At 66.4% G+C, this 112844-nt stretch carries 106 protein-coding genes, 2 tRNA genes and 1 pseudogene (2 of these 109 running past the window's edge); 54 read left to right on the forward strand and 55 right to left on the reverse strand.

The annotated features are described in order from the left end of the window. Window positions 1-1303 carry the 3' portion of a dihydropyrimidinase gene (hydA, locus tag DES45_RS16005; RefSeq protein WP_114771028.1) on the forward strand. The gene continues 116 nt to the left of window position 1, outside the view, so 1303 of the gene's 1419 nt are visible here — the last part of the coding sequence; its start codon lies off the left edge, out of view; it ends in the stop codon at window positions 1301-1303. Window positions 1304-1403: 100 nt separating this feature from the next. On the opposite strand, the gene DES45_RS16010 is transcribed toward hydA, so the two are convergent. Next, window positions 1404-2786 carry a M20 family metallopeptidase gene (locus DES45_RS16010; protein WP_114771029.1) on the reverse strand — a complete coding sequence of 461 codons (1383 nt, stop codon included), beginning with the start codon at window positions 2784-2786 and terminating at the stop codon, window positions 1404-1406. 154 nt (window positions 2787-2940) lie between these two features. Here DES45_RS16010 and DES45_RS16015 point away from each other — a divergent pair, with 154 nt between their 5' ends. Then, window positions 2941-4077, forward strand: a complete 1137-nt coding sequence (locus tag DES45_RS16015) for a succinylglutamate desuccinylase/aspartoacylase family protein (RefSeq protein WP_114771030.1) — start codon at window positions 2941-2943, stop codon at window positions 4075-4077. A gap of 40 nt (window positions 4078-4117) precedes the next feature. On the opposite strand, the gene DES45_RS16020 is transcribed toward DES45_RS16015, so the two are convergent. Continuing rightward, on the reverse strand, window positions 4118-5029 hold the full coding sequence (locus DES45_RS16020; RefSeq protein WP_114771031.1) for a polysaccharide deacetylase family protein: 912 nt from the start codon (window positions 5027-5029) through the stop codon (window positions 4118-4120). A 232-nt stretch (window positions 5030-5261) separates the two neighbouring features. Between DES45_RS16020 and DES45_RS16025 the strand changes: the two genes are divergently transcribed. Then, the gene (locus DES45_RS16025; protein ID WP_114771032.1) at window positions 5262-6110 is read left to right on the forward strand and encodes a transporter substrate-binding domain-containing protein; all 849 of its coding nucleotides are present in this window, start codon (window positions 5262-5264) and stop codon (window positions 6108-6110) included. Window positions 6111-6279: 169 nt separating this feature from the next. On the opposite strand, the gene DES45_RS16030 is transcribed toward DES45_RS16025, so the two are convergent. Further along, the gene (locus DES45_RS16030) at window positions 6280-6666 is read right to left on the reverse strand and encodes a cupin domain-containing protein (RefSeq protein WP_114771033.1); all 387 of its coding nucleotides are present in this window, start codon (window positions 6664-6666) and stop codon (window positions 6280-6282) included. 776 nt (window positions 6667-7442) lie between these two features. Here DES45_RS16030 and DES45_RS26220 point away from each other — a divergent pair. Further along, window positions 7443-7988 (forward strand): L,D-transpeptidase, encoded by a 546-nt coding sequence (locus DES45_RS26220; protein ID WP_342633532.1) that lies wholly within the window; start codon window positions 7443-7445, stop codon window positions 7986-7988. Between the two features lie 391 nt (window positions 7989-8379). On the opposite strand, the gene DES45_RS16040 is transcribed toward DES45_RS26220, so the two are convergent. Then, complete coding sequence (locus DES45_RS16040) at window positions 8380-9189, reverse strand: Crp/Fnr family transcriptional regulator (RefSeq protein ID WP_114771035.1); 810 nt, start codon at window positions 9187-9189, stop codon at window positions 8380-8382. A gap of 301 nt (window positions 9190-9490) precedes the next feature. On the opposite strand from DES45_RS16040, the gene DES45_RS16045 reads away from it, so the two are divergent. From DES45_RS16045 to DES45_RS26345, 3 genes are read left to right on the forward strand one after another with little or no spacing between them, the layout of a single operon-like run. Beyond that, window positions 9491-11008, forward strand: coding sequence for an ATPase domain-containing protein (locus DES45_RS16045; protein ID WP_114771036.1), 1518 nt, complete (start codon window positions 9491-9493; stop codon window positions 11006-11008). After that, window positions 10992-12035, forward strand: a complete 1044-nt coding sequence (locus DES45_RS16050) for a sensor histidine kinase (RefSeq protein ID WP_114771037.1) — start codon at window positions 10992-10994, stop codon at window positions 12033-12035. The genes DES45_RS16045 and DES45_RS16050 overlap by 17 nt, the downstream gene beginning before the upstream one ends. Continuing rightward, window positions 12035-12265 carry an HWE histidine kinase domain-containing protein gene (locus DES45_RS26345; RefSeq protein ID WP_114771038.1) on the forward strand — a complete coding sequence of 77 codons (231 nt, stop codon included), beginning with the start codon at window positions 12035-12037 and terminating at the stop codon, window positions 12263-12265. The genes DES45_RS16050 and DES45_RS26345 overlap by 1 nt, the downstream gene beginning before the upstream one ends. A gap of 413 nt (window positions 12266-12678) precedes the next feature. Here DES45_RS26345 and DES45_RS16065 read toward each other — a convergent pair. After that, window positions 12679-12753: transfer RNA gene (locus DES45_RS16065), tRNA-Thr, on the reverse strand. A gap of 74 nt (window positions 12754-12827) precedes the next feature. Then, window positions 12828-14054 carry a 5-aminolevulinate synthase gene (gene hemA / locus DES45_RS16070; protein ID WP_114771301.1) on the reverse strand — a complete coding sequence of 409 codons (1227 nt, stop codon included), beginning with the start codon at window positions 14052-14054 and terminating at the stop codon, window positions 12828-12830. 155 nt (window positions 14055-14209) lie between these two features. On the opposite strand from hemA, the gene DES45_RS25395 reads away from it, so the two are divergent. The 6 genes from DES45_RS25395 to DES45_RS16095 all read left to right on the forward strand — a co-directional run bounded on the left by DES45_RS25395 (window position 14210) and on the right by DES45_RS16095 (window position 18560). Continuing rightward, window positions 14210-14377: a hypothetical protein gene (locus tag DES45_RS25395; RefSeq protein ID WP_173947925.1), complete on the forward strand. Its 168-nt coding sequence runs from the start codon at window positions 14210-14212 to the stop codon at window positions 14375-14377. 54 nt (window positions 14378-14431) lie between these two features. Then, on the forward strand, window positions 14432-15721 hold the full coding sequence (gene murA / locus DES45_RS16075) for a UDP-N-acetylglucosamine 1-carboxyvinyltransferase (RefSeq protein ID WP_114771040.1): 1290 nt from the start codon (window positions 14432-14434) through the stop codon (window positions 15719-15721). A 103-nt stretch (window positions 15722-15824) separates the two neighbouring features. Next, entirely contained in the window at window positions 15825-16265 is a 441-nt protein-coding gene (locus DES45_RS16080; RefSeq protein ID WP_114771041.1) for a DUF2948 family protein, read from the forward strand. Continuing rightward, window positions 16265-17557, forward strand: coding sequence for a histidinol dehydrogenase (gene hisD, locus DES45_RS16085; protein WP_114771042.1), 1293 nt, complete (start codon window positions 16265-16267; stop codon window positions 17555-17557). The genes DES45_RS16080 and hisD overlap by 1 nt, the downstream gene beginning before the upstream one ends. Before the next feature lie 16 nt (window positions 17558-17573). Next, entirely contained in the window at window positions 17574-18059 is a 486-nt protein-coding gene (locus DES45_RS16090) for a UPF0262 family protein (protein ID WP_114771043.1), read from the forward strand. A gap of 3 nt (window positions 18060-18062) precedes the next feature. Beyond that, window positions 18063-18560: an arsenate-mycothiol transferase ArsC gene (locus DES45_RS16095; RefSeq protein WP_210272152.1), complete on the forward strand. Its 498-nt coding sequence runs from the start codon at window positions 18063-18065 to the stop codon at window positions 18558-18560. Here the strand turns inward: DES45_RS16095 and DES45_RS16100 are convergent. The 3 genes from DES45_RS16100 to DES45_RS16110 form a co-directional block, all read right to left on the reverse strand. Further along, window positions 18510-18836, reverse strand: coding sequence for an AzlD family protein (locus tag DES45_RS16100; RefSeq protein WP_114771044.1), 327 nt, complete (start codon window positions 18834-18836; stop codon window positions 18510-18512). The two genes, DES45_RS16095 and DES45_RS16100, sit on opposite strands and share 51 nt — an antisense overlap. Beyond that, entirely contained in the window at window positions 18833-19531 is a 699-nt protein-coding gene (locus DES45_RS16105) for an AzlC family ABC transporter permease (protein ID WP_114771045.1), read from the reverse strand. Before DES45_RS16105 ends, DES45_RS16100 begins: the two co-directional genes overlap by 4 nt. Before the next feature lie 63 nt (window positions 19532-19594). Further along, complete coding sequence (locus DES45_RS16110; protein WP_114771046.1) at window positions 19595-20341, reverse strand: TerC family protein; 747 nt, start codon at window positions 20339-20341, stop codon at window positions 19595-19597. On the opposite strand from DES45_RS16110, the gene DES45_RS24795 reads away from it, so the two are divergent. The 5 genes from DES45_RS24795 to DES45_RS16130 all read left to right on the forward strand — a co-directional run bounded on the left by DES45_RS24795 (window position 20340) and on the right by DES45_RS16130 (window position 24020). Beyond that, window positions 20340-20570, forward strand: a complete 231-nt coding sequence (locus tag DES45_RS24795; protein ID WP_147282424.1) for a hypothetical protein — start codon at window positions 20340-20342, stop codon at window positions 20568-20570. The genes DES45_RS16110 and DES45_RS24795 overlap by 2 nt on opposite strands. A gap of 41 nt (window positions 20571-20611) precedes the next feature. Continuing rightward, window positions 20612-21283, forward strand: coding sequence for a tripartite tricarboxylate transporter TctB family protein (locus DES45_RS16115; RefSeq protein ID WP_114771047.1), 672 nt, complete (start codon window positions 20612-20614; stop codon window positions 21281-21283). Beyond that, window positions 21283-22785, forward strand: coding sequence for a tripartite tricarboxylate transporter permease (locus DES45_RS16120; RefSeq protein WP_114771048.1), 1503 nt, complete (start codon window positions 21283-21285; stop codon window positions 22783-22785). Before DES45_RS16115 ends, DES45_RS16120 begins: the two co-directional genes overlap by 1 nt. A 63-nt stretch (window positions 22786-22848) precedes the next feature. Beyond that, the gene (locus DES45_RS16125; RefSeq protein WP_114771049.1) at window positions 22849-23823 is read left to right on the forward strand and encodes a tripartite tricarboxylate transporter substrate-binding protein; all 975 of its coding nucleotides are present in this window, start codon (window positions 22849-22851) and stop codon (window positions 23821-23823) included. A 120-nt stretch (window positions 23824-23943) separates the two neighbouring features. Then, window positions 23944-24020: transfer RNA gene (locus DES45_RS16130), tRNA-His, on the forward strand. A gap of 196 nt (window positions 24021-24216) precedes the next feature. Here DES45_RS16130 and DES45_RS16135 read toward each other — a convergent pair. Together DES45_RS16135 and DES45_RS16140 are read right to left on the reverse strand one after the other, a co-directional pair. Further along, window positions 24217-24825 carry a peptidoglycan-binding domain-containing protein gene (locus tag DES45_RS16135; RefSeq protein ID WP_114771050.1) on the reverse strand — a complete coding sequence of 203 codons (609 nt, stop codon included), beginning with the start codon at window positions 24823-24825 and terminating at the stop codon, window positions 24217-24219. A gap of 257 nt (window positions 24826-25082) precedes the next feature. After that, window positions 25083-25304, reverse strand: a complete 222-nt coding sequence (locus DES45_RS16140) for a hypothetical protein (protein ID WP_114771051.1) — start codon at window positions 25302-25304, stop codon at window positions 25083-25085. 174 nt (window positions 25305-25478) lie between these two features. On the opposite strand from DES45_RS16140, the gene DES45_RS16145 reads away from it, so the two are divergent. Continuing rightward, window positions 25479-25799 carry a hypothetical protein gene (locus DES45_RS16145; RefSeq protein ID WP_114771052.1) on the forward strand — a complete coding sequence of 107 codons (321 nt, stop codon included), beginning with the start codon at window positions 25479-25481 and terminating at the stop codon, window positions 25797-25799. Between the two features lie 24 nt (window positions 25800-25823). Here the strand turns inward: DES45_RS16145 and DES45_RS16150 are convergent, their stop codons facing one another. The 3 genes from DES45_RS16150 to DES45_RS16160 form a co-directional block, all read right to left on the reverse strand. Further along, entirely contained in the window at window positions 25824-26051 is a 228-nt protein-coding gene (locus tag DES45_RS16150; protein ID WP_114771053.1) for a hypothetical protein, read from the reverse strand. A 33-nt stretch (window positions 26052-26084) separates the two neighbouring features. Then, on the reverse strand, window positions 26085-27248 hold the full coding sequence (locus DES45_RS16155; protein WP_114771054.1) for an RtcB family protein: 1164 nt from the start codon (window positions 27246-27248) through the stop codon (window positions 26085-26087). 110 nt (window positions 27249-27358) lie between these two features. Further along, window positions 27359-27571 carry a GcrA family cell cycle regulator gene (locus DES45_RS16160; protein WP_114771055.1) on the reverse strand — a complete coding sequence of 71 codons (213 nt, stop codon included), beginning with the start codon at window positions 27569-27571 and terminating at the stop codon, window positions 27359-27361. 315 nt (window positions 27572-27886) lie between these two features. Here DES45_RS16160 and DES45_RS24800 point away from each other — a divergent pair, with 315 nt between their 5' ends. Further along, window positions 27887-28240: a hypothetical protein gene (locus DES45_RS24800; protein ID WP_147282425.1), complete on the forward strand. Its 354-nt coding sequence runs from the start codon at window positions 27887-27889 to the stop codon at window positions 28238-28240. A 71-nt stretch (window positions 28241-28311) separates the two neighbouring features. On the opposite strand, the gene DES45_RS26105 is transcribed toward DES45_RS24800, so the two are convergent. From DES45_RS26105 to DES45_RS16200, 8 genes and pseudogenes are all read right to left on the reverse strand, one after another. Next, window positions 28312-30351, reverse strand: a complete 2040-nt coding sequence (locus DES45_RS26105; protein WP_114771056.1) for a M10 family metallopeptidase — start codon at window positions 30349-30351, stop codon at window positions 28312-28314. Window positions 30352-30718: 367 nt separating this feature from the next. After that, on the reverse strand, window positions 30719-33691 hold the full coding sequence (locus DES45_RS16170; RefSeq protein WP_170151529.1) for an EAL domain-containing protein: 2973 nt from the start codon (window positions 33689-33691) through the stop codon (window positions 30719-30721). 316 nt (window positions 33692-34007) lie between these two features. After that, window positions 34008-34499 carry a c-type cytochrome gene (locus tag DES45_RS16175; protein ID WP_114771058.1) on the reverse strand — a complete coding sequence of 164 codons (492 nt, stop codon included), beginning with the start codon at window positions 34497-34499 and terminating at the stop codon, window positions 34008-34010. A 182-nt stretch (window positions 34500-34681) separates the two neighbouring features. Next, window positions 34682-35419, reverse strand: coding sequence for a hypothetical protein (locus tag DES45_RS16180; protein ID WP_114771059.1), 738 nt, complete (start codon window positions 35417-35419; stop codon window positions 34682-34684). Between the two features lie 482 nt (window positions 35420-35901). Further along, the gene (locus tag DES45_RS16185; RefSeq protein WP_114771060.1) at window positions 35902-36609 is read right to left on the reverse strand and encodes an outer membrane protein; all 708 of its coding nucleotides are present in this window, start codon (window positions 36607-36609) and stop codon (window positions 35902-35904) included. A 307-nt stretch (window positions 36610-36916) separates the two neighbouring features. Then, window positions 36917-37366, reverse strand: coding sequence for an NUDIX hydrolase (locus DES45_RS16190; RefSeq protein ID WP_114771061.1), 450 nt, complete (start codon window positions 37364-37366; stop codon window positions 36917-36919). A 42-nt stretch (window positions 37367-37408) separates the two neighbouring features. Beyond that, window positions 37409-37897 (reverse strand): phasin family protein, encoded by a 489-nt coding sequence (locus DES45_RS26225; protein ID WP_114771062.1) that lies wholly within the window; start codon window positions 37895-37897, stop codon window positions 37409-37411. 51 nt (window positions 37898-37948) lie between these two features. After that, window positions 37949-38311 (reverse strand): annotated as a pseudogene (locus DES45_RS16200) (phasin); the annotation flags it as partial. Window positions 38312-38517: 206 nt separating this feature from the next. On the opposite strand from DES45_RS16200, the gene DES45_RS16205 reads away from it, so the two are divergent. The 3 genes from DES45_RS16205 to DES45_RS16215 all read left to right on the forward strand — a co-directional run bounded on the left by DES45_RS16205 (window position 38518) and on the right by DES45_RS16215 (window position 44453). Further along, window positions 38518-41211, forward strand: coding sequence for an ATP-binding protein (locus tag DES45_RS16205; protein WP_170151530.1), 2694 nt, complete (start codon window positions 38518-38520; stop codon window positions 41209-41211). Beyond that, window positions 41211-41660 carry a GNAT family N-acetyltransferase gene (locus DES45_RS16210; protein WP_114771064.1) on the forward strand — a complete coding sequence of 150 codons (450 nt, stop codon included), beginning with the start codon at window positions 41211-41213 and terminating at the stop codon, window positions 41658-41660. Before DES45_RS16205 ends, DES45_RS16210 begins: the two co-directional genes overlap by 1 nt. Before the next feature lie 63 nt (window positions 41661-41723). After that, window positions 41724-44453 carry a bifunctional acetate--CoA ligase family protein/GNAT family N-acetyltransferase gene (locus DES45_RS16215; RefSeq protein WP_114771065.1) on the forward strand — a complete coding sequence of 910 codons (2730 nt, stop codon included), beginning with the start codon at window positions 41724-41726 and terminating at the stop codon, window positions 44451-44453. A gap of 52 nt (window positions 44454-44505) precedes the next feature. On the opposite strand, the gene bfr is transcribed toward DES45_RS16215, so the two are convergent. The 8 genes from bfr to DES45_RS16255 all read right to left on the reverse strand — a co-directional run bounded on the left by bfr (window position 44506) and on the right by DES45_RS16255 (window position 49899). Next, window positions 44506-44991 carry a bacterioferritin gene (bfr, locus tag DES45_RS16220; RefSeq protein WP_114771066.1) on the reverse strand — a complete coding sequence of 162 codons (486 nt, stop codon included), beginning with the start codon at window positions 44989-44991 and terminating at the stop codon, window positions 44506-44508. An 83-nt stretch (window positions 44992-45074) separates the two neighbouring features. Continuing rightward, window positions 45075-45332: a (2Fe-2S)-binding protein gene (locus DES45_RS16225; RefSeq protein ID WP_114771067.1), complete on the reverse strand. Its 258-nt coding sequence runs from the start codon at window positions 45330-45332 to the stop codon at window positions 45075-45077. A 117-nt stretch (window positions 45333-45449) separates the two neighbouring features. Next, window positions 45450-46019, reverse strand: coding sequence for a putative glycolipid-binding domain-containing protein (locus DES45_RS16230; RefSeq protein WP_114771068.1), 570 nt, complete (start codon window positions 46017-46019; stop codon window positions 45450-45452). Window positions 46020-46084: 65 nt separating this feature from the next. Continuing rightward, window positions 46085-46756, reverse strand: coding sequence for a LutC/YkgG family protein (locus tag DES45_RS16235; protein ID WP_114771069.1), 672 nt, complete (start codon window positions 46754-46756; stop codon window positions 46085-46087). Continuing rightward, on the reverse strand, window positions 46753-48186 hold the full coding sequence (locus DES45_RS16240; RefSeq protein ID WP_114771070.1) for a LutB/LldF family L-lactate oxidation iron-sulfur protein: 1434 nt from the start codon (window positions 48184-48186) through the stop codon (window positions 46753-46755). The genes DES45_RS16235 and DES45_RS16240 overlap by 4 nt, the downstream gene beginning before the upstream one ends. Then, complete coding sequence (locus DES45_RS16245; RefSeq protein ID WP_114771071.1) at window positions 48183-48713, reverse strand: DUF6653 family protein; 531 nt, start codon at window positions 48711-48713, stop codon at window positions 48183-48185. The genes DES45_RS16240 and DES45_RS16245 overlap by 4 nt, the downstream gene beginning before the upstream one ends. Continuing rightward, a complete protein-coding gene (locus tag DES45_RS16250; RefSeq protein WP_114771072.1) occupies window positions 48710-49513 on the reverse strand; it encodes a (Fe-S)-binding protein in 804 nt (267 codons plus the stop codon). Before DES45_RS16250 ends, DES45_RS16245 begins: the two co-directional genes overlap by 4 nt. After that, a complete protein-coding gene (locus DES45_RS16255; protein ID WP_114771073.1) occupies window positions 49510-49899 on the reverse strand; it encodes a c-type cytochrome in 390 nt (129 codons plus the stop codon). The genes DES45_RS16250 and DES45_RS16255 overlap by 4 nt, the downstream gene beginning before the upstream one ends. A gap of 139 nt (window positions 49900-50038) precedes the next feature. Here DES45_RS16255 and DES45_RS16260 point away from each other — a divergent pair, with 139 nt between their 5' ends. From DES45_RS16260 to DES45_RS16290, 7 genes are all read left to right on the forward strand, one after another. Further along, the gene (locus tag DES45_RS16260) at window positions 50039-51472 is read left to right on the forward strand and encodes an FAD-linked oxidase C-terminal domain-containing protein (RefSeq protein ID WP_114771074.1); all 1434 of its coding nucleotides are present in this window, start codon (window positions 50039-50041) and stop codon (window positions 51470-51472) included. After that, window positions 51469-52653: a glycolate oxidase subunit GlcE gene (gene glcE, locus DES45_RS16265; RefSeq protein ID WP_114771075.1), complete on the forward strand. Its 1185-nt coding sequence runs from the start codon at window positions 51469-51471 to the stop codon at window positions 52651-52653. The genes DES45_RS16260 and glcE overlap by 4 nt, the downstream gene beginning before the upstream one ends. Window position 52654: 1 nt before the next feature. Next, window positions 52655-53272: a DUF2585 domain-containing protein gene (locus DES45_RS16270; RefSeq protein ID WP_425374291.1), complete on the forward strand. Its 618-nt coding sequence runs from the start codon at window positions 52655-52657 to the stop codon at window positions 53270-53272. A 4-nt stretch (window positions 53273-53276) separates the two neighbouring features. Then, window positions 53277-54635, forward strand: a complete 1359-nt coding sequence (gene glcF / locus DES45_RS16275; RefSeq protein ID WP_114771077.1) for a glycolate oxidase subunit GlcF — start codon at window positions 53277-53279, stop codon at window positions 54633-54635. Window positions 54636-54737: 102 nt separating this feature from the next. Next, window positions 54738-56255: a chromosome partitioning protein ParA gene (locus DES45_RS16280; RefSeq protein ID WP_114771078.1), complete on the forward strand. Its 1518-nt coding sequence runs from the start codon at window positions 54738-54740 to the stop codon at window positions 56253-56255. 97 nt (window positions 56256-56352) lie between these two features. Further along, window positions 56353-56943: an NUDIX hydrolase gene (locus DES45_RS16285; protein WP_114771079.1), complete on the forward strand. Its 591-nt coding sequence runs from the start codon at window positions 56353-56355 to the stop codon at window positions 56941-56943. Window positions 56944-57000: 57 nt separating this feature from the next. Then, a complete protein-coding gene (locus DES45_RS16290; RefSeq protein WP_114771080.1) occupies window positions 57001-57726 on the forward strand; it encodes a DUF2076 domain-containing protein in 726 nt (241 codons plus the stop codon). A 59-nt stretch (window positions 57727-57785) separates the two neighbouring features. On the opposite strand, the gene DES45_RS16295 is transcribed toward DES45_RS16290, so the two are convergent. Together DES45_RS16295 and DES45_RS16300 are read right to left on the reverse strand one after the other, a co-directional pair. Continuing rightward, entirely contained in the window at window positions 57786-58118 is a 333-nt protein-coding gene (locus DES45_RS16295) for a DMT family transporter (RefSeq protein WP_114771081.1), read from the reverse strand. Window positions 58119-58519: 401 nt separating this feature from the next. Then, complete coding sequence (locus tag DES45_RS16300; protein ID WP_245571750.1) at window positions 58520-59329, reverse strand: L,D-transpeptidase; 810 nt, start codon at window positions 59327-59329, stop codon at window positions 58520-58522. A 219-nt stretch (window positions 59330-59548) separates the two neighbouring features. On the opposite strand from DES45_RS16300, the gene DES45_RS16305 reads away from it, so the two are divergent. From DES45_RS16305 to DES45_RS26110, 4 genes are all read left to right on the forward strand, one after another. Next, window positions 59549-60394 (forward strand): DMT family transporter, encoded by an 846-nt coding sequence (locus DES45_RS16305; RefSeq protein WP_114771082.1) that lies wholly within the window; start codon window positions 59549-59551, stop codon window positions 60392-60394. Between the two features lie 161 nt (window positions 60395-60555). Then, window positions 60556-60846: a co-chaperone GroES gene (gene groES / locus DES45_RS16310; RefSeq protein WP_114771083.1), complete on the forward strand. Its 291-nt coding sequence runs from the start codon at window positions 60556-60558 to the stop codon at window positions 60844-60846. Between the two features lie 58 nt (window positions 60847-60904). Further along, on the forward strand, window positions 60905-62545 hold the full coding sequence (gene groL / locus DES45_RS16315; RefSeq protein ID WP_114771084.1) for a chaperonin GroEL: 1641 nt from the start codon (window positions 60905-60907) through the stop codon (window positions 62543-62545). A 135-nt stretch (window positions 62546-62680) separates the two neighbouring features. Beyond that, window positions 62681-64387, forward strand: coding sequence for a calcium-binding protein (locus DES45_RS26110; RefSeq protein WP_210210230.1), 1707 nt, complete (start codon window positions 62681-62683; stop codon window positions 64385-64387). 96 nt (window positions 64388-64483) lie between these two features. Here the strand turns inward: DES45_RS26110 and gstA are convergent, their stop codons facing one another. Together gstA and DES45_RS16335 are read right to left on the reverse strand one after the other, a co-directional pair. Continuing rightward, window positions 64484-65101: a glutathione transferase GstA gene (gene gstA / locus DES45_RS16330; RefSeq protein WP_114771087.1), complete on the reverse strand. Its 618-nt coding sequence runs from the start codon at window positions 65099-65101 to the stop codon at window positions 64484-64486. 30 nt (window positions 65102-65131) lie between these two features. After that, entirely contained in the window at window positions 65132-65584 is a 453-nt protein-coding gene (locus tag DES45_RS16335) for a DoxX family protein (protein ID WP_114771305.1), read from the reverse strand. Between the two features lie 96 nt (window positions 65585-65680). Between DES45_RS16335 and DES45_RS16340 the strand changes: the two genes are divergently transcribed. Together DES45_RS16340 and DES45_RS16345 are read left to right on the forward strand one after the other, a co-directional pair. Beyond that, the gene (locus tag DES45_RS16340) at window positions 65681-66148 is read left to right on the forward strand and encodes a MarR family winged helix-turn-helix transcriptional regulator (RefSeq protein WP_114771088.1); all 468 of its coding nucleotides are present in this window, start codon (window positions 65681-65683) and stop codon (window positions 66146-66148) included. 57 nt (window positions 66149-66205) lie between these two features. Beyond that, window positions 66206-66748, forward strand: coding sequence for a VOC family protein (locus DES45_RS16345; protein WP_147282427.1), 543 nt, complete (start codon window positions 66206-66208; stop codon window positions 66746-66748). A 7-nt stretch (window positions 66749-66755) separates the two neighbouring features. On the opposite strand, the gene DES45_RS16350 is transcribed toward DES45_RS16345, so the two are convergent. Then, window positions 66756-67583 (reverse strand): aldo/keto reductase, encoded by an 828-nt coding sequence (locus tag DES45_RS16350; protein WP_114771090.1) that lies wholly within the window; start codon window positions 67581-67583, stop codon window positions 66756-66758. 185 nt (window positions 67584-67768) lie between these two features. Between DES45_RS16350 and DES45_RS16355 the strand changes: the two genes are divergently transcribed. Further along, complete coding sequence (locus tag DES45_RS16355; protein WP_114771091.1) at window positions 67769-68848, forward strand: flavodoxin family protein; 1080 nt, start codon at window positions 67769-67771, stop codon at window positions 68846-68848. A 47-nt stretch (window positions 68849-68895) separates the two neighbouring features. Here DES45_RS16355 and DES45_RS16360 read toward each other — a convergent pair whose 3' ends face one another. The 4 genes from DES45_RS16360 to DES45_RS16375 all read right to left on the reverse strand — a co-directional run bounded on the left by DES45_RS16360 (window position 68896) and on the right by DES45_RS16375 (window position 72666). After that, a complete protein-coding gene (locus DES45_RS16360) occupies window positions 68896-69924 on the reverse strand; it encodes an ABC transporter substrate-binding protein (RefSeq protein ID WP_114771092.1) in 1029 nt (342 codons plus the stop codon). Between the two features lie 168 nt (window positions 69925-70092). Then, window positions 70093-70878 (reverse strand): MetQ/NlpA family ABC transporter substrate-binding protein, encoded by a 786-nt coding sequence (locus tag DES45_RS16365; protein ID WP_114771093.1) that lies wholly within the window; start codon window positions 70876-70878, stop codon window positions 70093-70095. A 38-nt stretch (window positions 70879-70916) separates the two neighbouring features. Continuing rightward, complete coding sequence (locus tag DES45_RS16370) at window positions 70917-71582, reverse strand: methionine ABC transporter permease (RefSeq protein ID WP_114771094.1); 666 nt, start codon at window positions 71580-71582, stop codon at window positions 70917-70919. Further along, on the reverse strand, window positions 71572-72666 hold the full coding sequence (locus DES45_RS16375; RefSeq protein WP_114771095.1) for a methionine ABC transporter ATP-binding protein: 1095 nt from the start codon (window positions 72664-72666) through the stop codon (window positions 71572-71574). Before DES45_RS16375 ends, DES45_RS16370 begins: the two co-directional genes overlap by 11 nt. Window positions 72667-72931: 265 nt before the next feature. Here DES45_RS16375 and DES45_RS16380 point away from each other — a divergent pair, with 265 nt between their 5' ends. Next, window positions 72932-75028, forward strand: a complete 2097-nt coding sequence (locus DES45_RS16380; RefSeq protein WP_114771096.1) for an ABC transporter ATP-binding protein/permease — start codon at window positions 72932-72934, stop codon at window positions 75026-75028. A 97-nt stretch (window positions 75029-75125) separates the two neighbouring features. Here the strand turns inward: DES45_RS16380 and DES45_RS16385 are convergent, their stop codons facing one another. The 7 genes from DES45_RS16385 to DES45_RS16415 all read right to left on the reverse strand — a co-directional run bounded on the left by DES45_RS16385 (window position 75126) and on the right by DES45_RS16415 (window position 81877). Then, window positions 75126-75602, reverse strand: a complete 477-nt coding sequence (locus DES45_RS16385) for an META domain-containing protein (RefSeq protein WP_114771306.1) — start codon at window positions 75600-75602, stop codon at window positions 75126-75128. Window positions 75603-75745: 143 nt separating this feature from the next. After that, the gene (hisG, locus tag DES45_RS16390; protein WP_114771097.1) at window positions 75746-76720 is read right to left on the reverse strand and encodes an ATP phosphoribosyltransferase; all 975 of its coding nucleotides are present in this window, start codon (window positions 76718-76720) and stop codon (window positions 75746-75748) included. Next, the gene (locus tag DES45_RS16395; protein WP_114771098.1) at window positions 76720-77814 is read right to left on the reverse strand and encodes an ATP phosphoribosyltransferase regulatory subunit; all 1095 of its coding nucleotides are present in this window, start codon (window positions 77812-77814) and stop codon (window positions 76720-76722) included. Before DES45_RS16395 ends, hisG begins: the two co-directional genes overlap by 1 nt. A 169-nt stretch (window positions 77815-77983) precedes the next feature. Next, on the reverse strand, window positions 77984-78457 hold the full coding sequence (locus tag DES45_RS16400) for a hypothetical protein (protein WP_114771099.1): 474 nt from the start codon (window positions 78455-78457) through the stop codon (window positions 77984-77986). Between the two features lie 68 nt (window positions 78458-78525). Further along, entirely contained in the window at window positions 78526-80010 is a 1485-nt protein-coding gene (gene hisS, locus DES45_RS16405; RefSeq protein ID WP_114771100.1) for a histidine--tRNA ligase, read from the reverse strand. A 187-nt stretch (window positions 80011-80197) separates the two neighbouring features. Continuing rightward, the gene (aptA, locus tag DES45_RS16410; protein ID WP_114771101.1) at window positions 80198-81547 is read right to left on the reverse strand and encodes an omega-aminotransferase AptA; all 1350 of its coding nucleotides are present in this window, start codon (window positions 81545-81547) and stop codon (window positions 80198-80200) included. 108 nt (window positions 81548-81655) lie between these two features. Continuing rightward, complete coding sequence (locus DES45_RS16415; protein ID WP_114771102.1) at window positions 81656-81877, reverse strand: heavy-metal-associated domain-containing protein; 222 nt, start codon at window positions 81875-81877, stop codon at window positions 81656-81658. 197 nt (window positions 81878-82074) lie between these two features. Between DES45_RS16415 and DES45_RS26115 the strand changes: the two genes are divergently transcribed. The 6 genes from DES45_RS26115 to DES45_RS16445 all read left to right on the forward strand — a co-directional run bounded on the left by DES45_RS26115 (window position 82075) and on the right by DES45_RS16445 (window position 88405). Next, the gene (locus tag DES45_RS26115) at window positions 82075-83166 is read left to right on the forward strand and encodes an EAL domain-containing protein (RefSeq protein ID WP_147282428.1); all 1092 of its coding nucleotides are present in this window, start codon (window positions 82075-82077) and stop codon (window positions 83164-83166) included. Beyond that, window positions 83070-83447, forward strand: coding sequence for an EAL domain-containing protein (locus DES45_RS26120; RefSeq protein WP_170151531.1), 378 nt, complete (start codon window positions 83070-83072; stop codon window positions 83445-83447). The genes DES45_RS26115 and DES45_RS26120 overlap by 97 nt, the downstream gene beginning before the upstream one ends. Window positions 83448-83499: 52 nt before the next feature. Further along, window positions 83500-84381, forward strand: a complete 882-nt coding sequence (locus DES45_RS16430; RefSeq protein ID WP_114771105.1) for a TIGR01459 family HAD-type hydrolase — start codon at window positions 83500-83502, stop codon at window positions 84379-84381. 61 nt (window positions 84382-84442) lie between these two features. Next, on the forward strand, window positions 84443-85414 hold the full coding sequence (locus DES45_RS16435; protein ID WP_114771307.1) for a bifunctional riboflavin kinase/FAD synthetase: 972 nt from the start codon (window positions 84443-84445) through the stop codon (window positions 85412-85414). A gap of 151 nt (window positions 85415-85565) precedes the next feature. Beyond that, window positions 85566-86447, forward strand: coding sequence for a PAS domain-containing protein (locus DES45_RS16440; RefSeq protein ID WP_114771106.1), 882 nt, complete (start codon window positions 85566-85568; stop codon window positions 86445-86447). Between the two features lie 260 nt (window positions 86448-86707). Then, a complete protein-coding gene (locus DES45_RS16445) occupies window positions 86708-88405 on the forward strand; it encodes a methyl-accepting chemotaxis protein (RefSeq protein ID WP_114771107.1) in 1698 nt (565 codons plus the stop codon). A 56-nt stretch (window positions 88406-88461) separates the two neighbouring features. On the opposite strand, the gene DES45_RS16450 is transcribed toward DES45_RS16445, so the two are convergent. Beyond that, window positions 88462-89628 carry a DUF3095 domain-containing protein gene (locus tag DES45_RS16450; RefSeq protein WP_114771108.1) on the reverse strand — a complete coding sequence of 389 codons (1167 nt, stop codon included), beginning with the start codon at window positions 89626-89628 and terminating at the stop codon, window positions 88462-88464. Window positions 89629-89679: 51 nt separating this feature from the next. Continuing rightward, a complete protein-coding gene (msrB, locus tag DES45_RS16455; RefSeq protein WP_114771308.1) occupies window positions 89680-90183 on the reverse strand; it encodes a peptide-methionine (R)-S-oxide reductase MsrB in 504 nt (167 codons plus the stop codon). A gap of 397 nt (window positions 90184-90580) precedes the next feature. Between msrB and ileS the strand changes: the two genes are divergently transcribed. The 8 genes from ileS to DES45_RS16495 all read left to right on the forward strand — a co-directional run bounded on the left by ileS (window position 90581) and on the right by DES45_RS16495 (window position 101870). Then, entirely contained in the window at window positions 90581-93529 is a 2949-nt protein-coding gene (gene ileS / locus DES45_RS16460; RefSeq protein ID WP_114771109.1) for an isoleucine--tRNA ligase, read from the forward strand. Window positions 93530-93678: 149 nt separating this feature from the next. Then, window positions 93679-94143, forward strand: coding sequence for a signal peptidase II (lspA, locus tag DES45_RS16465; protein WP_245571775.1), 465 nt, complete (start codon window positions 93679-93681; stop codon window positions 94141-94143). A 92-nt stretch (window positions 94144-94235) separates the two neighbouring features. Next, window positions 94236-94871: a hypothetical protein gene (locus DES45_RS16470; protein WP_147282429.1), complete on the forward strand. Its 636-nt coding sequence runs from the start codon at window positions 94236-94238 to the stop codon at window positions 94869-94871. Window positions 94872-95085: 214 nt separating this feature from the next. After that, window positions 95086-96414, forward strand: a complete 1329-nt coding sequence (locus tag DES45_RS16475; RefSeq protein ID WP_114771112.1) for a M16 family metallopeptidase — start codon at window positions 95086-95088, stop codon at window positions 96412-96414. Between the two features lie 18 nt (window positions 96415-96432). After that, on the forward strand, window positions 96433-97716 hold the full coding sequence (locus tag DES45_RS16480) for a M16 family metallopeptidase (RefSeq protein WP_170151532.1): 1284 nt from the start codon (window positions 96433-96435) through the stop codon (window positions 97714-97716). 88 nt (window positions 97717-97804) lie between these two features. Continuing rightward, on the forward strand, window positions 97805-99124 hold the full coding sequence (locus DES45_RS16485; RefSeq protein WP_114771113.1) for a glucose-6-phosphate isomerase: 1320 nt from the start codon (window positions 97805-97807) through the stop codon (window positions 99122-99124). 182 nt (window positions 99125-99306) lie between these two features. Beyond that, window positions 99307-101145 (forward strand): DNA mismatch repair endonuclease MutL, encoded by a 1839-nt coding sequence (gene mutL / locus DES45_RS16490; RefSeq protein WP_114771114.1) that lies wholly within the window; start codon window positions 99307-99309, stop codon window positions 101143-101145. A gap of 134 nt (window positions 101146-101279) precedes the next feature. Then, on the forward strand, window positions 101280-101870 hold the full coding sequence (locus tag DES45_RS16495; RefSeq protein WP_114771115.1) for an HdeD family acid-resistance protein: 591 nt from the start codon (window positions 101280-101282) through the stop codon (window positions 101868-101870). Window positions 101871-101900: 30 nt separating this feature from the next. Here DES45_RS16495 and DES45_RS16500 read toward each other — a convergent pair whose 3' ends face one another. Together DES45_RS16500 and DES45_RS16505 are read right to left on the reverse strand one after the other, a co-directional pair. Next, the gene (locus DES45_RS16500; protein ID WP_114771116.1) at window positions 101901-102245 is read right to left on the reverse strand and encodes a hypothetical protein; all 345 of its coding nucleotides are present in this window, start codon (window positions 102243-102245) and stop codon (window positions 101901-101903) included. Between the two features lie 117 nt (window positions 102246-102362). Then, window positions 102363-103400, reverse strand: coding sequence for a zinc-dependent alcohol dehydrogenase family protein (locus tag DES45_RS16505; RefSeq protein ID WP_114771117.1), 1038 nt, complete (start codon window positions 103398-103400; stop codon window positions 102363-102365). Window positions 103401-103579: 179 nt separating this feature from the next. Between DES45_RS16505 and DES45_RS16510 the strand changes: the two genes are divergently transcribed. Beyond that, window positions 103580-106054, forward strand: coding sequence for a glucose/quinate/shikimate family membrane-bound PQQ-dependent dehydrogenase (locus DES45_RS16510; RefSeq protein ID WP_114771118.1), 2475 nt, complete (start codon window positions 103580-103582; stop codon window positions 106052-106054). Between the two features lie 33 nt (window positions 106055-106087). Here the strand turns inward: DES45_RS16510 and rsmD are convergent, their stop codons facing one another. Together rsmD and DES45_RS16520 are read right to left on the reverse strand one after the other, a co-directional pair. After that, window positions 106088-106657: a 16S rRNA (guanine(966)-N(2))-methyltransferase RsmD gene (gene rsmD / locus DES45_RS16515; RefSeq protein ID WP_114771119.1), complete on the reverse strand. Its 570-nt coding sequence runs from the start codon at window positions 106655-106657 to the stop codon at window positions 106088-106090. Between the two features lie 10 nt (window positions 106658-106667). Then, window positions 106668-108587 (reverse strand): pseudouridine synthase, encoded by a 1920-nt coding sequence (locus DES45_RS16520; protein WP_245571751.1) that lies wholly within the window; start codon window positions 108585-108587, stop codon window positions 106668-106670. On the opposite strand from DES45_RS16520, the gene DES45_RS16525 reads away from it, so the two are divergent. Further along, window positions 108586-109047, forward strand: a complete 462-nt coding sequence (locus DES45_RS16525) for a nucleoside deaminase (protein ID WP_114771120.1) — start codon at window positions 108586-108588, stop codon at window positions 109045-109047. The two genes, DES45_RS16520 and DES45_RS16525, sit on opposite strands and share 2 nt — an antisense overlap. On the opposite strand, the gene DES45_RS16530 is transcribed toward DES45_RS16525, so the two are convergent. The 3 genes from DES45_RS16530 to DES45_RS16540 form a co-directional block, all read right to left on the reverse strand. Then, window positions 109048-109956, reverse strand: coding sequence for an alpha/beta hydrolase (locus DES45_RS16530; RefSeq protein ID WP_114771121.1), 909 nt, complete (start codon window positions 109954-109956; stop codon window positions 109048-109050). It lies immediately after the preceding gene. A 61-nt stretch (window positions 109957-110017) separates the two neighbouring features. Continuing rightward, entirely contained in the window at window positions 110018-111292 is a 1275-nt protein-coding gene (gene purD, locus DES45_RS16535) for a phosphoribosylamine--glycine ligase (RefSeq protein ID WP_114771122.1), read from the reverse strand. A 272-nt stretch (window positions 111293-111564) separates the two neighbouring features. Then, window positions 111565-112844, reverse strand: the 3' end of a protein-coding gene (locus tag DES45_RS16540; RefSeq protein WP_114771123.1) for a cadherin domain-containing protein. 2128 nt of this gene lie beyond the right edge of the window; the window shows 1280 of its 3408 coding nt (coding positions 2129-3408); the start codon falls outside the window, past its right edge — the gene reads right to left on this strand; its stop codon occupies window positions 111565-111567.

Below are 112844 nucleotides of genomic sequence, written 5' to 3' on the forward strand. Positions count from 1 at the left end.
CAAGCGGGAGATCGATGCTACCGGGCTCCTCGTGCTGCCTGGGGGCATTGACAGCCATGTTCACATCGCTCAGCCATCCGGGCCCGGGGTTGTGATGGCGGACGACTTCGCCTCTGCCACGGCCTCGGCCGCGGCCGGCGGCAACACGACGGTTCTTCCCTTCGCGCTCCAGCAGCGCGGCACGTCCCTGCGGGCCTGTGTCGAGGAATATCGGCGGAAGGCCGAAAACGAGTGCTATGTCGACACGGCCTTCCACCTGATCATATCCGATCCGACGCCCGAGGTTCTGGGGCAGGAACTCCCCGCCCTGCTCAAGGATGGCTATACGTCGTTCAAGGTTTTCATGACCTATGACGATCTCGTGCTGAAGGATCGCGAGCTTCTCGATGTATTCGAGATCGCGCGTCGGGAGCGCGCCCTCGTGATGGTTCACGCCGAAGGATATGATGCGATCCGCTACATGACCGAGCGCCTCGAACGCGAGGGCCGGATCGCTCCCTATTACCATGCGGTTTCCCGTCCCGAGAGCGTGGAGCGTGAGGCCACGCATCGGGCGATCAGCCATGCGGAACTCGTCGACGTGCCGATCATGATCGTGCATGTGTCCGGCCGCGAGGCGATGGAGCAGATCCGCTGGGCCCAGTCCCGCGGCCTCAAGGTCTATGCCGAGACGTGTCCGCAATACATCACGCTCACCGCCGAGGACCTGCAAGGTCCGAACATGGACATGAGCGGTGCGAAATACGTCTGCTCGCCACCGCCACGGGATGTCGAGAGCCAGGCGGCCATCTGGGAGGGGCTGCGCAGCGGCGTGTTCCAGACCTTTTCGTCAGATCATTGCCCGTTTCGCTACGATAGCCCCTCCGGCAAGCTCCACCCGAACGCAAAGTCCTCCTTCCGCTGGGTGCCGAACGGCATCCCCGGTGTTGAGACCCGCCTGCCGATCCTGTTTTCGGAGGGCGTCTCCAAGGGGCGGATCTCCCTCAACCGCTTCGTGGAGCTGACGGCGACCAACCACGCCAAGATTTACGGCCTCTATCCGCGCAAGGGCTCCATCGGGGTCGGCTTCGACGCGGACATCGTGCTCTGGGATCCTAACCGGCGCGAGGTCATCCGCCAGGAGATCCTCCACCACGGCGCCGATTACACGCCCTGGGAAGGATTTGAGGTCACCGGTTGGCCGGTGACGACGCTGCTGCGCGGCCAGGTCGTGGCCGAGGGTGGACGTATCGTCGGCGCCAAAGGGGCTGGTCGCATCCTGGCCCGAGACGTCTCAGCCTATGCAGCGCCCGCCGGCACCTGAAGGCGGCGGTGACGTCCGCAACAGGAGGTATTGCCGTCTAGCGTGTTTCAACTTCGTCAGGCTCTCCCAAGTGCGGGCAGAACTGTCGAAATCTCTGAGATCATACTGGGTCGCGCCATTCCCCTAGATCCCAGTAGAGGCCCGTCATCAAGCGCAGCCCGTCGTGAAGGATATCCAGCGGCAGGTGCTCGTCGGGGCCGTGCTGCGAGCAGCCCGGATAGGAATGCGGAACCCAGATGGTGCGCAGGCCGAGAACGTCGGAGAAAATGTCATTCGGCAGGGTTCCGCCGAGATTTGGCAGGATGACAGGCTTTTGCTTCGACGTGCGTTCGATCGAGGCAGCGGTGAACCGGACCCAGTCATCCTCCGGATCAAGCCGAGTAGCGTGCGAGATCCCATCCACCTCCGCCACTGTCACCATGGGAAAGCCATGACGGTCGAGATGGCGGCGGAGGGCAGGCACGATGTCGTCCGGGTCGATGCCGACCACGAAGCGGAGCTGGCAGCGCGCCCAGGCACGAGGCGGCACGGCGTTCACGGGCGTCGCAGGATCCCCGGCCTCCAGGGCGAGCACGTCAAAGGAACACCAGCCGAAAACCTGCTCTGCGGGCGATAGTCCAGGCTCGCCCCATGCGCGGTCGATGACGGGCCCGTCAGGACCAGCCTCGACCACGCATTCCGAAAGAGCGCGGCGCACGCTGGCGGGGATGTCCCGCGGCACCCATGCGTCGATCTGGATGCGCCCGGTCGGCGACACGATCGTGCTGAGCGCATGTGCAAGCTGAATCGCAGGGTCCGACAGTAGACCTCCCCAATTGCCCGAATGATGGCCGCCACTGCGCGCCTCGATCGTCAAGTCGAAGGTTGCGACGCCGCGCGTGCCCAGGAAGAGCGTCGGCCGCTCGCGCGCAAGACGTGGCCCATCCGACGCGATCAGCGCATCGGCTCTCAGAAGGGCCTTGTGCTGCGTACAGAGTTCCCGCAGGCCGGGCGAACCGACCTCTTCGCCCATTTCGATGAGGAACTTCGCATTGAAGCCGAGCTTGCCGCGGGTTTGCAGAATGGCATCCAGGGCCGCGATATTGATCGCATGTTGCCCCTTGTTGTCAGCGACGCCACGGCCGTACCACCTGTCGTCGACTTCCGTCAGGACCCATGGTGACAGGCCTCTGCTCCAGCTCGAATCCAGCCCCCTGACCACGTCGCCATGGCCATATCCGAGGATCGTCGGCAGCTCCTCCCCTTCAATCCGCTCGGCGAACAGGAAGGGCGCTTGTGCGGCCGGATGCGCCAACCGAGTGCATGTGAAGCCCAGACTTTCGAGCATCGGCCTGATCCCGACTTCGAGATATTCCGCCAGCACGCGGCTCCTCTCCGGGTTCTGGCTCTCCGTCGGCATTGCGATCAGGCGTGCGAGCTCGGTCTTGAAAACTCCGGACGCCACAAAGTCCTCGGCGCGCTCAATAGCCGCTTCACGGGTCATGTCGTAAACGGCTCCTCCTGCCGGTGTCGACGCAGTTCCACTGTGCTTGCGAATCCACCGTTCGACCATGGCGAATCGTCGGTCTGATGTTATCAAGCTACGGGATGCGTGTCCCGAGTAAGGCGCGTCAACATTCAAGAGGGAGTCGGCATCGATGCATCGGTTGGAGGAGATTGAGATCCTGCAAGGCAGCTTCGGCACCAGCCGCCGTCTGCAGGTCCACCGCTTCGGCGAGGAAACGGCAGGGCCGAAGGTCTACATCCAGGCATCGCTGCATGCGGACGAGACGCCTGCGATGCTCGCAGCCCATCATCTGCTCCAGCGCTTGATCGCGGCTGACCGGGCGGGGGAAGTGCTCGGCCAGATCGTCATCGTTCCGTTCGCCAATCCGATCGGATTAGCGCAGCGGATGCTGAACATGCACCTCGGACGCGGCGACCTCGGGGGCGGCGGAAACTTCAACCGAAACTTTCCGGACATCGCGCCGGCGCTGATCGAGCGGCTCAAAGGGCGGCTGGGATCGGATGCTGCCGAGAACGACCGGGTCGTCCGCGCTGCCTTGCGCGAGGCCTCAGCCGACCTGAAGCCTCACTCGGAGCTCTCGGCGCTTCGCATCAAGCTCCTGCAGCTCGCGATTGACGCGGATATCGTGCTGGACCTGCACTGCCACTTCGAGGGCATCACTTATCTCTACTGCAACGGAGCGGGTTGGCCGGGCGCGCAGGATCTCTCCGCACAGGTTCAGAGCCATGCCACGCTGATCGCGACCGGAGGTGGGGGCGGAAGCTTCGACGAATCCTGCGACCTTCCCTGGGTGCGCATCAAGGAGGCCTATCCGGAGGTCCCGCTCAATCACGGTTGCCTCTCAGTGACGCTGGAGTATCGCGGCCAAGCGGATGTCAGCGACGAGCTCGCGGCCTTCGACGCGGATGCCCTGGTGCGGTTCATGCAGCGGCGCGGCGTGCTTGCGGGCGATCCCGGCCCTCTCCCGGACGCCTTGTGCGAAGGCACCCCGGTCGATGCGGTCGATCATGTGCGAGCGCCCGTGCCCGGCATCATCGTGCACAAGGTCGCCCTTGGCGATAAAGTCAAGGAAGGACAGGTCGTGGCGGAGATCGTCTCGCCCGAGGCGCCGCTCGACAGCCCCCGCACGATCCTGCGCGCCCGCACCGATGGGGTGGTCTTTGGCAGGCTCTTCTCGCGGATCGCCCGTCCCGGCACCGCCTTTCTGTCCATCGCCGGAACCGACCCGGCCAAGGTGCCGGACAATCTCGGCGATCCCTATCCCTGAGCCAACGATGGAGCCCCGCTCGCCACAGGGCCCCACTGCCTCAGATCCCCGCCTGTTCCTTGCACCACCGGGCGACCTGTTCGTGGGTCGCGAACCAGCACTGTCCCTTTGCCTTCGTATGGGTGATGAGGCGGCGCAGGATTCCGATCCGGCTCCGGTGCCCGATGACATCCGGATGCATAGTCAGGACATAGAGGCCCTTCTCCTCCCAGGCTTCATCGAACTCTGCCTTGAAGATCTCCTCGACGGCCGAGGGGGCCGTATAGGGGCGAAGGCCCGAGAAGCGCTCCATCACCAGATAGGCCGCGTCGTCCCTGATCCATTCGGGCGGCAGTTCGACGACACCGGTCGACTCGCCGTTGGAGAGAAGCTCGTAGGGATCGTCGTCCGCCATGAGGCTCGAGTCGTACAAAAGCCTCATCTCCCGGATGATCTCCAGGGTATTGGGCGAGAAGTCCCAACTGGCGGTGCGCATGCCGACGGGATCACGTCCGCTGATCTCTGACAGTTTCTCGGCGGCCCGGAAGCTGAGCTCGCGTTCCTTTTGATAGGGCAGAAGATTGTTGCGCTCGTGAATCCAAGAATGGATGGCGATCTCATGGCCTTCGCCCGCAATGCCCCGCACCTCGTCGGGATAGAGCATCGCCGAAACGGCCGGATAGAAGAATGTTGCAGGGATTTCCTCTTTCTCAAGGATCGCGCGGATGCGCGGCACGCCGCGCCGCGAGCCGTACTGCCCTTGGCTGATCATCATCGGGCTCTCGAGTCCATCGCGCAGCGGGATCGTGTCGTGGTCCGCATCGAAGGAGAGCGCGACGGCGCAGCGGGCGCCGTTCGGCCATTGGGCGGGCGTCAGGTCGCGGCCGGCGCGCGCACGCTCGACGATCCGGCGCCATGTCGGCTCCGGCCAGTCGTAGGGTTCTCCGTCGGGATGCGGCTTCCTGTCTGTCATGGGATCCTCATGTATCCGTTCAATGATCGCCGCGACATTTCTAAGCTGCTATGCCCTACGAGACCAGCGCCTCCGAGACAGCGCCATGTCTCGAAAAACCATGTCTACTTTTCCGTCCGATCATCTAACGTAGGGACCGGGGCCTTGGGTCGGATCGATGGTCCGGCGCATCTCCCATGAACCGGAGTGGCATTCCTCGCTCCGCCAAAAAACATCTCTCGGGTAGGATCGCATGAAGAATTCGAAGTTCATCAGGACCGTGGCGCCGGTTCTTGCACTTGTGGCGCTGCTCGGACAGCCGGCTGCGGCGAAGGAGTGGACGCAGATCACCATTGGTGTCGAGGGGGCCTTCCCGCCCTATAATTTGACTGCGGCCGACGGCAAGGTCGTCGGCTACGACATCGATGTCGCCAACGAGGTCTGCAAACGGGCCAACCTCAAATGTCAGATCGTGGCGCAGGACTGGGATAGCCAGGTTCCAAGTCTGCTCGCCGGGAAGTTCGATGCCGTTTTGACGATGGGGCCGAACCCGAAGCGGCGCGAGGTCATGGATTTCACCGTGCCTTACGCGCGCACGTCGAACACCTTCGGCGTTCTCAAATCCTCGCCCCTCGCCAAGCTTCCGAAAACCGGCGAGGCCATGTCGACGAACGATAAGGCGGCCTGGGAGCCGGTTCTCAAGGACATCCAGGCGGCCCTCAAGGGCAAGACCATCGGTGTGCCGCTGTCCACGAGCCAGCAGCAGTTCATTGAGGAAACCTTCAAGGACACGGTCACGGTGAAGACTTACAAGTCTTCCGAGCAGCATACCCTGGACCTCATTGCGGGCCGAATCGATGCCGTGTTCGACAATATCGTCTACCTCCGGGATGCGGTTTCGCGCCCGGGCAACGAGGAGGTCGCGATGGCCGGCCCGCTCCTGACGGGCGGCATCATGGCGACAGATACCTGCATCGGTCTGCGCAAGGGCGAGGACGATCTGAAGGCAAAGCTCGACCCGGCCATTCAGTCGATGATCGCTGACGGCACGATGAAGACGCTCTCCGAGAAGTGGTTCAAGTTCGACGTGAGCCCGAAATAGGGCAATTGGGGGCGGGGGGCAGCGCAGCCTCCCGCCGCTTGCCGGGTCGAGTTCACCTTACTGGTCTTCGGATCGTTCAGGGTTCGGCCATATCGCCATCCTGTTGCCGGTTCGCCTAACACGCCTTGGCTACGATGCCTTCGCTGTCGGCATCATCTCGACCGCGACACTATAGGCTCCGCTCGAGGCCGTTCGGCAGTGAGATCCAGATGACGGTTTGCGCCTCCGGGGAATGGCGTGACAGATGGCCCCTGCCGTGGGTGTCCTCCACCAGCACGAAGCTCCCCGCCTGAACGTGGCGCACCTCTCCGTCGCTCGTTTCGTATTCTACCGAACCGTCCAGCCTGACCGTCAGCACCGGTTCCGGGACCGTATGCCAAGCAACCTCGCGCATGCCCGCTGGAATGTGGGTGATGCGGACGCGGGACGCCGGATAGCTGCCCGTCACGTCGAACGGCACGGCATCGGGGTGCACCGTCCTCTTTGTCGTCGGCAATTCGAGTTCGTCGAAATGCGATTCGCCATCCGGGGTGGCATAGATGCGCAGGCACTTCATTGCGGCTGGGTCCTTCTAACTTTACGGACTAGGACGAAACCGTTTCACAAACGGCTGATCGGAAATCACGCTTTCAGTTCGGGCGTGAGCAAGGGAGCCTCGCCTCCACTTCGGGGCAAGGAACCCGGACGTAAGCGCATCCAGGGAGCGACCATCGGAGGTTCGTAGGCGACCACGCATCGGTCCACCTTCAATCGGCATCATCCTCAGTCCAAGAGCGCAGGACGATGGGAGCGACGCCGGGTGCGACGTCGCAATGGAGGCGGGAACGGCTGCTCCTGGCACGTTCTGGAAGTGCACCGAATTCCTGCAATGGTCCACGAGCAAACCTTCATTTGGTTTACCCAGTATTACAATCATAACTCAGTTCGACATCGACCATATTCAACTTGCTGCGCCACCGACGATCAGCATGAGTCGTCTCGCATTGTTCCCATCCGATCCTTCGCGCTGCTGAAAAGAGGTCGGGCAGGATGATAGCTGGACCTGTCGGATAGGAGGCCGTCCCAAAGGTCCGACGGTTGGGCCGGCAGCACTCGACCAGCCGCGAGAGCGCCAGCGCCCGCAACCTTCCCCCTCGCGCTCGATCCTGAAGCGGATCCACACAGTTGCGTGAGGCCAGACCGATCCGCGGAACCGTGGTTCTGCCGAAGCGTCTGTAGGAATGTCGCCCTGTATTCCTACGTGAAGGACTTTTCCCTATGCGTCTAATCAGTGTGCTTGCAGCGTCCTTGCTTGGCACTCTCACGCTCGGAGCCGGTTGGGCGAAGGCTGACGTGCTGATCACCGTCGACAAGAGCGCCCAACGCATGTCGATCTCCGTGGATGGCAAGCCGCGCTACGCCTGGTCCGTGTCGACCGGCAAGGCAGGTCACGAGACGCCGGTTGGTACCTTCTCCCCATCCCGCCTGGTGAAGGATCACGCCTCCAAGGAGTGGGACAACTCGCCCATGCCGCACTCGATCTTCTTCACCCACCGCGGCCATGCCATCCACGGCAGCAATGCAATCCGCAGCCTGGGGCGGCCCGCTTCGCATGGTTGCGTCCGGCTTGCGCCGGCGAACGCCGCAAAGCTGTTTGCCTTGGTCCGCAGCGAGGGAATGCAAAACACAAGGATCGTGATCCAAGGGCATGAGACGAGGAAGACCGCTGCCCGGACGGTCAAGCGGGATCGGCCCAAGATCCGACCGGCCGAACCGATGTCGGTTGGGGCGGGCTATTCCAGCCGCAAACCGGATCGCCGTGACGCCTTGCGCCCCGCACCGGCCTATAATGGGTACGGAGGCCCGGTGAACACGCAGGCTATCTATGACTGGCGATGAGCCGAACGTGGGACCCCATCTGGGGTATCGACCGTCGCCTTTGCCAGCCGGGGCCGAACCTCTGACATCTCGCGATCGGGACGTGAGGTCAGCAGGACGTCTGTGACAGCGGACACATGCGGAACGGCATAGGACGTGCCCATCTTGCGGGGCCGAGTTCCTAGTGGTCGTGACCTGGCTGCTCGCGGATCAGGCGGGAAGACGAACGCCTCCGAGGACCGAAGGGGATGGGACTGCTGATCATCAGCACCGGCATCTCATTCGCGAGCAGGTGGCCAAGACTACGCCTGCAGACTTGCGCCATGAGCTCACTGTCCATCTCGACACCACCGATACGGAGGTCGATGCGAGCTTGTGGCTTTGGCCGTCGACGGCCGCGGTTCACATGCCTTCAGGCTTTCATCCGCGAGCCAGGACGCTTCCCGCCTGCTTCCGCCTTTTGGGCCGAGCTCTCCTCGACGGTTGGGTACACGCCAGCCAGCACCTGATCGAAGTGGCGGCGCAGGGCGTTGTTGCAGCCGCACGACAAGGCATCCAGGCGGTCCGGATCCGCGATCCGAACGCCACCCCTGCGCGTCTCCAGCAGGTGCCGCCGCTTCAGGGACTGTATGACCCGGCTGACGTAGCTTCGACCGACCCCCATCATGGCGGCCAACTGCTCCTGCGTCAGCGGGATGTCGTGATCCCCGGTCCGGTCGATCGCCGCCAGCAGCCATTTGACCGTGCGCTGCTCGATCGTGTGGACCGCATTGCACGCCACCGATTGAAACACCTGCGCCAGCATGCAATCGGCATAGCGGGCGAACAGGTGCCGCAGGCTCGGCGATCGGGTCTCGAACTCCTCGAGATCTGCGGTCGAGAGGCGCAGGAACGGGCCTGGAAACTGAACCTCGGAGCGGGCAAAGGCCGGCAGGCGCCCTTGGCTCACGATCCCACCGACCGCTCCTTCTCGTCCGATCAGGGCCGTCTCAACCGTAAGGCCGTCCTCGAGTTCGACCACGAACGAGACCAGACTGGGCCCACAAGGGAAGTAGACGAACCTGACCTCATCTCCCGGCTGGTACAGCTTGGCTCCAGCGTCGCCTTCCCACTCCTGGAGCGACGGTGCCACGATGGCCAAGTCTTCCGGCTTGAGTGCGCTCAAAAGATTGTTGTCGGCAATCCGCTCCCTGAGGCGGTCCGTGGCCTTGGGAATGTGCATGAAGGCTGCCTTTCCTTTTCCTCCTAGATCTTCACCACGTCCAACGCGACCGCGCTGCTTCCGTTCAAATGTGCGCTTAAACCGTTCATGTGTTCACAAGTGGACAGACATCCTCAGTCTCTCGTGTCTACAAGAGCACACAAGCCATTATCCAAGATCCTGGTCGAGCTGCCATCGGAGTGCCTTGCCCGTGGGGTGGACTTCCGATGGCCGAAGGTCAAACAGGATGAAGCGGAAGGGCAATCCGGCACTACATGCGGTGTCGCGCCTGGACCGAAATCCACGCACACAAGGACCGCCCATGACGCTTCCGTCGCATTCCGATGCCGCCCCTGTTCCGACCGGCGTCCCTGGCCTGGACAATATTCTCGCCGGCGGGTATGCGGCCAACCGGGCTCACCTCATCGAGGGGCGACCGGGCTCCGGCAAGACAACGCTGGGAATGCAATTCCTCATGGCTGGCGCCCAGCTGGGCGAGACCTGCCTGTACATCACCCTGTCCGAGAGCAGGCGGGAACTCCTCTCCGTTGCATCTCGCCATGGCTGGGATGTGAGCGGCATCGAGATCTGCGAGCTGGTGCCGCCGGAATTGAGCCTCGATCCGCAACAGCAGCAGAGCCTCGTCCACTCGTCCGACCTGGAACTCGGCGAGACGGTGCGCATGGCCCTGGCGGAGATCGAGCGGGTCAAGCCGAGCCGGGTCGTGTTCGACTCGCTCTCGGAAATCCGGCTCCTGTCACAGGGCTCCCTGCGCTATCGGCGGCAGGTGCTGGCCTTGAAGAGCTATTTCCTGCTCAACAATGCGACCGTCCTCATGCTCGACGACCTGACGTCCGAGCAGGACGATCTCAACCTGCACTCGATCAGCCATGCGGTCATCCGTCTCGAGCAGGTCGTGCCCGCTTACGGATCGGAGCGGCGCCGGCTCAGCGTTACGAAGATGCGCGGCACCGCCTTCCGGGGCGGCTACCATGATCTCGTCATCCAACGTGGTGGCCTGCGGATCTTCCCGCGTCTCGTGGCCTCCGATCACCACACTGCATTCTCCTTCGAGGCCATTCCGAGCGGTATCGGGGAACTCGACGAGATTCTGGGCGGCGGGTTGAGCCGCGGGACGAGCACCCTCGTCATCGGCCCGTCGGGAGCAGGCAAGTCCACCCTGGCCTTGGCCTATCTCTGGGCCGAGCTGGAGCGGGGAGAGCCTGCCCTCATGATCAGCTTCGACGAGACGATCGGCATCCTGATGCAACGGGCGAAGGGTGTCGGCTTCGACTTGGCGCCTCATGCCGAATCCGGGCGTCTGCGTATTGAGCAGATTGATCCCGCCGATGTCTCGCCGGGTGAACTCTCCCATAGGGTCCGGGAGGCGGTCGAGGAGGGAGGGGCGAAGGTGGTCGTGATCGACAGCCTCACCGGGTATCTGAATGCGATGCCGGAGCAACCCTTCATTGTGCTCCAGATGCACGAGTTGCTCACGTATCTGAACCAGCAAGGCGTGGTGACGATCCTGATCCTGGCGCAGCACGGCATGGTCGGCCAGATGGTCTCGCCGATCGATCTGACCTATCTGAGCGATGCGGTTGTGCTTCTCCGCTTCTTCGAGGCGAACGGCCGCATCCTCAGGGCGTTATCGGTGGTGAAGCGGCGTACGGGCGCGCACGAAGACACGATCCGCGAGTTTAGGATCGACAGCCGGGGCTTGCGCGTTGGTGATCCGCTGAAGCAGTTCCGGGGTGTGTTGACGGGCGTACCGACGTTCGAGGGCCAGCGCGCCTCGCTCCTTGAGGAGCGTGAGACCGACAATGACGCAGGCCGATGAGGTGTCCGCGCTGATCCTTGCCCCGCAGGGGCGGGATGGCATGGTGGCAGCGGCCATTCTCGGCGAAGTCGGAATCAAGGGCGGGATCTGCCCCAACCTTGAGATGCTTGTCGCGGGCTTGGATGCGGCTGACTGTGCGGTGATCACCGAGGAGGCGCTGCTCAGCGCCGACCGGCGGGAGCTTGCCGTGTGGGTCGAAAGACAGCCGCCCTGGTCCGACTTTCCGTTCATCCTGCTCACCAATCGCGGCGGCTCGCCCGTCGAGCACCTGACCGAGTTGCTCGGGAACGTTACGGTGCTGGAGCGTCCGTTCCACCCGGCTGTGTTGGTGAACGCCGTAAGGTCGGCCCTGCGAGCGCGCCAGCGGCAACGGGAAGTGGAGGCGCACCTCAAGGAGCGGCAGCGGACGCACGAGCGTCAGGCGCTGCTGATCCGCGAACTGCATCACCGGGTCAAGAACACCCTTGCGACGGTCCAGGGCCTGCTCGGGGCTACGGCACGCTCCACACGCTCGGTCGACGAATTCTACCACTCGTTTGCGGACCGGATCGTTTCGCTCGCCAAGACCCACAACCTCCTGACAGAGGATTACTGGCAGACGGCGCCGCTGATCGGGATGTTCAGGAATGAGCTGGCCCATTACGACGACGGCGCGATGCGGCGGATCACACTGGACGGGCCGCCCGTGGAGCTTTCGGCCGATCTGGCCGTGCCGATCGGCATGGCCGTCCATGAGCTGACCACGAACGCCGCCAAGCACGGGGCCCTCTCGGCCCCGGGTGGGCAGGTGTCGGTGGCTTGGAAGGTTCGCGAGCTGGAAACCGGACGTCGGCTTGCCATCTCCTGGGTGGAGCGCGGCGGTCCGCCCGTCGAGAGGCCCAGCCGCAAGGGCTTCGGCTCCACGCTGCTGCATCGCGTTCTGACCCATCAGTGCCACGCGACGATCAACATGGCCTATGACCCAGAGGGACTGTCCTGCCACATGGATATCCCGCTTGTCGAAGAGCGGCTTGTGCCGGAGTACTGATGAAACTGACAACGCGGGCAGCGGGCTTCACCGCGACCGCATGCTGTCCGTGCGTTGCTTGGCGCACTCGCCTTGGCGTGTCATCGGCGCGGCAATCGTTCCGCAACGGCGTGGATACTGCCTTCGAGGCCCGGTTGGTGGCGCTATCCACTACGCACAATCTACTTACGCGCGCACCCCGGGAGGGGGCCGAGCTGACGGAAATCGCCGCTACGGCGGCCTCGCCCTAGTCGGCGTCCTGGTTCAGCGCGGCTGATTCGGCGGTGTCTCGGACGCCCGCGCTCACCTTGCGGGCCCAGAGTGCAGGATCTGGATCGGTGGCGGATTCCTCGCCAATCAGGCGATAGACCTCGCCGGCGATGGCAGCGACCTGACTTTGGGTCAGAGCAGGGGGCGCCGAGCTGGGTGCCGCGGCTGGCTGCCCCGCTGCCGCGAGGCTGGCCCACTCGGCATCGGCATCGGCCACACGATGGCGGTCGCGGGCGATGTGGGTGTGCAGGGAGTCTTTATCTCGGTCGTGCCGACCAGCGGCCTCAGGCAGGCCGGGACACGGCGGGTCGAACTGTAGCGAGCACCATGTGAAGCACGTGTGTGTCGCGAATGTAGGCGGTGCCTAGACCTGAAGAAATCCTGCGAGAGGCGATGGTGCTGCCAGAGAGGATCGAACTCTCGACCTCTCCCTTACCAAGGGAGTGCTCTACCACTGAGCTACGGCAGCGCGCCAACGAGGAGGGCCGCTTACTGCCACAGCCCGGCCTCATGTGCAAGCATCCAGAGCGATCTTTCTTCGCTTTATTCGGCCGCTTGGGCTTTTGGCTGCAGAGGCAGCTTGAGGGCGGTCCAGACCTCAACGAGGGCGGCCGCCAGCGCGTTGATGTGCTCGTCGGTGTGGAGCGGTCCGGGCGTGATGCGCAGGCGCTCCGTGCCGCGCGGCACGGTCGGGTAGTTGATCGGCTGGATGTAGATGCCGTGCCTCTCCAGCAGGCGGTCCGAGGCTGCCTTGCAGGCCTCGGCGTTGCCGACCATCACGGGCACGATATGGGTGACCGTATCCATGACGGGAATCCCGACCCCGGCCAGCACGGCCTTGGTCCGGGCGACCTGGCGCTGGTGCTTCTGGCGCTCGGCGCCCGAAGCCTTCAGGTGGCGGATCGAGGCCGTCGCGGCGGCGGCGACCGCCGGGGGCAGGGCGGTGGTGAAGATGAACCCCGGAGCGAAGCTGCGAATCGCGTCCATAACGGCCTTGGTGCCGGTGAGATACCCGCCCATGACCCCAAAGGCCTTGCCCAGCGTGCCCTCGATCACGTCGACCCGGTGCATGGCGCCATCACGCTCGGCGATGCCGCCGCCGCGCGGGCCGTACATGCCGACCGCATGGACTTCGTCGAGATAGGTCATGGCGTTGTAGCGCTCTGCCAGGTCGCAGATCGCATGGATCGGGGCGATGTCCCCGTCCATGGAATAGACGCTCTCGAACACGATGAGCTTCGGCCGGTCGCCGGCCGCCTTGAGGAGTTCCTCAAGATGGTCGAGGTCGTTGTGGCGGAAGATCACCTTGTCGCAGCCCGACTGGCGCACGCCCTCGATCATCGAGTTGTGATTGAGGGCATCCGAGAGGATCAGGCAGTCCGGGATGAGCTTGGCGAGGGTCGAAATGCCGGTCTGATTCGACACGTAGCCCGAGGTGAAGACGAGGCCCGCCTCCTTGCCGTGCAGATCCGCCAGCTCGGCCTCCAGCTCGACGATGGGATGGCTGTTGCCTGAAATATTGCGGGTGCCGCCGGCGCCGGTTCCGAGGCGCCAGGCCGTCTCGACCATGGCCCGGGTCACGTCGCGGCTCTGGCCCATGCCGAGATAGTCGTTCGAGCACCAGACGGTGATCTTGCGCGTGCCTTCGGGGCTGTGCCAGAGCGCGGTCGGGAACTGGCCCGCGATGCGCTCGATATCGGCGAAAACGCGGTAACGGCGCTCCTCCTGAAGACGCTCGAGGGCTGCCGTAAAGAAGTTCTGGTAATTCATCATCTCACCGGAGGGGCCATACAACACCCCATCGAATTATGGCTTATTATGCCAGACGGCATTGATCCGGGTCAAAACCTGGGACTGGCATATTCTGGTTGAGGGGCGGCTGCGAACCCTTTATCTCGTCATGGCGACGATGGGTCGCGTGAAACATGTCCGATACGAAATCGCAAGACAAAGCCGAACGGCTCAAGGCGGCTTTGAAAGAGAACCTGAAACGGCGTAAGGCTCAGGCCCGGGGACGACAGGCGGCAAAGTCGTCTGGAACCGAAAGCGGGAGCTTGAGCGTTTCCGGCGAGCGCGACAAGGCGTCCGACTAGTCCGGGCGGGCTGTCCAACGCATAGCTCTACGAACCAACCACAAGGGGACCCACATGGACCGCATTCGCATTCGGGGCGGCGCGCCTCTCAACGGCATGATCCCGATCTCGGGCGCCAAGAACGCGGCCCTGCCTCTCATGATCGCGAGCCTCCTCACGGAGGAGACCCTGGAGCTCGGCAACGTGCCGCGGCTCGCCGACATCGCGTCTCTCCTGCGGATCATGTCCAATTTCGGCGTTGACCACTCGATCGCCGGCCGCCGTCCTGGCCAGACGACGGAGACGGGCCAGACCATTCGGCTGACCTCCAGATCTATCATCGACACCTGCGCTCCCTACGAGCTCGTCTCGACCATGCGGGCGAGCTTCTGGGTCATCGCCCCACTTCTCGCCCGGTTCGGCCATGCCAAAGTCTCCATGCCGGGCGGCTGCGCCATCGGCACCCGTCCGGTCGACCTCCTGATCATGGCCCTCGCCAAGCTCGGCGCCGCCATCGAGATCGACGCCGGTTACGTGGTGGCGACAGCCCCCAAGGGCCTGAAGGGAGCCGAGATCGATTTCCCCAAGGTCACGGTTGGCGGCACCCACGTGGCCCTGATGGCCGCGACCTTGGCGGACGGCACCACCGTGATCCGCAACGCGGCCCGGGAGCCGGAGGTGACGGATCTGGCCGAATGCCTCATCAAGATGGGCGCGAAGATCCAGGGCGCCGGCACCTCCGAGATCGTGGTCGAGGGCGTCTCCCGCCTGGGCGGCGCATCCCACGACGTGCTGCCGGACCGCATCGAGACCGGAACCTACGCCATGGCGGTCGCCATGACCGGCGGCGACGTGGTCCTGGAGAACACCCGGCCCGAGCTGCTGCAGTTCGCCCTCGACGTCCTGGGCCAGTCCGGCGCCGAGGTGTCCCCGACCCATGGCGGCATCCGGGTCCGTCGGAACGGCAACGGCATCCAGGCGGTCGACGTGACCACCGATCCCTTCCCGGGCTTCCCGACTGACCTCCAGGCCCAGTTCATGGCCCTGATGACCCGGGCCGCCGGCACGTCGCGCATCCGCGAGACGATCTTCGAGAACCGCTTCATGCACGTGCAGGAGCTGGCCCGCCTGGGGGCGAAGATCCGCCTCGACGGCGACTGCGCCTATGTGGAGGGCGTGTCCAGCCTGAAGGGCGCTCCCGTCATGGCCACCGACCTGCGCGCCTCGGTGTCCCTCGTGATCGCGGGCCTCGTGGCCGAAGGCGACACCACGATCAACCGGGTCTATCACCTCGACCGCGGGTTCGAGGCCCTCGAGGCGAAGCTCGCCCGTTGCGGGGCCGAGATCGAGCGGCTCCGGGGCTGACGGCGGCGAAACATCCGTCCCGGCCTGCGGCGAGAGGTTGCGGATGCGCCTCTCGCTCTCTACCTACCTGTCAAAGCTCAGCAAAACAGGTTGGCAAGCCCCCATGGACCTCCTGAGACTCGTCGCCCTCGATCCCGAGGATCTCGCCGTCGTATCCGCGCATCTTCAGGACGCCCTGTTGCGCGTGGACGACATGATCTATCTCCCCAAGGAGCGCCGCTTCGCGCTCCAGGTGCGCCGCTTCGACTGGGAGGCGCAGTCTGACACCCCGCAGCGCCGGCTCACCTGCATGCATTTCGAGCACGTCACGGGCGTGCGCGTGCGGGGCATCGACCAGAGCAAGAAGGACGCCGTCCTTAACCTTCTCGCCATTTCCTTCGAGGAACGCGATGCGCCCTCCGGCACGGCGACCTTGATCTTTGCCGACGGCGGGGCCATCCAGGTCGACCTGGAGTGCATCGAAATGCAGATGAAAGATCTCGGCCCCGTCTGGGCCGCCGAAAGCCGTCCTTCGCACGAGGAAATGCCGGCGGAGCGCCTGTGATGGCGCAAAGGCTCGACGCGCGGGATCCGGATTTCCCGCAGGCCTTCGCCGATCTGCTCGCCGCGAAGCGTGAAGTCTCGGAAGATGTGGACCAGGCGGTCCGCGCCATCATCGAGGACGTCGTCGCCCGGGGCGACGAGGCCGTGATCGACTATACGCGCCGCTTCGATGCGCTGGACCTCACCGCCGACAGCCTGCGAGTGTCGGAAGCCGAGATCGACGCGGCCGAGCGGCAGTGCTCCAAGGAGACGCTTGAGGCCCTTGCCCTGGCGAAGGAGCGGATCGAGGTCTACCACCGGGCCCAGCGCCCGCAGGACTCCATGACGACCGACGCGGTCGGCGTGACGCTCGGATGGCGCTGGACGGCAATCGAATCCGTCGGCCTCTACGTTCCCGGCGGGCTCGCGAGCTATCCGTCCTCCGTTCTCATGAACGCTGTGCCTGCGAAGGTGGCAGGCGTTCCCCGCATCGCCATGGTGGTGCCGACGCCGCGCGGAGAGACCAATCCCCTCGTCCTGGCCGCCGCGCGCCTTGCCGGCGTGGACGAGATCTTCCGTGTCGGCGGCGCGCAGGCGGTTGCGGCGCTCGCCTACGGCACCGCCACGATCCGGCCCGTCGCGAAGATTACAGGGCCCGGCAACGCCTATGTGGCGGCCGCCAAGCGGCGCGTCTTCGGGCAAGTGGGCATCGACATGATCGCCGGGCCGTCCGAGGTGCTGATCATGGCCGACCGCCATGGAAACGCCGACTGGATTGCGGCCGATCTGTTGGCCCAGGCCGAGCACGATCCCGCGGCGCAGTCCATCCTGGTCACCGACAGCCCCGAGCTCGCCGACGCGGTGGAAAAGGCGGTCGAACGTCAGCTCACGACGCTGCCGAAGGCCGAAATCGCCGGCGCGAGTTGGCGCGATTACGGCGCCATCATCCTGGTCGAACGGCTCACCCAAGCCATTCCCCTGGTCGACCGCCTCGCGCCGGAGCATCTCGAGATCGAGACCGGGAATGCCGAGGAACTCGCCCGGCTCGTGCGCAATGCCGGCTCGATCTTTCTCGGGAGCCATACCCCCGAGGCCATCGGCGACTACGTGGGCGGCCCGAACCACGTCCTGCCGACCGCCCGGTCCGCCCGATTCTCCTCCGGACTCGGCGTGCTTGACTTCATGAAGCGAACCTCGATCCTGAAGTGCGATGCGGACGCCTTGCGGGTGCTGGGGCCTGCCGCCATCGCGCTCGGGCGCTCCGAGGGATTGGAGGCTCATGCGCGGTCGGTGGCGATCCGGCTGAACATGTGACGGGATCGGACCGGGGATGACGAGCGAAGCGAAGGAGCGATGCAGGCTGGTCGCTGTCACGCTGGACGAGGCATCCATCGGCCGAGGCAATCCCGACCAGGAGCACGAGCGCGCCATCGCGATCTACGACATCGTCGAGGCGAACTACTTCGCGCTCCCGAACTACGACGGGGGGCCCTATGCCCTCCACATCGCCCTCATCGAAAAGAAGCTCTGCTTCGACATCCGGACCCCGGACGGCACGACCATCGTCATGCATCACCTGTCGCTGACGCCGTTCCGCAAGGCGATCCGCGATTACGAGCTCATCTGCGACAGCTACTACAAGGCGATCCGCTCCGCCTCGCCGGCGCAGATCGAGGCCATCGACATGGGCCGCCGTGGCCTGCACAACGAAGCCGCGGAGCTTCTGATGAAGCGTCTCGAAGGCAAGGTCCTGCTCGACTTCGACACGGCGCGGCGCATCTTCACGCTGATCTTCGCGCTGCACTGGCGGGGCTGACGCTTGGACGAGCCCCGCCCCAGGAGAATCCAGTCGGTTCTGTTCGTCTGCGCCATGAACGCCGTGCGCTCGCCCATGGCCGAGGCCATCGCGCGGCATTATTTCGGCAAGTCGGTCTACGTGCAGTCCGCCGGCATCCGCAAAGGCAAGACCGACGGCTTCATGACGGCGGCCCTCGACGAGATCGGCATCGACGCCTCACGGCACAAGCCGCGCACGCTCCAGGAGCTCGAGGAGTGGGAGGGGCTCAATTTCGACCTCATCATCTCGCTGTCGCCTGAGGCGCACCACGCGGCGATCGAGCTGACGCGGACCATCGCGGCCGAGGTGGAGTACTGGCCGACGCCCGACGCGACGCTCGTGCAGGGCTCCCGCGAGCAGGTGCTCGACGCCTATCGCGACGTGCGCGACGGCTTGGTCTACCGCATCCGCCTGCGGCTCAAGCGCGGGTCAGACGCCAAAGGCCCGGAGGACGGAGAGCGTCCCGAGGCCGACCAGTAGGGCCACCAGATCGATCCGGGTCGCCATCATGGCGATAATCGTCGCCGCCATTGCCAGGATCGCCGGAATGCCGTTGTCGATGATGACGGGCAGGATCGTCGCCATGATAATCGAGCCCGGAAGCGCCCGGAGACCGCGCTCCATCCGCGGCGTGAGGCGCACGCGGCTCATGACCACGACGCCGGCGATGCGGCACAGGAAGGTGACGGCCGACATGCCGGCGATCGCCAATGCGGCGCCCCAGGTCGCCAGGTCGAAAGAGGGCAGGGCGTTCATTCGATCAGCATCCCGGCCGCCACGCCCGCGAGCGCGCCGGCGATGATGAAGAGGTAGCCGGGCACGAGGGCGTGCACCGCCAGGGAGACGATCCCGGCCACGAGCCAGGGCAGGGCCGGCCTTGCGCCCTTCCAGAGCGGCACGAGCATCACGCTGAAGAAGATCGGCATGACGAGATCGAGCCCGAAGCGTCTCGGCTCGGGCACGAGCGCGCCCGCGAAATAGCCGGCCAGCGTAGCGAGAAGCCAGACCCCGTAGAGAACGACTGCGGTGCCGAGCAGGACGCCCACGTCGCGCCCGCCGTTGCCGTGGTAGCGCGTGCCGAGAAGCCAGCCGGCTTCGGTTAGCAGAAAGAGGTTGAGGGCGGTTCGCGGGATCGGCTCATGCTTGAGCCACGGCTGGAGCGTCGCCCCGAGGAGGATCATGCGGGCGTTCACCACGGCCGTGACCGTCACGATGGTCAGGATCGTGGCGGGAGACCAGGCCTGCTGCCAGATCTCCAGGCCGACCATCTGGGAGGCGCCCGCATACACGAAGGCGCTCAGCCCCATGGCCTGGCCGAGGGAGAGGCCCTTCTGTGCCGCGGCGGCCCCGAAGGCGAGGGCGAACATGATGAAGCCCGGAAAGGCCGGAAGCGCGATGCGCGCGCCATGGCGAAATCCGGCGGCCGAGAAGGAAGGGAGGGGGGCGGACATGAGCCTGCGCTCTGTGCCTCCCTCCTGCGGCCCCGTCAATGGGGCTTTTGTCTGGGGCCGCCCTTAGGTCTTGGCTGCCCCGCGGCCTGCATTGCGGGCCAGGAAGTAGCCGAGGGTCACCACGAAGAGGGCACCCACGGCGGCGGCGCTGTAGAGCACCGTTCCTGCCGGCTTGATGTCGAGCGGCGGGTGGCCCGGATCGGGAAGGGTCAGGCCCGGATAGCTCGAGAGCCAGCCCAGGACCACCGGATCCGTCACGATCATCTCGGCCGCGATGTAGCCGAGCAGCGCGGCGCCGGCCCAGACGATGACGGGGAAGCGCGTGATCAGCTTCGTGATCAGGGTTGCGCCCACCATGATCAGCGGGATCGAGAGCAGCAGGCCGAAGATGAACAGCTCCGGATGGCCGCGGGAGGCGGCCGCGATGGCCACCACGTTGTCGAGGCTCATGACCGCGTCCGCGATCGCGATGGTGCGCACGGCCCGCCAGAGGCTCGTGCTGGCCTCGATGTTGCCGTGGGCGTCCTCGTCTTCGCCCTGAATGAGCTTGAGGGCGATCCAGAACAGCAGCAGGCCGCCGACGATGCGCAGGAACGGAACGCCGAGGAGCTCGGAGATCAGGAAGGCGAAGACGATCCGCAGACCGACAGCCGTCAGGGCGCCCAGGGTGATGCCGAGCTTGCGCTGATGCGCCGGGAGCGAGCGGCACGCCATGGCGATCACGACCGCGTTGTCGCCCGACAGCAGGAGGTCGATCCAGATGACCTGAAGCAGTGAAATGAGGAACGTGGTCGAAAGAATATAATCCATGGCGGCCCTGGACTGTTTTCAGGTCAACGAAAGGGAATTCGGCTTAAGTATAGATCCGTGGCCGGGATTCAACCGAAAATCGCCCCGGCTGCCGGTGAAAGATCGGCCGCGCTTGTGGACGGCTTCGGACGAAGACCGGAAAATCCGTGTTTTCCCGGTCGATAACGGGAAAACGCGGCGGGGTCGCTTGATCCTCGCGGCAGGCTTGGGCACAACTCAGGTCGAATAAGTCTTGGGCCGTGTTCAACGCGCCCGGTCGGGAGGCCGTCCATGTCCATTTCTCATGACCGCCCCGAGGCATCGGGGCGCCAGGGGCCGGTTCGCGCGCCGCAGAGCCTTGCGGGGGGAATCTTCCTCATTGCCCTCGCGGCGCTCGCCCTTTGGCTGACCCGCGATCTCTCCCGCGGCACCTTGAGCGCCATGGGTCCCGGCATGCTGCCGGACTGGCTCGCCATCGGGGTCGGCCTCTGCGGCCTCGCCCTCGTCGTCCTCTCCTTCCTCAAGGAGGGCGAAGTCCTCGAGCGCTGGAGCCTGCGGGGCCCGCTCCTGGTGATCGCGGGCATTCTCGCCTTCGCCGTGACGATCCGCCCGTTCTCTCTCGGCGGCCTGTCCATCCCCGGGCTCGGCCTGGTGGTCGCCGGCCCGCTCGCGATCATCATCGGGGGCTTCGCGAGCCCGGATGCCCGCCTGAGGGAGCTGGTCGTCCTGTCGCTGAGCCTGACCCCGTTCTGCATGTTCCTCTTCGGCGACCTGCTGAACCTGCCGATCCCGATCTTTCCGCAGGCCTTCGCCGACCTCTTCCCGGCCGGCTGGTCCCAGAAGGATGTCCTGCGGGCGACGGCCGCGGCCCTGATCGCCGCTGCGGTGGTGGTGTATTTCGCCGGCGGCCGACGTCGCGCCACGAATGAGATCGACGTTGCCGACCAAGGCGGGAGACTCTGATGGGTGACTTTCTCTCCAACCTGACGCTCGGGTTCGGCGTCGCCCTGACTCCGCTCAACCTCGGACTCGCCTTCCTGGGGTGCCTCGTCGGAACGCTCATCGGCGTGCTGCCGGGCGTGGGGCCCATTGCGACGATCGCGATGCTGCTGCCGATCACGTTCGGGCTCGATCCCACCGGCGCCCTGATCATGCTGGCGGGCATCTACTACGGGGCGCAGTACGGCGGTTCGACAACGGCCATCCTGGTCAACATCCCCGGCGAGGCGACCTCCGTCGTCACCGCCCTCGACGGCCACCAGATGGCGCGCCAGGGCCGCGCCGGCGTGGCGCTCGGCATCGCGGCCATCGGGTCCTTCTTCGCCGGTACCGTGGCGACGCTCGTCATTGCGGCGCTTGGTGCCCCGCTCACCCGGCTCGCGCTGATCTTCGGTCCGGCGGAATACTTCTCGCTCATGGTCATGGGCCTCGTCTTCGCCGTCGTGCTCGCCCGCGGGTCGATCCTCAAGGCGATTGCGATGATCCTCGTCGGCGTGCTGCTTTCGACCGTCGGCACGGATCTCGAGACGGGCGAGGAACGCATGACCTTCGGGCTGCAGTTCCTGGTGGACGGGATCGACTTCGCGGTGCTGGCCATGGGCATCTTCGGCATTGCCGAGATCCTGCGCAATCTCGACCATACGGAGCACCGGGACGTGGTGCGCCAGTCGATCGGCCGCCTTCTGCCGAACAGGGACGACTTCAAGCAGTCCTACAAGCCCGTGCTCCGCGGAACTTTCATCGGTGCGGTTCTCGGCATCCTGCCTGGCAACGGCGCCGTGCTCGGGCCCTTCGCCTCGTATACCCTGGAGAAGAAGCTCGCCAGGGACCCGCGCCGGTTCGGCCGTGGCGCCATCGAGGGTGTGGCGGGTCCGGAATCCGCTAACAACGCCGGCGCCCAGACGTCGTTCATTCCGCTTCTGACGCTCGGCATCCCGCCGAATGCCGTGATGGCCCTCATGGTCGGCGCCATGACGATCCACGGCATCGTGCCGGGCCCGCAGGTGATGACGCGCAACCCTGACCTGTTCTGGGGCATGATCGCCTCAATGTGGGTCGGCAACCTGATGCTGCTCGTCATCAACCTGCCGATGATCGGCATGTGGGTGCGGCTCCTGAAGGTGCCTTACCACCTGATGTTCCCGGCGATCCTGATGTTCTGCTGCATCGGCATCTACTCCATCAACTCGCTGCCGACCGACGTGATGTTCATCGGGCTCTTCGGGTTCGTCGGATACATGCTGATCAAGTTCGGCTTCGAGCCGGCGCCGATGCTGCTCGGCTTCGTGCTCGGCAAGCTGATGGAGGAGAACCTGAGGCGCGCGCTCATCATCTCGCGCGGGTCAATGGAGACCTTCATCGACCGCCCCGTGAGCGCCGGCCTACTCGCAGTCGCCCTCATCCTTCTCGTCCTGGCCCTGCTGCCGACGGTCCGGAAGGGCAGGGACGAGGTCTTCACCGAGTAGCTTGCCTTCGGGCGGCTGCTCCCCACAATGTAAGCCCATAACCTAATCCAGGGAGGAAATTGGATGAAGAAGCTTGCTCTCGCCCTTGCGGCGACCCTCGGTCTGGCCGCAACGGGCGCCCAGGCGCAGAACTACCCGACCCGTCCCGTGACCATGATCGTGCCCTTCGCGGCCGGCGGCCCGACCGACGTGGTGGCCCGCATCGTGGCCGACCACATGTCCCGGACGATCGGTCAACAGATCGTGATCGAGAACGTGGCGGGTGCCGGCGGCACGACGGGCATCGCCCGCGGCGCCCAGGCCCAGCCCGACGGCTACACCATCATGATGGGCCACATGGGCACCCATGGTGCGGCGCCGGCTCTCTACCCGAACCTGAAATACGATCCGGCCAAGGATTTCGCCCCGATCGGCCTCGCGGCCGGCACCCCGATCCTCATCGTCGCCAAGAAAGATTTTCCGGCCAACGACCTGAAGGGCTTCCTGGACTACATGAAGACCAACGGCGAGAAGGTGAACATGGCCCACGCCGGCGTGGGCTCGGTGTCCCACTCGACGGGCATCCTGTTCAATTCGATCATCGGCGCCAAGCCCACGATGGTCGCCTATCGCGGCACCGGCCCGGCCCTGAACGACCTGATGGCCAACACGGTCGACTACATGACGGACCAGATCGTCAACGTGGCGCCGCAGATCCAGGGCGGCAATATCAAGGCCTTCGCCATCGCTACGCCCGAGCGCTCGCCGGCTCTGCCGAACGTGCCGACCACCAAGGAGGCGGGACTGCCCGACTATCAGGTCAGCGCCTGGAACGCCGTCTTCGCCCCGAAGGGTACGCCGCCGGAGATCGTCAAGAAGCTCAACGACGCCCTCGTAAAGGCTCTGGACGACGAGAACACCAAGAAGCGCCTCCTCGACCTCGGCGGCGTGATTCCGTCAGCGCAGGAGCGGACCCCCGAGTCTCTGCAGAAGCTCGTCGAGAGTGAAGTGGCCCGCTGGACCCCCGTTCTTCAGGCGGCCGGCGCCAAGGCCGAATAAGCTTCGGCAAGCCGAAATCTCGGAACGGCGGGCCGATAGCCCGCCGTTGTCATTCGGTGGTCCGCGACCGCAAAGAAGTCTTGAAATTGCGCGAAGAGGCGATTACACCCTGCCGCGAGTGCAGCCGTAGCTCAGTTGGTTAGAGCACCAGATTGTGGATCTGGGGGTCCCCCGTTCGAGCCGGGGCGGCTGTACCATTCAAATCAAGTACTTAGGCCTCGCAGGTTCGAGGCCGTCTTCTCAGAAAATCCGGACCGTTGCGGGACAGAGGGATCGTCAAAATCCCGCTGTATGGCCGCGACCGTCAGCGTCGAGCGTTTCGCAGCCCCACCCGCCGCCGCGTCTGATCGGCCCGGGCGCCTTGCGATCCCTCGCGGCGCCACAGCCGTCATATCAGTCCTGCGAGGCCAGGCGTTTGGCCGGATCCAGGAGGATCTGCAGGGTCTCTGCATGCAGTTCGCCCGTCACTCTGAGACCGGCGTCACGCTGGTACTTCTCGATCGCCTGCCTGGTGCCCGGACCCAGGTCGCCGTCCGCCTTCAGCGGGCCGTATCCGAGCTCCGTCAGGGCTTTCTGGGCCGCGACGACGTCCTGCGGTGCCGGGCGCGGCTTGACGTCGATGAAGGCGACGGGACTCGCGCTCTTGCGAGCGGACTGGGCCTGTGGGGCTGGCTGCAGCTTCGCCTGAGCCTCAGCCAGCTCGGCCTTGGTCCTGTTGTGCTGCTCCGACAGGCGGGTGAACGCGTCGCTCGCCGACGACAGGTCTTGGCGCAGCCTCAAGGCTTCTGCGGACGAGGCGGCTTCGGCCTGCTCGCGCTGCGACTGGATCTGTTGATGCGTGTCTTGCAGGGACGCGACCTGGCTGCGCAGCTGCGCTTCGACCTCGGACGAGGTCTGGTTCGTGTGGATGAACATTCCCCAGCCCCCGAGTGCAGCCAGGGCTAAGGCGGAGACGAGGACGCGGTTGAGGTGGGGTGCCTTACGCGCGTGCGTCTGGACCATCAGATACTCCTTCAGCTTCGAACATTGAGGCCGAGGTTCGGCCGCGCTTGCCCAAAGTGAACGGAAAGGTGGTCAAAGAGTGGCCGGCCCCGAGAAAGGCGCACAATAGTCCGTGAGGCTGCGGCATCTACACCGGGAGTGTTATGCGGCGCGATCGATTGCCTTCGATGCCAGAAGTGCAAGCCCCTCAACAAAAAGGGATGCCGCATTCGTGGCATCCCTCTCGGCCTGCCGAAGAAGCCCCTCGGCAGGATGTCTCATGCGGCCTTGTGGGCGAGGCCCGGCGGCTGCGCCTTTGCGTTGTTCTCGCCGATGGTCTGCCGCAGGCGTCGGAAGGTGGCGAGCTCCTGCTCCATGCTCTCGAGGAGAGGAGCGTGGGCCGGTCCATGCTCCCTCACGATCTCGGCCAGAACGTTCAGGGCCTTCTCGAGGCGCTCCTCGGTGATCGGTTCGCGCGTGCGTCCCTGCCAGTCTTCCATCGCATGTACTCCTTACTCACGAGCCTAGAGTCTGACCCCAAGAACCTTGCTGATGGCTTAAGGCCACGTCGTTTCTTCCGGGGCGGTCCGTTCATGCATCGGGCCGTGGGACATGGCCTCCGCGGAGCCGCGCCTTAGATGTGTTTACCTTACGTTATGAAACATGGGGGCGAGATGATCGGGGCTGGAAGACGTGTGATCGGGCTGCCGTGGTACAGCCGCGACGACTACCCTGCCATTCGCAGCATGATGGTGGATGCGCATGTTCTGGCGTCGACCTACGACCAGTGGCGCATGGCGGCCGAAAACAACGAGCGTGTGGCGCAGGAAGCCGGGCTCGAGGTGATGCGCGTCATGATCGAGCCGGAGGAGTTCGCCACCTGGTGTGCGAAGCGCAATCTCGAGCCGGACAGCCGCGCGCGGTCGCAGCGCGCCCAGGAGGCGGTGCAGGAGGCGGTGCAGGAGGCGGTTCAGGAGCGGCAGCAGCCCGAATGATGCGCCTTCGGACGAGGCCTACGCTCAGCGTGGTTCCTGTGCCGGGGGCAGGGGAGAGGAGCGCCGTGGCGGGGGCTCGACCACCAGGCGGAACCGGGTCGGCGGCGAGGACCAGTCGAAGGGCAGCTGGAGCGGAACGGTGCAGGGCGTGAAGAGGCTCTGCCCCTTGTCGTTGGTCACTTCGAAGACATGGCCCGGCCGCTCCATCCGGGTGCATTCGGGCCAGCGGTCGTAGGACATCCAGTCGCTCATCGGGCTTGTGCTCCTGAAGACGAAAATCGGCGTTCAATCCTTGTATGGATCGAACTCGCCCGCGCCCGCCATAGCAACCGCAAAAGGCCTTAAGACGTGCTCGATCTCGATCGTGTTCTTGTGATGCGCGAGCACCTCGGGCAGGCGGCGATAGGCCATGGGGCTCTCGTCCACGTCGCCGCCCCGCAGCAGAACGCCACGCTCCTTGAGCCAGGCATCCATCTCGGCGCGCGTCACCCGGGGAGGGCGGATCCATTCCCCGGCCTTGTTCTTCTTGCCCTTCGCCTCCGTGCGGCCGAAGACACGGCCGGCGCCGTGAACGGTCGAGTAGAGGCTATCGGCGCTTTCAGGGTCGTCGACGCCGCGCAGAATCACGGCATTGTCTCCCATGGAACCCCCGACGAAGCCGCGCTGGCCCGGAAAGGCCGGAGTCGCACCCTTGCGGACGACCCAGTAGTCGCGGCCGCCATGGCTCTCGCGCCACACGAAGTTGTGGTGGTTGTGGACCGCGTCGGTGATGCGGCCGCCGATGATCTGGCGTACCCGCTCGACCACCCATTCGCGGCCCGCATAGGCATAGAGCCCCCCGAGTTCCACGCCTGCGATGTAGCTGCGACCTACCTCGCTGTCCTGGTGCAGGATGGCGGGCTCGACCTCCATGCCGTCCTTGGCGCCGACCAGGGGGAGGTGCTTGGTGGTGATCTTGTGGCCGAGGCCGCGGGAGCCGAAATGCACGCCGATCCAGACGAACCCGTCTTCATCCTCGAAGAGATCGATGTAGTGATTGCCGGATCCGACGGTGCCGAGCTGCTGGGAGGCCATCCTCTTCAGATCGCGCACGCCCGCCTCGTCCCAGAGCGGCGACTCGAACAGCTCATGGTCCACCGCCACGGCGTTCTTCTGCCCGATGCCGAAGCTGATGGTGCGGCTGATGTCGGACAGGATGCTGGCAGCCTGCGGCGCGATGTCGTCGTAGCGGGTGTCGAGGCGCACGGCCATGTTGCCGCACGCGATGTCGAAGCCGACCCCGCTGATGGAGATGTGCTCCTCATAGGCGATGACGCCGCCGATCGGATGGGCATAACCCAGATGCCCGTCGGCGCACAGGACGCCTTTGACGGCGCTGCCCACATGCATGCACCGGTCGAGCTGCCGGATCGTTCTCTCGTCGTGCTCACCGTAGATGCGGGTGTTCATGGGAAGGGCGCGCCTGTTCCTGACCGGTTTCTCGGGAGGTCAAACTCGCGTCCGCCGGTCTGGTTCTCACGCACTCGCCTCGATGCGGCCGCGCGCCTGTCCGGAGACCGTCAGGCCGCGCGGCGCCTGTCCCGCTCCGCCCTGGGCGTATAGACCAGCTGGCGGTGCCAGTCGCACCAGCTCGACGTCTCGGAGGTCGGGGCGCCGCAGCACACGGCGTCGCGCAACTCGTCCGAGACGATGAAGCGGCACTGCCGTGCACGCGCTTCGAGAAGAGCAATCCTGTATTGCGGAGACGGCTCCGCGATCCTGTGATGAGTCATCGATCCAAGCTCAATGTGAGGCAGCGGCACAAGGGGCCGAAAGCCACTCCGGCAGGACGGCCGGCTGCATTCGCGGGCTGCCGTCCCGATCCATGGCTTTTCCGGTCCAGCGTATCGTCGCGACCGGCTTGCTTCCCAAATGGTTGCCGGCAGGCCTCTTGACAAGGCAAAGGCGCGTAAATGCGGCAGAATTCAATGAATTTGCGACACCCCGCCGCGGCCAAGCTTTCCGAGAACTGCAACAGCGAAGCTGAAACATTCTCCGTTTCTGGAAGTAAACTTCGATCGTGTTCACATCTGAATCCGGAGATTGCCATGCAGCTCGGATCCTCATGCGGTCTGTTGCTCGCCGCCTGCCTTTCGGTCGGACCGGTCACCGGTGCTGCGGCGCAGGTCGCGCCACCTTCAGGGTCAAAGGCCTCGCCCAGCGTCGATACGGGTGCGGCCGGTACGGAGAAGTTCCCCGTCCGCGAACAATCGGAGCCCGGCGCGACCGGAGCAGTCGGCTCGCCTGCGGTCAATCCGCCCGGCAACCCGCCGGGCACGATCAAGCCGTCGCCGGATGCGGCCGTGCGGTCGGGCGCGAGCGGAAACAGCCCTTGCTTCCCGGGGCAGAGCGGTCAAAGGGCCGGTAACACCAATCCGTCCGGTGCACCCAGCCGGTGCTGACAGGTTGGTCGGGAGGGCGTTCGAAGTGCTTTCCCTACCGTTTCTGGGGCGCCACCGGGAGGCCGTGGATCTCAGAGGTGGAAGTCGCTCTTGGACAGGACCGAGATGCCGGCGACCTTCACCTGGAAGTCGGCGATGCCGTCGCCGTTCGTGTCGCCTTCCAGGAGCCCGGACGAAAACCGCAGCTGGCCTGCATGTCCGCCGAAGGCAGCCTTGCCGATGAACGTGAAGGCCTGGTTGCCGCCGACGGTCGTCTTGGCATCGATGGGCCGCAGGTCGATCTTGTCCTCGCCCCGGTGGAAATCCTTGATCACGTCGATTTCACTCCCGCGGGAATCGCCGGCGGACTTAAACACGAAGCGATCGCTTCCGCCCCGTCCCGTGAGGACATCCCGCCCGGCTTGTCCGTAGAGCACGTCGTCCCCGAACCCGCCGTCCAGCGTATCGTTGCCGCTCCGCCCGTAGAGCGTGTCGTTCCCGTCGCCGCCGCGGATCACGTTGGCGGCGTTGTTGCCGCGTAAGGAATCCGCCCAGGCGCTGCCGATGAGATTTTCGATGCTCACATAGATGTCGCCCTGCGCATCGCCCCGGTTGGCGGAGCGGCTGAGGAGATCCGCCACGACAGAAGCACCTGCCCCCGAATAGCTCGCGTAGTCGGACCCGACCCCGCCGTCGAGACGATCCGCCCCAGCTGCCCCATGAAGGATGTCGTTGCCGGCATAGCCCAGAAGCTTGTCGTTGCCTGCATCGCCGTAGAGCCGGTCCGCGGACGTCCCCCCCTTCCTGACGATACCCTGCGGGGACGGCTCCGCCACGGATGTTATGGGCGTTGTGGTGACGGAGGGAGACAGGGGAGCCGACGTGCTGCCCGACAGTTCGGAGACGGAGTAGGTCCTGTCCACGAACTGGAGCCATTCGGCATTCCAGATCACGTCTTTTCCGTCCGGCGAGCCGGAGCGCAGGTCCGTCACCTGGATCGAACCGTCCGCCAGCTTGACCACGTCGTATTGCGAGCGCTGGCCGCCGTAGAGCACGGTATCGCTTCCGGTGCCGCCATCGAGCACGTCGTCGCCCGCGCCGCCGGTCAAGCTGTCGGCTCCGGCATTGCCCTTGAGGAGGTTGGCGGCCTGGTTGCCGACGATCGCATCATTGCCGGCGCCGCCGACGGCGTTCTCGATCAGGGAGCGGAGGTCCCCCTTGTAGAGCAGGGCGTTGGCGATGTTACCGGCCGCGATCTCCGAGCCGTTGTAGTGAAGCCGGGCGAGTTGGACCGTCGACGTCACCGTCCAGCTTCCGGGCTGAAGATTGACGCTCAATCCCGTGGTGTATTGCGAGAAGTCGTACGTGTCCGTGCCGCCGCCGTCCCACAGGGTCATGAAGATGCGGTTGCCGCCCGGGGCACCTTGGCCTGCACCGTTGATGGCCATCTCGCCCGTTGTCGGGCTCCACGAATAGGTCGTGTTGCCGCTGTTGGTCGAGAAGTTGGCGCCGTACATGTGCTGGATGCCGGCGATGTCGTACATCATCAGCGACTGCGCGTAGCCCCACGCCTCGTTCGTGTAGCCCGTCGAGGTCGAGGCGCCGACATAGGAGCGATAGCTCATGATCGTGTACTCCATCGAGTCACGATTCACGGGCATGACATAGGCTTCGTGGGCATGTTCCAGCCCGAGCGCATGCCCGATCTCATGGATGAACGTGGCGGCGGCGTAGTTGCCGAGCCGCGGGTCGTCGTAGGCGCCGCTGGAGTTGTTGAACCAAGCGTCCCCGCCTGAGGCATTGGTCGAGGGGAAATAGGCCCAGGCTGTGCTCGGCTTGTCCGACATGCCGAAGCGCAGGTCCGCATGCTGGGCCGAGGTCTCGGCGATCTCGGTGAAGCCGAGATTGGCGACCGAGGCATACATCTTCAGGGCCGCCCGTGCCATCGCCTGCTGCGTCGGATTGAGCGCTTCGAACCCGCTCGTCGGCTCGCCTCCGCCATAGCCGCTGCCGTAATAGGAAGGGCTCGTCGGAAAGCTGTAGGTGAAACTGGCGACCGCCCACTTGGTATCGCCGAGCACGCCGTCGATATAGGCGTCGCCTGTCGGGTTATAAGTCACAACAGCAGGCATAGGATCTGTCCAGTGTGTTGCTTGGTCGAACTAACAGGCAAGCAAATCCGTCCCGATTCGGATGAGAACCGGATATTCAGCTCTGCTGTGTTGAGATCGGCGGATCAGATGACGTATATACTGTTACAGTAAAACATGCTTCAGCATATATTCTCAGTGTGGGGCGGGCGCGGTGTAGAATTCATTAACAAAGACACCTAGAATCACGTCGCTATACTTGTATTACGTTGGGTCAGGATCGCGTTCTGACAAAAGGTCGCAAAGGAAGAAAAGTTCTGGGTCCTGCCGCTAAGGCTATTGCTCCTTGCCCGACGAATGCTTTCCGGGTGACGCATTCGTCAGGCGAGGATGAGATCTCAACCTTGTCTCATGCTGTCGCCTTGGCGGGCGTTGCAATGGGGTCCCAGGTGGCGATGAGGCCGGGAATCTTGGTTCTGGGGATCGCGCGCCCGAACAGATGGCCTTGGCCAAGGTCGCAGCCCTGCGCACGCAGATAGGCCGCCTGGATCTCCGTCTCGATCCCTTCCGCAACGGTCGTGAGCCCGAGGGCGCGGCCGAGATTGAGGACGGCTTGAAGGATGGCCGTGTCGTCCGGATCGTCGGCCAGGTCCTGGACGAACGAGCGGTCGATCTTGATGACGTCGACCGGAAACTGCTTCAGGTGGGAAAGGGACGCATAGCCCGTTCCGAAATCATCGAGCGAGATCCTCACGCCCTCAAGGCTCAAGGTGCGGAGGGCGCGTTCCACGTGTTCGGCTCCGCGGCCGAGAAACACGGTTTCGGTGACCTCGAGTTCGAGATGGTGGGTCGGGATGCCGGCCGTCCGCAGCCGCTCGAGGATTCCCTCGGCGAAGTTGTTGCCGCGGAACTCGGCGGCCGATGCGTTGATCGCCACGTGGCCGACCCGGTGACCGGCGTCCAGCCATCGGCGCAGGTCGTCGAAGACAAGCTCGTGCATCTGCTGGCCGATCGCGACCGCGAGCTGCGGGTCGTCGAATGCGGCCTTGATCGTGGCCGGCGTCTCGATCCGCCCCTCCGGATTGCGCCACCGCAGAAGCGCCTCGAACCCGGCAAGCTCGCCCGAATCCATATGCACCTTGGGCTGGTAGAACGGTTCGATGCGCCGTTCCTTGATGGCCCCCCGCGCGTTGCTGCGCATCTGAACCCGCCGCTCGGCGCCCGCGCGCATCGACGGCCGGAACACCATCATCCTGCCGCGACCTGCAGCCTTGGCCGTGTAGAGCGCCACGTCCGCCTGCTTGTGAAGGTCCGTGGCCTCCTTCGCGTGATCGGGCCAGATGCTCGCGCCGATGCTGGCGCGGCAGTCGATCGCACGTCCCGCATAGGAGAAGGGCTCCTGAAGCTGCTCGAGGACGGGCCTGATGATCGTCCAGAGCTCCTGCTCGGATTCGATGTCCGGCAGGATGATGGCGAATTCGTCGCCGCCGTTGCGCGCGACCATGTCGGTGCTGCGCAATGCCGTCGTGAGCCGTCGGGCGGTCACCTGCAGGAGGGCGTCTCCCGCGTCATGGCCGAGGCTGTCGTTAATCTCCTTCAGATGGTCTACGTCTAGGAGCAGCAGCCCGACCTTCCGGCCCGCTTCGCCCGACCGTCTGAGTGCGTGTTCCAGCCTCTCCTGGAAGAGAACACGGTTCGGCGCGCCGGTGAGGGAGTCGTGATGCGCCACCCAGCGCAGCCGCTCTTCCGTCTGCCTCTGCTGCGTGATGTCGCTGATGAAGCCCTCGAGAAAGGACGGCGCTCCGGCGGCGTCGTAGATGCACTGGCCGCGCTCCATCACCCAGCGCGTTTCGCCCGAGCGCGTGATGATGCGATAGATCTCCGAGAACGGGCGCCGCTCCTCGACGGCGTCCCGGGTCGACCGGTCGAGCTGATCGAGATCGTCCGGGTGCACGATGTCGGCCCAGCCGAACTTGTTCTCCATGAACTCCGCGGCCGTGTAGCCCGTCAGAGCCTCGGCCCCCTCGCTCATGAAGCTGAAGGGCCAGGGTGCCGTGAGCGCGCATCTGTAGACGAGACCCGGCAGGTTATCGATCAGGGTTGCAAGCTGGCGCCGGCTCTCGCGCAGCTCCAGTTCGGCCGCACGGTGCTCGGTCATGTCTCGGGAGACGCCGATGACGCCGATGATGTCGCCATCCTGCCGCCACGGCACTTTCACCATCTGAAAGGTGCGGATCTCGCCGTCGACGGAGATCTGCTCATCGACCGTAGAGACAGCGCCGGTCGCAATGACGTGTTGATCGGCCGCATGAAACTCCTCGGCGGCATCCTGCGGAAAATGATCGTGGACACGCATTCCCTCCAGGGAACCGTAGATTTCCTTCAGCCGCCGGTTGGTGAGGACGAAGCGTCCTTCCCCGTCCTTGACGAAGACGAGATCCTGCACGCTGTCGATGGCGACCTGGAACAGGTTTCGACCCTCACGGACCTCGTTTTCAGCGGCCTTGCGGTCGTCGATGTCCTCGGCCACGGCGATCATCGAAATCACCTTGCCGGCTTCGTCCCGGACAAAGGAGACGTTCACGGCGACCCAGACCACCGATCCGTCCGGACGCATGAAGCGCTTCTCGATCTGGAACGGCTCGCCGGTCCGAATGTGCTTCTCCAGCAGGGGGGAGTTCCAGGCCGCGTCCTCGGGATGCGTCTCGGCCAGAAAGGGAAGCCGCGCGATCTCGTCCTTCGAGCGGCCGACAAGCTCGCACCAGCGCTGGTTGACCATCAGCACCCGGCCGTCGAGGCCGCGATGGATGATGCCCACCATCGTCTGTCCGAAGACGGTTGCGAGCTGCCGCTCCTGCTCGCGCAGGGCATCGGCCGCCGCGATGCGCTCGTTGATGTTGCGGAAGAACACGGACAGGCCACTGTCGACCGGCACGGCATGCACCTCGAACCAGCTCGCCAGCGGGGCATAATAGGCCTCGAAGCGTTGCGTCGTGCGCTCGCTCATCGCGCGCCGGTAATGGTCTTCGAAGGTCGAACCGGCGAGATCAGGCAGGGCGTCCCAGAGGCTCGCACCGATCAGTGCCGCTCCAGCCTTGAGTTCGCTGATGGCGCGTGTGTTCAGGAAGGCGAGCCGCCACTGACGATCGAGGACGAAGACGCAGTCCGTCGTTCCCTCCATGAATGTCTTCAGATCGTGGGAGAGGTGATGCGGCGGCCGCTTCTGATCGCCGAGGGGGCTCTGCCGCGCCGGCACGGCGGCCGCGACGCGGCTCGTGAGCGCAGGCGTCCGGCTCTGGAGCCGGGGCTCGGCCGGAGCAGGTTGCTTGTGTGACCGCCGGAGCTGCCTAGCCCGCCAGGCACGGCCGGAAGAAGTCGCCATTGTTCTCATCGATGCCGCCGCAGATCACGCTAAATCGGCTCGAAGTCAGGCTTGTTGCTCATCATCTTCGCCGGAAGGTAAATACAAAACTCAGTCGAATTCGATATTCCTCTAAGGAAGATATAATTCAATTTGCGGTCGGGGCTGGCAATCTCCAAAGAGCCGCAAATTACTTCAAACAATAAATATGGTAACCGAGCCGGGGGCTGCCGGACTGATCGATGAATCGAGCGGCCTCGACGGCAGGCCGCATCGTGACCCTGTAGCCGTCGATAGGCCTGAGTCAGGAAGGGGCCGGCAGGCCCCTCAGGTCGGATCAGGGCATTACGACTGCGAGGTAGGGAGCCGTCGGCTTCTCGCTGGCGCCGGTGATCGCCGGCACCTGGTTCTTCACCGGTTTCAGGCTGCGCAGATACCCCGCGAGTGCCTTGGCGTCGGCGTCCGTGAGCTTGCTGTAGGATTGGTAGGGCATGACCGGAGCGAGCTGTCGGCCGTCCGGCCGGACCCCGTTGCGGACCGCCCTGATGATGTCGGCCTCGCTCCATTGTCCCAGTCCCGTCTCGGGATCAGGGGTCAGGTTCGGCGGATAGAAGATGCCGAGGCCTGGAATCTGGAAGCCGACCTCGGAACCGCCCAGGAAGCGCTCCATGTCGGGCTTGCCGAGGAAAATGCCCGGCGTGTGGCAGCCGCCGCAATCCATGATCGACACCAGGTACTCGCCGCGCTTGGCGGCCTCCTGCCCCCAAGCTGCACAGGTGCCAGTGAGCGCCGCAACAGCGGCGGCCAAACCGAACAGCATCTGCCTCATCGACCTCTCCGAATTGCGATGAGTTGGAGCATAGGGACGGTCCTCGGCCTGCGCCAGGAGCTAAGCCGTATTAGCATTCGGCCGGCATCCTACTTCCTTGGGGGCAGGGATGGCGGCCGGTCAGAACGAAAAAGGGCTCCGGCCGTGCGAGCAGCCGGAGCCCAAAGAGCAATCAGAGGGCGTTAGCGGTTGGAATCGTCCTTGCCGTTCGGGCTGCCGTCCCCGCCGCCATTGCCGAAGCCGTTGTTGCCATGGCTGCCGTGGTCGCCGCGGTCGCCGCGGTCGCCCTTGTCGCCACCATGGCCGTTGCCTTGGGAGCCGCGATCGCCCGCATCGCTGCGGCCTCGTGAGCCGCCGCCGAAGTCGCCGCCGTTCGGGCTCTCCCCGGCATTGCCGACGCCTTTGTCATTGCCCGGATTGCCGCTGCCCGAGGACGGATTGGAGCCGCCGCCAATGCTGCCCGTGCCGCTTCCCGGCTGATCTCCGACGGTCCCGGAGCCCCCGGTGGATCCGCCGGCAGTGCCGCCGCTCGAGACACCTCCGCTCATCCCGCCTGCGACGCCGCCAGCGGCTCCGCCGGCACTTCCGGAGGTGTTGCCCGCGACCGCTCCGCCGGCCGATGCGGTTCCGCTCCCCGTGCCGGTCACGCTGCCGCCGGCCGTGGCGCCTGCTCCGCTCGAGAGGGTGCCGCCGAGGCCGCTCGGCGACGTATTGCTTCTGCCGCTGCGGGTCGCGGTGCCGGTCGCACGATTGGTGAGCCCTTCATTGCTCACGCCGAGGGTACCGAAAGCCGGGACTGCGGAGCTGCCCGAACCTAGGATGCCCTGCGGCGCCGTGGTGGCGCGTCCGATCGAGCCGGTGACGGAAATGTCGCGGTCGTTCCGGCGCTGCGCCAGCGGGGCGACGGCGCAACGGCACACCTCCTGGCCCCTGACGATCGCCAGGCGACAGCGATGATACTGAGAAGTATCCGCGACGGCTGGAGTACACTGCTGTCCCGACCGGAAAGACTGGGCATAGGCCAAAGAAGGAGTGGCTGCAGCAGCGATCAATGCTGCCGCAATGGCATGCGAATACTTCATGATGTGCCTCAAAAACTACTGTTACTGCATCGTACCAATGTTCGATGCCTGCGTGAGGCAGAAATTCTCAGCGCTTACCTTTGGTTCCGGAAATACCCATCCGAACGAGGGATAAATTTTCTAACCCTGAAGAGGTATGGAATGGAACCAAATATAAATTTATCGCAATGAAGCCGCTCGGAAGAATAGATGTATTCATGTAATCTATACTGGCAAACAGTTTGAATTGCTAAGCTGACAAGTTGTTGCAAAATACAAAAAGGCCGGACGAGCGCATCCGGCCTTCTGTGGTATATTCAGTAGTTGATACGGCTAGGGTCTCAATTAAACTTGTAGTTTAATCCTGCCCGGAGCACGCCGAATTCGGTGTCGCGACGGTCCGTGTAGCGGGCTCCCCCGGCATAGTTGCCGCTCGTGTCGAGGTTGACGTAGAGACCCTCGACCTTTGCCGAGATGTTGTTGGTCACGCCGTACTCGACGCCGCCGCCGAGCGTCCAGCCGCCGTTGGTGCTGTTGTCGCGGTGGTAGCCCAGCACCGGATCGTAGCCGACGTTCCCGCCGACGTCGCCATAGGCGAAGCCGCCGGTACCGAAGATCAGGGCGCGGTCGAACGCGACGCCCATGCGGGCCCGGATCGTGCCGAAGAAGCCGTCCGAATTGCCGGGGAAGTGGGTATTGCCGTACGAGGCGCCCTTGTTGCCGACGGCGGCGTATTGAAGGTCCGTCTCGGCGCCGAGGACGAACATGCCGAACTGGTAATTATAGCCGGCCTGGGCGCCGCCGACGAAGCCGCCGGTCTTGCTGCTGCCGACATAGCCGAAGGCCGGATCGTAGTAGCGGCTCGTGCCGGTGTTCCAGCCGTAGCCGAGATTGGCGCCGACATAGAAGCCGGTCCAGGTGAAGGTCGGCATAGCCTCATAGGCCGGGGCCGGGCTGTAGCGGGACGGAAGGTCCGCAGCCTGGGCGGAGGTCGTGACGAGAGCGAATGCTGCAAGTCCGGCAAGCAATCCAAGACGAATGGTACGCATGACAGTTTTCCGTGTTGGGACTCAGGAGCACGAGGCTTCGGGCGCCTATCTCCCGATATGTAAGAAGCATTCGGACCGAAATGCAACGTAGTAGCGTTATATATCTATACTTATGCTTGATGATGTATGAACGTTTACCATTCCTAAAGATTTGCCGTTGCGGCACGATTGACGGAGAGGCCGGCGTCATGTGCAGATTGCGACCGGAAGGTCCGACTTCCAGCCACACGCAAGAGACAACTTGAGCCCTGTCGTTTCGGCAGGGCTCCTTCGTTTCGGCCGGTATCGCGGCCGAAACGAAGGAGCCTCAGCTGTCCCTGACCTGAAGCGCAAGGCGCTGCGCATTCCTCGCTATGACGTCCACATCGACGCTCATGGGGAGGCGGCCCGGGTCGAGCTCATCGATGGAGAACCAGCGCGCCTCGAGGGCATCGTCGCCGGACACGGGCTCGCCGGAGAGCCACCGGCAATGCACCGCGATCAGGATGTAGTGGTGTCGCAGGACGCCCTCGTCCGACCTGTCGAGAATGTCGAGGGTGGTGATGACGTCGAGCGCCTCGCCTTGAATCGACGTCTCTTCGGCAAGCTCGCGCAGGACGGCTTCCGTCACGGTCTCCCCGCGCTCGATCCGGCCTCCGGGAAAGCCCCACAGGCCGGCATCGGGCGGATTGGCGCGCCGGACGAGCAGCGTCCGGCCCTCGCGCACGACCACAGCGATGACGGCAGGAACGGGAATGGAAAAGGCTTGGCCAGTCATGGCCAAGCCTTATCGCAAGAAGCCGGTTTTCGACAGGCGCGATCAGCGGTCCTGACGGTGCAGGGCCGTTTGGAACGGCTCGAAGCTCTTGTGGAACCAGGACGCCGTCGTCGTGGCAATGTCGGTCCATTGGGCCGAAGCCGTCTCGTAGGCCTTCCGGGCTCCGTTCGTCTGAACCCGGATCGCTTCGGAGAGGTGAGGGGCCTTGAGGGAGCTTTCCCACACCTCGATGGCTGCATCGCTCTGGGCCTGCAGCGCCTCGATGATCTTGTCGTGGACTTCGAGAGCGCCGCGGGCCGTGGCGTTCACGGCCTCGCTCATCACCTTGCGGAGTGCGTCGGTGCGCACCCGCTGCAGCGCCTGCGGAGCCTCGGCCGCCGGAGCCTCCGGCTGGAGGACCGGCTGCGGAGCGAACTCCGTCATCGCCAGCTGCTCGGTCGCGGTTTCGGTCTTGGCTGCCGGAGCGGATTTCCGCGCGCCCTTGGCGCTCGCCCCGGTTACTCGTGCACGCGCCTTCTTAGCTTCGGCCATGCCGGGCCTCCTTAGGAAGGTTTCGGATCGGGCTTACTTCTTCGAGCCGGGCTGCTTCATGGCGGACTGCGCCAGGGAGCCGAGCTCCTTCATCTGGGCCTGCATGGCCTCGAACTGGGAGCGCACGTATTCGGCCTGGTACTGCATGGCCTCCTGCACGTCCTTCGCGCGCACCATCTTCTGGGCGAGGTCGAAAGCCGCCGCGATGTTCTGCTCCGCATAGGTGAAGGTCTTGCGAGTGGCATCCTTGGCGCTGCTCTGGACCGTGTTTGCCGAGCCTTCAAGAGTGTCCACCGTCTTCTGGGCAGCGCCCATGAAACCGTCGATCGCCTTGCGGGCCTGCTCGACGCTCTTCTCCGCGAAATCGCGCATTTCGGCCGGAATCTCGTAGCTCGGGGTCTGATTCGTCGCCATTGATCACTCCTGTTTGGATCCTTGTGCAGTGCAATATCACATTGTGCACTGCAAAATCAACTCAACGCGTAGCGATGTGGTGCCTACCAATTAAGGTTACCACGAAGTAAAACCGTTTAGGAGTTCCGCCGATCCCATCTCCTTGGAGATATTGGTCTAGAACCCTGGTAGAGGAACTCCTGAGACATTTGAGGTCAACACCGTTCATGACGGATGCTCAAAACCCCTTCGAGGCGCTGGTCGCACGGCTCGCCCAGGACCCGGCTCTGGCCCGGGCATCCGAGGCCGGCGCGGGCGTGCTCGTCTGGGATTCGGCAGCCGAGCGGGTGCTCTGGGCGTCTCCGGCCGCTCGAGGTCTGCGATGGGCGATCGCCGACGGGACGGGGCGGGTCGCTCCCGGTTTTCGGGCGGGCCCACGCCTGAAGGAGCTGGCCGGCGGGGATGCTCCTCGGGAGGGCGCGCGGAAGGAACGCCTGCGCCTCGATCCGGCCAAGCCCTGGCTCCCGGTCCTCTGTGTCTGTCGCATCGCTGACGTGACCCCGGGCGATCCCGTCCTCGTAACGCTCCTTCTCGGGCCGATCCCCAAGGGCGTCCGAGCCGCGCCGACCGTAGGCACTCCTCCGGACAGTCCTGAGGCCGCTCCGGCAGCGGCCCCTGGGCCGAAGGCGAGCGGCACCGTCCGCTTCCTGTGGCAGACCGATCCGCAGACCCGCTTCACGCATGTGTCGCCGCAACTGGAGGCGGCCGTCGGGCCGATGTCGGCCGACATTCTGGGGCGGACCTGGGATGAGATTTGCCGGTCGGTGGTCGAGGATCCGGACAGGATCGTCGCTTCCCTATTCGCGCGCCGGGAGACCTGGAGCGCCAGGACGGTTTTCTGGAGCCTCGACAATTCAGCCGGCCGGGTGCCGGTCGACTGGGCCGGCATGCCGGTCTTCGGCGAGGGACGGGAAATACTGGGGTTCAGGGGATTCGGGCTCCTGCGCATGGACGCATTGGTGGAGCGCGGCGCGGACGACGCTCCCGCCGACGACTTCGCCTTCGAGGAGACGCTCGAAGAACCGACCGGTCTGGAGGCCGCGCCGTCCGACGAACCGTTGCCGGCATCCGATGACGCCCTGTCACAGTCCGAGGAGGAGACCTGGTTCTCCCATCTTCGCGACCGGGTCGCAGAGGCGCTGACGGGCGGAAAGCCTGAAGACACGGAGCCTGCCGCCCCGATGGCGGAAGCCGCCGATGCGCCAGCCCCGCGCGAGCCCGACCTCGCCCAATCCGGCCTCTCGCATGCCGAACGCAACGCGTTCCGGGAGATCGCCCGCGCCCTTGGCGCACGGTTCGGGGAGGAGACGCCATCGGCCAAGGAGACGCCGGAGCCGGCCGCACTTGCCAAGGACATGCCTCCGGCCGGGCCAGCCGCGGCGGTCCAGGAGCCCGATCCGATCCTCGACCGGCTGCCCATCGGCATCCTCGTGCATGGGCAGGACCGGATCCTGTTCGGCAACCGTTTCCTGCTCGAGCTGACGGGTTTCGATGGGATCGATCAGATTGCGGCGGCGGGCGGGCTTTCGCGCCTGTTCCCGGACAATCCCGATCTCCTGGACCTCGAGGAGCCCGAGGCGCCGCTCGTGCTCAAGCGGCGGGACGGGGAAGCCGTTCCGGTCGCCCTGCGCCTGACGAGCGCGGAGTGGCGTGACGAGCCCGCCGACCTGATGGTGATCCGCAAGGCTCCCGATGCGGACGCCCTCCGGCGCCTGCGCGAGGCCGAGCTCGACCTGCGCCAGCGCGAGGGCCGCATGCGCGAGCTCGAGGCGATCCTCGACACGGCGACGGACGGCGTGATCGTGCTCGACGAGACCGGCCGCATCATCTCCCTCAACCGCTCCGCGGAGGCGCTGTTCGGCTACGATCAGGGCGAGGTCGTCGGCGATGCGATCACGGTGCTGCTGGCGCCCGAAAGCCATATCGTCGCCCTCGACTATCTCGAGGGCCTGCGTTCGCCGGGGGTCGCGAGCCTCCTCAACGATGGCCGAGAGGTCATGGGGCGCGTGCGCCAGGGCGGCACGATCCCGCTCTTCATGACCATGGGCCATGTGAACGACGGCCCCGGCCGCAAGTTCTGCGCGGTCCTGCGCGACATCACGGCCTTCAAGAAGGCGGAGGGCGAACTCCTTGGCGCCAAGCGCGCGGCCGAGCAGGCGAGCGCCCAGAAATCCGACCTTCTGGCCAAGATCAGCCATGAGATCCGCACGCCCCTCAATGCGATCATCGGCTTTGCCGAGGTCATGCTGGAGGAGCGTTTCGGGCCGATCGGGAACGAGCGCTACAAGGAATACCTCAAGGACGTGCACGCCTCCGGCGCGCATGTGATCAGCCTCGTGAACGATCTCCTCGACCTCGCCAAGGTCGAGGCGGGACGGCTGGAGCTCTCCTTCACGAGCGTCAACCTCAACGATCTCGTGTCTGCCTGCTTCACGCTGCTCCAGCCGCAGGCCTCCCGCGACCGCATCGTCATGCGCACCAGCTTCGCCACGAAGCTGCCGCCGGTGGTGGCCGACGAGCGCTCCGTGCGGCAGATCGTGCTGAACCTCGTGTCCAACGCCATCAAGTTCACGGACGCGGGCGGCCAGGTGATCGTCTCGACGGCCCTGACCGACCGGGGCGAGGTCGCCTTCCGGGTCCGGGACACGGGCATCGGCATGACGGAAGCCGAGGTCGAGGCGGCTCTCGAGCCGTTCCGCCAGCTCGCCACATCGCGCAGGCGCGGCGGCACGGGACTGGGGCTTCCGCTCACCAAGGCCCTGGTCGAGGCGAACCGGGGCGCGCTGCAGATCACGAGCCACCCGAGCGAGGGCACTCTCGTCGAGGTCATCTTCCCGCCCACGCGGGTTCTGGCGGAGTGATGGCCGAGGTCGGCCTGCGCCGCGCGACCTTCGCCGACATGGAGGCCGTGGCGCGGCTGAACCGGCACGTCCGCAAGACCTGCTTTCCCTACTTGCCGGACCTTCACACGCCCGAAGAGGATCTGGCCTTCTTCCGCAACGAGGTCTTCCCCGCGAGCGAGATCTGGCTGGCGGAGGGCGGGGGCTCGCTGATCGGTTTCGCGGCCGTGAGCGAGGGCTGGCTCGACCATCTCTATGTCGATCCCGCCTGGCACGGCCGCGGCGTCGGCTCCATGCTGCTCCGGGCCGCCAAGGAGGGCAATGCCTGCCTCGATCTCTGGACCTTCCAGCGCAACGTGCAGGCGCGCCGCTTCTATGAGCATCGCGGCTTCCGGCTGGTCGAGATGACCGACGGCTCCGAGAACGAGGAGCAGACCCCCGACGCGCACTATCGGTGGCTCGGCGATTGATCCCTGCCGGAGAGGCGTTAGGTTGCTTCGATCGCTCCTGCCCTCACGAGACGAAGGATCGTCATGTCCACCTATCGCCTCGATAAGCTCTTCGCCCCGCGTGCCATCGCGGTCGTCGGCGCGAGCCCGCGTCCCGGCTCCCTGGGATTGACCTTTCTGCGCAACCTCATGGAGGGGCGCTTCGCGGGCGCGCTCCATCCGGTCAACCCGCACCACCGGGAGATCGAGGGCAAGACCTGCTACCGGTCGCTGAGGGACCTGCCAGAGACACCGGACCTCGTCGTCGTTGCCGTGCCGCCCCGCAATGTGCTCGACGTGATCGAGGAGGCGGGCCAGGCGGGGGTTCCGGCCGCCATCATCGCGACGGCCGGCCTGGGCTACGGGCCGGGATCCCTGTCGGATCAGGTGAGGATCGCCGCCCGGCAATACGGCCTGCGGGTGGTCGGGCCCAACTGCATCGGCGTGATGGCGCCGCGCGCGCGTATGAACGCGAGCTTCGCGGCCCGGGGCGTGCAGCCGGGCGACCTTGCGCTCGTTTCCCAGTCCGGCGCAGTGGCGGCGGGCCTCGTGGAATGGGCGGCGCAGCGCCAGGTCGGCTTCTCGGCCATCGTGTCCCTCGGCGATAAGATCGACGTGGATTTCAGCGACTGCCTCGACTTCTTCTCGGCCGACAGCGGGACGCGGGCCATCCTTCTCTACATCGAGTCCATCGACAACGCGCAGAAGTTCATGTCCGCGGCCCGTGCCGCCGCGCGCACGAAACCCGTCGTGGTGATCAAGTCGGGACGCCATGCCCAGGGAGCCAAGGCGGCCGCCACCCATACGGGGGCCCTGGCCGGATCGGACGCGGTCTACGATGCCGCCTTCCGGCGCGCGGGTCTGCTGCGCGTCCTCGACCTCGACCAGCTCTTCGCCGCCGCCGAAACCTTAAGCCGGCAGAAGCCGTTCCCGGGCAACCGTCTCGCCATCCTCACCAATGGCGGCGGCGTCGGCGTCCTGGCGGTCGATCGCCTCATCGATCTCGGCGGAACGCTGGCGACGATCTCCGACGCGACCATCGAGCGCCTGAATGTGGTTCTGCCGGCCACCTGGTCGAAGGCCAATCCCGTCGACATCGTCGGCGATGCCGATCCGGCCCGCTACACCGCAGCCCTGGAGGCGCTGCTCGCCGATCCGGACAACGATGCCGTCCTCATCCTCAACGTGCCGACCGCCGTCACAAGCGCCCCCCAGGCAGCCCAGGCGGTGGCCGAGGTGGTCAGGAAGGACCGCGCGCGCGGGATGCGCCAGAAGCCGGTCTTCGCCGCCTGGATCGGCGAGGACCCGGAATCCGCTCGCGCCTTCGAGGAGGTGCGCATTCCGCACTTCTCGACGGAGGCCGACGCGGTGCGCGGCTTTCTCCAGCTCGTGCGCTACCGCGAGGCGCAGAGCGAGCTGATGGAGACGCCGGACAGCCTCCCGAAGGATTTCGCTCCCGATACGGCAGGCGCCCATCGCATCATCGACGGGGTTCTGGCCCAGAACCGCCGCTGGCTCGACCCGCTCGAGGTGAATGCGCTTCTGAAAGCCTACGACATCCCGTCCGCTCCGGTCCTTCTGGCCAGGACGCCCGACGAGGCGGCTAAGGCCGCGCAGCCCTTCCTGGCCGAAGGCGGTACGGTGGCGGTGAAGATCCTGTCGCCGGACATCGTGCACAAATCCGACATCGGCGGCGTGAAGCTCGACCTGACGACCGAGGAGGCGGTCCGGAAGGCCACCATCGACATCCTGGAACGCGCGGCGCGCCTCAAGCCGCAGGCCTCGATCACCGGCGTCACGGTCCAGCCCATGATCCGGCGCGCGAAGGCGCGCGAGCTCATCATGGGCATCGCCGACGATCCGTCCTTCGGGCCCGTCGTCCTGTTCGGGCGCGGCGGCACGGCCGTGGAGGTCATCAACGACAAGGCGCTCGCCCTGCCGCCCCTCGACCTCAAGCTGGCGGACGACCTCATCCACCGCACCCGTGTGTCCCGCATCCTCAAGGCCTATCGCGACGTTCCGGCGGCCGACGAGCGGGCGATCGCCCTCGTGCTGGTGAAGCTCGCGCAGCTCGCCGCCGATCTGCCGGAGGTGCGCGAGCTCGACATCAACCCGCTGCTCGCCGACCACACGGGCGTCATCGCGGTCGATGCGCGGGTGGCCGTGGCGCCGCTGCCGGCGGAAGCCCGCAAGGGCAGGGGGCATCCGCGGTTCGCGGTTAGGCCCTATCCGAAGGAATGGGAGCGTGTCATCACCCTGCGCAGCGGACGCGAGGCCTTCGTGCGCCCCGTGCGTCCGGAGGACGAGGAGGAATTCCGCCGCTTCTTCCAGGCGATCACGCCGGAGGATCTGCGCCTGCGCTTCTTCGCGCCCGTGCGCGACTTCAGCCATACGTTCCTGGCGCGCCTGACCCAGCTCGACTACGCCCGCGCCATCGCGTTCGTGGCCTTCGACCGCGCGACGGGCGAGATGATGGGCGCGGTGCGCGTTCACGCCGACGCCAATCACGAGACGGGCGAGTACGGCATCCTCCTGCGCTCGGACCTCAAGGGTCTCGGCCTCGGTTGGGAGCTGATGCGGCTGATGATCGAATGGGCGAAGGTGGAGGGCCTGCGGGAGATCGAAGGTCAGGTCCTGCGGGAGAACACCACCATGCTGGACATGTGCCGTAGCCTCGGCTTCTCGATCCGCACGGATCCGGACGACTTGGACGTGCGCATCGTGACGTTGCCGATCGCCTCGATCAGCGAGCCGCGGGATCTCGCCAGCAGCTGACGAACGAAAGGCCCGCGCGTGGCGGGCCTTGTCCAATCGACGGTCGCCAGGTTCAGTGGTCGCTCTCGAGCCCGCCCACGTGCTTCTGGGCGTAGAGCTCGACGCCGATCTGCTCGATCAGGGTGAGCTGGGTTTCGAGGAAATCGATGTGGCCTTCCTCGTCGGCCATCAGCTCCTCGAACAGGTTCTTGGAGACGCGGTCGCCGACGCTCTCGCAATACTGCGCGGCCTCGCCGTAGAGATTGCGCGCGTCATATTCGGCCGCGAGGTCGCATTCGAGGATTTCCTGGATGTTCTGGCCGATCCGCAGCGGGTCGAGGACCTGGAGGTTCGCGAAGCCGTCCAGGAAGATGATGCGCTCGATGAAGCGATCCGCGTGGTGCATCTCCTCGATGGATTCCTTGCGCCAGGTCTTGGCGAGTTCCTTGTATCCCCAATCGTCCAGCACACGGTAGTGGAGCCAGTACTGGTTGACCGCCGTCAGCTCACTGCGCAGGCCGCGATTGAGATACTCGATTACCTTCGGGTCGCCCTTCATCCTATCCTCACGTCGAACCGGCGCCGGGGAGCGCCGTACCAGCTATCTAGAGGATTTATGAACTAGGGAGGAAGACCCAATCGTCAAAGGGTCGGCTCTGCCGCCGCCTTCTCCAGGACGGTCGGGCAGCAGCCGCGCTGGCAGGCAGCCACGGGCTCGACGCCGGCATCCGCCAGTGCCTTGTCCATGATCGACCGGATCGTGCGGACGCAGCGCCCGCAATTCGGGCTGCACCCGAGGCAGCGATAGACCTGGGCAGGCGTGCGCGGACAGTCCGGCCCCGGGGTCAGGCAGGCCTTCACGTCACCATCGGAAAAGACGTTGCAGGAGCAGACGATCATGGAAGCACTAGTTTAGAACTGTTAAAAACTACTTGCGATTTCAAAGACTTAGACGATTTTATCGAGCGGCGCCATAGGCGAGGGGCGCGCCCAGATGCCGCGCTGCGGCAGGATGGGTCAGCCGAGACGACGGAAGAGGCCTGGGTAGTCGAGCATGAACCCGTCCTCGTCCAGCGGCAGATCTGCCGTGAAGCCGCTCTCCAGACTCTCGAAGCGGTAGAGCGAGCCGCTTCGAAGCGCCGTGTAGCGCTGGTCGGCAGGCGCGACGGTCAGATCCGGGATGCCGACATAGGCGAGGCGGACGTCGACGCTCTCGCCGTCCTTAGGGTCAAGGCGGCGGATCGGCAGCGTGTTGGTGAGCGGCGTCGCCTGGATATCGACGTCGATGCAGCCTTGAAGTGAGGCCAGCGGGCGTCCGTCCTCCTGCCAGGAGCCTTGCCCGTTGCTCTCCAGGTGCAGCGCCTGGCCCGACGTGGTCCGCAGGAGAAGATCCCGCGTCCGCCAGAAGGCATCGAGCTTCAGGCGATAGGAGAGACCGAACCTGGAGCCGTCCTCCTGGCCGATGACGACGCCCGAGATGTCGAGCCCGCCATCGGCGGGGCGCACGTCCACATGCTCCAGCCCCGCCTCGCACCCGTCCCAGGCCGACCAGCGGATGGTGCGGAAGATGAATGTCCTGGAGGGCATGTCCCGAGCCTCGCATGCGGCGATATCATACGATACGGCTCAGCATGGGAGGCTGTCGACTCGCCCTAGTCCCTCACCACCACGATGTGCAGCCGCCGGGGGCCGTGGGCGCCGAGCAGCAGGGTCTGCTCGATGTCGCCGGAGCGGGACGGGCCGGTGATCCAGTTCACGGTGCGTGGCATCGTGCTTTTGCCGAAGGCGAAACGGACCCGGTTCCAGACAGACTCGTAGTCGCCCGCGATGTCCTTGGCGGATACCACCACGATGTGGTTGTCCGGCAGGAAGTTGAGGGTCGAGGGGTTCTCGTGGCCCGACACCATCACGACCGTGCCGCTCTCGGCGACAGCCCCGAAGGCGTGGCTGACGGCGTTCAGGTCGCGACCTTCACTCGGCCCATGGCTCATCTCGAGGGTCGTCTCATCCCATGGCATCTTCTCGAGGCGGGGATCGTCGCCCATCCGCAGGGTGGCGGGCAGGTTGTGATTGCGCAGGAAGAGGGCGATGGATTGCGGCACCTCCGCCGCGGAGGCGACCTCGGTCACGGTCGCAAGGGCCGCCTCGGCCTGGAGCTTGAACAGGGCGATCCGCTCCTCGCCCGAAACCTGGCCGCGGGCCGGAACCACGCCCTTGGGCGCGCGCTCCAGCCGCTCGGCCACCATCTGGCGGCGGATCGTCTCCGATCCTTTGACGCCGAGAGACCGGCGGATATTGGCGAAAACATCGTCGCGGGCGCTCATGCGCTCCTCCTGCTGCGCTCGCGGCGCCAGCGCGCCTGGAAGGTCTCGCCCTGCGGGGCCGGGAAGTCGCGATACTTGGTCCAGCCCTTGGCCAGGGGCAACCACGCGAAGCGCCCCTTGGTGCGGCCGGCGAGGCCCAGCACACCCATGGCGGCGCGGGTCGCCAGGCGGTAGAGGGCAGGGCGCTTGGCGAAGAAGCCCCAGGTCCTCAGGCCCGAGCGGATGGTGGCCGGCGTCAGATGGCGCTCGAACTCCCGTTCGCGCCAGTGGCGCATCAGCTTCGGCAGCGGGATGCGCACCGGGCAGACGCTCTCGCAGCGGCCGCAGAAAGTCGAGGCGTTCGGCAGATGGCCTGCTTTGTCGACGCCGATGAGGCTAGGGGTCAGCACCGCGCCCATGGGGCCGGGATAGACCCAGCCGTAGGCGTGCCCGCCGACCGCGTGGTAGACCGGGCAGTGGTTCATGCAGGCGCCGCAGCGGATGCAGCGCAGCATCTCCTCGAAGCTCGTGCCGAGCATGGACGAGCGGCCGTTGTCGAGGAGCACCACGTGATAGTTCTCGGGCCCGTCCGCATCGCCGGGGCGGCGCGGGCCGGTCGAGAACGTGGTGTAGACCGACATCTCCTGGCCGGTCGCGGAGCGCGCGAGGACGCGCAGGATCTGGCTCACGTCCTCAAGGGTCGGCACCAGCTTCTCGATCGAGGCGAGCACGATGTGGGTCTTCGGCAGGATCTGCGTCAGGTCGCCGTTGCCCTCGTTGGTCACGATGATCGACGTGCCGGTCTCCGCCACGAGGAAGTTCGCGCCCGTGATGCCCACGTCCGCCGCCAGGAAGCGCTCGCGCAGCACCGTGCGCGCCTCAGTCAGGAGCTGCACCGGCTCCGACAGGTCGCGCTTGGCGTCGAGATGGGTGTGGACGCGGCGGAAGTCCTGCTCGACCTGGGTGGCGTTGAGGTGGACTGCCGGCGCGATGATGTGGCTCGGCATCTCGTTGCGGAGCTGGATGATGTACTCGCCGAGATCCGTCTCGACCGGCACAACCCCATGTGCCTCGAGATGGTGGTTGATGCCGATCTCCTCGGAGATCATCGATTTGCCCTTGGTGACGGTGCGCGCGCCGGCATCGCGGCAGATGCCGAGAATGATGCTGCGCGCCTCCTCGGCCGTGCGGGCGAAATGCACGTGGCCGCCGGAGGCCTTCACCTTGTCCTCGTAGGCCTCGAGATAGAGGTCGAGATGGGCCAGGGTGTGGTTCTTGATGTCCCGCGCGGAATCGCGCAGCGCCTCGAACTCGGGCAGCTTCTCGGCCGCTTTCTGGCGCTTGTCGATGAAGCCCTGCTTCACGTTGCCGAGTGCCTTCTGGAGCTGGACGTCGGCCAAAGCCTGCGCGGCGTTCGCCTTGAATTGCGGGGAGGTGGTGTGAACGGTCATCGGACCTCTTTCTTACCCGTGCGGAGCCAGCCTGCGTAAGGCCTGTGCTTGTCTTTCATGTCGTCGTAGAGCCAGACCATCCTGTCGCAGAACCACATCTTCGCAAGCCAGGAGGCGAGGCCGCCGGAAACCGTCAGGATAAGGTTATTCATGACGGCCCCGACAAGCGCTACGGCGAAGCCTGCGGCCGATAGTCCCGAGAGGATCTGCGCCATCCTGGCGTGATGGGACGGGATGGGAACCTGCCCGCGGCTCAGCCAGACCCGCTCGCCGAACGTCGCCCTCGCGCTCCAGGTATCGGTGCGCTCGGGCGCCGGAAACAGGCGCGGATTGAGCCACAGCCAGAGGATCACGGACGCGACCGGCAGCACGGCCCAGGGGCCGAGCCAGGCGTGGCTCCAGATCGCCAGCAGCAGAACCGGAAGGGACGCAACCCGCGTCCAGACGCTCCAGGGACTCGCATGGCGCTCCCAGGTGCTCTCGTCCATCCGGAACAGGCGCGCGGCGATATGGCCGTGATCGGTCATGAACGGCGGGGATCCCTCGCGGCCGCGATCGGCGGATCGTCGGTCATGCCGGCCAGCACCTCGGCGACGTGGCGCACCTCGATTTCCTTGCCCTCTCGGGAAAGGCGGCCCGCCATGTTCATCAGGCAGCCGAGATCGCCCGCGAGCAGCGTGGAGGCGCCGGTCTCTGAGACGTGCTTCGTCTTCGCGTCGACAATGGCGCCCGAGATGTCGCTGTACTTCACCGCGAAGGTGCCGCCGAAGCCGCAGCAGACGTCGCTCTCGTTCAGCTCGACGAGCGTCACACCCTCCATGCTCGCGAGGAGCCTGCGCGGCTGCGACCGGACGCCGAGCTCGCGCAGGCCCGAGCAGGAATCGTGATAGGTGACGGTGCCCTCGTAGGACGCGTCCACCTTCGTGACGCCGAGCACGTCGACCAGGAAGCTTGTGAGCTCGTAGGTGCGCGCCGCCAGGGCGTTGACTCGGGGCAGCCAGTTGGGGTCATCGGCGAAGAGTTCCGGGTAATGCGCCTTGATCATGCCCGCGCAGGACCCGGACGGGGCAACGACGTAGTCATAGCCGCGGAACGCCTCGATCACCTGCTCGGCCAGGTCGCGGGCCGTGCCCCTGTCGCCCGAATTGAAGGCGGGCTGGCCGCAACAGGTCTGCACGGGGACATCCACCGTGCAGCCTGCATCCTCCAGAAGCTTCACGGCCGCGAAGCCGACCGAGGGACGGATCAGGTCAACGAGGCACGTGACGAAAAGGGCGACGCGGGGCTTGCGCCCGCGGTCGCCGCCCGGCACGGCGGAAACGCTCATTGGGCGACCTTCTTGCCCGAGGCGTCGAACTGCTTGAGATAGGCCACGAGATCGTCGATGCGCTTCTCGTCCTTGAGACCCGCATAGATCATCTTGGTGCCCGGGATCTTCTTGCGCGGGTCCTTGATGTACTCCCGGAACGTCGCCTCGTCCCAGGTGATGCCGGAATTCTTGTTGGCATCGGAATAGTTGTAGCCCTCGACCGAGCCCGAATGGCGGCCGAAGAGGCCGTTCAGGACCGGGCCGACGGCGTTCTTGGCGTTCTCGCCGATCTGGTGGCAGGCGCGGCATTGGGCGAAGACCTTCTCGCCGGCGGCAGCGTCCTGGGCTTGGGCGGAGCCGAGCCCGACGAAAACCAGGGCGGCGGAGAGAACGAGAGAGCGCATTCAAAAAACTCCTTTGCGGGCATGCCAAGCCATCTTAGAGAGATTCCACATTATTGGAAAAATCCCCCAAGAGCAGCTACCTTCTTGAGAGGGCGGCCATGCGCCCCAAGCTGCCTCGCGTTCACCAGGGAGAGGTGCCATGTCGATCGCGTTTCCGAAGCCCGACGAGGCCGTTCTGGCCCGACGGGCCGAGATCGTCGCCGGACTTCAGCGGCTCGTCGCGCCCGAGGCCCTGATCGTGACCGAGGACGAGCGCCGGGCCTTCGAGACCGACGGGCTCACCGCCTATCGGCAGATGCCGCTCGCGGTGGTCCTGCCGTCCTCCACCCAGGAGGTGTCGGCCATCATGCGCTTCTGCCACCAGAACGGCGTGAAGGTGGTGCCGCGCGGAGCCGGAACCTCGCTCTGCGGCGGCGCGATCCCTCAAGCGGACGCCATCGTGCTCGGCGTCTCCAAGATGAACCGGGTCCTCGACGTGAATTTCGCCAACCGCACCGCCCATGTGGAGGCCGGCATCACCAACCTTGGCATCAGCCAGGCAGTGTCCTACGAGGGCTTCTTCTACGCGCCCGACCCGTCGAGCCAGCTCGCCTGCACCATCGCTGGCAACATCGCCATGAATTCCGGCGGGGCCCATTGCCTGAAATACGGGGTGACCACCAACAACCTGCTGGGCGTGACCCTGGTGCTTCTCGACGGCACCGTAGTCCAGCTCGGTGGCGACCATCTCGACAGTGGCGGCTACGACCTCCTCGGCCTGATCTGCGGCTCGGAAGGGCAGCTCGGCATCGTCACCGAGGCCGTGGTGCGCATCCTGCGTGCGGCCGAAGGAGCGCGGCCCGCGCTCTTCGGCTTCGAGCGGGTGGAGGATGCGGGCGCCTGCGTGGCCGCCATCATCGGGGCCGGGATCATCCCGGTCGCCCTCGAGTACATGGACAAGCCGGCGATCCAGATCTGCGAGGCCTTCGCGCATGCGGGCTATCCGCTCGATGTGGAGGCCATGCTGATCGTGGAGGTCGAGGGCTCCGACCAGGAGATCGACGACATGCTCCGCCGCATCGTCGCCATTGCGGAACCATTCCGGCCGAAGACCCTCAAGGTGTCGCAGTCCGAGGCGGAGAGCACGGCGATCTGGAAGGGCCGCAAGTCCGCCTTCGGGGCCACGGGCCGCGTGGCCGACTACATCTGCATGGACGGCACGATCCCGACCGGGCAACTGCCTTACGTGCTCAAGCGCATCGACGAGATCGTGAAGTCCTACGGCCTCGGGGTCGCCAACGTGTTCCATGCGGGCGACGGCAACCTCCACCCGCTCGTCATGTTCAACACCAACGTGCCCGGCGAGATGGAAAAGGCCGAAAAGGCCGGCGAGGACATCCTCAGGCTCTGCGTCGAGGTGGGCGGATGCCTCACCGGCGAGCACGGCGTCGGCATCGAGAAGCGCGATCTCATGACCTGCCAATTCAACGAGGCCGACCTCGCCCAGCAGATGCGGGTGCGCGGCGTGTTCGATCCAGGCTGGCTGCTCAACCCGGCCAAGGTGTTCCCGCTCGACGGGAGGCTCGCCGCGTGACGCTCCTGACCCCCCGCGACGAGCAGGACGCCTCCTCGATCATCCTTGATGCCGCCGCCAAGGGAACCCTTCTCAGCCTTTCCGGAAACGGCACCAAGGCCGCCATGGGGCGGCCGAACCAGACCGACGCCTCGATCTCCTCCGCGGCGCTCTCCGGCGTCACGCTCTACGAACCCGCTGAACTCGTGATCTCCGCCCGCAGCGGCACTCCGGTGTCGGAGGTGGTGCGCACGCTCGCCGAGAAGGGGCAGGAGCTGCCTTTCGAGCCGATGGATTACCGCCCGCTCCTCGGCTCAAGGGGAGAGCCGACCATCGGGGCGGTGGCGGCGATGAACATCTCCGGCCCCCGCCGCATCATGGCGGGAGCGGCCCGGGACAGCCTCATCGGCGTGCGCTTCGTCAACGGACGGGGAGAGGCGATCAAGTCCGGCGGCCGGGTGATGAAGAACGTGACCGGCCTCGACCTCGTCAAGCTCATGTCCGGATCCTGGGGCACCCTCGGCTTCCTGACCGAGGTGACTTTCAAGGTGCTGCCGAAGCCCGAGCGCATGTCGACGCTCCTCATGCGCGGGCTCGACGACCGCGCCGCCATCGAGGCGCTGTCCCAGGCGCTGGGCTCGCCCTTCGACATCACCGGCGCCGCGCATCTGCCGAGCCCGGACCGCCAGGGCGCCCGCACCCTGATCAGGCTCGAAGGCTTCAGGCTCTCGGTCGATTACCGCCTCAACGAGCTGCGCCGGCTCCTGCCGGGCTTCGAGGCCGCCGACATCCTGGAAGGACGGGGCGCGGACGCGCTCTGGCAGTCGGTGCGCGATGCGGCGGTGCTGTCCGGCAACGGCGAGCGGGCGATCTGGCGCGTCTCCACCGCGCCCACCCGCGGGCCGGACCTCGCGGCCCACGTGGCGCGGGCGATCGACGCCCAGTGGTTCTACGACTGGGGCGGCGGCCTCGTGTGGATCTCGACCTCGGTGAACGGTGACGCGGGAGCGTCCGCGATCCGCAGCGCCACCCTGGCTTTCGGCGGGCACGCGACCCTGGTGCGGGCACCCGCCGAGATCAGGGCGCAGGTCGACGTCTTCGAGCCGCAGGCCGATCCGGTGATGGCCCTCACGCGGGGCATCAAGGCGTCCTTCGATCCGGCCGGGATCCTCAATCCGGGCCGCATGTATGCGGGCCTCTAGGATGACGGGTGCAGCCGTTCTCAAGAGCCCGACGGGCGAGCCGCAGGGCCGCCATACGATGCTCTATGCGGGCCTTGCCCTTGGGCTGGTCGTGGTGACCGCGCTGATCCTCCTGGCCATGGGACGGACGCCGATCTGCAAATGCGGCACGATCGAGCTCTGGCACGGAACTGTCAGGGATTCAGGCAATTCCCAGCACCTGACGGACTGGTACACCCCCTCCCACGTCATCCATGGCTTCCTGTTCTATGCCGGCACCTGGCTCATCGGCCTCGTGCGGGGAAGGCCGCTGCCGCTGGGCGTGGCGTTCCTCCTGGCGCTCGGTGTCGAGTACGCCTGGGAGATCGCCGAGAACACGAACGCCGTCATCGACCGCTACCGTGCGACGAATATCGCTCTCGACTATTACGGCGACAGTGTCATCAACTCGGTCATGGACATCGGCGCCATGGCCTTGGGCTTCTGGCTTGCCCGCATCTGGCCCGTCTGGCTGACGGCGGTCGCGGCGCTGCTCATGGAGCTGGTCGTCGGATACTGGATCCGTGACAACCTCATCCTCAACATCATCATGCTGATCTATCCCGTTGAGGCCATCAACCAGTGGCAAGCGGGGGGCTAAGGACATGCAGACGAACTTCACTCCCGATCAGCTGAAAGACCCCGCAATGGCGAGTTCGGAGAAGATCCTCCGGACCTGCGTCCATTGCGGCTTCTGCACGGCCACCTGTCCTACCTACCTGTTCCTCGGCGACGAGCTCGACTCGCCGCGCGGGCGCATCTACCTGATGAAGGACATGCTGGAGGGCGGAAAGCCCGCCACCCCGGAGGTGGTGAAGCACATCGACCGCTGCCTGTCGTGCCTGTCCTGCATGACCACCTGCCCGTCGGGGGTGCATTACATGCACCTCGTCGACCACGCCCGCGCCTATATCGAGGCCACCTATACCCGCCCCTGGCACGACCGGCTCCTGCGCTCCGTGCTGGCGCATGTTCTGCCCTATCCCAACCGCTTCCGGGCCGCCATGGGCGCCGCGATCCTGGCCAAGCCCATCAAGGGCCTCGTGGGCATGGTGCCGTTCGTGGGAACGCGCCTGAAGGCGATGATCGATCTCGCGCCGGCTCGCGCCCCGGCCCGGTCGCCCTTCGACCGGCCCGGTGCGTTTCCGGCGGAGGGCGCCCGGCGGGGGCGCGTTGCGATCCTGTCCGGCTGCGCCCAGCCAGTGCTCAAGCCTGGCTTCAACGAGGCGGCGATCCGCCTCCTGAACCGGCACGGCATAGAGGTGATCCAGCCGAAGGGGGAGGGGTGCTGCGGCGCCCTCGTCCATCACATGGGGCGGGACGACGACAGCCATGCCTTCGCCAAGCGCAACATCGACGTCTGGATCGCCGAGATGGACGGGGAGGGGCTCGACGCCATCATCATCACGGCCTCGGGCTGCGGCACGACCATCAAGGATTACGGCTTCATGTTCCGGGACGATCCGGCCTATGCCGAGAAGGCTGCCCGGGTGTCCGAGATCACCAAGGACATCACGGAGTACGTGACCGGCCTCAAGCTGATGGCACCCGGGAGCAGGACGGATCTCGTCGTGGCCTATCACTCGGCCTGCTCCATGCAGCACGGCCAGCAGATCCGCACGGAGCCCAAGACGCTCCTCAAGCAGGCGGGCTTCACCGTGAAGGACGTGCCGGAAGGCCATATCTGCTGCGGCTCGGCCGGCACCTACAACCTGCTCCAGCCCGAGATCGCCGGCCAGCTCCGGGCCCGGAAGGTCGCCAATATCGAGCGTACCAAGCCGGACCTGATCGCCACCGGCAACATCGGCTGCATCACCCAGATCGGCAAAGGCACGGACATCCCCATCGTCCACACGGTCGAGCTTCTCGACTGGGCGACCGGAGGCCCGATGCCGGAGGTCCTGGAAGCGGCCGGATTCGCCGCAAAGCTCGCCCACAAGCCCGCCCGCGCGGCGGCCGAATAGCCTGTGACACTGATGCGCAACGAAATTCTATTTCCACTCCTGCGCACTCTCGGCTAAAACATCCCCGGAGTATGAATTTCGTACCGTAAAGGGGACGGTGTCATGGCATCGGGTTGGTCGTCTTTCAGGGGGCGCTTCGGCAAGAAGCCGCAGGGGGACGTTCAGGATTCGCCTTCCGAGCCGGTGCTCGTCGTCACGACCATGCAGGCTCCGCAGCAGGATCACGCGCCGGCCAAGGCCGAGCCGCCTCTCCTGCGGCCCGACGGGGCGCTCGACTCGGTCGGCCAGAAGAACGAGCTGATCCGGGTCCGGTTCGCCAACCTGATCGACCGCCTGGAGGAGATCCGCAGCCTCAAGGACGACTTCACCCTGCTCAGCGAGCCGGTCTACGACCTCATCCGCAACTATCCCCAGCTCCAGTCCCGCCTGCTCGAAACCGAGGCGGTGCTCAAGCAGGAGAGCGAGACCACGGTGGCGCTGCGCCGGGAGCTGGCCGATCTGTCCGCCGCCCAGGCCCGCATGGCCGACGACCTTTCGGCCACTGTCTCCCAGCTGCGCAAGGCCGAAGGAAAGGTGCGCGAGCAGGATTCCTTCATCGAGGACCTTCGCCTCAATGTGAAGGACAAGGAGGCGATCGTCGCCGACCTCGAGAACCAGCTGTCCATCGAGACCGAGCGCGCCCGCAACATCACGGAAGAGAACCAGGCCCTGCGCCTCGAAGCCCAGGAAGCCGACCAGACGGTCGCCCGCGCCGAGCGCGAGCTGATCGAGACCCGCGAGCGGAACGGCCTGCTCGATCACGAGGTCAAACGGCTCCAGAAGGTCGCCGAGGAGCAGAACTACCGCCTCACCAGCCTGTCCAACCGCTACAGCGAGCTTGAGACCCAGCTCGAGGCCACCCGCCAGCGCGCCTCGGAGCTCGAAACCAAGCTCATGGCCGAGCAGGTCCTGCGCCAGCGCCTGGAGACCCAGCTCGACTCCGAGCGCTCCGCGCACCAGACCGATCTTTCGGCGCTCGACATGAAGATCGAGGGGCTCAATTCCCGCCTCGGAGCGACCGACAAGATCCTGGCCCATACCCGCGATCAGCTGCGCGACAAGAACGAGGCCCTGCGCGGCGTCGAGCGGAACCTGAAAGAGACCACGATCGAGAAGAACACCCTGGAGCGCCGCCTGGAGGCGACCCAGCAGGAGGTCGAGCGCCAGGTGGGCATGGTCAACGAGCTCCAGCGCTCGCGCATCGAGCTGCAGGAGCGCGTCGAGATGCTGGGCAAGGCCATCGCCGCCAAGGACTTCCAGATCGAGAGCTCGGACAACAAGGTGGCGAGCCTGACCGAGCGCATCGACCAGCTCACCAAGCGCTTCGACCAGGAACGGAGCACCCTGGAATCTGCGAACCGCCGCCTCACCGAGGAGCTGCAGAACGAGAAGGCCGAACGCTCCCTGATCCAGGGCGCCCTGGAGATCGCGCGCGAGAGCCGGATCAAGATCCAGAAGAAATACGTGGCCCTGCGCAAGAAGACCCGCCTCGACACGCCGGAGGAAGAGCCGACCCTCTTCGACGAGGAGGACGAGATCGAGACGAACGTACGGCCTCTGAAATCCCCGGACGCCGAATAAATAATCCACTGGAAAGCCCCGCCGTAGCGGGGCTTCTTCTTGAGGCGGAGGTGCGAAGGGCCATAGTCGGTGCTGCCCTGTCCCCGAGCAGATCGTCATGTGCTTCGATCCAGCCGCCTTCCGCCAGCATGTTCAAACCGTCCTCGACCGATATGCCGAGCACTTCGCGGTCCCTGTGGACGTGCACGAAGTGTTGCGCCGCCAGATCGCCGAGGGGAGCGACATCCATTCCCGCCGCACCTTTCCGGGACACGTCACCACGTCGGCGATCGTCCTCGACCGCGCGGGGCGCCGGACGCTCCTCATCAGTCACCGCGCGCTGGCGCGCTGGCTCCAGCCCGGCGGCCATTACGAGGCGCCCGAGGAGCTGACGGATTCCGCCCTCAGGGAAGCGGTCGAGGAGACGGGGCTTCAGGGCCTGAGCCTTGATTCCTGGCATGCGGAGACGAACCTACCCATTGACATCGACAGCCATGTCATCCCGGCGCGTCCGGAGAGGGGCGAGCCCGAGCACTGGCATCACGACATCCGCTACGTGGTCCGCGCCGACGAGAGCGCGGGCCTTCGCCCCGACCTCGCCGAGGTGGAGAAGGCCGCGTGGCACGACGTTTCGGCTCTTGCGGCCATCATGCCCCGGGCCCTGCGCCATCTGGACGAGCGTCGCCTTATTCGGCATTCCTCCCCCTGACAAAGTTTGTGGTCGTTCTTACATGTCCGGAAATCGCAGCTTTGAAGGAGGCTCGCCATGAACGACCAGGAGCGCCAGGTCATCTCCGACATCTTCCGCCGCCTCGAACAAGTGGCGAACCAGCCGCGCGATCCGGAAGCCGAGCGCTTCATCGCCGAGAAGCTGCGCCAGCAGCCCTATGCGCCCTATGCCATGGCCCAGACGGTCTTCGTCCAGGAGCAGGCCCTCGCCAACCTTCAGGCCGAGAACGAGCATCTGCGCGCCGAGATCGAGCAGGCGCGGCGTCAGCCGCAGCAGGGCGGTGGCTTCCTGTCCAGCATCTTCGGCGGCGGCTCGCGTCCGCAGGAGCCGACCTATCGGCATCCCCCCGGCCAGGTCTCGCCCTGGGGGGCTCCCCAGCCGCACCCGACGCAGCAGCCCTATGGCGGACAGCCGGGTTACGGCGGGCCGCAGGGCGGCATGATGGGCGGCGCGCCCGGACCCTGGGGCGGTATGCAGCCCCGTGGCGGCGGCTTCCTGCAGGGGGCGCTCACGACGGCGGCCGGCGTTGCCGGCGGCATGATGATCGCCAACGCCCTGTCCCATGCGTTCGGCGGCGGTCCCGAGGCCGGTGGCGACAAGTCCGCGCTCGCCGACATGGGGGCGGGCGACCAGAACCCGGATACCGGCTTCGCAGGCATCACCGACTCGCTCTACGAGGACCCGCAGGGGCAGGGCGGAGGCGGCCATGACGATTACGCCGATTTCGGCGGCGATGGCGGGGACGGCGGCGACTGGACCTGACCCGCAGTCCCTTTGCGTATCCCGACGAGCGCCCGCTGGTGGCGGGCGCTTTTTTATGGTCAGCGGCCGGCCGTGCGGGAGAACAGGTTGATCACGAGGACGCCCGCCACGATCAGCGCCATGCCGATGACGGCGGGCATATCGAGCGGCTGGCGGTAGAGGATCCAGCCGGCCAGAGCGATCAGCACGATGCCGATCCCGGACCAGAGGGCGTAGGCGATCCCGACCGGGATCGTCCTCAGGGTGAGGGACAGGCAGTAGAAGGCGAGCCCATAGCCGATGACCACGACGAGAGACGGGCCGAGCCGCGTGAACCCCTCCGCAGCCTTCAGGGCGGAGGTCGCAATCACTTCGCACAGGATGGCGGCGAGCAGATAGGCGTAGTTCATGATGGACCGGAGGAGAATGCAGGGGGGCTCGGCGGCGTCAACCAGTGTCCTGTTTCGGAGGGTTGGGGTAGGCCTGACAGGTATTGCCTATACCTACATGTTCATATAGGTAAATTTGTTAAAATATTTCACCAACGAAGCTGCAGTTATTGCCCTCTATGAATAGGTAGTTGTTTTTGATATACTTCAACAATTGACATGAATGTTCATCGATTATTTGCGTTTCGTTCGGACTTTGATCCGAAAACGATGTAATAATATCCGAAATGCTGCTCATGATCGGAACGAGGCGTGAACGGCGCAAAGGGGCTCCGCCGGCAACCGATGCGGGCGATGTCCCGAGTCAAAAACGCGAACCGCCCTCCTGACGACGCAGCCAGGAGGGCGGTTCATGATGGCGGGGATCAGATCACGATGACCGGGGTGCCGACGCGGACGCGGCTGTAGAGGTCGATCACGTCCTTGTTGAGCATGCGGATGCAGCCGGAGGACACGGCCTGGCCAATCGTGTGCGGCTCGTTGGTGCCGTGGATGCGGTAGAGGGACGAGCCGAGATAGAGCGCGCGGGCGCCGAGCGGGTTGTCCGGGCCGCCTTCCATGTGCCGCGGCAGGTCGGGGCGGCGACGGATCATCTCGGCCGGCGGACGCCAGTCGGGCCACTCGCGCTTCATGCTCACCGTCTTGCGGCCGGCCCATTCGAAACCGGGACGGCCCACGCCGATGCCGTAGCGGATGGCGCGTCCGTCGCCCTGGACCAGATAGAGGAACTTGTTGGGCGTATCGACGATGATCGTGCCGGGCCGCTCGTTGCCCCGATAGGCCACGATCTGGCGCTGGAACTGCGGCGCGATCGCGTAATCGATGCTGTTGTCGTAACCGGAATCAGCGCCGTATTCCTCCGGCAGGGCCGCCATCGCGGTGCCGGAGCGCCGGCTCGCGCGCGTCTCGTAGGGGTAGCCGGTCATCGGATCGACGGGCGCGGCCTGATAGGCGCTGCGGGCCCGCGACGACGGGCGCGACACGAACGGGTAATCCTGGTTGAGGTAGCCGTCCTGCGCCTGGGCGTAGGGATAGTCGTAACCCGGCACCACGAGCAGGTTGCCATAGGCATCTCTGGGGGCCGCTTGCGGATAGCCGCGCATCGGCTGGGCGTAGCCCACCGCCGGAAGGGACACGGCCAGAAGGAAGACGGAGCAGGGAAGCCAAGCGCGCATCGAAGCATCCTCTCATGCGTGAATTTGGAGGTTAACGGAAAGCGTGGCGATTGTTTCCGCCAAGGTCATGCAAAATCAGGCAATGAATCTCAAGTGCGGCTTTCCTGTCCATCACGGGAAAACAGATGATGCCGCACTTGTGAAAGTGCTGTAAGAGCCCTGTCCTGCAGGCCGGCGACGGCCGCATTCCTGGAATTTGCCCTCACACGTCGAGACATCATGTATTTCGGTCCCGCCCTGCGGGCTGCCGCGGGCATCGCGGTCCTGTCCGTCATGGACGCGGTCATCAAGGGGATGTCCGCGTATTACCCGACCTTCCAGGTCGCCTCCCTCCGCTTTCTCTGCGGGACGATCGTGGCGACCGGTGTCGTGGCGGTGATGCGGCCCGGCTGGCCTAGCCGCGAGACCGTGGTGGCGAACCTCCTGCGCTCGGTCGCCGCCGTCGTGACGGCGGTGAGCTTCTTCTATGCGCTGGGGCAGCTCCCGCTCGCCGAAACCCTCGTCCTGTCGTTCCTGTCGCCCATGTTCATCGCCCTGTTCGGCATGCTCATGCTGCGCGAGAAGGTGGACGGGCGCATCGTGGCGGCGATCGCGGTCGGTTTCATCGGTACCCTCGTGGTGGTCCTGGGCCAGACGGGGGAGGCCTCCGCGGCACGCTCCTGGTCGGGCGTCGGGGCGGCGCTGCTCTCGGCGGTCACCTACGCGTTCAGCCTCGTGCTCCTGCGCCAGCGAGCGCAGCGCGACAAGTTCATCCACATCGTGTTCTTCCAGAACATCGGTCCGGCACTGCTGGTCCTGCCCTTCGGGCTCTTGTTCTGGCAGCCCATCGACAGCGCTCATCTGCCCTGGTTCATGACCATGGGGGTGCTCGGGGTCATCGGTCACATCCTCATGGCGACCGCCTATGCCAAGGCGGAGGCGGCCCGCCTCGCGCCGCTCGAATACACGGCCCTGATCTGGGCCGCCGCCATCGGCTACGGGGTGTTCCACGAGATCCCCACCTGGGCGACGCTCGGCGGCGGCATCCTCATCGTGACGGCGGCGGCGCTCACCTCGCGGCGCTGACGTCGGGAAAGCGCCTTAACTCTATGGGAGGGGGTGTCTTGACTCGGTCCTGCGACATCCTTATCTCGCGGCCAGCGTTGGCACTCGTCCCGAGACAGTGCTAACAGCAAAGAAAGACGCGGCCACTGGGGGCTGCGCCAACAGGCATAAGAGGAAGTTCCATGAAGTTCCGTCCGCTGCACGACCGCGTCGTCGTCCGCCGTATTGATGCGGAAGAGAAGACGAAGGGCGGCATCATCATCCCCGACACCGCCAAGGAAAAGCCGCAAGAGGGCGAAGTCGTCGCCGTCGGCCCTGGCGCCCGCGATGAGAACGGCAAGGTTGCGGCCCTCGACGTGAAGGCCGGCGACCGCGTGCTGTTCGGCAAGTGGTCCGGCACGGAAGTCCGCATCGATGGCGAGGATCTCCTGATCATGAAGGAATCCGACATCATGGGCGTGATCGCTGCATAATTCCGCGCACGGCTCCCGCAAAAAAATTCCTTTTCCAAGTCAACTGGAGGCATAGCCCATGGCTGCCAAGGACGTAAAATTCTCCTCCGACGCTCGCGACAAGATGCTCAAGGGCGTCGACATCCTCGCCGATGCCGTGAAGGTCACGCTGGGCCCGAAGGGCCGCAACGTCGTGATCGAGAAGAGCTTCGGGGCTCCCCGGATCACCAAGGACGGCGTCACCGTCGCCAAGGAGATCGAGCTCGCCGACAAGTTCGAGAACATGGGCGCCCAGATGGTCCGCGAGGTCGCCTCGAAGACCAACGACATCGCCGGCGACGGCACCACGACCGCCACGGTTCTGGCCCAGGCCATCGTCCGTGAGGGCGCCAAGGCGGTTGCGGCCGGCATGAACCCGATGGACCTCAAGCGCGGCATCGACCTCGCCACCGCCGAGGCCGTCAAGGACATCCAGGCCCGCGCCAAGAAGGTCGCCTCGTCCGACGAGGTCGCCCAGGTCGGCACGATTTCGGCCAACGGCGACAAGGACATCGGTGAGATGATCGCTCACGCGATGCAGAAGGTCGGCAACGAGGGCGTCATCACCGTCGAGGAGGCCAAGACCGCCGAGACCGAGCTCGACGTGGTCGAGGGCATGCAGTTCGACCGCGGCTATCTCTCGCCGTACTTCATCACCAACGCCGAGAAGATGGTGGCCGAGCTCGAGGATCCCTACATCCTCATCCACGAGAAGAAGCTGTCGTCGCTCCAGGCGATGCTGCCGATCCTCGAAGCCGTGGTGCAGACCGGCAAGCCGCTCCTCATCATCGCCGAGGACGTGGAAGGCGAGGCTCTGGCCACCCTCGTGGTCAACAAGCTCCGCGGCGGCCTGAAGATCGCCGCCGTGAAGGCTCCGGGCTTCGGCGACCGCCGCAAGGCCATGCTCGAGGACATCGCGGTCCTGACCGCCGGTCAGACGATCTCCGAGGACCTCGGCATCAAGCTCGAGAACGTGACCCTCAACATGCTGGGCCGCGCCAAGCGCGTCCGCATCGAGAAGGAGAACACCACGATCATCGACGGCGCCGGCCAGAAGGCCGACATCGAGGCTCGCGTGGGCCAGATCAAGGCGCAGATCGAGGAGACCACCTCGGACTACGACCGTGAGAAGCTCCAGGAGCGTCTCGCCAAGCTGGCTGGCGGCGTGGCCGTCATCCGCGTCGGCGGCGCGACCGAGGTCGAGGTCAAGGAGAAGAAGGACCGCGTCGACGACGCCCTGAACGCCACCCGCGCGGCGGTCGAGGAAGGCATCGTCCCCGGCGGCGGCACGGCACTGCTGCGCGCCAAGGCTGCGGTCGCCAAGCTCTCCACCGACAACCCGGACGTGAAGGCCGGCGTCAACATCGTGCTGCGCGCCCTTGAGGCCCCGATCCGCCAGATCGCCGAGAACGCCGGCGTGGAAGGCTCGATCGTGGTCGGCAAGATCAACGACAACACGAAGTCCGACACCTTCGGCTTCAACGCCCAGACGGAAGAGTTCGTGGACATGCTCCAGGCCGGCATCGTCGACCCGGCGAAGGTCGTCCGCACGGCCCTCCAGGACGCCGCTTCCGTGGCCGGCCTGCTCGTCACGACCGAAGCCATGGTCGCCGAGCTGCCGCGCAAGGAATCCGCTCCGGCAATGCCGGGCGGCGGCGGAATGGGCGGCATGGACTTCTAATCCCATCCGCACAGCGGTTAAGTCAAAGAAGCCCCGGAGGAAACTCCGGGGCTTTTGTTTTATAAGACTTTAGCCTTGTTTTTTGAAACATAATAACATATTGTGCCTCCCGCTCGCTCCTGTGGAAGGCCGCCCATGACTGTCTATGTGATCGACCCTTCGAGGCCGCTGCCTCCGGCGAGGGATCCCAATACGCCTGCCCTAAGACTGGCAAACAACGACACAGTCGTGCTAGCGGCCGGAGCAAGCATCGAAGCGTATGGTATCAGCGCACCAGCGCTCTCGGGTGCACTCGGAACCACCCTCCTGATCGACGGACTGGTTCATAGCGAATTCGACCACGCGATCATGACTCACGGCACTATCAATGTGGCGAGCACGGGTATTGTGCGTGGCCTCGAGGCCGGAATCTATCTGCACGAGGACTATCAGAACGGCAGACCGAACGTCCTCACGAACGCTGGCAGTATTTCGAGCGCGTCTGTCGGCGTTGTGGTCGAAGGCGCGCGCAGCGTGATCACGAATTTCGGCAAGATCACGGGCGACTATGGCATTTGGTTCGAGGGCAGTGATGGGCCGGACGACACTCTCGTGATCAACAACACGGGACTTATCAAGGGCAATTCTGCGGCTGTCATCGGTCTCTTCTACGGTTCAACAGTCCTGACGAATTCAGGGCGGATTGAAGGGGATGTCCATTTTGGCAGCGGCGGATGGATCATGCCTCGCGGCCCCTCCAGCAACGTCTATGATGGGCGTGGCGGAACCATTAACGGCGAAGTGATCTTCCTCTCGGGAAATGACATCGCCTACGGAGGAGATGGCTCGGAAGCGTTCTCGATGGGCTCAAGCATCAATTACGTCGACGGTGGCGCCGGCATCGATACGCTTCGTTATGTTGCGGCAGCGACTGTCGATTTGAGGATAACGGAACGACAGCAGACGAGCGCTGCAAGTTGGGACACCATCCTCAATATCGAGAACCTGACTGGCGGTCACTTAGGCGATCATTTCACCGGAAATGATGTCGCCAATGTCTTCACAGGTGCCGGCGGCGCCGACATGCTCGACAGTCAGGGCGGAAACGATCTCCTGAACGGCGGCACCGGAAACGACACCCTCACTGGTGGTGATGGGACCGACATTGCCATGTTCTCCGGCCGTTTCTCCGACTACACGATCACTACGGGGCGAGGTGGTCTGATCATCATCAGCGACAATCGTGCGACTGGAGGCGACGGAGTCGATCAGCTTACCGAGGTCGAGTTTGCGATCTTCAGCGACCGTCTGTACACGCTGCCGACCAGCGCTCCCTCGACGCCCGTCTCAACCGAGCCGCCAATCCACTCGCTTCCGATCAATCCGGAAACGCCAGAGCCGCAGGTCCCCCTCGTGGCGCCCACTACCGTCGAGATGGCCGCCACTCCGCTCACCCTCAAGGGCGGCAAGAAGGCCGACGTGCTCGTGGGCGGGGCGGGTAACGACCTGCTCAACGGCGGGCTCGGCAACGACAGGCTCAGCGGCGGTGAGGGTTCGGACGTGTTCGTGTTCAGCACCAAGCTCAAGATGAACGTGGACCGGCTCACCGACTTCTCGGGCGCGGACGACACGATCCAGCTCTCGAAGGCGGTGTTCGGCAAGCTGCAGAAGGGCGTGCTCTCGAAGGATGCGTTCCGCATCGGCGCGAAGGCCCTGGATGCGGACGACCGGATTGTGTTCAACGCCAAGACCGGCGCGCTGTCCTACGACGCGGACGGTTCGGGCACGGCCCACGCGGCGGTTGTCTTCGCCAAGGTGAAGGCCGGCACGCATCTCACGGCGGACGATTTTTTCGTTCTCTGACGATCCCGAGCACAGCGGGCAGGGTCCGTCCTGCAACCGCGCCGCAAAGAAGAAGCCCCGGAGTCTCCTCCGGGGCTTCGTGTTTTCGCGGGTCCGTCAGGCCGCCTGCTTCAGCAGGCCCTCGGCGGCGAGCGCCTCCTGCACCTTCGGGCGGGCGGCCACCCGGTCGAGGAAGGCGCGCAGGTTGGGGTAGGGTGCTAGGTCGACCGCGTGGTAGTTCGACCAGTTCACGGTCGTGAACAGATAGCCATCGGCGACCGTGAAGCGCTCGCCCGTCAGGTAGGGGCGTGAAGCCAGCACCTTGTCGAGATAGGCGAAGCGCTGGGCGAGCTTGTCCTTGGTGGCCTGCCGCACCGCATCGGGGGTCGTGGGGTTCCACAGGGGCCCGAAGCCCTTGTGGATCTCGGACGTGATGAAGGTGAGCCACTCGTGCAGGCGGTGACGCTCGATCGTGCCGGGAGCCGGGACGAGACCGGCCTCGGGCTGGCCGTCGGCCACGAAGAGCAGGAGGGCGGCGGCTTCCGTCAGCACCTCGCCGTCCGGCAGGGCGACCGCCGGCACGTACCCCTTCGGGTTGATGGCCGAGAAGTCGGCGCCGGTCTCGGTCTTGCGGGTGGCGAGGTCCACCTTCTCAAGGGCGATCGGTGCTCCCGCCTCGCGGGCCGCGATGTGGACGGCGAGCGAGCAGGCGCCGGGGGTGTAGTAGAGCTTCATGTCAGTCTCCAGGTTGAAGGGGTGGAAGGGTCAGGCGGCGGCCCGTCCGAGGGTCGGAGCGGGACGGCCGAAGGGAAGGGCGCGGGAGGGGCTCAGAGCATGGGCGCCGTCGCCGAGAAGGGCCTGCGCCACGGAGAGCACGATCAGGTAGAGCGGGTATTCCCAGCCGCCGCCCGTTCCCGAGAAGACCCAGCCGTTGCCGGCGTGGACCCAGAAGGCACCGAACAGGACCGGCAGCAGGACAAGCGCCACCCAGCGGCTCTGGACGCCGAGCACCAGCAGGACGCCGCCGACGAACTCGGCCCAGAAGGTTGCATAAGCCAGGAAGGCGGGCAGGCCGAGAGACTCGAAGTACTGCGCCGTGCCGGCGAGGGTGAAGGTCATCCATTTCAGGACGAGGCTGTGGGCGATGAACATCAGCCCGAGCGAGACGCGGAGCAGAAGTATGCCGTAGGCTTCAGGGGTGGGGGAGTTGCGGGTCATCGGAACCTCCATGCAGATGCATAGATATATGCATGCACTTGCATTGATCTGTCAAATATGATGCAATTGCATAGAAAGCAGAGGAGCTTTGCCGAAATGCAAGAACCCTCGGAAACCGTCACCAATGCCTGGGTGCGCCTGATCCGGGCCGGACGGGCAGTCGCCGGACAGATCGAGGCCGAGCTCAAGGCGGCAGGCTTTCCGTCGCTCGCCTGGTACGACGTGCTGCTCTCCCTCAAGAAGGCGCCCGAGGGACGTCGCACGCCGCGCGAGATCGAGCAGGAGGTGCTGTTCGAGCAGTACAACCTCTCCCGCCTGCTCGACCGCATGGAGGCGGAGGGACTGGTGCGGCGCATCCCCTATCCGGGCGACAGGCGCCGCCAGTTCGTGGAGATCACCCTGGAGGGCAGGGATCTCCAGCGCCGCATGTGGGTGGTCTACGGACCGGCCATCACGCGCTATATCGGCTGCCGCTTCGCCGAGGGAGAGGCCGAGCAGCTCGCGGTGCTGCTCGGCAGGCTTGCGCCGTCGGCAGATGCCGAATGCAGCGGAAATCCTGGATAGCCGAACGATCCCGCTATACCCACGTTCTACCTTTACGCGGCTAACGAGGATCAGGGCGTGAGCGCAACATTGCTTTTCTCGGGCGGGCGGCACGTTTTGCGGGTCCTCGCGATTCTCCCTCCGTTGCTGTTCGGATGGGCCATGATTGCGGCCGGCCCGGCCGAAAGCGCTCCGGTGGCGCGCCCGAGCTCCGCTTCCATCCGAACGCCCGACTTCGACGAGTCGGTCCAGTGGTATCAGAACAAGCTGGGTTTCCGGCTTCTCGCCACCCGCACCCTCGTGGGGGGGCGCGTCGCGGTGCTGGAGCGGAGCGGCTTCCTCCTGGAGATCGCCGAGGCCGACCACCCCATGCCCGTCACCCCGGAGCAGGAGGTTCAAGCGACCGGCGCCGCGACCCGGTTTCCCGTCGTCAGCCTCCTGGTGCCGGACGTGGACCAAGAGGTCGCACGACTGCGGGAGAAGGGCGTCGACATCCTCGAAGAGCCGCAGGATGACCTGGAGAGCGCCTACCGGGTTGCCCAGATCCGCGACAACGGCCGGCACCGCATCGAGCTGCGCGAGCCCCTCGGCGGCGGAACCTTCCACGCCGAGGGACGCTAGCACAGTCTTACGTAAACAGCTCGGGATCCGGCCCAATGCGGCCGCCCTCCTTGTCGTCGAGCGCCTCGATCGCCCGCATGTCGTCGGCGTCGAGCCGGAAGTCGAACACGTCGACATTCTCGCGGATGCGGGACGGCGTGGCGGATTTCGGAATGACCACGAGCCCGTTGTCGAGATGCCAGCGGATGATGACCTGGGCCGGCGTCTTGCCGTGCTTGCGCGCGATGGCCGCGAGGCTCTCGTCCTTGAGCAGCGTGCCCTGGCCGAGCGGGCTCCAGGATTCCGTCACGATGCCGTGCTCCGCATGGAAGGCGCGTAGCTCCTTCTGCTGGAAGCGGGGATGCAGCTCGATCTGGTTGACAGCCGGCACCACTCCGGTCTCGTCGAACAGGCGCTGGAGGTGCGGGATGTTGAAGTTCGATACGCCGATCGACTTCGCGCGGCCCTCTTCCTTCAGCTTGATGAGGGCCCGCCAAGTGTCCGCATAGGCGTCGCGTTTCCAGGTCGGCCAGTGGATGAGATAGAGGTCGACATCGTCGAGGCCGAGGCGCTTCAGGCTCGCGTCGAAGGCGCGGCGCGCGGTGTCGAAGCCCTGGTCGTCGTTCCAGAGCTTGGTGGTGACGAACAGGTCCGCGCGGGGCACGCCCGCCTGGCGGATCGCTTCGCCCACGCCTTCCTCGTTGCGGTAGACCGCCGCCGTATCGATGGAGCGGTAACCGGCCGCGATTGCCTCCTTCACGATGCCGGTCGCCTGGCCGTTCTCGACCTGCCAGACGCCGAAGCCGAGCTGCGGCATCTGCCGGCCGTCGTTGAGCGATACGGTGGGTTGGGTCATGTGTCGTCCTTGCTTGGGGGAAAACGGGATGCGGGTCTGAGCTAGGGTGCGCCGGCGCGAACTCCAAGCTTGGCGGGCGCAAGGCTGTCCCGCGTTCCGGACAGAGCCCTGCCGGCACCGGAACTGTCGAGGTGGGACCGCGTTCCTGGAAGCGGGGCCTTTGACATCGCTGGAAGGAACGCGCCTTGCCTTCGCTCGACCCCCGCACGGGAACCCCCGATCCGACGCTCAGCGAGGAGGAGTACCGCAGGCGCTTCCTCGAGCAGTTCCAGGATCCAGCCTTCGATCCGCTGCGAGGCGAGCTCGACAGGATCGCCAATGCGGCCTGGGACGCCTACAGCCATCACCGCAAGAGCCCGAAGACCCGCAAGGCCGGTCCCGGCTTCGCCGACCCCGACTATGATCTCGCGGTCGACTGGATCGCCGCCTACGAAGCCATCCAGGAGGCGCAGCGACGTCACGAGGACAAGGACGGGCCGCTGCGCATCCTCATCGTCTGCGGAGCCGCGCGCAGCGAGCACACCTGTCCGGGCGAGATGTCCAAGACCTACCGGCTCGCGCAGATCGCCCGCGAGGTTTTCGCCGCCACGCCCGGGGTCGAGGTCGAGCTGCTGGAGCTCAGCCGCCTTACGTCCGAGTACGGACGCCACATCCACCCTTGCAAGACCTGCTTCTCGACGGCAGCGCCGCTCTGCCACTGGCCGTGCTCGTGCTACCCCAACTACTCTCTCGGGCAGACCCACGACTGGATGAACGAGATCTATCCGAAATGGGTCGAGGCGCATGGCGTCATGCTGCTCACGCCCGTGAACTGGTATCACGCCTCGTCGCCCCTGAAGCTGATGATCGACCGTCTCGTCTGCGCCGACGGAGGCAATCCGGATCCGACCTCAACACAGGGCAAGAAGGTGGCGATCGCGAAGGGAATGGAACTCGACGGCTGGGATTATCCGCGACATCTGGCGGGCCGTCTCTTCTCGGTCGTTGTGCAAGGGGATGCCGAAGGCGCCGAGGGCGTGCGGCGTTCGCTCTCCGACTGGCTGCGCTCGATGGGGCTCTCTCCCGCCGGCGCCTCGGCGGAACTCGACCGCTATATCGGCTACTGGAAGCCCTATGCCACGAGTCACGAGGAACTCGACGGCGACCGGGCGATCCAGGACGAGGTGCGCAATGCCGCGCGCACGTTATTGGAGGCTGTCAGGGCCAAGCGGGCGGGCAACCTGATCGAGGCCGGCGAGGGACTGCCGGAGCCGCGGCAGAAATGAAACGGCCGGGCTTCCGCCCGGCCATCCTGGTTGAGGCGAGGCTCGTCCTATTTCGGCGCGGACTTCACCTCGGCGTCCCACTTCTTCAGCAGGCGCGTGCGTTCCGCGACGGAGCCGTATTTCGCGGTGTCGTAGTTGATGAGCTTCATCTCGGAGAGCTTCGGCGCATCGGGCGAGACCGGCGCGTTCTTGTTGGACGGGATGGAGTAGATCTTCAGGTCCGCGCCGACGAGTTTCTGCGCTTCAGCCGACAGCGCCCAGTCGACGAACTTCTGCGCGGCTTCGGTGTTCTTGCCGCCCTTCACGATGGAGATCGAGCCCGTCTCGTAGCCCGTGCCCTCGCACGGTGCGACGGTCTTCACCGGCGCGCCGTCAGCGATCATCGTCACCATGTCGTGCATGAACGCGATGCCGATGGCGGTCTCGCCGAGGGCGACCGCCTTCACGGGCGCAGCGCCCGACTTGGTGTACTGGTTCACGTTCTTGTGCAGGCTCTTCATGTAGTCGAACGCCTTGTCCTCGCCCATGAGCTGCACGAGGGAGGCGAGAAACACATAGGCCGTGCCGGAGGAGTTCGGGTCCGAGATCTGCACCTCGTCGCGGTATTTCGGATCGAGCAGGTCGGCCCAGCATTTCGGCTCCGGGAGCCCGCGGCTCTGCAGCACCTTGGTGTTGTAGCCGAAGCCGAGCGCGCCGAGATAGGTGCCCGTCGCGCGATAGCCCGACTGCTCCGCGAATGTCTGCGCCCATTCGTGGAGTTCGCCGAGCTTCGGCGACTTGTACTCGACCGTCAGGCCTTCCTCGGCCGCCTGGATGTGCGAGTCGCCGGGGCCGCCCCACCACACGTCGGCCCGCGGGTTCGACGCTTCGGCGCGGATCTGCGCCAGGGTCTCGCCGGTGCTCTTGCGGACCATCGTGACCTTCGCGCCGGTCGCCTTCTCGAAGGCCGCGACGCCGACCCGGCACTGTTCCTCGAGGATCGAGCAATAGACCGTAAGCGGGGCCTGAGCCTGGGCCGCGAACGGCGCGGCGGAGACGCCTGCGGCAAGAGCCAGACCAAAGAGCGATAGGCGCATGATGTCCTCCTGAGCGACGGCCGACGAACGCGGCCGTTCCTGATTATGCAAGGCTGCCGATGAGGAAGCTTAGCCGGCTCGTTGTCAAGCGCCGGTGAGCGCGGGCGCCGGAACAAAAAAGGCCGGGCACGAGGGCCCGGCCGGATGGAGGTTGATCGGTCGAACAGATTACCAGCTCGTCAGGACCGCGCCCTTGAACTTCTCCTCGACGAACTTCTTCACCTCGGGGGTGTGGTAGGAATCGACCAGGATCTTCACCCAGGGCTTGTCCTTGTCCTCGGTGCGAACGGCGATGATGTTCACGTAAGGCCCCTTAGGATCCTCGCGGGTGAGCGCGTCCTTCACCGGATCGAGGCCGGCCTGGGTCGCGTAGTTGGTGTTGATGACGGCCGCATCCACGTCGTCGAGCACGCGCGGGGCCTGGGCGGCGTCGATCTCGACGAACTTCAGCTTCTTGGCGTTCTCGGTGATGTCGATGATCGTCGGCTTGAAGCCCACGCCTTCCTTCAGCTTGATCAAGCCTTTGTCCTGCAGCAGCAGAAGCGCGCGGCCGCCGTTGGTCGGATCGTTCGGGATCGCGATCGTCGCGCCGCTCGGCAGCGCATCGAAGGCCTTGAGCTTCTTCGAGTAGACGCCGATGGGGAAGTTCACGGTCTGCGCGACGGTCTCGATCTTGTATCCGCGGTCGGCCTTCTGGTTGTCGAGATAGGGCTGGTGCTGGAACGAGTTCGCCTCGAGCTCGCCGGAGGCCAGCGCCGCGTTCGGCACCACGTAGTCGGAGAACTCGACGATCTTGATGTCGAGCCCCTTCTGGGCCGCGATCGGCTTGGCAGCTTCGAGGATCTGGGCGTGCGGACCGGGCGTGACGCCGACGCGGATCGTCTGCGTCTGGGCCGCGGCCGGCAGGGCGGTGAGCGACAGGAGGGCGAGGAGGCCCAGCTTCTTGAACGACATCGTTGTTCTCCGTGAGTGATGTCTTGGCGAATTAGGGATCAGGCTTGGCGGACGCGCTTGTTGAGGCGTCGTGCGAGGAGGTCGCCGACGGTCTGCACGATCTGCACCAGCACGATCAGCACCACGACGACGGCGAGCATCATCTCGGGCATGAAGCGCTGATAGCCGTAGCGGATGCCGAGGTCGCCGAGGCCGCCGCCGCCGACCGCGCCGACCATGGCCGAGAAGCCGATGAGCGACACCACCGCGAGGGTGAGCCCGAGGACGATGCCGGGCAAGGCCTCGGGCACCAGCACCTTGAACACGATCTGGAGCGGGCTCGCCCCAAAGGCGCGGGCCGCCTCGATGAGGCCTTGATCCACTTCACGGATCGCGCCTTCGATGAGGCGCGCGATGAACGGCGTCGCCGCGACCGTGAGGGGCACGATGGCCGCGCTGGTGCCGATGGAGGTTCCGGCGATCAGGCGCGTGAACGGAATGATCGCCACCACAAGGATGATGAAGGGCGTCGAGCGGGCCGCGTTGACGACGACGCCGAGCACCCGGTTCACCCAGGGCGCGGCGAAAAGCTCGCCCTTGCCGCTGGTGGCCAGGAAGATGCCGAGCGGCATGCCGAGCAGGGTGGCAATCCCGGCCGAGACCGCGACCATGTAGAGCGTTTCGCCGGTCGATGCGGCGATAAGGCGGATCATCTCAGGCGACATGGCCCAAAACCTCCGTGTCGAGACCGTACTGCTTCAGGAAGTCGAGGGTGGTGGCGAGCGAAGCTTCCGGCACGCCGATGACGAGGGTGCCGCAGGGCCGTCCGGCGATCTCGTCGACCGAGCCCGCCAGGATGTTGGCCTCGACGTTGAGGTCACGGGCGAGCCGCGCCAGCACCGGATCGGTGGCGTGCGGGCCGCGGAAGCCTATGCGGATCACCGCCTGGCCGCCGCGCTCCGGCTCGGGCCCCAGCCGGTTCGCCACGTAAGGCGGCAGGGCGCGGCCGGTCTCGTCCGCAAGGAACGAGCGGGTGACCTCGTGCTGCGGCCTGGTGAACACGTCGAAGACGTCCCCCTGCTCGACGATGCGCCCGCCCTCGATCACCGCCACGTCGCGTGCAATCGAGCGGATCACCGCCATCTCGTGGGTGATCAGGATGATGGTGAGGCCGAGCTCCGCATTGATGCGGGCGAGCAGGTCCAGGATCGAGCGGGTCGTCTCCGGGTCGAGGGCCGAGGTGGCCTCGTCTGAGAGGAGAACCTTCGGGTTGGTGGCAAGCGCACGGGCGATGCCGACGCGCTGCTTCTGCCCGCCGGAGAGTTCGGAGGGATAGCGGTTGCGCTTGTCGGCGAGGCCGACCAGGGACAGGAGCTCGTTCACGCGGGTGCGGATGGCCGCCTTGTCGTATCCCGCCACCTCGAGCGGCAGGGCGATGTTCTCGGCCGCCGTGCGGGAGGAGAGCAGGTTGAAGTGTTGGAAGATCATGCCGATGGAGCGGCGGGCGTGCCGCAGCTCCGCCTCCGGCAGAGCCGCGATGTCGGCGCCGTCGACGATCACCCGTCCGTTGGTCGGCTTCTCGAGCCCGTTCACGAGCCGGATCAGGGTCGACTTGCCCGCGCCCGAGCGGCCGATGATCCCGAGCACCGAGCCTTGCGGCACCGCAAGGTCGATCTTTTGAAGGGCGGTCACGGCTTGCCCGTCGCGGCCGGCGAAGATCTTCGAGATCTTGTCGAGGCGCACGATCGGCTCCGCCGCAACGAGGCGCTGGTGCGGCTGATCGCCGATATGACCGAGAGGGGCGTTCATGGATCGATCTGTGGAGTCAGTCTCTTTTCGCAGTTGCGAACACATGGGCTATTCTGTTCTCCAAGTCAACCTTTTCGTTCTTTAAAACGAATTATAGGCAGGGAAGTCCGCTCTATAGGAACGATCCCGGCGGCTGTCGATCCCTGCTCCACATGGTCACAGCCTTGTTAAGACGGAACTTTCTCCTTGCTTTTGCCACGAGGCCGGTTGATCGGGCCTCTGGATGTTTCTATGCAGCCCGGACGGGTTCCCGCAGGAGAGTAGAATGGTCAAGGCGAGCATCGCGCTGGCGCTGATAGGAGTTGTCGTTCTCGGGGCCTCCTTGGGCGGAGTGGTGGACGTACCGTTTTATCTGCCCCTGTCGACCCTCGCCCTGGCAGGCATCCTGCAGGCCGGTCGCTACATCCCGACATTCCTGCGCATCTTCCTGGTCATGCTTTCGGCCACCCATGTGGTCCTCGTCCTGCTCATCCTCGGGGCGGCGAGCGGGCTCATCACTGGCGACTACACGGGCTACGTGCCGCCGCCATCCTCGGCGCTCGGCGCGACGGCGTTCGCGGCCATCATCTACGGCCTCTCCTACGTGCCGGTGGTGCGCACCATCTGCCGCATCACCGACCGGTACCTGGAATCCCAGGCCGACAGCATCATCGGCATCCCCTTCATCGGCCGGGTCCAGGCGCGCGAGGGGACCATCGGCATCTGGATGGTCGCCATCCTGATCGCCCTCAACCTGGCGCAGGTTGCGCTGAACGTGCGGCTCAGCTTCTTCTCGCGCGACATGTTCAACGCCCTCGAGGCCAAGGACGCGGCAGCCTTCTGGTACCAGCTCTTCGTCATCTTCACGCCGCTCGCGGCCGTCTTCGTGGTAGCAGCCCTCACCGAGGTGCTGCTGCAGAACGTGCTGATGATCCGCTGGCGCGCCTTCCTCAACACCTATTACGTGGGCGCGTGGCTGGGCGACGGCACCCATTATCGGATGCAGCTTCTCGGCCGCAGCGCCGACAACCCGGACCAGCGCATCTCGGACGACCTGCGCAAGTTCGTGGAGAGCACCTATTCCCTGTCGATCGGCCTCATGAACCAGGCGGCGACGCTGGTGTCCTTCGTGGCGATCCTCTGGACCATCTCGGCGGGCTTCACCTTCCCGGGCACCGACGTGGAGGTGCCGGGCCTGCTGGTGTGGGTCTGCGTCGCCTATGCGGTCCTCGGCACATACGTGACGCACCTCATCGGCCGGCCGCTCATCGGGCTGAACTTCCAGCAGGAGCGGGTCGAGGCGGATTACCGCTTCTCCCTGGCGCGCCTGCGCGAGTACTCGGAGCAGGTGGCGCTCCTCAACGGCGAGCGGGCCGAGGAGGAGAGCTTCGGCCGGCGCTTCGAGCGGATCGTCGACAACTACATGCGGATCGTGGTCAGGCTCATCAAGCTCAACAGCTTCACGGCGGCCTATTTCCAGGCGAACGTCGTGGTGCCCTACATCCTGACCGCTCCCTACTACTTCATCGGCAAGATCTCCCTGGGCCAGATGCAGCAGGTGGTTGGCGCGTTCTCGCGGGTGGAGTCGGCGCTCACCTACTTCATCACGATCTATACGACGCTGGCGGACTACAAGGCGGTGCTCGACCGTCTCACCACCTTTGAGGAGGCGATCAGCTCGGCGCAGCGCGTGGGCGGCGAGAGCAAGCTCGCGGTCGCCCCGATGGGGACCCAAGAGGTGCGCCTCAAGGATCTCGACGTCCGGCTGCCCGACGGCCGGCAGCTTCTCCATGCGGACGGCCTCGCGTTCCGTCCCGGCGAGCGCACGCTCCTGGCCGGTCCGTCGGGTTCGGGCAAGTCGACCCTGTTCCGGGCCATCGCGGGCATTTGGCCGTTCGGCGAGGGCGAGGTCCAGGTGCCGGAGGGCCAGACCATGATGCTGCTGCCCCAGCGCCCCTACATCCCCATGGGGACCCTGCGGGATGCGGTGACCTACCCGAGCAAGAGCAATGCCTATGGGGACGCCGAGATTGCGGAGGCCCTGCGCGTCGCCAAGCTGCCCCAGATCGCCGACCGCCTCGACGAGGAGCGGGCCTGGGCCCAGACCCTGTCCCTCGGCGAGCAGCAGCGCCTCGCGGTCGCGCGCGCCCTCCTGGCCAAGCCCGACTGGCTGCTCCTCGACGAGGCCACGGCGGCCCTCGATGAGCCGACCGAGGAAGAGATCTACGGGGTGCTCAGGCAGCATCTGCCGGACACCACCGTCGTGTCCATCGGCCATCGCTCCACGCTCAACGCCTTCCACGACCGGCGCGTGGACATGAAGAAGGCGGAAAACGGCCTGTTCTCGCCCACCGACCTGCGCCAGCCCTTGCCGGCGGAGTGACCCATTCCATCGCCCCGGCGGGCGAAGGTGATGCGCAACAAAAACCCGGGCCGCCTGCGGCGCCCGGGATTTATCGTTCTACAGGCTGACGGAGAGCTTAGATCGCCCGTTCGAACCGCAGCTCGCCATTCTGCGTGCGAATGATCAGGGTCCGCCCCTGGATGTCCCACTTGGCGGAGGTGCGCAGCGCCACCAGGAAGGCCTGCTCGGTTGCCTGAGCGGCCTTGTCGCAGGAGCGCTTGGTCAGGGCGAAGGGCCCGACCGCGAGGCCCTGCTCGCGCAGCGGGTAGGCCGTCGCCGTATAGGAGTTGCAGCCGCCGAACCCGCTGGCGCGGAGCTGGTCGTCGAGGCGGAAGCTCGGCCGGTCGCCGCTGAAGGGCTTGCCGTTCAGGCTCACGGCCACCCAGGACGCGCCGAGCGGGAAGACCTTGTCCCGCTCCAGGGGCTGGGGAACCTTGTTGTCGACCTGGCGCGTCGGCCCCGCCGGCCGTCCGAGGGTCAATGCGGACTGGGCATGGGCTGCCGACACGGTGGCGAAGGTGGCAAGGAGCGCCGCCAATCGAAGCGCATTCATCGGAAACCTCGTGAAGAGAAAAATCGCCGCGACCATAAGGGGCCTTCGTCCGAGAGGCAACGCCCCCGGCGGCGTTGTCAAAGGCTTGCGTGATTCAGCACACCCAAGGTGAAGGGAGGCTGAAGCATCGCGCCGCTTCGGAGTCAGCCGAGCCGGCGCAGCAGGCGCTCGGTCAGGGCATTGGTGGGTCGGAACAGATAGTCGAAGGCGCGCACGGTCACGTCATGCGCCCCGAGTTGCTGAAGCGCCGCCACGACATCGAACACCGTCGAGGTCCGGCAGTGCAGCACGACCTCCCGTCCCTGGGGCGTGCCATAGGGCACTGAGAGGCCGAAATTCTGCACCAGCGCCTGGAGACCGGAAGCCTGCGACGGATCGAGCGCCGCGCGCACCTCCCGGGTCGCCCGTGCCTCCTCTTCGGCTGCGATGCGGGTGAGGACGGCGGTGGCCGCCTCCCGGGCTCTCGCGGACCATGGCGCGCGGGTCGAGGCCACAAGATTGGCCTCGGAGCGCAGCATCACGCCGTCGTCCAGAACCTTCAGGGCATTGGCCGTGAGGGTCGCGCCCGTGGTGGTGATGTCCACGATCAGCTCGGCGGAGCCGGCTCCCGGCGCACCTTCGGTGGCGCCCAGGCTCTCGACGATCCGGTAATCCGCGATGCCCTTCTCGGCGAAGAAGCGCCGGGTCAGGTTCACGTACTTGGTCGCGACGCGCATCTTGTAGCCGTGGCGGGCGCGAAGGTCCGCCGCGACCTCGTCGAGGTCGGCCATGGTGCGCACGTCGATCCAGGCCTGCGGCACCGCGACCACCACGTTGGCATGGCCGAAGCCGAGGGGGGTCAGAAGCTCCACCGCCTCGTCGGCGTCGGGAACCTGCTCGCGCACCAGGTCCTCGCCCGTGATGCCGAGATGGGCCGCGCCGGTGGCGAGCTGGTTGACGATCTCGGACGCCGACAGGAAGGCCACCTCCACGTCCGGCACGCCCGCAAGGGTCCCGCGGTAGTCGCGCGCGCCGCGGGACTGGGTGAAGACGAGGCCCGCGCGGGCGAAGAAGGCGGCGGCGTTCTCCTGCAGGCGCCCCTTCGACGGGACGGCCAGGATGAGGGGAGAGTCGGTCATCAGGGTGTTCCCACGATGCGGTCGAGCCAGAAGGAGCAGCCGACCGCCGGGATCGGCTCCTCGGCCCCGAGATGCTCGAGCAGGCGGTCGTAGCGCCCGCCGCCGACGATCGGCTTGCCGTCGCCGCGGCCGGGGTCCTGCACCTCGAAGATGAAGCCCGTGTAATAGTCGAGATTGCGCGCGAAGGCCGCCGAGAACGCAAAGGCGCTCACGTCGAGCCCGCGCGCCGCCATGAAGCCGGTGCGCTCCTCGAAAGCCTTCAGGGCGTCGCCGATGTCGAGGCGGGCCTCGTCCGCCAATGCCCGGACGGCGGAGGCCGCCTGGTCGGGATCGCCCGAGATGGCGAGGTAGCGTTCCAGAACCTCACGGGCGCTGTCCGGCAGGCCGGAGCGGTTCGCTGCGCGGGCTAGGAAGCGCTCGGCGATCTCGCCCGCCGTGCGGCCGCCGACCCGGGCGATGCCGGCGATCGACAGGATGTCCTCCACGAAAGCCTTGGCGGCCTGGGGGGCCTGCCCTTCGATGGCGGCCAGAAGGCCCGCATGCTCGGGCTGGCCGGAGCCATCCGGTTCGGTCAGGCTGGCGAGCCCCTGGCCGGACACGATGGCCCGGATCACCCGGCGCTTCGCCGCAGGGGCGACCCCGAGGGCGTCGACCAGGGCGTTGAGAAGCCCCATGTCGCCGAGCTTCACGGAGGGGGTGAAGCCGACAAGCCGGCTCAAGCCTTCCAAGGCCAAGCCGAGGATCTCCGCATCGACCGCGGAGACATCCGCGCGGCCGATGGATTCGAGACCGGCCTGGAGGAATTCGCCGCTCTCGTTGGGCCGCATGCGGAAGACGGGACCGCCATAGCAATAGCCGGACGGGCGGGCGCCATGGCGCTCGAGATGCTGCAGGCAGACGGGAATGGTGTATTCGGGCCGGAGGCACAGCTCCGTTCCGGACGCATCCTGTGTCACGAACATCCGGCGCCGGATATCCTCGCCCGAGAGGTCGATGAACACGTCCGCCGGCTGAAGCACCGGCGGCTCGAGGCGCGCATAGCCCTCGCGCTCGAAAAGCGCGGTCAGCGCAAGAATGGCGTCGGTCTCCGTCACTGCGTCGCAATCCCTTGATCCGCACGCTCTCTAGCAATGCTGAACCGGGAAGGCGACCGTTTTCGGCCGGCAGGGTGAACGGAGAACGCAAAAGGCGCCCGCCGTCAGCCGGAGCCGGCCTCGGGCAGGCAGACCCTGGCATGACGACGGCCGGGGAGGGCCGGGACGCTCAGTGCTTCTCGGCCTTCTCGTCCTTGGTCTTGCGCGTCGTCTTGCGCTTGTTGTGGTCGCTGGACAGGTGAGCGTACTGGACCTTCTTGCCCTGGGGAGAGCCGCGGCCCTTGTCCTCGTCCTCGTCATGGCCGACCAGGGTGGGGGGCAGGAACTGGCGGGCGGCCTCGGTCACCACGTTGGCGACGGCGCCCGTGGCGGTCTGCACCGCATCCGAGGTAGCGCCCGCGGCCTTCGAGCCGGCATCCATGGCTCCGGCGCCGGCCTTCTGGGCCGTGCGGGTCTTGGTGATCGCGGCCGCGGCGGCGCCAGCGGCGGCGATCAGGGCATCCGCCAGGATTTCGCGGCCAAGATTCGAATTGATCAGGTCCATGAGGCCGGACTTCTTGACGGTTTTCGCCAGCTTGGTGCCCGTGCTCTTCTTCGACTTGCTCGTCTTCTCGGGACTCTTCTTCGCTTTGGCCTTCGCCATAACTCTCTCCTGATGGTCAAGCTTCCGGGAACAACCCCCATCTCGGGGGCGGAGTTCCCGGAGGCCCGTCAGGAGAAGTGGCGGCCGAGCACCTCGCGGACCGCTTCGACGATCCGGTCCTCGGCCACCGAGAACTGGGCCGGACGAGCCGCCTTCCATTCCTCGTTGGAGGCGATCGCCGCCGCCGCCTTGGCGCCCTCGATCAGGTCCTTGATCTCGACCTCGCCGCGTTCGCGCTCGTTGGAGCCTTGGATGATGACGCAGGGGCTCTGGCGTCTGTCGGCATATTTCATCTGCGCCTTCATGCCCGACGACCCGAGATAGAGCTCCGCCCGGACCCCTGCCTGCCGTAGGGTCGAGACCATGCGCTGATAGGAGGCGATCTGGTCCCGGTCCATGACGAGAACCACCACGGGGCCGGGCTGCTCGCGGCCGGACACGATCGGGCTCTTCACAGCCTTCAGAGCCGAGAACAGGCGCGAAACGCCGATGGAGAAGCCGGTCGCCGGAACGGGCTCCGACCGGAAGCGGCCGACGAGTCCGTCATAGCGCCCGCCGCCGCCGACGGATCCGAAGCGGACGGGACGCCCGTCCTCGTCCTGCACCTGGAAGGTGAGCTCCGCCTCGTAGACCGGGCCGGTATAGTATTCGAGGCCGCGCACCACGGAGGGGTCGATGGTGATCCGGTCCTCGTAGCCGGAGGCGGTCACGAGCGCCGCAATCTCGGCAAGTTCGTTCGCGCCCTCCAGGCCCCGGGCCGACGTGCCGACCACCTGGCGCAGGTTCTCGACCGTGGCGGCGTTGCCGTCCGCCTTGGCGCTGGTGAAGGCGAGCACACGCTCGATGGCGTCGGGCTCGAGGCCCGCGCCCTTGGTGAAGTCGCCGCTCTCGTCCTTGCGGCCGGCGCCGAGGAGCTGGCGCACGCCCTCCGGGCCGAGGCGGTCGAGCTTGTCGATGGCGCGCAGGACCGTGAGGCGCTGGTTCGCCTGGTCCTCGCCGCCGAGGCCGATCGCCTCGAGCACGCCGTCGAGCACCTTGCGGTTGTTGACCTTGATCAGGTAGTCGCTGCGCCGGATGCCGACCTTTTCGAGCGTGTCGGCGGCCATCATGCAGATCTCCGCATCGGCCGCGACGGACGCCGCGCCCACCGTGTCGGCGTCGAACTGCATGAACTGGCGGAAGCGACCCGGTCCCGGCTTCTCGTTCCGGAACACCCAGCCGGCCCGGTAGCTGCGATAGGGCTTGGGCAGCGCGTCGAAATTCTCGGCCACGTAGCGGGCGAGCGGCGCGGTCAGGTCGTAGCGGAGCGACAGCCACTGCTCGTCGTCGTCCTGGAACGAGAACACGCCCTCGTTCGGACGGTCCTGGTCAGGCAGGAACTTGCCGAGGGCGTCGGTATACTCGACGAAGGGCGTCTCCACGCCCTCGAAGCCATAGAGCTCGTAAGTTTCGCGGATGGCGGCAAGCATGCGCTCGGTCGCCGCGAGATCGGCAGGACCGCGATCGGCAAAGCCGCGCGGCGCGCGGGCCTTCAGTTTGTCGGCCTTGGACATAGGGTAGGGCAGCCGTTTCTTTGAAAAGGATGGCGCGTCCTACCCCGCGAAGGCCGGAGGGGCAAGGGTTCGCTTGGAGTCAGGTGTCATCCCCGGCGAGCCGGAGGCGCGGGAAGGGGATCCATGGTCTGGCTCAACGCTATGGATCCCCTTCCCCTCACTGCGTCCGGCCGGGGATGACGAGTGGCTACGCCACCGCGCGGATTACCTTGCCGACCTTGTCGACGATCTCGCCGATCTGGTCCTCGGAGACGATCAGGGGCGGCGAGAGGGCGATGGTGTCGCCGGTGATGCGCATCATCACGTCGTGGTCGTGGAAGCCGCGGTCCATGGCCTCGAAGGCGCGGGCGCCGACGGCATCGGGGCGCGAGGCGAGGTCGATGGCACCGACCAGCCCGATGGAGCGGATGTCGAGCACGTTCGGCAGGCCCTTCAGCGAATGCACAGCGTCGGCCCAGACCGGCTCCAGCTCCTTGGCGCGCTCGAACAGCTTCTCGTCGCGATAGATGTCCTGGGTGGCGAGCGCCGCCGCGCAGGCGAGGGGGTGGCCCGAATAGGTGTAGCCGTGGAAGAGCTCGATCGCGTTCTCGGGGCCCTTCATGAAGGCATCGTGGATGCCCTTGCGCACGATCACGCCGCCCATGGGCACCGTGCCGGAATTCACGCCCTTGGCGAAGGTGATCATGTCCGGGATGACGCCGTAGCGCTCGGCCGCGAAGGCCGTGCCGAGGCGGCCGAAGCCCGAGATGACCTCGTCGAAGATCAGCAGGATGCCGTACTTGTCGCAGATCTGGCGCAGGCGCTGCAGATAGCCCTTCGGCGGCGGCAGGACGCCGGTCGAACCGGCCATCGGCTCGACGATGACCGCCGCGATGGTGGAGGCGTCATGCAGGGCGACGATCCGCTCGAGATCGTCGGCGAGGTGCGCGCCCCATTCCGGCTCGCCGCGGGAGAAGGCCTGCTCGGCCCGGTTATAGGTATGGGGCAGGTGGTCGACGCCGGCGAGGAGGGAGCCGAAGAACTGGCGGTTCTTGACGATGCCGCCCACCGAGATGCCCCCGAAGCCGACCCCGTGATAGCCGCGCTCGCGGCCGATCAGGCGGGTGCGGCCGCCCTGGCCCTGGACGTTCCAGTAAGCCAGCGCAATCTTGAGCGCCGTGTCGACGGCCTCCGAGCCCGAGTTGCAGAAGAACACGTGGTCGAGGTCGCCCGGTGCGAGCTGCGCGATCCGCGCCGCAGTGGCGAAGCCCGCCGCATGGCCGAACTGGAAGGCGGGCGAATAGTCGAGCTCGGCCGCCTGCTTCTGGATGGCGGCGGTGATCTCGTCTCGGTTATGGCCCGCGTTGCAGCACCACAGCCCGGCCGCTCCATCGATCACGGCCCGGCCTTCGGGGGTGTAGTAGTGCATGTCCTTCGCGCGGGCGATCATCCGCGGGCGGGACTTGAAGGAGCGGTTCGCCGTGAAAGGCAGCCACCAGGCCTCCAGATCGTTGGGGGCGGAAAGATCGTTGGCGGCGCGAGAGCTTTGGGCGGTCATGATGGTCCCCGGACATTGAATCTGGGTCCAAGCCTATCAGCCGTTCACGGGCGCCGCAAAACGACTTTTGCCGGGGCAGGGTTGCGGCGGCGGCAGGCGCCCGCCGCCTTACATGGTCATGGCGCGGGCCTCGTAGCCGGCGGCGTTCAGGGCCTGGGCCACCTCGAGGCTCTGAGCCTTGGTGCTGATGTGCACGCGCCCGTGGTCCAGGTCCACGTCCACGGTTGCGCCGGGATCGAGGCGCTGGACCGCCTTGGTGACCGCGTTCACGCAGCCCTGGCAGGTCATGCCGTCGACCTGCATCAACAGGTCCTTGCGTGGTTCATCCATCGTCAGCGTCCTTGAAAAGCTTCCTCTTCATCGATCTCGTGCGGGAGGCAGGCCCAGGCAAGATCCGGCTGTTAACTTTGTCCTCGGAAAGTGCCACTTGAAATAATGGTGCACTTGCGGTTCAGGTGCCTGTAGGACAACATCGTTACATCACTGATTCGCTTGATTTGATGCGAACCACGGGAGCGGGGGCACCCATGGTCACAACGGCCAAAAGGCTGTTTTTCTTCGAAGGACGGGAGGCGGCGACGCTCTATGTCGGCGCGACGGCCGCCTGTATCGTGGGCGTGGGCACCCTGATGGTCGGGGCACACGCGGCGACCGTCGCTCTCGCTTTGCTCCATGTGGCCGGCCTGACCGGCATTGCCGTGGCGTGGCTCCGGGCGGATTCGGCCGCCCAGGCGGCCCGGCAGGCTTCCTCCGACGTCGCCGTCCTAGCCAGCCGCCTCGTCCGGCTCGAGCAGAGGCTGAAGGCGCCGGAAGCCAGTCCTGCGCTGCGCTCCACCATGGCCGAGGTCACCGGCACGGTCGGCCTTCTCGGCGGCGTGGTGCGGGAGCTCGCCCGCAACGTGGCCGCCCAGCACAAGGATGTCGCGAGCCTGAAGGACACGATCGGCGGAGCGCAGGGCGAGGGCGGCGACAACGCGACTGAGACTGTGGGGAAAGGGCCCGCGGCTGAGCCTGCGGTGGATCACCCAGAACCGTCCCTTTTGCCGAGCCGTTCGGCCGCCCTGGAGGATCTCGGGCGGGTCCGCCTCGTCATGCAGGCCTTCGAGGCCGACCGCATCGAGCTCCACCTTCAGCCCGTGGTGGCCCTGCCGCAGCGCAAGGTCCGGTTCTATGAGATCCTGGCCCGGCTCCGCCTTCTGGACGGAACGCTGCTCGGCCCCACCGAATTCCTGCCGGTCCTGGAGCGCTTCGGTCGCGCGCCCGACTTCGACCGTCGCATGATCGTCCGGGCCGTGGCCGTGGCGCGCCACCTCGTGGCCCGCGGCAGCGAGGCCATCGTCGGGGTCAACCTCACGCCGCGCTCCATCCGCGAGCCCGGCTTCCTGCACTCCCTCGCCCGCATCACCGAGGCGGCGCCGGACGTGGTCGGCAAGGTGGTGCTGGAGTTCCCGCAGGAGGTCTGGCGCGGTCTCGATCCGGACCAGAAGGAGGCGCTCGCCATCCTTCCCTTCGCGACCAGGGCGTGCCCCTCTCCCTCGACCGGGCGGTCGATCTCTCCTTCGATGCCCGGGCCCTTGCGAATCTCGGCGTGCGCTTCCTCAAGCTCCCGGCCGAGATGATGCTGGCGGCCGCCGAGGAGGACGAGCGCCGGGGCGGCGGCTATGAGGTCGGCGTGCGGGATTTCGCCTCCATCCTTCGCCGTGAGGGCATCAAGCTCGTCGCCGAGCGGGTCGAGCGGGAGGAGATGGTGCCGTCCCTCATCGAGCTCGGGATGCCGCTGGCGCAGGGTTTCGTCTTCGCGGCGCCGCGCGCGATCCGGGCCGAGGTTCTCGATCAGGCCTCCCCGAAAACCGTCTTTTCGTCGGATCGCCGCGAACCGGGCCTGCGCCACGTCGGTTGACTTCGACGGCGGGACAGCCTACCCGCCCGGGTTCATCAGCCAGCGAGATCCCATGACCGCCTCATACCGCCCCGCTCTCGTGGAGGGTCTGCAACCCCTTGCCGGTCGCTACGATCTGGTTCTCTGCGACGTCTGGGGCGTCCTCCACAACGGGATCAAGGCCTACGAGGCCGCGAGCGAGGCGCTCACGCGCTTCCGCGACGGGGGCGGCCGCGTCGTCCTGGTCTCCAATGCGCCCCGGCCCGGCAGCGCGGTCGGAACCCAGCTCGACGGCTTCGGGGTGCCGCGGACGGCCTATGACGCCATCGTCACCTCGGGAGACCTGACCCGGCTCGCCATCGAGGAGCGCCTCGACAAGGTGGTCCACCACATCGGACCGCCGCGCGACATGCCGATCTACCAGGGGCTCGACGTCCGTTTCGGGTCCATCGAGGAGGCCGATTACGTGGTCTGCTCCGGGTTCGACGACGACGAGCGGGAGACGGCGGACGACTACCGGGAGCGGCTCGGGGCCATGCTGGCGCGCCGGCTCTGGATGGTCTGCGCCAATCCCGACCTCGTGGTCGAGCGCGGCAACACCATCATTCCCTGCGCCGGCGCGATCGCCCAAGCCTACGAGGAGATGGGCGGCGACGTCTATTACGCGGGCAAGCCCTATGCGCCGATCTACGAAAGGGCGGTCGCCGTCGCGTCGAAGCTCAACGGGCGGGAGATCGCCAAGGAGCGGGTGCTCGCCATCGGCGATGCGATCCGGACCGACATCGCGGGCGCGGCCGGGTTCGGCATCGACTCCCTCCTCATCGCCCGCGGCATCCATGCGGAGGAGCTGCGCGCCCACCAGGGGCCGCTGATCTCGCAGCACGTGCAGGACTGGGTCGACCTCCAGCCCGTGAAGCCGCAGGCGATCACCGACGCCCTGTCCTGGGCCGCCTGAGCGCTTGACCGGGAAGCCGGATTTCGACACGGTCGCGGCCCTCGAACCCACCCTTGAACCGATGCCGCCCAGCAGTTCCTCCCGCCCCCATCCATCCCCCTTCGTGGTCTGCCGCGACGGCGAGGCCGTGCCCGAACGCCTGAAGGGCGCCATGGCAGCCATCGGCAATTTCGACGGGGTGCATCGGGGCCACCAGCACCTGATCCGGATGGCCATGGAGACCGGCAGGCCCGGCGCCGTCGTAACCTTCGAGCCCCATCCGCGAACGTTCTTCCAGCCGGACAAGCCGTTCTTCCGCCTCACGCCCGAGCCGGTGAAGCTTGCGATCCTGGAGCGGCTCGGCCTCGCAGGCGTGTTCCTCAGGCGCTTCGACCGGGAGCTCGCGTCCCTGAGCGCCGAGGCGTTCGTGGATCTGCTCCATCGCGAGCTCCGGGTCTCCGGCGTCGTGATCGGCCACGATTTCCATTTCGGCCGCGGCCGCGAAGGCAACCCCGCCAGGATGCAGGAGCTCTGCGCCGCGCGCGGCCTGGAATGTCTCGTGGCTCCAGCGGTGACCGAAGACAGCGAACCAGTCTCGTCCAGCGCCGTGCGCAGCGCCCTCGAGGCCGGCGATGTCGCGCTCGCCAACCGCCTGCTCGGCTACCGCTGGTTCGTGTGCTCGCAGGTGCGCCATGGCTACAAGCGTGGGCGCGAGCTCGGCTATCCGACGGCCAACATGCGCCTGCCTGACGATTGCCGTCTCCGGCACGGAATCTATGCAGTCAGGGCGCGTGTTGGCGAGACGGTCGTGGATGGTGTGGCCAGCTTCGGCCGCCGCCCGACCTTCGACAACGGCGCACCGCTTCTCGAAGTGCATCTCTTCGACTTCTCGGGGGATCTGTACGGGCAGAGCCTCGACGTGGAGTTCGTCGGCTGGCTCCGGGGCGAGCAGCGCTTCGACGGCATTGCGGGCCTGATCGAACAGATGGACCGCGATTCCATCGAGGCGAAACGCCTGCTCTCCGAGGACGAGATCCGGTCGATGATCGCGTGAGAAAGCCACAAGAGGCCCGGCCATGAACAGGCCACGCCGCCCGGCCGAGGCGTCAGGCTGCACTTTCCCTTAAGGGATTTTCCGGAATTTACCTGCCTTCGCGTGGAGCTTAGCTTTCAGGCACAACCTGAAGTACGGCAGCGATCTCCCCATGCAGACAGCGCGCGCAACGAAGGCGCCACGCCTCTCCGAAAGCGTGGCGGCGCCAATCCTCCTGACGCCAGGGCTGATCGATGAGAGGCCGATGCCGCCGGGCGAGGTCGAGCCTGATGCCGTTCCGGCCGAGGATGTGAGGGCCACCCTGCAGCGGCTGTTCCTGGAAGGTCCGTTCCAGAGATCCCCGCAGCTGCGGGCGTTCCTCTCCTATGTGGTGGATGTCACGCTCGCCGGCCGGGGGAGCTTCCTCAAATCCTATTCCATCGCCACGCAGGCGCTCGGCCGACCGGTCGATTTCGACCCGACGACCGACGCCATCGTCCGGGTCGAGGCCAAGCGGCTGCGACAGGTCCTTGCCGGCATCTACGCCGACCCGGCCTGCGGCCTGCCCGTTCGCATCGAGATTCCCGTGGGCCGGTACGAGCCTGTCTTTCACGCCGCCGCGTCCGCGACGCCGGACAGGATCGTGTTCCCGCCCGATTGTCCCGTGATCGGCGATCGCCCAAGATGCTCCCGGCCTGTGGTCCAAGGCGACGGAAAGCTGCGGGCGGCCCTGGCGGCGGCTCGGGTCGTGGCATGGGAATTCGACCCGGCCACCGGCCTCGTCGCCCATTCCGATCACGCCCGCTGCCTCTTGGGCGTCGACCCGGGGCCCGCTCCGGAATTCCAAGACCTGATCCACGCCGACGACCGGGAACGGGTGGTTGCGGGATTCGGCGCCGCTCTCCGGACCGGCGGTCCGTTCGAGCAGGCCTTCCGGATGCTGCGACCGGACGGCTGCCTCGTTCAGGTCCTTGCCCGAGGAGACGTCGTCCAAGTCGACCCGGGTCAGGTCCCCCGATTGGCCGGTCTCCTCATTGAGATGGGGCTCGCCTAGAGGAAAGCGCCCGCTTTCGATCCGTGGTAAAGTAGTTGCTAATATTTGACCGGCGGTGCCTGCCACAGAACTTATGATCTGCGTCAAAAGTTTAATGTTGAACTATCGGATAGGGATGGATCTAACCGTTAAACAAGGTTCGTGGGGCATTTCTTAGGGTTGGATTTACTTCGTGCGCCTCAGGGTATGGTTGCCTGAAAATCCGTCGCGTCAGGGGGCGCGCGCTTCCCGCGGCGTTGCGGGCGGGCCACCGAAAGACAATGCGTTTCCTGAACAACCTGAAGCTTCTCACCAAGCTTGCCATCCCGGTGGCGATCTTCGTCGCAGTTGCGGCCGGCCTGATTATTCTGGCCAAGTCGAGCCTCGACACCATGAGCCACGGCACGCAGCATCTCGTCGACGTGGATGCAGCCCGGCTGACGGCGGTGCTCCAGATCAACACCGAGGTGAACGAGGCCACCATCCAGGAGAAGAACCTCATCGGTCTGACGGCCGCCGAGGCGGACCGGATGAAGAGCGGCTACGATGTCTATCAGCAGTACAAGAAGCAGGCGATCAGTCGGCTCGACACCATCCTCAAGTTGGCCGATACGCCGGAGCGGGTTGCCATCTGTCAGAACATCAAGGACACCGTTCTGAAGTACTTTTCGCTTACCGATCAGAGCATTGCGTTCAGCCTCAAGGACGATGATGCCGCGGCGCTGAAGATCTCGAACGGGGAGGGGCGTGACCTTCGACGCAAGGTTCGCGACCTGCTGTCGGAGCGGATCGAGGTGAATACCAAGGCCCTCGAGGCTGCACGGCAGAATGCGGAGGATCTCGCAGGTAGGACGTCCTGGACCCTGGTCCTGTCCGCCGTGTTCGGGATCGCCGCGTCGCTCGCCCTGATCGTCTGTATAACGATCTATGGCATCACCCGCCCCCTGGGCGTCATGACAGCCGCCATGGGCCGGCTTGCCAATGGCGACCTCACCGTCCAGGTGAGCGGGGCCGAGCGCAGGGATGAGGTCGGCCAACTCGCGCGATCGCTCCAGGTGTTTAAGGACAATGCCATCGAGGCCCGCCGGCTCGCTGCGGAGCAGGAGGCCGAGAACGAGGCCAAGATGCGACGGGCCCAGCTTCTCGACCAGCTCACGAAGCAGTTCGAAGCCAATGTGTCCGCCATGACCCAGGGTCTCTCGGCCGCGGCGACCGAAATGGAGGCGACGGCCCAGAGCATGACGGCGATCGCCGACCAGACCAACAGCCAGACGGTCCATGTGGCGTCGGCGGCCGAGCAGACCTCGGCCAATGTCCAGACCGTGGCGGCCGCCACGGAGGAGCTCTCGATCTCGATCCGCGAGATTGCCGGTCAGGTGACGCAATCCTCCCATATCGCCGAGCGGGCCGTGAACGACGCCCGGCGCACGGACGGGCTCGTTCAGGACCTCGCCGGGACGGCAGAGCGGATCGGCAACGTGGTGGCGCTCATCAACAACATCGCGTCCCAGACGAACCTTCTGGCGCTGAACGCCACCATCGAGGCGGCGCGCGCGGGCGAGGCCGGCAAGGGCTTCGCGGTGGTCGCGACCGAGGTGAAGGAACTCGCCAACCAGACCTCCAAGGCCACGGAGGAGATCTCGGCCCAGATCGGCTCGGTCCAGCAGGCGACCCGCGAGGCCGTGGGGGCCATTCAGGGGATCGCCCGCACGATCGCCGAGATGTCCCAGATCTCGGTGACGATCGCGGCCGCCATGGAGGAGCAGGGGGCTGCCACCGCCGAGATTGCCCGCAACGTCCAGGAGGCCGCCCGCGGCACCGAACAGGTCACGGGAAATATTGGCGACGTCCGGCAGGGCGCCGGCGAAACCGGGGCGGCAGCCGCCCAGGTTCTCAGCGCCGCCCAGGAGCTGGCGCGCCATTCCGCCAGCCTGGGCGGCGAGGTCGACGCCTTCCTGTCCGGCGTCAAGGCCGCCTGAGGGCCTTCGTCAAACGGCCCGCTCGCGCTTTCGAGCGTTGGGCGGGCCTCGCCGTTTCAGGGCTTCAGGGCCCGCGCCGCCATGGTGTAGCCGCCCATGGCCCCGTCGACGAAATGGATATGGTCGCTGCGCGTCGGGGACGGCACGAAGCAGGTCATGAGGGCGGAATCCTGGCGGTGCATCCCATACCGGGCGATGCCGGTCTCCTGGGCCTCGGTCAGCTCCTGTTCCAGCCGGTCCGCAAGGGCCGGGGTGCAGTCGAGGGTCATGCGCAGCCCGTCATCGAACTTGCGGAAGTCGGTGTTCTCGACGAGCTGGTGCCGGTAGCGCACCGGGTCGAAGCCGCCGATGGAATGGTTCTGGCGCAGGACCGCGAAGGACACGAGACGTTGCGCGGCCAGGCGGGCGGAGGCGAGAAGACCGGACCCGTAGGTGCTTCTCATGGCCTTCGCCTCGGTCTTGAAGCCGGTGAAGGGGCTGCTGAGGCCTGGGCCTCCTTCGGGAACCGGGCGCTCGGCCTCGGCGCGATCCTCGGCAAGGGACAGGACCCGGTCGACCAGGGCGCCGAACCGGGAGGCATCTCCCTGTGGCACGGGCACGACGATCAGCGACAGGATGAGGCCGCGCCGGGCCCTGATCTCGTCGAAGCGGCAGGACAGGCCGTTCAGGTCGGGAAGGATCCCGCGCTCAGCGGCGGGAATCGCGAAGGCGCCCTCCTTCATCTGCCGCTCGGCATAGGCCATGCCGCCGCCCGCGAACATCGCATAGGTCACGTCCCGCGAGGCCCCGAAGCGGGCGACGCGGACGTCGTGCTCATGAGCGCGCACCTCGGAGACGGGGACGAGCGCGACGCGCATCTCGAACCCGAAGGAGTCCCGGGCCCAGCCGGCGACGGCGGAAAGAGCTCCGCGGGCGAGAACCGATTGGGCCTGAGGGAGGGCGAAACTGGCCCCGTCGCCGCCGAACACGAACGGAAAGTCGTTGCGGCCGAGCGCGTTCGCGACGGCCGCGATGACGGAGGCGGCGGCGGTGTTCACCTCCTTGTAGCGCCCGGCCGCGATGGCGGCGGTCGAGCGCACGATGTCGCTCAGGCCGAGGACCCAGTCGTTCGGCAGGGGTCTGTAGATCGCCGGATCGGTCAGCCGTGAGAACCGGTCGAAGACCGGCAGCCCGGCATAGAAGCCGAGCCCGTCGCTTTCGTCCGTTCGCGGGGCGTCCGCCATGGGCTTGCTCGCTCCAGCCGGGGCGGAACCGCCCCGGTCAGGGCGTCCCTGTCAGGGAAGGGGCTGGCCTTCGGGCGCGCCCCGGTCGAGCAGGTCGGGCAGGGGATCGCCCTCGGCCACGAAGCGCAGGGAGACCGAGTTCATGCAGTAGCGCTCGCCAGTGGGGGGAGGGCCGTCGTTGAACACGTGCCCGAGATGGCCTTCGCAGCGGGCGCAGCGGATCTCGGTGCGGACCATGCCGTAGCTGGTGTCGCGCACGAAGGCCACATGAGCCCGGTCGATCGGGTCGAAGAAGCTCGGCCAGCCGGTGCCGGACTCGAACTTGGTGCCCGACTTGAAGAGCGGCAGGCCGCAAAGCCTACAGCCATAGGTGCCCCTCTCCTTGGCCTCGTTGAAGACGCCGCAGAAGGGCCGCTCCGTGCCGTGCTCCAGCAGGACGCGGCGCTCCTCGTCGTCGAGATCGTCCACGAGCCTGCCGAATTGCTCTTCGGTCGGCGGAGTCAGGTCGAAGCCGGCCTTCGAGCGCTGCTCTGCCATGGTGGTCGAATGGGCCATGTCGCGTCCTTCCATCATTTCAAGGCTTTGTAGCTCTCACGCAGACGCCCGGTCCAGCGTCTCCGACTGAGATATAGGGTGCCGGCTGCAACCCTGCCTCGGGCCTCGCGAAGATTTCATGGCCTTTCGGCCTCGCCCGCGGCCAAGCTCGACAGAAGGTCGGCGGGTTCCGGCGATCGTGCGACGCTCGCGCTTTATTATCCCGCGCGGCGCTGCTAAAAGGCTTGCCATGCCCATGGTATTTCAGGCTTCCCGCGCGGCCCGCGTCCGTGACCAGCGAATTACAGGCCCGGCCTTCGCGTGAGCCGCGAGGGGCCGGGATCGAGCCGTTTCGCCTACGACCTAGAAGCCTGATGCGCCCCTTGAGAGCGGGCCATCCTCGAGATCATTGACCGTCATGTCCGATAAGACCGAAACCCCTGCGCGCGATTACTCCGAAACCCTGTTTCTGCCGCAGACCGAGTTCCCCATGCGCGCCGGCCTGCCGCAGCGCGAGCCGCTGCTCCTGCAGCGCTGGAACGAGATCAAGCTCTACGAGCGCCTGCGCGAGGTCCAGAAGGGCCGCACCCGCTTCGTGCTCCATGACGGCCCTCCCTATGCCAACGGCAACATCCATATCGGGCACGCGCTCAACAAGATCCTGAAGGACCTGGTGGTCCGCTCGCAGGGCATGCTGGGCTTCGACTCCAACTACGTTCCGGGCTGGGACTGCCACGGCCTGCCGATCGAGTGGAAGATCGAGGAGGAGTACCGCGCCAAGGGCAAGAACAAGGACGACGTGGACGTCGTGGAGTTCCGCCGCGAGTGCCGGGCCTTCGCCGAGAAGTGGATCGACGTGCAGCGCGAGGAGTTCAAGCGCCTCGGCGTCGAGGGCGACTGGACGAATCCGTACCAGACCATGTCGTTCGACGCAGAAGCGCAGATCGCCCGCGAGATCATGAAGTTTGCCGTGTCCGAGCAGCTGTATCGCGGTTCTAAGCCCGTCATGTGGTCCTCGGTCGAGAAGACCGCGCTCGCGGAAGCCGAGGTCGAGTATCACGAGAAGACCTCGACCACGATCTGGGTGAAGTTCCCCATCACCAACACTCTCGACGGCGATCTCGACGGCGCCTCCGTGGTGATCTGGACGACCACGCCTTGGACGATCCCGGCCAACCGCGCCATCGCCTACGGGGCGGAGATCGGTTACGGCCTCTACCGGGTGACGGAAGCCGCGGACGACAACTGGGCCAAGGTGGGCGACCGGCTGATCCTCGCCGACAAGCTCGCGGCGGACGTGTTCGCGGCCGCGCGCGTTGCCGGCTACGAGCGCGTCAAGGACGTGCTGCCGGTGATGATCGAGCGCTGCGCGCATCCGTTCCGCGGCCTCGAGGGTGCGAACGGCTACTGGGACTTCGCGGTGCCTGTGCTGCCTGCCGACTACGTGACCGACGACGCGGGCACGGGCTTCGTGCACACCGCACCGGGACACGGCGCAGACGACTACAACACCTTCCTCAAGCACCGCGCCGTGTTCGAGGCCTGCGGCACGCCGCAGGTGCCGCACACCGTGGCGCCGGATTCGTCCTATTTCCCGGACGTGCCATTCTTTGCGGGCGAGCGCATCTATGACGACAAGGGCAAGGATGCGGGCGCCAACGAGGCGGTGATCAAGAAGCTCATCGAGGTCGGCGCGCTGATCGTGCGCGGCCGCCTCAAGCACCAGTATCCCCATTCCTGGCGATCAAAAGGTCCGCTGATCTTCCGCAACACGCCGCAATGGTTCATCGCCATGGACAAGCCGCTGGACGACAAGGGCGACACGCTCCGTCAGCGCGCTCTGCATGCGATCAGGACCGTCGAGTGGGTGCCCGAGTCCGGCGAGAACCGCATCAACGGCATGATCGAGAACCGGCCCGACTGGGTCGTGTCGCGCCAGCGCGCCTGGGGCGTGCCGATCACGGTCTTCGTGAAGAAGGGCACCAGCGAAGTCCTCAAGGACAGCCAAGTCAACGCCGCCATCGCCGACGCTTTCGAGAAGGAGGGCGCGGACGCCTGGTACGTGGACGACGGCTCGCGCTTCCTGACGCCTTTCGGCCACGACGTCGCCGATTACGAGAAGGTGACGGACATCCTGGACGTCTGGTTCGATTCCGGCTCGACGCACGCTTTCGCGCTCGAGAAGCGCGAGGACCTGAAGGTGCACCGCATCGTCGACGGCGGGTCCGATCGCGTCATGTATCTCGAAGGCTCGGACCAGCACCGCGGCTGGTTCCACTCGTCTCTGCTGGAGAGCTGCGGCACCCGCGGGCGCGCGCCCTACGACATCGTGGTGACCCACGGCTTCACGCTCGACGAGCAGGGCCGCAAGATGTCGAAGTCGCTCGGCAACACGGTCGCGCCCCAGACCATCATCAAGGATTTTGGTGCGGACATCCTGCGCCTCTGGACCGCCTCCGTCGATTACTGGGACGACCAGCGCATCGGCCCCGAGATCATCAAGACCACCTCCGAAACCTATCGCAAGCTGCGCAACACGATCCGCTGGATGCTCGGGTCGCTCGCGCATTTCCGCGAGGCCGACAAGGTCGCCGTGAGCGGGATGCCGGAGCTGGAGCGTTTCGTGCTGCACCGCCTGGTGGAGCTCGACGGCGAGATCCGCGAAGCCTACGGCAACTACGACTACAAGCGCGTGGTCGCGCTCCTCAACTCGTTCATGACCACGGACCTGTCGGCGTTCTACTTCGATGTCCGCAAGGACTCGCTCTATTGCGACCCGATCTCCAGCGTCGTGCGCAGGAGCGCGCTCACGGTCATCGACCAGACCTTCCGCTGCGTGGCGACCTGGATCGCGCCGATTCTGGCCTTCACGGCCGAGGAGGCGTGGCTCGCGCGCTATCCGAACGCGGAATCGGTGCATCTCGAAACCTTCCCCGAGGTGCCGACGGAATGGCGCGACGAGGCGCTCGCAGAGCGCTGGGCGAAGGTGCGCCGTGTCCGCCGCGTCGTCACCGGCGCGCTGGAGATCGAACGGGCGCAGAAGCGCATCGGCGCAAGCCTGGAGGCGGCGCCCGTCGTGCACATCGCCGACGATAGCCTCTGGAACGCCGTCCAGGGCCTCGACATGGCCGAGATCTGCATCACGTCCGCCATCGAGGTGGTGCGGGGCGAGGGGCCGGAGGAGGCCTTCCGTCTGGAGGACGTGAAGGGTGTCGCGGTGGTGCCGCGCCTGGCGGAAGGCCGCAAGTGCGCCCGGTCCTGGAAGGTGACGCCCGACGTCGGTGCCGATCCTGAATATCCCGACGTGACGCCGCGCGATGCGGCGGCCCTGCGCGAGTGGGACCAGCTGAGGGCGGCCGCCGAATGACGAACGCGGACAATCCGGAAGCGCCGCTTCCGAGCGGCGGCACGCAGGAACAGGTCCGTCCGAAGCGCCCGCGCGCCTCGGGTGGACAGCCTTCGGCCCGGAAGGGCAGGGGCGGCGCGAAGGCGAAGGGGCTCGATTGGGCTCCCCGCATCGGCTTCGCGGTCGCCCTGGTCACCCTGCTGCTCGACCAGGCCAGCAAGCTCTACACCCTGTTCGTCTACGACCTTCCGGTGCGCGAGCCGGTGGAGCTGACGCCGTTCCTCAACCTGATCGTGGTGTGGAACCGGGGCATCTCCTACGGCCTGTTCCAGCAACACACCGATCTCGGGCGCTGGATCCTGATCGTGGTCTCGATCCTGGCCTCGATCGGCCTGGGCATCTGGATCCGCCGCACCACGGCACGGCTCCTGGCCGCCTCCCTCGGGCTGATCGTCGGCGGCGCCATCGGCAATGTCATCGACCGCCTGGCCTATGGGGCTGTGTTCGACTTCCTCCAGCTCCACTGGGGATCGTGGTCGTGGTACGTGTTCAACGTGGCCGATGCGGCCATCGTTGCGGGGGTCGTCAGTTTGCTTTATGACTCCTTCGTGCTGGAAAAACGCCGTGTGCGGTAAATCCGCAACACAACAGAGCCGAGCCGCCTTATGTTTGCCAGAAAAGGACATCAGGCGTTCCGGCCAGAACTGAAAACCAGATGGTGGGTGCCATGAAGGGATTGAAAGTCTTTGGCTGCGCGGGCGCTCTGGCGCTCCTCTTCGCGGCCTCCGGAGCTTCGGCGCAGGAGGGCGAGGTGGTGAAGAGCATCCTCGGCAGCATCGGCATCATCCCCAAGGAGAAGCCGCCGATCGTCTATAACGAGCGCGCTCCGCTGGTGCTTCCGCCGAAGATGGACCTTCCTCCGCCGGCTCCCGGTGGCGGCGTCGAGGCGCGCAACCCGAACTGGCCGAAGGACCCCGACGTCGCCGCGGCCCGCAAGGCAGCCGCCGATGCCCGGACGCCCTATTCGAATTCCGAGCTCTACAAGAACAGCGACGGCAAGCGCCTCTCGATCGAGGAGATGCGCGCCGGCCGCAATCCGAACAACTACGTCAGCAGCGTGCCCGGCCCGGTCGGTCGCGAGGCGGACAAGAGCGTCATGAGCCCCGACGAGCTGCGCGCCTTCACGCCGAAGGACGATGCCAAGCTCGAAGGCGACGGCCTCGAGCGGCGCTATCTCAGCGATCCTCCGGGCGGACTGCTGAAGGCCGCCGGCGGCGCACCGATCAGGGCTTCCGCCGACCCGAAGCCCGAAGGCGATCCGGACAGCCCGCACGCCTTCATCCGCCAGCAGAACAGGCGCTAAACCTCCTTGGACTCCTACCTCTTTCAGGCGAACGGGTTACCCTCGTTTCGCCTGAACTGCTTTAGGGAGCAGCGAAAGGCCAAGCCTGCCTCCCAAACCGCGCAAACCGTGTCTCGCCATAAAGTTGCGCTGCTCCGCTTGCGTGCCCGCCAGATTGGACTATTCCCGTAGGGCAATCCTACGCGTTGCTTTGATTCCGTTAAGGTTGAACATCATGGACACCCCTTCCACTTTATTCCTGCGCACCGATGCCGCCTCGTTCGGGCGGACGGAAAGTGGCGGGCCGGACGTGTCGAGCTTCACGCTCGATAACGGCCTCGACGTGGTGGTGATCCCCGACAACCGCGTGCCGGTCGTCACGCACATGGTCTGGTACCGCAACGGCTCGGCGGATGATCCGCAGGGCCAGTCCGGCATCGCGCACTTCCTCGAGCACCTGATGTTCAAGGGCACCGAGAAGCACCCGGCAGGCGAGTTCTCCAAGGTGGTGTCGGCACTCGGCGGCCAGGAGAACGCCTTCACGTCCTTCGACTACACGGCCTATTTCCAGCGCGTCTCCCGCGAGCACCTCAAGACCATGATGGAGTTCGAGTCCGACCGCATGACGAACCTCCTGCTGGAGGAGGCGGTCGTGGGTCCGGAGCGCGACGTGGTGCTGGAGGAGCGGCGCATGCGGGTCGAGACCGATCCGTCCGCCCAGCTCTCGGAGGCCATGGCGGCCGCGCTCTTCGTGCATCACCCCTACGGCATTCCGATCATCGGCTGGATGCACGAGATCGAGACGCTCAGCCGCGAGAACGCCCTCGACTATTACCGGCGCTTCTACACGCCCGAGAACGCCATTCTCGTGGTGGCCGGCGACGTGTCGCCCGACGAGGTGCGCGAACTCGCGGAGCAGACCTACGGGCGGATCAAGGCCCGCGGCGAGCGCCCCGTGCGCTTCCGCCCGCGCGATCCGGAGCCGGTGGCGGCCCGCCACATCACCGTGGCCGACCCCAAGGTCGAGCAGCCGACCTTGCAGCGACTCTATCTCGTTCCCTCCTGCCGCACGGCGCAGAGCCGCGACTGCTACGCGCTCGAGCTGCTGGCGGAGGTGATCGGCGGCGGCCCGACCTCCTATCTCTACCGCAAGCTGGTGCTGGAGCGCGGCGTCGCCGTGAATGCCGGCGCCTGGTACATGTCCTCGGCCATGGAGGAGACCCGGTTCTGCATCTATGCGGTGCCGGCGGAAGGCGTGTCGCTCGAGGACCTCGAGCGCGCCGTTGACGAGGTGCTGAAGACGGTGCCGGAAGCGCTCGACTCCGACGCCATCGAACGCGCCAAGACCCGTCTCGTGGCCGAGACGATCTATTCCACCGACAGCCAGTCCGCGCTCGCGCGCATCTACGGTTCTGCGCTCGCCATCGGCGAGACGATCGAGGACGTGCAGCGCTGGCCGGGCGAGATCGAGGCCGTCCTCAAGGACGATCTGGCCTCCGCCGCCGAGCGATATCTCGTCCTGCGCCGCTCCGTGACGGGCTACCTGAAGAAGTCGGCGTCCTGACGCGCCGCGGGAACCGAGATGACCATGACAGCTTCCGTCGAAACCCTTTCCGCGTCCCCCACGACGGTGAAGACGCTGGTATCGCCCGGCGGCGTCGAGGTGTGGCACGTCGAATCCAACGTGGTGCCGCTCATCGCCGTCGCGTTCGTGTTCGAGGGCGGCTCCGCCCACGATCCCCATGACAAGCCCGGCGTCGCCCAGATGCTGGCGCGCCTCCTCGACGAGGGTGCGGGCGAATACAATTCCGACGCCTTCCAGGAGCGTCTCGCGGGACGCGCCATCGAGCTGTCGTTCAATGCCGGCAACGATGCCATCGGCGGTTCGCTGAAGACCTTGGTCAAGCACGCGGACGAGGCGTTCGAGCTGCTGCATCTGGCGCTCGCCGAGCCGCGCTTCGACCAGGACGCCATCGAGCGCGTCCGTGCGCAGACGATCGCGGGCCTGCGCTACCAGCAGAACGATCCGGGCGTCATGGCGACCCGCCGCTTCTTCGAGGAGGGCTTCGCCGGCCACGCCTATGGCCGTCCGACCTCCGGCACGCCGGAAACCGTCGCGGCGATCACGCGCGACGACCTGGTGAAGATGCACCAGGCGATCATCGCCCGCGGCCGCCTCAAGGTCGCGGTCGTCGGCGCCATCGACGCGGAACGCCTGGCGGTGCTCGTCGACAAGGCCTTCGGGACGCTTCCCGAAGCCAGGCCGCTCGCCGTCATCGAGCCGGTGGCGCTCAAGCAGGTCGGCTCCCGCTTCGTGGTCGATCTCGACGTGCCGCAATCGGTGATCCGCTTCGGCACGCAGGGCATCGCCTGGCGCGATCCGGGCTTCATCCCGGCCTACGTGCTCAACCACATCCTGGGCGGCGGCGCCTTCACGTCGCGCCTGTTCCAGGAGGTGCGCGAGAAGCGCGGCCTCGCCTACAGCGTCGGCACCTCGCTGGTGAGTTACCGCTCCGCCGCCATGACCTGGGGCTACACCGCCACTAAGAACGAACGCGTCGGCGAGGCCCTTCAGGTGATCTCCGAAGAGATCATGCGCCTGAAGAACGAGGGGCCGAGCGACGAGGAGCTGCAGAAGGCGAAGGATTACCTGATCGGGTCCTACGCCTTGGGCTTCGACACCTCGACCAAGATCGCCCACACCATGGTGCAGATCGCGTTCGAGGGCCTCGGCGTCGACTACATCGCCCGCCGCAATGCCCTTGTGGCCTCGGTCACCCAGGAGGACATCCACACCGCCGCCGAGCGCATCTTCGGCGACGGTCAGATGCTGACGGTGATCGCCGGCCGCCCGACGGGGATGTGATATCCCTGTCGGACCGGGTGCCGCTCTAGCCGAGGGCCACCAACTGCCCTAGTGTTCCGCTCTCCTGTTACGAGTCGGAGCACACCGCATGGCCTTGCAGCAAACGATCGATCTCTCCCTTGCGTCCAACATCGGTGGAGGCGGTCTGCCGCAACAGGCCCTGGAGGCGGCGCTTTCCGTCGTCGGAAAGGCGATGAAGCGTCTGGCCGAGGATGACGAGACCGGGCGCCTGCCGCTCCTGCACATGCCGCGCACGACGGACGATCTCGACGGCGTGCGCGAGGCGGCGGCCTGGCTGCGCCGCGACGCCACGGACGTGGTCTTCCTCGGCACCGGCGGATCGAGCCTCGGCGGCCAGACGCTGGCGCAGCTCAAGGACTACGCCGTGCCGGGCGCGGGCCGCTTCACGGAAAGCCCGCGCGTCCACTTCCTGGACAACCTCGACCCGGTCACCTTCGACCACGTCCTGCACAAGCTGCCGCTCTCCTCGACGCGCTTCGTGTCGATCTCGAAATCGGGCGGCACGGGCGAGACGCTCATGCAGACCATCGCCGTGCTCTCCTGTCTGGAGAAGGCGGGCATGAAGGCGCTGCCGAAGGAAGTTTTCCTGGGCCTTTCGGAGCCGCGCAAGCCCGGCGGCCGGAACGCCCTGCGCGACCTCCTCGAGCCGGAGGGCGTGCGGTTCCTCGAACATCATACCGGCATCGGCGGGCGCTATTCCGTGCTGACTAATGTCGGCCTTCTGCCGGCGGCCGTGATGGGCCTCGACATCGGGGCCATTCGCCAGGGCGCGGGAGACGCCTATGCGCCGTTCCGCGACGGCGCCGAAGCGAAGGATGCGCCGGCGGCCTTGGGCGCGGCCCTCAACATCGCCATGGCGCTCGAGGGCAAGAACATCGCCGTCACCATGGCCTATGCGGACCGGCTCGAGCGCTTTACCCGCTGGTGGGTGCAGCTCTGGGCGGAGAGCATCGGCAAGGACGGCAAGGGTTCGCAGCCCGTCGCTGCCATCGGCCCCGTCGATCAGCACAGCCAGCTCCAGCTCTATCTCGGCGGACCGAACGACAAGTTCTTCACGGTGATGACCACCGGCGTCGCCGGCCAGGGGCCGGTGATGGACCAGAAGCTCGCGCAGCGCGCGGGCGAGTCGGGCTTCGGTGGCAAGCGCATCGGCGACCTCGTGGCCGCTCAAGGGCGCGCCACCGCCGAGACCCTCGCCAAGAACGGCCGCCCGACCCGGCAGATCCACATCGAGAAGCTGGACGAGCGCGCCTTGGGCGAACTCCTCATGCACTACATGCTGGAGACGATCCTCACCGGATACGCGCTCGGCGTCGACCCGTTCGACCAGCCGGCCGTCGAAGAGGGCAAGATACTGGCCAAGGAATACCTGTCCCAGGCCAAGTGAGTTGCGACGGGCCGGCCATGCGCCGGCCATCCACGCCTTTTTGCCGCCGCGATGTCCCGAGGGGGTGGATGGACGGGGCGGTTCCGGGCATGAGGTGAGGAAGGCGATAAGGTCGCGCCGTCTGGCCGATTCATGGCGCCGACCCTATCTTGCCGTTACGATTCCCGTCCGGACCACACCCTATGGCCGTTCGCCGCCTCGATCCCATCCTGGTCGACCGCATCGCCGCCGGCGAAGTCGTCGAGCGTCCGGCCGCGGCCGTGAAGGAGCTCGTCGAGAACGCCATCGACGCGGGCGCGTCGTCCATCGAGGTGGCTATCGAGGCCGGCGGCCGGCGCCTCATCCGCGTGGTCGACGACGGGCAGGGCATGACGCCGGAGGACCTGGAACTGGCGATCGAGCGCCATGCCACGTCCAAGCTGCCGACCGGGGATCTCTCCTCCATCAACACCCTGGGCTTCCGAGGCGAGGCCCTGCCGTCCATCGGGGCGGTGGCGCGCCTTGCCATCACGACCCGCACGGCCGATGCGCAGACCGGCTCGTCCATCGTGGTCGAGGCCGGCGCGAAGGGGGCCGTGCGTCCCGCGCCCGGCCCGAAGGGCACGCGCATCGAAGTGACGGATCTCTTCGCCGCCACGCCCGCGCGCCTGAAGTTCCTCAAGAGCGACCGCTCCGAGGCGCAGGCCGTGGCGGAGGTCGTCAAGCGCCTCGCCATCGCGCACCCCACCATCCGTTTCACGCTCGCGGGCGAGCACGTCACTGCCTTCACCTATCCGCCGGAGCCGGCCGGCGAGCACGGCTTCCTGCGCCGCCTGTCCCGCGTCCTCGGCAGCGACTTCCACGAGAACGCCATGGCGGTGGATGTCGCGCGCGAGGGCGTGCGGCTCTTCGGTTTCGCAAGCCTGCCGACCTATCATCGCGGCACGGGTGCGGGGATCCATTTTACGGTGAACGGCAGGCCGGTGCGCGACAAGCTGCTCCTCGGCGCCGTTCGTGGGGCCTACGCGGACGTGATGGCCTCGGACCGGCATCCCGTGCTCGCGCTGATGATCGATCTCGATCCGCACAATGTCGACGTGAACGTTCATCCGGCGAAGACGGAGGTGCGCTTTCGCGACCCCGCCTTCGTTCGCGGCTTCGTGGTGGCGGCCCTGAAGGAGGCGATCACTCGCTTCGGCATGCGCTCCTCCTCGACCGTGGGAGCCCGCACCCTCGACAGTCTGCGTCCTCAAGGGACGCCGCTCCGTCCAGTCTCGGTGGCGCACCGGGCGCCGTCGTTCCGGCACGTGAACGCCTTCGCGGGCTGGCAGGCGCCGGTCGAGCTCGCTCACCGGCCGGCCGGACTGGCGGAGATGCAGGGCAGCCTGCCCGACCTCGCGGCCCCCTCCGCCGACAGCCGTGCGACCCTGCCCGAGCACGATCTCGGCCATGACGATGCGCCGCTCGGCGCCGTTCGGGCGCAGATCCACGGCACCTACATCGTGGCGCAGACCCAGGACGGCATCGTCATCGTCGACCAGCACGCCGCGCACGAGCGCCTCGTCTACGAGCGGCTGAAGCGCGAGCGCGCGGCTTCGGGCATCGCCCGGCAACTGCTGCTCATCCCGGAGGTGGTCGACCTCGATCCGGTGGACGCCGACCGGGTTCTTGCCGAAGCCGTGACGCTCGAAAGCCTCGGCCTCGTGCTCGAGCCCTTCGGTCCCGGCGCGCTCCTCGTGCGCGAGGTGCCGGCGGCGCTCGCCGGCGGGCGCATCAAGGCGCTGGTGCAGGACGTGGCGGATGCGCTCGCGGAATGGGGGCAGGGCGCGTCAAGCCCGCTGGAAGAGCGCCTCGACGCCGTGCTGTCGCGTATGTCGTGCCACGGCTCCGTGCGGGCTGGCCGTCGCATGCGGCCCGAGGAGATGAACGCGCTCCTGCGCGAGATGGAAGCCACGCCCCTGTCCGGCCAGTGCAATCACGGACGGCCAACTTACGTCGAGCTGAAGCTCGCCGATATCGAGCGGCTGTTCGGCCGGCGCTGACGTGTCGACTTTGTTGATCTCGGTCAACACCTGCCGCGAGAATGGGCTAGAATAATTTCTTCGGTAGCGGCGGCCGAGGACGTTCCGTGGGTTCGGGGCGCCCCTGCCGGAGCACGAAGGCACAGGAGCGCGTTATGGCAAAGGCCAAACTCGAAAATCTGGATGGACGGGGCTTCAGCCGGCCGCTGGCGGAGAGCCGCTGGTGGCTGTTCACCGTCGGGGGGCTGCTCGTGCTCGCAGGGCTGAGCGCCCTTGCGATCCCGTTCGTCGCCAGCATCGCGGTCGAGGCGGTGGTCGGCTGGGCCTTCGTGCTCGCCGGACTCGTGCAGCTTGCCTATGCGCTGCGCACGAAGGGGTGGGGCGGCTTCGCTTGGCAGATCCTCATCGGCGCCATTTTCCTGCTCGGGGGCCTCACGCTCATCACCAACCCGGTGGCGGGGCCGCTCAGCCTGACCCTGGTGATCATCGCGACCTTCCTGGCGAGCGGGGTGATCAAGATCCTCGTCGGCTTCCGCCTGCGCCCCATGGACGGCTGGGGATGGTTCGTGCTGCTCGGCATCCTGTCGCTCATCATCGGCGTGCTGATCTGGAGCCGTCTGCCGAGCTCGGCGGCCTGGAGCCTCGGGCTCCTCGTCGGGGTCGACTTCCTGTCGACCGGGCTGGTCTTCATCCGCTTCGGCTTCCTGGCCGGCCAGCGCAACGGAGCCGCCGGCGCGATCGCCTGACGACTCGCTCCATCAGCCGGCGACGAGGCCCTATTGTCCCGTGCGTTTGCGGCGCTGCACGGTCGGGGTCGTTCCCTGGGCAATCTGAAGGCAGGTGAGCATGTCCACGTAACTAGGCGTCCCGCCGATCTGGGATTCCTGCGCGCATCTCTCGCGCAGGGCCGGGGCGGCGGAGCTCCAGCTGCCCTGCAGCTGACGCTCGGCACTGGTTTCGTCCCGCATGCAGCTGTCGTAGGGGTTGGTGTCCTCGGCGCTCAGCGGCTGCGCCGCCTTGCAGGTGGCCTCGACATTGAACCTCGGGAGCTGCTGGGCCATGGCGGACGGCCCCGCCACGCCTGTGCCGATCAGAATCACCCCTAGCCAGCATGCCCTCATGGCGCCCTCCCGTGCTTGCGGGCGCCGACCGCGTCGAGGCCCGGATCACGATAGCGTGTGCGCGGGGGCCGCGTCACGGCCCCACTGAATGAGTAGCCCTCCCGCTCCAAGACGGGTTCAGAACTGCGTGATGACGCTGATGCCGGTTCCCTCGAAGCTGTCCATGCGCGTGAGGGCATCGGGTGCTTCGGCAAGGCTGATCCTCCTGCCGACGAGCTTCTGCGGCGCGAGCTTGCCAGTCTGGATCATGTCCATCATGGCGCTGTAGCGAAACGCCTGCATGCCGTGGCTGCCGCGGATCTCGAGTTCCCACGCGATGACCCGGTCCATCGGAATGCGCGGCGTCGCATGCTCGTCGAGCATCAGGCCGACCTGAACATGCCGCCCCCGTCGCCGCAGGTTTGCGATCGAGTTGAAGCATGTCGTCGGGTGGCCGAGGGCGTCGATCGACACATGGGCGCCGCCCTTCGTGAGTTCCCTGACGGCGCCGACCACATCCGTCTCGGACGCATTGATGGTCGCCACAGCTCCCATCTCACGAGCGAAGGCGAGCTTCTCCTCGGTCAGATCGATGGCGACGACGTTCGCTCCCATGGCGCTCGCGATCATGATGGCCGAGAGGCCGACGCCGCCGCAGCCATGCACTGCAACCCATTCTCCGGGCGTCACGCGGCCCTGGTCCACCACGGCCCGGAACGAGGTCACGAAGCGGCAGCCGAGGCTCGCGGCGGTGGCGAAGTCCAGATCCTCGGGAAGGGCGACGAGGTTCGTATCGGCATAGTCGAGCGCGACATATTCGGCGAAGGAGCCCCACGCCGTGAAGCCGGGCTGGAACTGGTGCTCGCAGACCTGATGGTTGCCCGAATTGCATTCACCGCAATGGCCGCATCCGCCCACGAAGGGAACCGTCACGCGGTCGCCGATCTTCCAGCGCGAGACCTGGGAGCCGACCGCCTGGACGGTTCCGGCAAGCTCGTGCCCGGGAACGTGCGGCAGCACGATATCGGAATCGTGACCCATCCATCCATGCCAGTCGCTGCGGCACAGCCCCGTCGCCTCGACCTTCACCACCACGCTCTGCGCCGCCGGCGACGGATCGGGCACGGTCTGAAGGGAGGGCGGCTGGCGGAACTGTTCGAAGACGACGGCTTTCATGGGAGCAGCTTTCATGCGGATCGACGGAAGCAGGCGGTATAGCGCGCCGTCCGCGCATTCCCAAGCAAGAGGCGGTCTCAAGGTCATGCGGCGTGCACCGTCCGCATTTCCGCCCTGCGCGAACAATTGCGCTCGGGCGGGGTTACCCCGTCGGCGGGCGGCAGAATCGAGGTGGGACGATGATGGGCGTGAGGCGAAGTCCAGGTCTGATCGTGGCTGCGGTTGTCACGGGCCTCTTCGGACTTGCTCTCGGCGCCGGCGGCATCTGGCTCATCATGCTGGGTGGTTCCTGGTACTACGTTGCGGCGGCCGTCGGCTTCCTCCTGACCGCCTTCCTGCTCGTGCGGCGCAGCCCCGCTGCGCTCGGGGTCTATGCGGCGGTCGTGGCCGGGACTCTGGCATGGGCGCTGTGGGAGGTCGGACTCGACTGGTGGCCGCTGGCCGCCCGGGGTGGCGTCGTCTTCCTGCTTGGGATTGTCCTGCTGCTGCCGTGGATCACCCGGGCTCTCAATGGGCGCACCCACGACGAATCCCTACCGCGACGGGTCTCCGCGTTGCGCGGAGCGGGCCTGGCTCTCACGGTCGTTCTGGCCGTCGCCCTTGTGGTCGCGGGGGCCTCCTGGTTCGTCGATCGCCACCGCATCGACGGCATGGCGCCGGATGCGCGTGCAGAGGTGCCTCCCGACGCGCTCGGCGTCCCGCCCGGCGAATGGCATGCCTACGGTCGCACGGCTTACGGCCAGCGCTACTCGCCCCTGAACCAGATCACGCCGGCCAACGTGTCTCAGCTCGAGGTCGCCTGGACATACCGCACGGGCGACGTGCGCGGACAGCCCGGAGACCCGGAGGAGACGACGTTCCAGGTGACGCCGCTGAAGATCGGCAACCGGCTTTTCCTCTGCACCCCGCACCAGTCGATCATCGCGGTCGACGCCACGAGCGGCACGGAGATCTGGCGCTACGATCCCAAGATCCGGGGCGATCTCGCGCTCCAGCACCTGACCTGCCGCGGGCTCTCGTACCATGCGGCCTCGGGCGCGGCTGCCGCCTCCGCGCCGGCTGCACCGATGCCGCCCAGGTCCCCTGCCGTTCCCGATCTGCCGATCGCCGCGTCCGATCATCGGACGACGGAGGAATGCGGCGCGAAGCTCTTCATGCCGACCGCCGATGGCCGCCTGATCGCCATGAACCCGGACAACGGCACCGTCTGCGCCAATTTCGGCGGCGGCAAGGGGCAGATCAATCTGTGGCGCAACATGCCGAACGTGAAGCCTGGAGCCTATTACTCGACGTCGCCGCCCGTGGTGACGCGCAACCTCATCATCGTCGGCGGCACGGTGCTCGACAACGTGTCGACCAGCGAGCAATCCGGCGTCATCCGCGCTTTCGACGTGAACACGGGCCAGCTCGTCTGGAACTGGGACTCCGGCAATCCGGACGTCACCACGCCGATCGCGCCGGGCGAAACCTATGTGCCGAACTCGCCCAACAGCTGGTCGATCTCGAGCGTCGACGAGGAGCTCGGCATGGTCTACGTGCCGCTCGGCAACCAGCCTCCCGACCAGTGGGGCGGGAACCGCAGCGGCAACGTGGAGCGCTTCTCGTCCTCCGTCGTCGCGCTCGACCTTGCCACGGGCCAGGTCCGCTGGCACTTCCAAACGGTCCATCACGATCTCTGGGACTACGACGTTCCGTCCCAGCCCAGCCTGATCAACCTCACGGTGAACGGACAGGTGGTGCCGGCGCTCGTGCAGCCCACCAAGCAGGGGGAGCTCTTCGTGCTCGACCGGCGCAACGGACAGCCGGTGCTTCCCGTGACCGAGAAGCCGGCGCCGCAGGGCGCGGCGGAAGGGGACCGTACAGCACCCACGCAGCCCGTCTCCCGGCTCTCGTTCGACCCGCCGCCGCTGCGGGAGCGCGACATGTGGGGCGCCACCATGTTCGACCAGCTCGCCTGCCGCATCCAGTTCCACCGGCTGCGCTACGAGGGGCGCTACACGCCACCGTCCATGCAAGGCTCGCTGGTGTATCCGGGCAATTTCGGCGTGTTCAACTGGGGCAGCATCGCGGTCGACCCAGAACGCCAGATCGCCTTCACGACGCCCACCTACCTGGCCTTCGTGTCGCGGCTCGTGCCGCGCCCAAACGCCACGACTCTGGTGGTGCAGGGCGAGAACCGACCGGAAGGAAGCCTGCCGGCGCTCAACGAGAATTTCGGCGCGCCCTTCGCGGTCCAGCTCTACCCCTTCACCTCGATCATCGACCTGCCTTGCCAGGCGCCACCCTGGGGCTACGTGGCCGCGGCGGACCTGACCACCGGCAACGTGATCTGGCAGCACAAGAACGGAACCGTGCGCGACCGCTCCCCCATCCCGCTGCCATTCAAGATGGGCGTGCCCAATCTCGGCGGCCCGATCATCACGGCCGGCGGCGTGGCGTTCCTGTCGGGTACGATCGACTATTACGTGCGCGCCTACGACATCCTGAACGGCAAGCAAATCTGGGAAGGCAGGCTCCCGGCGGGCGGACAGGCGACGCCCATGACCTATACGGGCGCGGACGGGCGCCAATACCTGCTGGTGGTCGCCGGCGGCCATGGCTCGCTCGGCACGAAGGCGGGGGATTACGTGATCGCGTACGCGCTGCCGCGATGATGCGGTTCTGCGTCGAGCGAGCGGTGCGGGTGGTCAGTCCGCTCCGCCGGCGGCAAACCGCCCGAACACCACCTTCGTCTCCCCATAGTCGCGGCGCTCGATCTCCTCGAAACCGTCGGGCAGGGTGACCTCGACCCCTTGCGCCTCCTCCACGACCACGAGGGCGTCTGGGGTCAGCCAGCCGCCTTCGGCGCAGGAGCGCAGGGCCTGGGGCGCGAGATCCTTGCCGTAGGGCGGGTCGCAGAAAACCAGCGAGAAGGGGGCGTTGGGAGCGGCCGCGCCCATGCGGGTGGCGTCGCGGCGGAAGAGGCGCGTGGCGCCGCCGGCGCCCAGCGTCTCCACGTTCTCACGGATCAGGCCGCGCGCCTGTGCGCCGTCGTCGACGAATAAGGCGAAGGAGGCGCCGCGCGACAGGGCCTCCAGCCCCATGGCGCCGGTTCCGGCGAAGAGGTCGAGCACGCGGGCGCCCTCGACCGGATCGTCATAGGAATGCTGGAGGATGTTGAAGATCGTCTCGCGCAGGCGGTCCGAAGTCGGACGGATGCCGTCCGATTTCGGCCCTGCCAGCGAGCGGCCGCGCCAGCGCCCGCCCACGATTCTCACGGCCTAGCCCTCACGGACGGCGACCGCGCGGGCCGCCCTTGGAGCCGCCCTTCGGTCCCCCTTTGAAGCCGCCGGAGCCGCCTCTCGGGCCGCCCTTGAAGCCGCCGCCGGAGCCACCTCGCGGGCCACCCCGGCCTGCGCCTTCGCCCCGGGGCGGACCACGGCGCGGACGCTCGTCGCCGCCGGCCCGGAACGGCTTGTCGCCGTCACGGCTGCGGAACGGGCGGTCGCCTTCCGGACGGGGGCGACGGGAACGCTCGTCACCCTCTGAGCGGGCCCGGAACGGCTTGTCGCCGGCTGGGCGGCGCGGCCGGTCGTCGTCGCGGCGAGGGCGGTCGAACCCGCCTTCGCGCCTGCCCCGCGGGGCGCGCTCGCTGCGCTCCGCCTCGCGGTGCGGCCTGTGCTCGGAAGCTTCCTCCCGCGGCTCGCTCACCAGGCGCTCGACCTTCACCTTGCGATCCCCCGACGCGATGGAGCCGACGCGCTGGCGCGGACGTTCGGCGCTGGCGGCACGGGCCGTCTTGGGGTCGGCGTCGCGGCGGGCGAATTTCTTCCGAGGGCCGTCCTCAGTCTCTCCGGCGCGCCAGACGCTCGTCTTCACATCGAGCCGCGAGGGACGCTTCTTCGGCTCCTCCTCGTCCCGGCCGCGACGGTCCTCGCTGCGGGCGCGGAACGGCCGGTCGTCATCGTTTCGGCGGCGGGGACGCTCCTCGTCCCGGTCGCGGCCGAAGCGGCTTGGGCGCTCGTCACGTCCGGCGCGGGCAGGGCGTTCGTCGCGCTCGGCGCGGGCGCGCTCCTCGCGCTCCCGCTTCTTCGGCGAGCCGAAGGGAGCGATGGGCTCGCGCACCGGGCTCTCGAAATCGACGCCGGCTTCGGTCGCGAGCGCCATGCCGAGCTGGTCCTTGAGCACCTTGGTGCGCACCTCCTCCACAAGGCCGGGCTCGATGTCGCCGAGCTGGAACGGCCCGAAGGAGAGGCGGATGAGCCGGTTCACCTGGAGGCCGAGATGCTCCAGGATGCGCTTGACCTCGCGGTTCTTGCCCTCGCGCAGGCCGAGCGTGATCCACGCGTTGTCGCCCTGCACCCGGTCGAGGCGGGCCTCGACGGGACCGTACTCGATGCCCTCGATGGTGATGCCGTCGCGCAGGTTGTCGAGGTCGGCCTGGGTCACCTCGCCATGGGCGCGCACCTTGTAGCGGCGCAGCCAGCCGGTGTCCGGATGGGCGATGACGCGGGCGAGGCCCCCGTCATTGGTGAGGAGCAGGAGCCCCTCGGTGTTGATGTCGAGCCGACCGACCGCCACCACCCGCGGCAGGTCCTCGGGCAGGCTCTCGAACACGGTCGGGCGTCCCTCGGGGTCGCGGGCCGTGGTCACGAGGCCGCGGGGCTTGTGGAACAGCCAGAGGCGGGTGCGCTCCCGAAGGGGCAGGGGCTCCCCGTCGACCGTGATCTTGTCCTCGACCGTTACGTTGACGGCCGGGCTGTCGAGCACCTTGCCGTTGAGGGTCACGCGGCCTTCCGCGATCATGGCCTCCGCGTCCCGGCGGGAGGCGAGGCCCGCGCGGGCGATCACCTTGGCGATGCGGTCTTCCGCGGGCTCCTGGACCTGCGTCTCGGCCGGTGCCTCGGCGCCTGCCTCCAGGACGCGACGCGGGCGCTCATCCTTGGCGCGGTCGAAGCGGCGCGGGCGGTCCTCGCCGCCGCGGCCCCGGAACGGCTTGTCGCCGCCCTCACGGGGCTTACGGGGGCGTTCGTCGCCGCTCCGGGCGCGGAAGGGGCGGTCGCCCTCGTCGCGAGGTTTGCGGAAGGGCCGGTCACCAGAAGGGCGGCCGCGGTCGGAGCGCCCTGGCGGACGGCCCTTCCGATGATTGTCGTTGCTGTCGGTCATGGCGGCCTGATAGCAGAGGTAGCAAAGAGAAGCGAGGGCCATGGACAACGCCGGCTGCAACAAGTTCGATCCCATGGGCGCGGCTTTCGACGAGGCCCGGGCAGCGGCCACCCGCGGCGAGGTGCCGGTGGGGGCCGTGATCGTGCGCGACGGCCGCCTCATCGCATCCGACGGCAACCGGCCGCGCCAGCTGCGCGACCCCTCCGCTCACGCCGAGATGCTGGCGATCCGCCGCGCCTGCGAGGTGCTGGACGACGAGCGGCTGACCGGCTGCGACCTCTACGTGACGCTCGAACCCTGCACCATGTGCGCCGCCGCCATCTCGTTCGCCCGCATCCGGCGGGTCTATTTCGCCGCCTACGACCCGAAAGGCGGCGCCGTCGAGAACGGCGTCCGCTTCTTCGACCAGCCCACCTGCCACCACGCCCCGGAGGTTTATGGCGGCATCCGCGAGAGCGAGGCCGCGACCCTGCTCAGGGGGTTCTTCGAGGGGCGGCGGTAGTCAGCTCTGCAAGAACGCCTGCAGCGCCTCCAGCGTCGCGCTCGGGTTCTCCTCGGCCACGAAATGGCCTGAGGTGATGCCCGTGCCGTGGATTTTCGGCGCAAGGGAGGTGCGCCACACGTCGAGCGGGTGCTCGGCTTGGCCCACGGGGCCGCTGACCAGATAGAAGTCGCTCCAGATCAGGTAGGTCGGGCAGCCGATCGTTTTACCTGCCTCCAGGTCCGCTTCATCCGCTTCGATGTCGCGGGTTGCTCCGGCCCGGTAATCCTCGCAGAAGGCATGGATGCGGGTCGGGTCGTTGCAGCTGTCCCGATAGGATTGCAGCGCGCGCCGGTCGAGGAAGGACAGGTCGCCGGGGGCGGACCACTTGGCGAGGAGCCCTTCGAAATAGGCCAGCGGGTCCTTGCCGATCTCCTGCTCCGGCTTGGGATAGGGCTCGGACAGGAAACCCCAGTGGGCGGCCGGGACCTTGCCGGCCTTCATCTGCGCCCAGACATGGAAGGTCGGCAGGATGTCGAGGAGCGCCAGGCGCTCGACGCGCCCCGGATGGTCGAGGGCGAGCCGGTAGCCGACCCGCGCGCCGCGGTCGTGCCCCGCCACGGCGAAATGCACGTGGCCCAATTCCTCCATCACGGCGACCACGTCGCGGCCCATGGCGCGTTTCGAGTAGGTCTCGTGGGCGGCGTCGCCCTTCGGGGCGGTCGACCAGCCGTAGCCGCGCAGGTCCATGCAGACGACCTTGTGCGTCTCGGCCAGCGCCGGGGCGAGGTGGTGCCACATGACGTGAGTCTCAGGAAAACCATGCAGCAGCACGAGCGGAGGGCCGTTGCCCTTCGAGCGCGCGAAGACGCGCCCGACCTCCGTGTCGATCCAGTGGGAGTCGAAACCGGGAAACAGATCGTCGCTCATGAGGGCCGCCTTGCGATGTCGGACTGGTGTTCGTCCTCATCTAGCGGAGCCGCGCCGTTCGTCAGCCCTCCCGCTCCACGGCGCGCCAGCCGATGTCGCGGCGGCAGAAGCCCTCCGGCCAGTCGATCTTCGAGATGGCCTCGTAGGCTTTGGCCTGCGCCTCGGTGATCGTGCGGCCCCTGGCCGTCACGTCGAGCACGCGCCCGCCATTGGCGAGGATCCTGTCGCCGTCCTGCTTCGTGCCGGCGTGGAACACGATCACGCCGTCGAGGGCCTCGGCCGCCTCGATGCCTTTGATCTCCGAGCCCTTCTCGACCGCACCCGGGTAGCCCTTGGCCGCCATGACCACGGTGAGCGCCGCCTCGGCGCTCCATTGCAGGGAGATGCTGTCGAGCACCCCGTCGCAGGCGGCAAGGAAGGCCGTCACGAGGTCGGATTTGAGGCGCGGCAGCAGCACCTGAGTCTCGGGGTCGCCGAGGCGGGCGTTGTACTCGATGAGCTGCGGGCCCTTGTCGGTCAGCATCAGGCCCGCATAGAGGATCCCCGTATAGGGCGTGTCGCGCGCCTGCATGCCGGCGAGCGTCGGCATGATGATCTCCCGCATCACCCGGTCCTGAAGCGCCGGCGTCAGCACGGCGGCGGGCGAATAGGCCCCCATGCCGCCCGTGTTCGGCCCCTGGTCCCCGTCGAAGACGCGCTTGTGATCCTGGGCGGTGCCGAACGGGATGGCGGTGCGGCCGTCGCAGAGGGCGAAGAAGCTCGCCTCCTCGCCGTCGAGAAAGGCCTCGATCACCACCTCGGCGCCTGCGGCCCCGAGGCCTCCGCCGATCATCATGTCGATGGCGGCCTCCGCCTCCTCGAAGGAGGTGGCGACCACAACGCCCTTGCCGGCCGCGAGCCCGTCCGCCTTCACGACGATCGGCACCCCGTAATTGCGCACATAGGTCTTGGCGACCTCCGCATCGGTGAAGCGCCGGTAGGCGGCGGTTGGGATGCCGAACTCGGCGCAGAGATCCTTCGTGAAGGCCTTAGAGCCTTCGAGCTGCGCGGCCGCCTTGCTCGGCCCGAAGACCTTGATCCCGGCAGCCTTGAGGTCGTCCACGAGCCCGGCGACGAGCGGCGCCTCGGGTCCGACGACGACGAAATCGACCCCCATGGTGCGGCAGAAGGCGATCACTGCCGGGTGATCCGTCACCTCCACGACGACGTTGGTCCCGTGCTGCGCCGTCCCGGGATTGCCCGGAGCGATGAACAGCCGGTCGCAGAGCGGGCTCGCCGAAAGGCTCCAGGCCAGCGCATGCTCCCGTCCGCCGGAACCGATGAGAAGAATGTTCATGCGCAAGCCCTCCTGTGCCGCTTGGGCTCATAAAGGCTCGGAGTGGTTTCGACTACCCTGAAACAGCACTGGGCCGGGTCCCTGCGGGCCGTCCTGGGTCAGGATACGCCTTTTTCAATATGAGGTGCGCTTTGTGAGGTGCGCTTTCCCTCCCCCTAGTGGGGAGGGACCAGGGAGGGGGGTGAGCGATAGCCTATGACGGTCCTGCGCCGACACCCCCACCTCCACTTCCTCCCCACAAGGGGGAGGAGAACAGGTCGGCGCCGTCCCCGTCACACGAAGAAGAAGTCGGATGCGGAGAGGGTCGTGCCCTCACCCTTCTGGAGCTTGAGGCTGGCGATCTCCACCATGGCCTTGGAGCCCGACCCGTCCACGTCGAAGTAGAGCTTCTTGGTCCGGGCGTTGTAGATGAAGAAGTCGTCCTTGTCGGCGGCCTTGTCGCCCACCTTGAAGAAGCTCGCCTTCATCTTCACCGGCTTGTCGAGCGATGCGCCCTTGTTCTTCAGGGACTTGGCGATGGTCTTGTTGGTGAACACCGCGTCGTCGAAGAAGATGCTGTCGTACTTCGGCCCGAAGTCGAGGATCTGGTCCTTGCTCTTGTTGGCCAGCGACTTGTTCGGCTTGCCCTTGGCATCGATCAGCTTGGTGTCGAACACGAACGCATCCTGGCTCGTCTTGCCCTTGCCGCCGGTGAGCTTGTCTTTGCCCTCACCACCCCCGAGCACGTCGTTGCCGGCCTCGCCCCTGAGCGTGTCGTTGCCGCCCCGACCAAGCAGCCGGTCGTTGCCGAGCCCGCCCGAGAGGCTGTCATTGCCAGCCCCGCCCCAGAACACGTCGTCGGCGGCAGAGCCGGCAGTGACCTCCGGATCGACGTTGAGCACGGTGATGTCGAAGCTCTTGTAGACCACATGCGTACCGTCGCTGACCCGAACCTTGATGGTGTGGGCCCGAGCCTGTTCGTAGTCGAGCCTAAACCCATTCTCCACCAGAATCCGGTTGCCATCGAGCTTGAAGCGCCCGCCTGCACCGTCGAGAAGCTGGTAGGTGAGCGCATCGCCATTCGGGTCAGTCGCCGAGAGCGTGCCCACCGGGGTGCCGGTCGGGTCGTACTCCTTGACCACCTTCCCGCTCAGCTCCGGAGGCGCCGGAGGGGCGTTGACCGGAGCGGTCGTGTCGTCGTCCAGAATCTTGCCGGTAGCCGTGACGTTGGCGCCGATGGTGGCGTTGGTGACGCCCTCCAGGCTGACCGTGAAGGTCTCCTCATCCGGCTCGTCGGAGGAGTCCTTGCTGACCAGGACTGTCACCCATGCCTCAAGCGCGCCGTTCGTGAACGCGACCGTACCGGTCGTGCCGGAGAAGTCCTGCGCGTCGGTGTTGCTGTGATTGAGCATCCAGCGGACGGTGGAGTCGCCGCCGGTGGCGCTGTCGCGGGTGATCTTGAACTTGATCTCCGTCGTGCCGGTCCCGGTGCCCTCGGTCACCGTCTTGGTCAGCGAGTCAGCTGCAAACCGCACTTCTGGTGCGGCATCCTGGGCCAGAATGTTGAAGGTGT

The sequence above is a fragment of the Microvirga subterranea genome (genome assembly GCF_003350535.1).
Taxonomy (GTDB): Bacteria; Pseudomonadota; Alphaproteobacteria; order Rhizobiales; family Beijerinckiaceae; genus Microvirga; species Microvirga subterranea.

Coding starts and splice junctions, on each gene's coding strand:
- groES (WP_114771083.1), top strand. CDS start 60,556: ATGAAGTTCCGTCCGCTGCACGACCGCGTCGTCGTCCGCCGTATTGAT.
- DES45_RS16270 (WP_425374291.1), top strand. CDS start 52,655: ATGACGGGTGCAGCCGTTCTCAAGAGCCCGACGGGCGAGCCGCAGGGC.
- DES45_RS16045 (WP_114771036.1), top strand. CDS start 9,491: ATGACGCTTCCGTCGCATTCCGATGCCGCCCCTGTTCCGACCGGCGTC.
- DES45_RS16185 (WP_114771060.1), bottom strand. CDS start 36,609: ATGCGTACCATTCGTCTTGGATTGCTTGCCGGACTTGCAGCATTCGCT.
- DES45_RS16260 (WP_114771074.1), top strand. CDS start 50,039: ATGTCGATCGCGTTTCCGAAGCCCGACGAGGCCGTTCTGGCCCGACGG.
- DES45_RS16450 (WP_114771108.1), bottom strand. CDS start 89,628: ATGGCGGACGCCCCGCGAACGGACGAAAGCGACGGGCTCGGCTTCTAT.
- DES45_RS16125 (WP_114771049.1), top strand. CDS start 22,849: ATGAAGAAGCTTGCTCTCGCCCTTGCGGCGACCCTCGGTCTGGCCGCA.
- DES45_RS16110 (WP_114771046.1), bottom strand. CDS start 20,341: ATGGATTATATTCTTTCGACCACGTTCCTCATTTCACTGCTTCAGGTC.
- DES45_RS16190 (WP_114771061.1), bottom strand. CDS start 37,366: ATGACTGGCCAAGCCTTTTCCATTCCCGTTCCTGCCGTCATCGCTGTG.
- DES45_RS16415 (WP_114771102.1), bottom strand. CDS start 81,877: ATGGATGAACCACGCAAGGACCTGTTGATGCAGGTCGACGGCATGACC.
- DES45_RS25395 (WP_173947925.1), top strand. CDS start 14,210: ATGTCCGATACGAAATCGCAAGACAAAGCCGAACGGCTCAAGGCGGCT.
- DES45_RS16440 (WP_114771106.1), top strand. CDS start 85,566: ATGCAGACAGCGCGCGCAACGAAGGCGCCACGCCTCTCCGAAAGCGTG.
- DES45_RS16300 (WP_245571750.1), bottom strand. CDS start 59,329: ATGCGCGCTTGGCTTCCCTGCTCCGTCTTCCTTCTGGCCGTGTCCCTT.
- DES45_RS16500 (WP_114771116.1), bottom strand. CDS start 102,245: ATGAGGGCATGCTGGCTAGGGGTGATTCTGATCGGCACAGGCGTGGCG.
- DES45_RS16145 (WP_114771052.1), top strand. CDS start 25,479: ATGATCGGGGCTGGAAGACGTGTGATCGGGCTGCCGTGGTACAGCCGC.
- DES45_RS16100 (WP_114771044.1), bottom strand. CDS start 18,836: ATGAACGCCCTGCCCTCTTTCGACCTGGCGACCTGGGGCGCCGCATTG.
- DES45_RS16170 (WP_170151529.1), bottom strand. CDS start 33,691: ATGGCGACTTCTTCCGGCCGTGCCTGGCGGGCTAGGCAGCTCCGGCGG.
- DES45_RS24795 (WP_147282424.1), top strand. CDS start 20,340: ATGGCGGCCCTGGACTGTTTTCAGGTCAACGAAAGGGAATTCGGCTTA.
- DES45_RS16105 (WP_114771045.1), bottom strand. CDS start 19,531: ATGTCCGCCCCCCTCCCTTCCTTCTCGGCCGCCGGATTTCGCCATGGC.
- DES45_RS16340 (WP_114771088.1), top strand. CDS start 65,681: ATGCAAGAACCCTCGGAAACCGTCACCAATGCCTGGGTGCGCCTGATC.
- bfr (WP_114771066.1), bottom strand. CDS start 44,991: ATGAAGGGCGACCCGAAGGTAATCGAGTATCTCAATCGCGGCCTGCGC.
- DES45_RS16020 (WP_114771031.1), bottom strand. CDS start 5,029: ATGACAGACAGGAAGCCGCATCCCGACGGAGAACCCTACGACTGGCCG.
- DES45_RS16025 (WP_114771032.1), top strand. CDS start 5,262: ATGAAGAATTCGAAGTTCATCAGGACCGTGGCGCCGGTTCTTGCACTT.
- DES45_RS16245 (WP_114771071.1), bottom strand. CDS start 48,713: ATGACCGATCACGGCCATATCGCCGCGCGCCTGTTCCGGATGGACGAG.
- DES45_RS16495 (WP_114771115.1), top strand. CDS start 101,280: ATGGCAAAGGCCAAACTCGAAAATCTGGATGGACGGGGCTTCAGCCGG.
- DES45_RS16030 (WP_114771033.1), bottom strand. CDS start 6,666: ATGAAGTGCCTGCGCATCTATGCCACCCCGGATGGCGAATCGCATTTC.
- DES45_RS16445 (WP_114771107.1), top strand. CDS start 86,708: ATGCGTTTCCTGAACAACCTGAAGCTTCTCACCAAGCTTGCCATCCCG.
- DES45_RS16225 (WP_114771067.1), bottom strand. CDS start 45,332: ATGATCGTCTGCTCCTGCAACGTCTTTTCCGATGGTGACGTGAAGGCC.
- groL (WP_114771084.1), top strand. CDS start 60,905: ATGGCTGCCAAGGACGTAAAATTCTCCTCCGACGCTCGCGACAAGATG.
- aptA (WP_114771101.1), bottom strand. CDS start 81,547: ATGACCGCCCAAAGCTCTCGCGCCGCCAACGATCTTTCCGCCCCCAAC.
- DES45_RS16520 (WP_245571751.1), bottom strand. CDS start 108,587: ATGGCCCTCGCTTCTCTTTGCTACCTCTGCTATCAGGCCGCCATGACC.
- DES45_RS16135 (WP_114771050.1), bottom strand. CDS start 24,825: ATGGTCCAGACGCACGCGCGTAAGGCACCCCACCTCAACCGCGTCCTC.
- DES45_RS16150 (WP_114771053.1), bottom strand. CDS start 26,051: ATGAGCGACTGGATGTCCTACGACCGCTGGCCCGAATGCACCCGGATG.
- DES45_RS16050 (WP_114771037.1), top strand. CDS start 10,992: ATGACGCAGGCCGATGAGGTGTCCGCGCTGATCCTTGCCCCGCAGGGG.
- DES45_RS26110 (WP_210210230.1), top strand. CDS start 62,681: ATGACTGTCTATGTGATCGACCCTTCGAGGCCGCTGCCTCCGGCGAGG.
- DES45_RS16285 (WP_114771079.1), top strand. CDS start 56,353: ATGTGCTTCGATCCAGCCGCCTTCCGCCAGCATGTTCAAACCGTCCTC.
- DES45_RS16080 (WP_114771041.1), top strand. CDS start 15,825: ATGGACCTCCTGAGACTCGTCGCCCTCGATCCCGAGGATCTCGCCGTC.
- DES45_RS16290 (WP_114771080.1), top strand. CDS start 57,001: ATGAACGACCAGGAGCGCCAGGTCATCTCCGACATCTTCCGCCGCCTC.
- hisS (WP_114771100.1), bottom strand. CDS start 80,010: ATGTCCAAGGCCGACAAACTGAAGGCCCGCGCGCCGCGCGGCTTTGCC.
- DES45_RS16175 (WP_114771058.1), bottom strand. CDS start 34,499: ATGAGGCAGATGCTGTTCGGTTTGGCCGCCGCTGTTGCGGCGCTCACT.
- DES45_RS16205 (WP_170151530.1), top strand. CDS start 38,518: ATGACGGATGCTCAAAACCCCTTCGAGGCGCTGGTCGCACGGCTCGCC.
- DES45_RS16510 (WP_114771118.1), top strand. CDS start 103,580: ATGATGGGCGTGAGGCGAAGTCCAGGTCTGATCGTGGCTGCGGTTGTC.
- DES45_RS16505 (WP_114771117.1), bottom strand. CDS start 103,400: ATGAAAGCCGTCGTCTTCGAACAGTTCCGCCAGCCGCCCTCCCTTCAG.
- DES45_RS16215 (WP_114771065.1), top strand. CDS start 41,724: ATGTCCACCTATCGCCTCGATAAGCTCTTCGCCCCGCGTGCCATCGCG.
- DES45_RS16250 (WP_114771072.1), bottom strand. CDS start 49,513: ATGAGCGTTTCCGCCGTGCCGGGCGGCGACCGCGGGCGCAAGCCCCGC.
- DES45_RS26115 (WP_147282428.1), top strand. CDS start 82,075: ATGGTCACAACGGCCAAAAGGCTGTTTTTCTTCGAAGGACGGGAGGCG.
- purD (WP_114771122.1), bottom strand. CDS start 111,292: ATGAACATTCTTCTCATCGGTTCCGGCGGACGGGAGCATGCGCTGGCC.
- DES45_RS16485 (WP_114771113.1), top strand. CDS start 97,805: ATGGCCTTGCAGCAAACGATCGATCTCTCCCTTGCGTCCAACATCGGT.
- DES45_RS16210 (WP_114771064.1), top strand. CDS start 41,211: ATGGCCGAGGTCGGCCTGCGCCGCGCGACCTTCGCCGACATGGAGGCC.
- DES45_RS16480 (WP_170151532.1), top strand. CDS start 96,433: ATGACCATGACAGCTTCCGTCGAAACCCTTTCCGCGTCCCCCACGACG.
- DES45_RS26105 (WP_114771056.1), bottom strand. CDS start 30,351: ATGCCTGCTGTTGTGACTTATAACCCGACAGGCGACGCCTATATCGAC.
- DES45_RS16335 (WP_114771305.1), bottom strand. CDS start 65,584: ATGACCCGCAACTCCCCCACCCCTGAAGCCTACGGCATACTTCTGCTC.
- DES45_RS16140 (WP_114771051.1), bottom strand. CDS start 25,304: ATGGAAGACTGGCAGGGACGCACGCGCGAACCGATCACCGAGGAGCGC.
- DES45_RS16155 (WP_114771054.1), bottom strand. CDS start 27,248: ATGAACACCCGCATCTACGGTGAGCACGACGAGAGAACGATCCGGCAG.
- DES45_RS16120 (WP_114771048.1), top strand. CDS start 21,283: ATGGGTGACTTTCTCTCCAACCTGACGCTCGGGTTCGGCGTCGCCCTG.
- DES45_RS16160 (WP_114771055.1), bottom strand. CDS start 27,571: ATGACTCATCACAGGATCGCGGAGCCGTCTCCGCAATACAGGATTGCT.
- DES45_RS16365 (WP_114771093.1), bottom strand. CDS start 70,878: ATGTCGTTCAAGAAGCTGGGCCTCCTCGCCCTCCTGTCGCTCACCGCC.
- DES45_RS24800 (WP_147282425.1), top strand. CDS start 27,887: ATGCAGCTCGGATCCTCATGCGGTCTGTTGCTCGCCGCCTGCCTTTCG.
- DES45_RS16015 (WP_114771030.1), top strand. CDS start 2,941: ATGCATCGGTTGGAGGAGATTGAGATCCTGCAAGGCAGCTTCGGCACC.
- DES45_RS26345 (WP_114771038.1), top strand. CDS start 12,035: ATGAAACTGACAACGCGGGCAGCGGGCTTCACCGCGACCGCATGCTGT.
- DES45_RS16430 (WP_114771105.1), top strand. CDS start 83,500: ATGACCGCCTCATACCGCCCCGCTCTCGTGGAGGGTCTGCAACCCCTT.
- DES45_RS16525 (WP_114771120.1), top strand. CDS start 108,586: ATGGACAACGCCGGCTGCAACAAGTTCGATCCCATGGGCGCGGCTTTC.
- DES45_RS16230 (WP_114771068.1), bottom strand. CDS start 46,019: ATGCCCTCCAGGACATTCATCTTCCGCACCATCCGCTGGTCGGCCTGG.
- murA (WP_114771040.1), top strand. CDS start 14,432: ATGGACCGCATTCGCATTCGGGGCGGCGCGCCTCTCAACGGCATGATC.
- DES45_RS16010 (WP_114771029.1), bottom strand. CDS start 2,786: ATGACCCGTGAAGCGGCTATTGAGCGCGCCGAGGACTTTGTGGCGTCC.
- DES45_RS16400 (WP_114771099.1), bottom strand. CDS start 78,457: ATGGCGAAGGCCAAAGCGAAGAAGAGTCCCGAGAAGACGAGCAAGTCG.
- DES45_RS16385 (WP_114771306.1), bottom strand. CDS start 75,602: ATGAATGCGCTTCGATTGGCGGCGCTCCTTGCCACCTTCGCCACCGTG.
- DES45_RS16235 (WP_114771069.1), bottom strand. CDS start 46,756: ATGAGCGCCCGCGACGATGTTTTCGCCAATATCCGCCGGTCTCTCGGC.
- ileS (WP_114771109.1), top strand. CDS start 90,581: ATGTCCGATAAGACCGAAACCCCTGCGCGCGATTACTCCGAAACCCTG.
- DES45_RS16305 (WP_114771082.1), top strand. CDS start 59,549: ATGTATTTCGGTCCCGCCCTGCGGGCTGCCGCGGGCATCGCGGTCCTG.
- DES45_RS16530 (WP_114771121.1), bottom strand. CDS start 109,956: ATGAGCGACGATCTGTTTCCCGGTTTCGACTCCCACTGGATCGACACG.
- DES45_RS16470 (WP_147282429.1), top strand. CDS start 94,236: ATGAAGGGATTGAAAGTCTTTGGCTGCGCGGGCGCTCTGGCGCTCCTC.
- glcF (WP_114771077.1), top strand. CDS start 53,277: ATGCAGACGAACTTCACTCCCGATCAGCTGAAAGACCCCGCAATGGCG.
- hisD (WP_114771042.1), top strand. CDS start 16,265: ATGGCGCAAAGGCTCGACGCGCGGGATCCGGATTTCCCGCAGGCCTTC.
- DES45_RS16380 (WP_114771096.1), top strand. CDS start 72,932: ATGGTCAAGGCGAGCATCGCGCTGGCGCTGATAGGAGTTGTCGTTCTC.
- hisG (WP_114771097.1), bottom strand. CDS start 76,720: ATGACCGACTCTCCCCTCATCCTGGCCGTCCCGTCGAAGGGGCGCCTG.
- DES45_RS16350 (WP_114771090.1), bottom strand. CDS start 67,583: ATGACCCAACCCACCGTATCGCTCAACGACGGCCGGCAGATGCCGCAG.
- DES45_RS26225 (WP_114771062.1), bottom strand. CDS start 37,897: ATGGCCGAAGCTAAGAAGGCGCGTGCACGAGTAACCGGGGCGAGCGCC.
- gstA (WP_114771087.1), bottom strand. CDS start 65,101: ATGAAGCTCTACTACACCCCCGGCGCCTGCTCGCTCGCCGTCCACATC.
- DES45_RS16475 (WP_114771112.1), top strand. CDS start 95,086: ATGGACACCCCTTCCACTTTATTCCTGCGCACCGATGCCGCCTCGTTC.
- DES45_RS16255 (WP_114771073.1), bottom strand. CDS start 49,899: ATGCGCTCTCTCGTTCTCTCCGCCGCCCTGGTTTTCGTCGGGCTCGGC.
- msrB (WP_114771308.1), bottom strand. CDS start 90,183: ATGGCCCATTCGACCACCATGGCAGAGCAGCGCTCGAAGGCCGGCTTC.
- DES45_RS16370 (WP_114771094.1), bottom strand. CDS start 71,582: ATGTCGCCTGAGATGATCCGCCTTATCGCCGCATCGACCGGCGAAACG.
- DES45_RS16435 (WP_114771307.1), top strand. CDS start 84,443: ATGCCGCCCAGCAGTTCCTCCCGCCCCCATCCATCCCCCTTCGTGGTC.
- hemA (WP_114771301.1), bottom strand. CDS start 14,054: ATGAATTACCAGAACTTCTTTACGGCAGCCCTCGAGCGTCTTCAGGAG.
- DES45_RS16280 (WP_114771078.1), top strand. CDS start 54,738: ATGGCATCGGGTTGGTCGTCTTTCAGGGGGCGCTTCGGCAAGAAGCCG.
- DES45_RS16240 (WP_114771070.1), bottom strand. CDS start 48,186: ATGACCGTTCACACCACCTCCCCGCAATTCAAGGCGAACGCCGCGCAG.
- DES45_RS16360 (WP_114771092.1), bottom strand. CDS start 69,924: ATGCGCCTATCGCTCTTTGGTCTGGCTCTTGCCGCAGGCGTCTCCGCC.
- mutL (WP_114771114.1), top strand. CDS start 99,307: ATGGCCGTTCGCCGCCTCGATCCCATCCTGGTCGACCGCATCGCCGCC.
- DES45_RS16090 (WP_114771043.1), top strand. CDS start 17,574: ATGACGAGCGAAGCGAAGGAGCGATGCAGGCTGGTCGCTGTCACGCTG.
- DES45_RS16040 (WP_114771035.1), bottom strand. CDS start 9,189: ATGCACATTCCCAAGGCCACGGACCGCCTCAGGGAGCGGATTGCCGAC.
- DES45_RS16375 (WP_114771095.1), bottom strand. CDS start 72,666: ATGAACGCCCCTCTCGGTCATATCGGCGATCAGCCGCACCAGCGCCTC.
- DES45_RS16115 (WP_114771047.1), top strand. CDS start 20,612: ATGTCCATTTCTCATGACCGCCCCGAGGCATCGGGGCGCCAGGGGCCG.